General features: G+C 73.6%; 103 protein-coding genes, 4 tRNA genes and 1 riboswitch. Of the genes, 48 read left to right on the forward strand and 59 right to left on the reverse strand.

What is annotated here, in order from left to right:
* The 8 genes from ABT092_RS17205 to ABT092_RS17240 form a co-directional block, all read left to right on the forward strand.
* A partial coding sequence (locus ABT092_RS17205) for an NsdA family TPR-like regulatory protein (protein WP_502968450.1) occupies positions 1–1,085 on the forward strand: 1,085 nt, incomplete at its 5' end.
* Between the two features lie 213 nt (positions 1,086–1,298).
* Positions 1,299–2,291 carry a phosphatase PAP2 family protein gene (locus tag ABT092_RS17210; protein WP_351244580.1) on the forward strand — a complete coding sequence of 331 codons (993 nt, stop codon included), beginning with the start codon at positions 1,299–1,301 and terminating at the stop codon, positions 2,289–2,291.
* Complete coding sequence (locus ABT092_RS17215; protein WP_351244582.1) at positions 2,191–3,378, forward strand: hypothetical protein; 1,188 nt, start codon at positions 2,191–2,193, stop codon at positions 3,376–3,378. Before ABT092_RS17210 ends, ABT092_RS17215 begins: the two co-directional genes overlap by 101 nt.
* A 49-nt stretch (positions 3,379–3,427) precedes the next feature.
* On the forward strand, positions 3,428–5,053 hold the full coding sequence (locus ABT092_RS17220; RefSeq protein WP_351244584.1) for a hypothetical protein: 1,626 nt from the start codon (positions 3,428–3,430) through the stop codon (positions 5,051–5,053).
* Entirely contained in the window at positions 5,050–6,426 is a 1,377-nt protein-coding gene (locus tag ABT092_RS17225; RefSeq protein WP_351244586.1) for an AAA domain-containing protein, read from the forward strand. Before ABT092_RS17220 ends, ABT092_RS17225 begins: the two co-directional genes overlap by 4 nt.
* Positions 6,427–6,549: 123 nt before the next feature.
* Complete coding sequence (locus ABT092_RS17230; RefSeq protein ID WP_351244588.1) at positions 6,550–6,903, forward strand: DUF8844 domain-containing protein; 354 nt, start codon at positions 6,550–6,552, stop codon at positions 6,901–6,903.
* A gap of 143 nt (positions 6,904–7,046) precedes the next feature.
* On the forward strand, positions 7,047–7,778 hold the full coding sequence (locus tag ABT092_RS17235; RefSeq protein ID WP_351244590.1) for a bifunctional DNA primase/polymerase: 732 nt from the start codon (positions 7,047–7,049) through the stop codon (positions 7,776–7,778).
* A tRNA-Lys gene (locus ABT092_RS17240) sits at positions 7,769–7,842 on the forward strand. The genes ABT092_RS17235 and ABT092_RS17240 overlap by 10 nt, the downstream gene beginning before the upstream one ends.
* 62 nt (positions 7,843–7,904) lie before the next feature.
* On the opposite strand, the gene ABT092_RS17245 is transcribed toward ABT092_RS17240, so the two are convergent.
* Positions 7,905–9,266, reverse strand: a complete 1,362-nt coding sequence (locus tag ABT092_RS17245) for a M6 family metalloprotease domain-containing protein (RefSeq protein WP_502968451.1) — start codon at positions 9,264–9,266, stop codon at positions 7,905–7,907.
* A gap of 460 nt (positions 9,267–9,726) precedes the next feature.
* Here ABT092_RS17245 and ABT092_RS17250 point away from each other — a divergent pair, with 460 nt between their 5' ends.
* Positions 9,727–11,607, forward strand: a complete 1,881-nt coding sequence (locus tag ABT092_RS17250) for a putative bifunctional diguanylate cyclase/phosphodiesterase (protein ID WP_351244592.1) — start codon at positions 9,727–9,729, stop codon at positions 11,605–11,607.
* A 203-nt stretch (positions 11,608–11,810) separates the two neighbouring features.
* Positions 11,811–12,239: a PLL family lectin gene (locus ABT092_RS17255; protein ID WP_351244594.1), complete on the forward strand. Its 429-nt coding sequence runs from the start codon at positions 11,811–11,813 to the stop codon at positions 12,237–12,239.
* Positions 12,240–12,482: 243 nt separating this feature from the next.
* Here ABT092_RS17255 and ABT092_RS17260 read toward each other — a convergent pair whose 3' ends face one another.
* The 3 genes from ABT092_RS17260 to ABT092_RS17270 all read right to left on the reverse strand — a co-directional run bounded on the left by ABT092_RS17260 (position 12,483) and on the right by ABT092_RS17270 (position 15,884).
* Positions 12,483–13,619 (reverse strand): LLM class flavin-dependent oxidoreductase, encoded by a 1,137-nt coding sequence (locus ABT092_RS17260; protein ID WP_502968454.1) that lies wholly within the window; start codon positions 13,617–13,619, stop codon positions 12,483–12,485.
* 176 nt (positions 13,620–13,795) lie between these two features.
* Positions 13,796–15,013, reverse strand: a complete 1,218-nt coding sequence (locus tag ABT092_RS17265; protein WP_351244596.1) for a putative hexosyltransferase — start codon at positions 15,011–15,013, stop codon at positions 13,796–13,798.
* Positions 15,014–15,116: 103 nt separating this feature from the next.
* Complete coding sequence (locus ABT092_RS17270) at positions 15,117–15,884, reverse strand: aspartate racemase/maleate isomerase family protein (protein WP_351244598.1); 768 nt, start codon at positions 15,882–15,884, stop codon at positions 15,117–15,119.
* A gap of 171 nt (positions 15,885–16,055) precedes the next feature.
* Between ABT092_RS17270 and ABT092_RS17275 the strand changes: the two genes are divergently transcribed.
* The 10 genes from ABT092_RS17275 (at position 16,056) to ABT092_RS17320 (ending at position 24,395) form a co-directional block, all read left to right on the forward strand.
* A complete protein-coding gene (locus tag ABT092_RS17275) occupies positions 16,056–17,264 on the forward strand; it encodes a DUF418 domain-containing protein (protein WP_351244600.1) in 1,209 nt (402 codons plus the stop codon).
* A gap of 87 nt (positions 17,265–17,351) precedes the next feature.
* On the forward strand, positions 17,352–18,803 hold the full coding sequence (locus tag ABT092_RS17280; protein WP_351244602.1) for an amidase: 1,452 nt from the start codon (positions 17,352–17,354) through the stop codon (positions 18,801–18,803).
* Positions 18,804–18,857: 54 nt separating this feature from the next.
* The gene (gene ehuB, locus ABT092_RS17285) at positions 18,858–19,811 is read left to right on the forward strand and encodes an ectoine/hydroxyectoine ABC transporter substrate-binding protein EhuB (RefSeq protein ID WP_502968452.1); all 954 of its coding nucleotides are present in this window, start codon (positions 18,858–18,860) and stop codon (positions 19,809–19,811) included.
* Complete coding sequence (gene ehuC, locus ABT092_RS17290) at positions 19,808–20,494, forward strand: ectoine/hydroxyectoine ABC transporter permease subunit EhuC (protein WP_351244604.1); 687 nt, start codon at positions 19,808–19,810, stop codon at positions 20,492–20,494. The genes ehuB and ehuC overlap by 4 nt, the downstream gene beginning before the upstream one ends.
* Positions 20,491–21,168, forward strand: a complete 678-nt coding sequence (gene ehuD, locus ABT092_RS17295; RefSeq protein WP_351244606.1) for an ectoine/hydroxyectoine ABC transporter permease subunit EhuD — start codon at positions 20,491–20,493, stop codon at positions 21,166–21,168. The genes ehuC and ehuD overlap by 4 nt, the downstream gene beginning before the upstream one ends.
* Before the next feature lie 79 nt (positions 21,169–21,247).
* Positions 21,248–22,003, forward strand: a complete 756-nt coding sequence (gene ehuA, locus ABT092_RS17300; RefSeq protein WP_351244769.1) for an ectoine/hydroxyectoine ABC transporter ATP-binding protein EhuA — start codon at positions 21,248–21,250, stop codon at positions 22,001–22,003.
* Between the two features lie 226 nt (positions 22,004–22,229).
* The gene (locus ABT092_RS17305; RefSeq protein WP_351244608.1) at positions 22,230–22,979 is read left to right on the forward strand and encodes an IclR family transcriptional regulator domain-containing protein; all 750 of its coding nucleotides are present in this window, start codon (positions 22,230–22,232) and stop codon (positions 22,977–22,979) included.
* Positions 22,980–23,048: 69 nt separating this feature from the next.
* Positions 23,049–23,122: transfer RNA gene (locus ABT092_RS17310), tRNA-Lys, on the forward strand.
* A 130-nt stretch (positions 23,123–23,252) separates the two neighbouring features.
* Positions 23,253–23,522 carry a hypothetical protein gene (locus ABT092_RS17315; protein WP_351244610.1) on the forward strand — a complete coding sequence of 90 codons (270 nt, stop codon included), beginning with the start codon at positions 23,253–23,255 and terminating at the stop codon, positions 23,520–23,522.
* Between the two features lie 57 nt (positions 23,523–23,579).
* Complete coding sequence (locus ABT092_RS17320; protein WP_351244612.1) at positions 23,580–24,395, forward strand: class I SAM-dependent methyltransferase; 816 nt, start codon at positions 23,580–23,582, stop codon at positions 24,393–24,395.
* A 53-nt stretch (positions 24,396–24,448) separates the two neighbouring features.
* Here the strand turns inward: ABT092_RS17320 and ABT092_RS17325 are convergent, their stop codons facing one another.
* From ABT092_RS17325 to ABT092_RS17345, 5 genes are all read right to left on the reverse strand, one after another.
* A complete protein-coding gene (locus ABT092_RS17325; protein ID WP_351244614.1) occupies positions 24,449–24,751 on the reverse strand; it encodes a hypothetical protein in 303 nt (100 codons plus the stop codon).
* A 120-nt stretch (positions 24,752–24,871) separates the two neighbouring features.
* Complete coding sequence (locus ABT092_RS17330; RefSeq protein WP_351244616.1) at positions 24,872–25,219, reverse strand: DUF3592 domain-containing protein; 348 nt, start codon at positions 25,217–25,219, stop codon at positions 24,872–24,874.
* A 154-nt stretch (positions 25,220–25,373) separates the two neighbouring features.
* Complete coding sequence (locus tag ABT092_RS17335) at positions 25,374–25,976, reverse strand: lytic polysaccharide monooxygenase auxiliary activity family 9 protein (protein WP_351244618.1); 603 nt, start codon at positions 25,974–25,976, stop codon at positions 25,374–25,376.
* Positions 25,977–26,192: 216 nt separating this feature from the next.
* A complete protein-coding gene (locus ABT092_RS17340; RefSeq protein ID WP_351244620.1) occupies positions 26,193–27,452 on the reverse strand; it encodes an SPFH domain-containing protein in 1,260 nt (419 codons plus the stop codon).
* A 137-nt stretch (positions 27,453–27,589) separates the two neighbouring features.
* On the reverse strand, positions 27,590–29,098 hold the full coding sequence (locus ABT092_RS17345) for a peptidoglycan-binding protein (protein ID WP_351244622.1): 1,509 nt from the start codon (positions 29,096–29,098) through the stop codon (positions 27,590–27,592).
* 660 nt (positions 29,099–29,758) lie between these two features.
* Between ABT092_RS17345 and ABT092_RS17350 the strand changes: the two genes are divergently transcribed.
* The 4 genes from ABT092_RS17350 (at position 29,759) to glxA (ending at position 35,206) form a co-directional block, all read left to right on the forward strand.
* Positions 29,759–29,832 (forward strand) — tRNA-Lys (locus ABT092_RS17350).
* 82 nt (positions 29,833–29,914) lie between these two features.
* Entirely contained in the window at positions 29,915–30,598 is a 684-nt protein-coding gene (locus ABT092_RS17355) for a FadR/GntR family transcriptional regulator (RefSeq protein ID WP_351244624.1), read from the forward strand.
* A gap of 284 nt (positions 30,599–30,882) precedes the next feature.
* A complete protein-coding gene (locus ABT092_RS17360) occupies positions 30,883–33,171 on the forward strand; it encodes a glycosyltransferase family 2 protein (protein ID WP_351244626.1) in 2,289 nt (762 codons plus the stop codon).
* Between the two features lie 97 nt (positions 33,172–33,268).
* A complete protein-coding gene (gene glxA / locus ABT092_RS17365; protein ID WP_351244628.1) occupies positions 33,269–35,206 on the forward strand; it encodes a radical copper oxidase GlxA in 1,938 nt (645 codons plus the stop codon).
* 45 nt (positions 35,207–35,251) lie between these two features.
* Here glxA and ABT092_RS17370 read toward each other — a convergent pair whose 3' ends face one another.
* The 6 genes from ABT092_RS17370 to ABT092_RS17395 form a co-directional block, all read right to left on the reverse strand.
* A complete protein-coding gene (locus ABT092_RS17370; protein ID WP_351244630.1) occupies positions 35,252–36,256 on the reverse strand; it encodes a glycoside hydrolase family 6 protein in 1,005 nt (334 codons plus the stop codon).
* Between the two features lie 84 nt (positions 36,257–36,340).
* Positions 36,341–37,003 (reverse strand): class F sortase, encoded by a 663-nt coding sequence (locus ABT092_RS17375; RefSeq protein WP_351244632.1) that lies wholly within the window; start codon positions 37,001–37,003, stop codon positions 36,341–36,343.
* Positions 37,000–37,560 (reverse strand): hypothetical protein, encoded by a 561-nt coding sequence (locus ABT092_RS17380; protein ID WP_351244634.1) that lies wholly within the window; start codon positions 37,558–37,560, stop codon positions 37,000–37,002. Before ABT092_RS17380 ends, ABT092_RS17375 begins: the two co-directional genes overlap by 4 nt.
* Positions 37,561–37,648: 88 nt before the next feature.
* The gene (locus ABT092_RS17385) at positions 37,649–38,662 is read right to left on the reverse strand and encodes a COX15/CtaA family protein (protein WP_351244636.1); all 1,014 of its coding nucleotides are present in this window, start codon (positions 38,660–38,662) and stop codon (positions 37,649–37,651) included.
* 76 nt (positions 38,663–38,738) lie between these two features.
* Positions 38,739–39,518 (reverse strand): HAD-IIA family hydrolase, encoded by a 780-nt coding sequence (locus ABT092_RS17390; protein ID WP_351244638.1) that lies wholly within the window; start codon positions 39,516–39,518, stop codon positions 38,739–38,741.
* A 133-nt stretch (positions 39,519–39,651) separates the two neighbouring features.
* Entirely contained in the window at positions 39,652–39,798 is a 147-nt protein-coding gene (locus ABT092_RS17395; RefSeq protein ID WP_351244639.1) for a hypothetical protein, read from the reverse strand.
* A gap of 269 nt (positions 39,799–40,067) precedes the next feature.
* Here ABT092_RS17395 and ABT092_RS17400 point away from each other — a divergent pair, with 269 nt between their 5' ends.
* Positions 40,068–41,672, forward strand: a complete 1,605-nt coding sequence (locus tag ABT092_RS17400) for an MFS transporter (protein WP_351244640.1) — start codon at positions 40,068–40,070, stop codon at positions 41,670–41,672.
* A gap of 12 nt (positions 41,673–41,684) precedes the next feature.
* Here the strand turns inward: ABT092_RS17400 and ABT092_RS17405 are convergent, their stop codons facing one another.
* A complete protein-coding gene (locus ABT092_RS17405; protein WP_351244641.1) occupies positions 41,685–42,617 on the reverse strand; it encodes a hypothetical protein in 933 nt (310 codons plus the stop codon).
* Positions 42,618–42,874: 257 nt separating this feature from the next.
* On the opposite strand from ABT092_RS17405, the gene ABT092_RS17410 reads away from it, so the two are divergent.
* Both ABT092_RS17410 and ABT092_RS17415 read left to right on the forward strand, forming a co-directional pair.
* Positions 42,875–43,069, forward strand: a complete 195-nt coding sequence (locus ABT092_RS17410; RefSeq protein ID WP_351244642.1) for a hypothetical protein — start codon at positions 42,875–42,877, stop codon at positions 43,067–43,069.
* Between the two features lie 142 nt (positions 43,070–43,211).
* Positions 43,212–44,303 (forward strand): Gfo/Idh/MocA family protein, encoded by a 1,092-nt coding sequence (locus ABT092_RS17415; protein ID WP_351244644.1) that lies wholly within the window; start codon positions 43,212–43,214, stop codon positions 44,301–44,303.
* Between the two features lie 22 nt (positions 44,304–44,325).
* Here ABT092_RS17415 and yidC read toward each other — a convergent pair whose 3' ends face one another.
* Positions 44,326–45,081, reverse strand: a complete 756-nt coding sequence (yidC, locus tag ABT092_RS17420) for a membrane protein insertase YidC (protein ID WP_351244646.1) — start codon at positions 45,079–45,081, stop codon at positions 44,326–44,328.
* 272 nt (positions 45,082–45,353) lie between these two features.
* Positions 45,354–45,644 (reverse strand): DUF6412 domain-containing protein, encoded by a 291-nt coding sequence (locus tag ABT092_RS17425; protein WP_351244771.1) that lies wholly within the window; start codon positions 45,642–45,644, stop codon positions 45,354–45,356.
* Positions 45,645–45,908: 264 nt separating this feature from the next.
* Between ABT092_RS17425 and ABT092_RS17430 the strand changes: the two genes are divergently transcribed.
* On the forward strand, positions 45,909–46,937 hold the full coding sequence (locus ABT092_RS17430) for an SEC-C domain-containing protein (protein ID WP_351244648.1): 1,029 nt from the start codon (positions 45,909–45,911) through the stop codon (positions 46,935–46,937).
* A 9-nt stretch (positions 46,938–46,946) separates the two neighbouring features.
* Here the strand turns inward: ABT092_RS17430 and ABT092_RS17435 are convergent, their stop codons facing one another.
* Positions 46,947–48,335: a GDSL-type esterase/lipase family protein gene (locus tag ABT092_RS17435; protein ID WP_351244650.1), complete on the reverse strand. Its 1,389-nt coding sequence runs from the start codon at positions 48,333–48,335 to the stop codon at positions 46,947–46,949.
* Positions 48,336–48,624: 289 nt separating this feature from the next.
* Between ABT092_RS17435 and ABT092_RS17440 the strand changes: the two genes are divergently transcribed.
* A complete protein-coding gene (locus ABT092_RS17440; protein WP_502968453.1) occupies positions 48,625–49,986 on the forward strand; it encodes a DUF445 domain-containing protein in 1,362 nt (453 codons plus the stop codon).
* A gap of 27 nt (positions 49,987–50,013) precedes the next feature.
* Here ABT092_RS17440 and ABT092_RS17445 read toward each other — a convergent pair whose 3' ends face one another.
* From ABT092_RS17445 to ABT092_RS17480, 8 genes are all read right to left on the reverse strand, one after another.
* On the reverse strand, positions 50,014–50,802 hold the full coding sequence (locus tag ABT092_RS17445; RefSeq protein ID WP_351244654.1) for a DUF1707 SHOCT-like domain-containing protein: 789 nt from the start codon (positions 50,800–50,802) through the stop codon (positions 50,014–50,016).
* A gap of 139 nt (positions 50,803–50,941) precedes the next feature.
* Positions 50,942–52,780: an ABC transporter ATP-binding protein gene (locus ABT092_RS17450; protein WP_351244656.1), complete on the reverse strand. Its 1,839-nt coding sequence runs from the start codon at positions 52,778–52,780 to the stop codon at positions 50,942–50,944.
* Positions 52,773–54,482 carry an ABC transporter transmembrane domain-containing protein gene (locus tag ABT092_RS17455; protein WP_351244658.1) on the reverse strand — a complete coding sequence of 570 codons (1,710 nt, stop codon included), beginning with the start codon at positions 54,480–54,482 and terminating at the stop codon, positions 52,773–52,775. Before ABT092_RS17455 ends, ABT092_RS17450 begins: the two co-directional genes overlap by 8 nt.
* Positions 54,483–54,528: 46 nt before the next feature.
* Complete coding sequence (locus ABT092_RS17460; protein ID WP_351244659.1) at positions 54,529–56,388, reverse strand: SIP domain-containing protein; 1,860 nt, start codon at positions 56,386–56,388, stop codon at positions 54,529–54,531.
* 7 nt (positions 56,389–56,395) lie between these two features.
* Positions 56,396–57,289, reverse strand: a complete 894-nt coding sequence (locus ABT092_RS17465) for an ABC transporter ATP-binding protein (RefSeq protein ID WP_351244661.1) — start codon at positions 57,287–57,289, stop codon at positions 56,396–56,398.
* Between the two features lie 59 nt (positions 57,290–57,348).
* Complete coding sequence (locus ABT092_RS17470; RefSeq protein ID WP_351244663.1) at positions 57,349–58,476, reverse strand: FecCD family ABC transporter permease; 1,128 nt, start codon at positions 58,474–58,476, stop codon at positions 57,349–57,351.
* Complete coding sequence (locus ABT092_RS17475; RefSeq protein WP_351244665.1) at positions 58,473–59,513, reverse strand: FecCD family ABC transporter permease; 1,041 nt, start codon at positions 59,511–59,513, stop codon at positions 58,473–58,475. Before ABT092_RS17475 ends, ABT092_RS17470 begins: the two co-directional genes overlap by 4 nt.
* An 85-nt stretch (positions 59,514–59,598) precedes the next feature.
* Complete coding sequence (locus tag ABT092_RS17480) at positions 59,599–60,642, reverse strand: ABC transporter substrate-binding protein (RefSeq protein WP_351244667.1); 1,044 nt, start codon at positions 60,640–60,642, stop codon at positions 59,599–59,601.
* A gap of 163 nt (positions 60,643–60,805) precedes the next feature.
* On the opposite strand from ABT092_RS17480, the gene ABT092_RS17485 reads away from it, so the two are divergent.
* A complete protein-coding gene (locus ABT092_RS17485) occupies positions 60,806–61,579 on the forward strand; it encodes a helix-turn-helix transcriptional regulator (RefSeq protein ID WP_351244669.1) in 774 nt (257 codons plus the stop codon).
* 19 nt (positions 61,580–61,598) lie between these two features.
* On the opposite strand, the gene ABT092_RS17490 is transcribed toward ABT092_RS17485, so the two are convergent.
* The 6 genes from ABT092_RS17490 to ABT092_RS17515 form a co-directional block, all read right to left on the reverse strand.
* Positions 61,599–61,907 (reverse strand): hypothetical protein, encoded by a 309-nt coding sequence (locus ABT092_RS17490; protein WP_351244671.1) that lies wholly within the window; start codon positions 61,905–61,907, stop codon positions 61,599–61,601.
* Entirely contained in the window at positions 61,900–62,124 is a 225-nt protein-coding gene (locus ABT092_RS17495) for a hypothetical protein (RefSeq protein WP_351244673.1), read from the reverse strand. The genes ABT092_RS17490 and ABT092_RS17495 overlap by 8 nt, the downstream gene beginning before the upstream one ends.
* Before the next feature lie 135 nt (positions 62,125–62,259).
* Positions 62,260–63,255 carry an ABC transporter ATP-binding protein gene (locus ABT092_RS17500; RefSeq protein ID WP_351244675.1) on the reverse strand — a complete coding sequence of 332 codons (996 nt, stop codon included), beginning with the start codon at positions 63,253–63,255 and terminating at the stop codon, positions 62,260–62,262.
* A 274-nt stretch (positions 63,256–63,529) separates the two neighbouring features.
* Positions 63,530–64,111 (reverse strand): ATP-binding protein, encoded by a 582-nt coding sequence (locus ABT092_RS17505; protein WP_351244677.1) that lies wholly within the window; start codon positions 64,109–64,111, stop codon positions 63,530–63,532.
* Positions 64,108–64,383, reverse strand: a complete 276-nt coding sequence (locus ABT092_RS17510; RefSeq protein ID WP_351244679.1) for a recombinase family protein — start codon at positions 64,381–64,383, stop codon at positions 64,108–64,110. The genes ABT092_RS17505 and ABT092_RS17510 overlap by 4 nt, the downstream gene beginning before the upstream one ends.
* Before the next feature lie 54 nt (positions 64,384–64,437).
* Positions 64,438–64,749 carry a hypothetical protein gene (locus tag ABT092_RS17515; protein ID WP_351244681.1) on the reverse strand — a complete coding sequence of 104 codons (312 nt, stop codon included), beginning with the start codon at positions 64,747–64,749 and terminating at the stop codon, positions 64,438–64,440.
* 230 nt (positions 64,750–64,979) lie between these two features.
* Here ABT092_RS17515 and ABT092_RS17520 point away from each other — a divergent pair, with 230 nt between their 5' ends.
* Entirely contained in the window at positions 64,980–66,146 is a 1,167-nt protein-coding gene (locus tag ABT092_RS17520; protein ID WP_351244683.1) for a helix-turn-helix domain-containing protein, read from the forward strand.
* A gap of 16 nt (positions 66,147–66,162) precedes the next feature.
* Positions 66,163–66,882, forward strand: a complete 720-nt coding sequence (locus tag ABT092_RS17525) for a 5-formyltetrahydrofolate cyclo-ligase (RefSeq protein WP_351244685.1) — start codon at positions 66,163–66,165, stop codon at positions 66,880–66,882.
* Positions 66,883–66,904: 22 nt separating this feature from the next.
* Here ABT092_RS17525 and ABT092_RS17530 read toward each other — a convergent pair whose 3' ends face one another.
* Together ABT092_RS17530 and ABT092_RS17535 are read right to left on the reverse strand one after the other, a co-directional pair.
* A complete protein-coding gene (locus tag ABT092_RS17530; protein ID WP_351244773.1) occupies positions 66,905–67,708 on the reverse strand; it encodes an ABC transporter permease in 804 nt (267 codons plus the stop codon).
* A 115-nt stretch (positions 67,709–67,823) separates the two neighbouring features.
* Complete coding sequence (locus tag ABT092_RS17535) at positions 67,824–68,633, reverse strand: ABC transporter permease (RefSeq protein WP_351244687.1); 810 nt, start codon at positions 68,631–68,633, stop codon at positions 67,824–67,826.
* 1,407 nt (positions 68,634–70,040) lie between these two features.
* On the opposite strand from ABT092_RS17535, the gene ABT092_RS17540 reads away from it, so the two are divergent.
* Positions 70,041–72,644 carry a transglycosylase domain-containing protein gene (locus tag ABT092_RS17540; RefSeq protein ID WP_502968455.1) on the forward strand — a complete coding sequence of 868 codons (2,604 nt, stop codon included), beginning with the start codon at positions 70,041–70,043 and terminating at the stop codon, positions 72,642–72,644.
* Positions 72,645–72,716: 72 nt separating this feature from the next.
* Here the strand turns inward: ABT092_RS17540 and sugE are convergent, their stop codons facing one another.
* The 3 genes from sugE to ABT092_RS17555 form a co-directional block, all read right to left on the reverse strand.
* Positions 72,717–73,037 carry a quaternary ammonium compound efflux SMR transporter SugE gene (sugE, locus tag ABT092_RS17545; RefSeq protein WP_351244689.1) on the reverse strand — a complete coding sequence of 107 codons (321 nt, stop codon included), beginning with the start codon at positions 73,035–73,037 and terminating at the stop codon, positions 72,717–72,719.
* A gap of 36 nt (positions 73,038–73,073) precedes the next feature.
* Positions 73,074–73,138: riboswitch (guanidine-III (ykkC-III) riboswitch) on the reverse strand.
* A 66-nt stretch (positions 73,139–73,204) separates the two neighbouring features.
* A complete protein-coding gene (locus ABT092_RS17550; protein ID WP_351244777.1) occupies positions 73,205–73,507 on the reverse strand; it encodes a GroES family chaperonin in 303 nt (100 codons plus the stop codon).
* A gap of 191 nt (positions 73,508–73,698) precedes the next feature.
* On the reverse strand, positions 73,699–74,031 hold the full coding sequence (locus ABT092_RS17555) for a DUF3618 domain-containing protein (protein WP_351244691.1): 333 nt from the start codon (positions 74,029–74,031) through the stop codon (positions 73,699–73,701).
* Between the two features lie 212 nt (positions 74,032–74,243).
* On the opposite strand from ABT092_RS17555, the gene bcp reads away from it, so the two are divergent.
* Both bcp and ABT092_RS17565 read left to right on the forward strand, forming a co-directional pair.
* Positions 74,244–74,711 (forward strand): thioredoxin-dependent thiol peroxidase, encoded by a 468-nt coding sequence (gene bcp, locus ABT092_RS17560; RefSeq protein ID WP_351244693.1) that lies wholly within the window; start codon positions 74,244–74,246, stop codon positions 74,709–74,711.
* A gap of 92 nt (positions 74,712–74,803) precedes the next feature.
* A tRNA-Leu gene (locus tag ABT092_RS17565) sits at positions 74,804–74,887 on the forward strand.
* A 58-nt stretch (positions 74,888–74,945) separates the two neighbouring features.
* On the opposite strand, the gene rdgB is transcribed toward ABT092_RS17565, so the two are convergent.
* The 4 genes from rdgB to ABT092_RS17585 form a co-directional block, all read right to left on the reverse strand.
* Positions 74,946–75,548 (reverse strand): RdgB/HAM1 family non-canonical purine NTP pyrophosphatase, encoded by a 603-nt coding sequence (gene rdgB, locus ABT092_RS17570; protein WP_351244695.1) that lies wholly within the window; start codon positions 75,546–75,548, stop codon positions 74,946–74,948.
* A gap of 97 nt (positions 75,549–75,645) precedes the next feature.
* The gene (locus ABT092_RS17575) at positions 75,646–76,035 is read right to left on the reverse strand and encodes a hypothetical protein (RefSeq protein ID WP_351244697.1); all 390 of its coding nucleotides are present in this window, start codon (positions 76,033–76,035) and stop codon (positions 75,646–75,648) included.
* Between the two features lie 114 nt (positions 76,036–76,149).
* Positions 76,150–76,878: a ribonuclease PH gene (gene rph / locus ABT092_RS17580; protein ID WP_351244699.1), complete on the reverse strand. Its 729-nt coding sequence runs from the start codon at positions 76,876–76,878 to the stop codon at positions 76,150–76,152.
* Positions 76,879–76,996: 118 nt separating this feature from the next.
* Positions 76,997–77,230, reverse strand: a complete 234-nt coding sequence (locus tag ABT092_RS17585; RefSeq protein WP_351244701.1) for a PTS sugar transporter subunit IIB — start codon at positions 77,228–77,230, stop codon at positions 76,997–76,999.
* Between the two features lie 149 nt (positions 77,231–77,379).
* On the opposite strand from ABT092_RS17585, the gene ABT092_RS17590 reads away from it, so the two are divergent.
* Entirely contained in the window at positions 77,380–78,690 is a 1,311-nt protein-coding gene (locus ABT092_RS17590) for a PTS transporter subunit EIIC (RefSeq protein ID WP_351244703.1), read from the forward strand.
* 9 nt (positions 78,691–78,699) lie between these two features.
* Here ABT092_RS17590 and ABT092_RS17595 read toward each other — a convergent pair whose 3' ends face one another.
* From ABT092_RS17595 to ABT092_RS17620, 6 genes are all read right to left on the reverse strand, one after another.
* On the reverse strand, positions 78,700–79,452 hold the full coding sequence (locus ABT092_RS17595) for an MBL fold metallo-hydrolase (RefSeq protein ID WP_351244705.1): 753 nt from the start codon (positions 79,450–79,452) through the stop codon (positions 78,700–78,702).
* Positions 79,453–79,744: 292 nt separating this feature from the next.
* Positions 79,745–80,695, reverse strand: coding sequence for a PLP-dependent cysteine synthase family protein (locus ABT092_RS17600; RefSeq protein ID WP_351244707.1), 951 nt, complete (start codon positions 80,693–80,695; stop codon positions 79,745–79,747).
* A 5-nt stretch (positions 80,696–80,700) separates the two neighbouring features.
* Positions 80,701–80,979 (reverse strand): MoaD/ThiS family protein, encoded by a 279-nt coding sequence (locus tag ABT092_RS17605; RefSeq protein ID WP_351244709.1) that lies wholly within the window; start codon positions 80,977–80,979, stop codon positions 80,701–80,703.
* A gap of 186 nt (positions 80,980–81,165) precedes the next feature.
* Positions 81,166–81,270: a putative leader peptide gene (locus tag ABT092_RS17610; RefSeq protein ID WP_351244711.1), complete on the reverse strand. Its 105-nt coding sequence runs from the start codon at positions 81,268–81,270 to the stop codon at positions 81,166–81,168.
* Between the two features lie 101 nt (positions 81,271–81,371).
* On the reverse strand, positions 81,372–81,794 hold the full coding sequence (locus ABT092_RS17615) for a M67 family metallopeptidase (protein ID WP_351244713.1): 423 nt from the start codon (positions 81,792–81,794) through the stop codon (positions 81,372–81,374).
* Between the two features lie 97 nt (positions 81,795–81,891).
* A complete protein-coding gene (locus ABT092_RS17620; protein ID WP_351244715.1) occupies positions 81,892–83,385 on the reverse strand; it encodes an amino acid permease in 1,494 nt (497 codons plus the stop codon).
* 335 nt (positions 83,386–83,720) lie between these two features.
* Here ABT092_RS17620 and ABT092_RS17625 point away from each other — a divergent pair, with 335 nt between their 5' ends.
* Together ABT092_RS17625 and ABT092_RS17630 are read left to right on the forward strand one after the other, a co-directional pair.
* Positions 83,721–84,731, forward strand: coding sequence for a DUF1648 domain-containing protein (locus ABT092_RS17625; RefSeq protein WP_351244717.1), 1,011 nt, complete (start codon positions 83,721–83,723; stop codon positions 84,729–84,731).
* Positions 84,732–84,734: 3 nt separating this feature from the next.
* On the forward strand, positions 84,735–85,094 hold the full coding sequence (locus ABT092_RS17630) for a GntR family transcriptional regulator (RefSeq protein ID WP_351244719.1): 360 nt from the start codon (positions 84,735–84,737) through the stop codon (positions 85,092–85,094).
* A gap of 9 nt (positions 85,095–85,103) precedes the next feature.
* Here ABT092_RS17630 and ABT092_RS17635 read toward each other — a convergent pair whose 3' ends face one another.
* Both ABT092_RS17635 and clpS read right to left on the reverse strand, forming a co-directional pair.
* Positions 85,104–85,709 carry a DUF2017 domain-containing protein gene (locus tag ABT092_RS17635; RefSeq protein WP_351244721.1) on the reverse strand — a complete coding sequence of 202 codons (606 nt, stop codon included), beginning with the start codon at positions 85,707–85,709 and terminating at the stop codon, positions 85,104–85,106.
* Between the two features lie 11 nt (positions 85,710–85,720).
* Positions 85,721–86,038 (reverse strand): ATP-dependent Clp protease adapter ClpS, encoded by a 318-nt coding sequence (gene clpS, locus ABT092_RS17640; protein WP_351244723.1) that lies wholly within the window; start codon positions 86,036–86,038, stop codon positions 85,721–85,723.
* Between the two features lie 119 nt (positions 86,039–86,157).
* Between clpS and ABT092_RS17645 the strand changes: the two genes are divergently transcribed.
* The 3 genes from ABT092_RS17645 (at position 86,158) to ABT092_RS17655 (ending at position 89,879) form a co-directional block, all read left to right on the forward strand.
* Positions 86,158–87,486 carry a nicotinate phosphoribosyltransferase gene (locus ABT092_RS17645; RefSeq protein ID WP_351244725.1) on the forward strand — a complete coding sequence of 443 codons (1,329 nt, stop codon included), beginning with the start codon at positions 86,158–86,160 and terminating at the stop codon, positions 87,484–87,486.
* Between the two features lie 226 nt (positions 87,487–87,712).
* A complete protein-coding gene (locus ABT092_RS17650) occupies positions 87,713–88,303 on the forward strand; it encodes a nicotinamidase (protein WP_351244727.1) in 591 nt (196 codons plus the stop codon).
* A 106-nt stretch (positions 88,304–88,409) separates the two neighbouring features.
* Complete coding sequence (locus tag ABT092_RS17655) at positions 88,410–89,879, forward strand: alpha/beta hydrolase (RefSeq protein WP_351244729.1); 1,470 nt, start codon at positions 88,410–88,412, stop codon at positions 89,877–89,879.
* 110 nt (positions 89,880–89,989) lie between these two features.
* On the opposite strand, the gene ABT092_RS17660 is transcribed toward ABT092_RS17655, so the two are convergent.
* Positions 89,990–90,577: an HD domain-containing protein gene (locus ABT092_RS17660; protein WP_351244731.1), complete on the reverse strand. Its 588-nt coding sequence runs from the start codon at positions 90,575–90,577 to the stop codon at positions 89,990–89,992.
* Between the two features lie 252 nt (positions 90,578–90,829).
* Here ABT092_RS17660 and ABT092_RS17665 point away from each other — a divergent pair, with 252 nt between their 5' ends.
* A complete protein-coding gene (locus ABT092_RS17665; protein WP_351244733.1) occupies positions 90,830–92,056 on the forward strand; it encodes a helix-turn-helix domain-containing protein in 1,227 nt (408 codons plus the stop codon).
* Between the two features lie 199 nt (positions 92,057–92,255).
* Here ABT092_RS17665 and ABT092_RS17670 read toward each other — a convergent pair whose 3' ends face one another.
* The gene (locus ABT092_RS17670; RefSeq protein ID WP_351244735.1) at positions 92,256–92,378 is read right to left on the reverse strand and encodes a hypothetical protein; all 123 of its coding nucleotides are present in this window, start codon (positions 92,376–92,378) and stop codon (positions 92,256–92,258) included.
* A 62-nt stretch (positions 92,379–92,440) separates the two neighbouring features.
* Here ABT092_RS17670 and ABT092_RS17675 point away from each other — a divergent pair, with 62 nt between their 5' ends.
* The 3 genes from ABT092_RS17675 to ABT092_RS17685 are packed head-to-tail and all read left to right on the forward strand — an operon-like array spanning position 92,441 to position 93,530.
* Positions 92,441–92,830 carry a hypothetical protein gene (locus ABT092_RS17675; RefSeq protein ID WP_351244737.1) on the forward strand — a complete coding sequence of 130 codons (390 nt, stop codon included), beginning with the start codon at positions 92,441–92,443 and terminating at the stop codon, positions 92,828–92,830.
* On the forward strand, positions 92,824–93,099 hold the full coding sequence (locus ABT092_RS17680; RefSeq protein WP_351244739.1) for a hypothetical protein: 276 nt from the start codon (positions 92,824–92,826) through the stop codon (positions 93,097–93,099). The genes ABT092_RS17675 and ABT092_RS17680 overlap by 7 nt, the downstream gene beginning before the upstream one ends.
* The gene (locus ABT092_RS17685) at positions 93,096–93,530 is read left to right on the forward strand and encodes a hypothetical protein (RefSeq protein ID WP_351244741.1); all 435 of its coding nucleotides are present in this window, start codon (positions 93,096–93,098) and stop codon (positions 93,528–93,530) included. Before ABT092_RS17680 ends, ABT092_RS17685 begins: the two co-directional genes overlap by 4 nt.
* Before the next feature lie 427 nt (positions 93,531–93,957).
* Here the strand turns inward: ABT092_RS17685 and ABT092_RS17690 are convergent, their stop codons facing one another.
* Both ABT092_RS17690 and ABT092_RS17695 read right to left on the reverse strand, forming a co-directional pair.
* Positions 93,958–94,446 (reverse strand): hypothetical protein, encoded by a 489-nt coding sequence (locus tag ABT092_RS17690; RefSeq protein WP_351244743.1) that lies wholly within the window; start codon positions 94,444–94,446, stop codon positions 93,958–93,960.
* Between the two features lie 617 nt (positions 94,447–95,063).
* Positions 95,064–95,798, reverse strand: coding sequence for a dienelactone hydrolase family protein (locus tag ABT092_RS17695; protein WP_351244745.1), 735 nt, complete (start codon positions 95,796–95,798; stop codon positions 95,064–95,066).
* A gap of 449 nt (positions 95,799–96,247) precedes the next feature.
* Between ABT092_RS17695 and ABT092_RS17700 the strand changes: the two genes are divergently transcribed.
* Positions 96,248–97,372, forward strand: coding sequence for an alpha/beta hydrolase fold domain-containing protein (locus ABT092_RS17700; protein WP_351244747.1), 1,125 nt, complete (start codon positions 96,248–96,250; stop codon positions 97,370–97,372).
* Between the two features lie 21 nt (positions 97,373–97,393).
* On the opposite strand, the gene ABT092_RS17705 is transcribed toward ABT092_RS17700, so the two are convergent.
* The 3 genes from ABT092_RS17705 to ABT092_RS17715 form a co-directional block, all read right to left on the reverse strand.
* Positions 97,394–98,083 carry an alpha/beta hydrolase gene (locus ABT092_RS17705; RefSeq protein WP_351244749.1) on the reverse strand — a complete coding sequence of 230 codons (690 nt, stop codon included), beginning with the start codon at positions 98,081–98,083 and terminating at the stop codon, positions 97,394–97,396.
* 121 nt (positions 98,084–98,204) lie between these two features.
* Entirely contained in the window at positions 98,205–98,570 is a 366-nt protein-coding gene (locus ABT092_RS17710) for a hypothetical protein (RefSeq protein WP_351244751.1), read from the reverse strand.
* A gap of 170 nt (positions 98,571–98,740) precedes the next feature.
* On the reverse strand, positions 98,741–101,155 hold the full coding sequence (locus ABT092_RS17715) for an immune inhibitor A domain-containing protein (protein WP_351244753.1): 2,415 nt from the start codon (positions 101,153–101,155) through the stop codon (positions 98,741–98,743).
* A gap of 437 nt (positions 101,156–101,592) precedes the next feature.
* Here ABT092_RS17715 and ABT092_RS17720 point away from each other — a divergent pair, with 437 nt between their 5' ends.
* Positions 101,593–101,952 (forward strand): hypothetical protein, encoded by a 360-nt coding sequence (locus ABT092_RS17720; protein ID WP_351244755.1) that lies wholly within the window; start codon positions 101,593–101,595, stop codon positions 101,950–101,952.
* A gap of 21 nt (positions 101,953–101,973) precedes the next feature.
* Here ABT092_RS17720 and ABT092_RS17725 read toward each other — a convergent pair whose 3' ends face one another.
* Together ABT092_RS17725 and ABT092_RS17730 are read right to left on the reverse strand one after the other, a co-directional pair.
* Positions 101,974–102,798: an RDD family protein gene (locus ABT092_RS17725; RefSeq protein ID WP_351244757.1), complete on the reverse strand. Its 825-nt coding sequence runs from the start codon at positions 102,796–102,798 to the stop codon at positions 101,974–101,976.
* A 73-nt stretch (positions 102,799–102,871) separates the two neighbouring features.
* The gene (locus ABT092_RS17730; RefSeq protein ID WP_351244759.1) at positions 102,872–104,155 is read right to left on the reverse strand and encodes an RDD family protein; all 1,284 of its coding nucleotides are present in this window, start codon (positions 104,153–104,155) and stop codon (positions 102,872–102,874) included.
* 302 nt (positions 104,156–104,457) lie between these two features.
* Here ABT092_RS17730 and ABT092_RS17735 point away from each other — a divergent pair, with 302 nt between their 5' ends.
* Entirely contained in the window at positions 104,458–104,925 is a 468-nt protein-coding gene (locus ABT092_RS17735) for an SsgA family sporulation/cell division regulator (protein WP_351244761.1), read from the forward strand.
* The last annotated feature ends 376 nt before the right edge of the window (positions 104,926–105,301 follow it).

The following is a 105,301-nucleotide window of genomic DNA, read 5'->3' on the forward strand; positions in this document are numbered from 1 at the left end:
CCCGCGTACCCGGCCCCTCCCCCGCGCCCGACGCCCGCGCGCCGGGCCCCCGCCCCGAGGCGCACCGGGCGCGGCGACACGTGTGCACGGCCGCGGCGGCCCCGCCCCCACCGGTGGGCCTCGGTCCGCTGGACGCCCCCGACGGACCGAAGCCCGGCGGGCGGGCCGGGGCCGCCGAGGCCGCGGCCGTGGAGGAGGCCGTGCGGCGCATCCGGGTGCTGGACGACCGGCACGGCGCGGACGGCCTGTACCGGCGGGCCGCCGCCCCGCTGCGGACCGCGTTCGAACTCCTCGACGCGGCCACCGCCCGCCAGTCGACCGCCGACCGGCTGCACGCGGGCGCCGGCGAACTCGCCATCTCGGTGGGCTGGCTCGCCCACGACTCCGGCCGCTTCGCGGACGCCCGCTCGCACTACGCCGAGGCGCTGGCGACCGCCCGGATGTGCGGGGACGCGGGCGTGGAGGCGCACGCCTTCTGCAACACGTCCTTCCTGGCCCGGGACGCCGGCCACCCCAGGGAGGCGGTGCGGACCGCCCAGGCCGGGCAGCGGGCCGCCCGGGGCCTCGGCTCGGCGCTGCTGCTGTCCCTGCTGGCGCTGCGGGAGGCGGGCGGCTGGGCCGGCCTCGGCGACCGGGCCCGCTGCTCCCGGGCGCTGGCCCGGGCCCGGGTGCTGTTCGAGCGCGGCCGGACGCACGGGGACGCCGAGCACGGGGCGTCGCCCGAGTGGATGTCCTTCTACGGCGCCGCCGAGTTCGCCGGGCTGGAGGCGCAGTGCTGGTCGGCGCTGGGCGAGTGGTCGCGGGCGGCCGGCCACGCGGAGCGCGCGGTCCGCCTCCAGGACCCCCACTTCGTGCGCAACACCGCGCTGTACACCGCGGAACTGGCCGACGACCTGGCCCGGGCGGGCCGCCCCGACGAGGCGGCGGCGGCCGGGGAGCGGGTGCTCGGCCTGCTGGACGAGGTGCAGTCCTCGCGCGTCCAGTCGATGGTGGCGGCCACCGCCCGGGTCCTGCTGCCCCACCGCCGTTCGGCGGGGGTGGGCGCGTTCCTGGACCGGTACGCCGCGCTGCCCCGGCCCGCCTGAACCACCCCCGGTCGGCCCGCGTTCCGCCGCCCGGGAGAACGCCGTGCGGGCTCCGCCGGACGGCGGGCGGGACGGCGGGAGGCCGTCCGGCGGGCAACCGGTCGAACGGTTCGGGCGTCCTCGCCGTCCGGGGGCGTCAACCCGCGTCCCGCGCCCGCACACCGTAGGGTGGACGGGCCGTCAAGGCAGCACGCAGGAGTGAGGAGACCTTGGATGCCGAAGCGCGGACCGTCCGACATCCGGACGGCGACCGGACCGGCACCCGGGGCCGCGCCCCCGCGCCGCTGGTGGACCGAGCTGGTGCTCGTCCTGCTCGTCTACCTCGCCTACACGGCGGGTCGGCTGCTCGCCCGCGGTGACGTGACCACCGCCGTCGACCACGGACTGGCGATACTCCGGGCCGAGAAGGCGCTCTCCCTCAACGCCGAGCACCCGCTGAACCGGCTCTTCACGGAGCACGCCTGGATCGGGGTGCCGGCCGACTTCTGGTACGCGTCGCTGCACTACGCGGTGACGCCGGTGCTCCTGGTGTGGCTGTTCCGCTCCCGCCGGGTGGAGTACCGGGCGGCCCGCAGCTGGCTGCTGATCTCCACCTTCCTCGGCCTGATCGCCTTCACCCTGGTGCCCACCTGCCCGCCGCGGCTGCTCTCCGTGGGCCACGGCTTCGTCGACACCATGGCGCAGTACAGCTCCTACGGCTGGTGGGGCGCGGAGGCCAGCGCCCCGCGCGGCATGGGCGGCATGACCAACCAGTACGCCGCGATGCCGTCCCTGCACGTGGGGTGGGCGCTGTGGTGCGGGGTGATCCTGTGGAAGTACGGGCGGGGCCCGCTGATGCGGACCGCCGCGGTGGCGTACCCGCTGGTGACGACGGTCGTGGTGATGGGCACCGCCAACCACTACTTCCTCGACGCGGTCGCCGGCGCCGCGGTGATGGGCCTCGGACTGCTGCTCACCCGGCCCGCGCTGCGGCTCGTCGACCGGACGACGGCCCGTTTCACGACCCGGACCGCCGCGCTGGCGCCCTCCGTGGCGATGGCGTCCGCGGGCGGTCGTTCGGCCGGAAGTTCCCCGATTGTCGGTGGCGAGTGCCAGACTGCGGCGGGTGAGCGATTTCCCCGACAGCGCCAGCAGTCCGCCGAGCCGGCCGGACCGGGTTCCCGCCCCTCCGACAGCCGGGACGGCGCTCCGGCACCGGCTCGCTGAGCTGCGCGGCCCGGCACCGGCCCGGGCCATGGACGCCCGCTCCCTGGCCGCCCTCGCGGTGAACCCGGGGTGCGGCCGGCGGGCCCTGCTGGACGGGGCGGGCGTCGACAAGGCGAAGGTCGCCGCCCGGCTCGGGGCGCCCGCGGTGGCCGGCCAGTCGCAGTTCGCCATCGTGCGGGGACACGCCTTCGAGGCCCGGGTGAAGGGCGACGGCGGGGGAGCCCTGCTGCGCCTCGCGCACGCGGAACTGGACCCGACCGCCCCCGCTCCCGTCGCCGAGGCGGTGCGGGTGCCGGTGCTCGCCCCGGACGGCGGGCCCGGGGCCCGGGTGGCGCGCACCGCCCTGGCGCTGCGCGAGGCGGCCCGGGCCCGCGGGTCCTGGACGCTGCTCGACCATCCGATGCTGGTGCTGGACGTGGCGGGCACCCCCGCGTTCCTGGAGCCCGACGCGGTCGTCGTCCACCCCGACGGGCGCTGGTCCGTCGTCGAGATCAAGTCCTTCCCCATGGTCGACGGGGCGGCGGAGCCGGCGAAGGTGGGGGCCGCGGCCCGACAGGCCGCCGTCTACGTGCTGGCCCTGGAAGAGGTCGCCGAGCAGCTCGCGCCGGCGCCCGAGGTGGGCCACCACGTCCTGCTGGTGTGTCCGAAGGACTTCTCCAACCTGCCGACGGCGGCCGCCGTCGACGTGCGCAAGCAGCGCTCGGTGACCCGGCGCCAGCTGGCCCGGCTCACCCGGGTCGAGGACCTCGCCCGGCACCTGCCCGCCGGGGCCACCTTCGACGTGGAGCAGCCGGGCGGGGCGCTCGACGCGGCCGTGGCGGCGGTGCCCGCGGCCTACGCGCCCGAGTGCCTCTCCGCGTGCGAGCTGGCCTTCCACTGCCGCTCCCGGGCCCGGGCGGCGGACGCAGTGACCGCGCTGGGCCGCTCGCTCCGCGGCGAGTTGGGCGGGCTGAGGACCGTCGCGGAGGTGCTCGCCGCCGCCGAGGGCCGGCGCGGGGACCCGGCCGATCCGACCGTCGCCGCGCTGCGGCGGGCGGCGGCGCTGCGCACCGAGGCCCTGGCCGGGGCGGGGGCCGCCGCGTGCTGAGCGCCCCGCGTCCGGTCCCCGGTCCGGGTGCGGCCCGAGGGGGTCCCGGATGTCGCTGATCGGCCAGCTCGCCCGCCTGGAGGCGGTCCGCAGCGGGCGCGCCCAGCCGCTGACCACGGTCCGCCACCGTCATCTGTCGCACCGGCCGCTGGTGCTCGTCCCGTTGACCACCGCCGGTGAGGCGGGGGCGCCGCTCGCCGCGCTGGTGGGGACGGAGCGCACCGCGCCGCGGGTGCTGTTCGTGCCGCAGCCCCGGGACCGGGAGCTGCGTTCCGCGTTCCTGGCCGCCCTCGCCGACGCGGTGCTGCCGTACGTCGAGGACTTCGCCGGCTCGGTGGAGGTCGCCGAGCGCGCCGAGACCGACCCGGAGACCGGCAAGCGGGTCAAGGTCGAGGTCGAGTTGTGCGCGGACGCCCCGCAGATCATCGTGCCCGGCCGCGGCGGCGTGGACTTCGTGCGGCTGCTCGGCCGGTCGATGCGGTTCCGCCGCACCCTGGAGCAGGACCCGGACGCCCCGTACCCGGCGCCGCCGCGGGTGCCGCTGCTGGGGCGCTGGCTGACGCACTTCGGGGAGCGGGCGCGGGTGCCGGGCTCCTCGCTGCTGTTGGCCATGACGGACCTGCTCGCCCGGCACTGGGCGACCGGCCAGTCCGCGGTGGAGGACCAGCACCTGGGGGCGTTGCTGGCGTGGCTGGAGGCGCCCGAGGGCACCTCCGGCGCGGCGGCGGCGCTCCGCGCCGAGCTGGCCCGGGACGCGGAGGGCCAGTTGCTGCACCCGCCGGCCGGTCCGGCGACCGACCCCGCGTTCGACAACAAGCTGCTGGCCCCCGCGATCGAACGCTACGACCGGGCCCGCACCGCGCTGGCGGCGGCCGAGGACGGCGCCGAGGCGGACGCCCGGCTCGGCGCGCTCACCGAGGCGGAGCACGCCTTGCGGGCCCTGGTGGTCAGCCGCACCCGGCCCACCTGGGACGCGGTGTGGCGGGGCCTGGACCTGCTGTGCACCTTGCCGGCGGGCGCCCGGGTGCAGGAGCGCTGGACCCGGGACCGCTGGTCGTTCACCGGCCACCGGGACCGGGTGCTGGCCGGCGAGCCCCCGCAGCCGCGCCGCGACGACGCGGTGACCGCCGCGAACAAGCTGGCCGCCCGGGAGCGGGAGCAGGCCCGGCTGGACGCCCAGGAGGCGCTGGACGACCCGCTGGTGATGGCGGCCCGCCGGCTCGCCGGGGAGGCGTTCGCGGGCGAGGTGGTCGACGTGGAGATGGCCTACGGCGAGGGCAAGCGCCCGACGCCCCGCCCGCTGGTCACGGTGCGCACCGCGGACCGGCCGCACCTCGCCGAGGGCACCAAGGCGTACCGTTCGCTGGCCGGCAAGCCGCAGACGGCCCGGTTCGTGGGGTACGTCGAGGAGGACGGCGAGCCCGCGGCGGAGACGGCGGACGGCACCGTCACCCTGGTGCTGCGGATCGTCGACCGGATGGGCCGGGGCAGGGAGCCGGAGCCCGGTTCCGTCCCGGAGAAGGGCGACCGGCCCTGCTGGACGCTCTTCGAGCACGACCAGCGCGGCGGGCCCAAGCTGCCCGAGCCGGAGGACACCCCCTGGACCCACGGCGGCCCGCCCGGGGAGGCCGGCCCCGAACGGCCCGACCCGGTGACCGGAGAGGACATCCTGTGAGCCTGACCAGCGGCATCCGCCATCCGGCCGCCCCGGAGGCGGTGGACGACCCGGGCGCCGCCGCGCACCGCGCCACCGAGGCGATCCTGGCCGACACCCTGCGCGGCGCGCACCGGGGCGTGGTGGTGGACTCCCCGCCCGGCGCCGGGAAGTCGACGCTGGTGGTGCGCGCCGCGCTGGAACTCGCCGCCGCCGGTCGTCCGCTGATGGTGGTCGCGCAGACCAACGCCCAGGTGGACGACCTGGTGCTGCGGCTCGCCGAGAAGGCGCCGGACCTGCCGGTGGGGCGGCTGCACAGCAGCGACCCGGACGCCTACGACAAGGCGTTGGACGCGTTGCCGCAGGTGCGGACCGCCACCCGGGCGGCCGACCTCGCCGGTTTCGACGTGGTGATCTCCACGGCCGCCAAGTGGGCCCATGTGAAGGGCGTGGAGCCGTGGGGGCACGCGATCGTCGACGAGGCGTACCAGATGCGTTCGGACGGCTTGCTCGCGGTGGCGAACCTCTTCGAGCGGGCGCTGTTCGTGGGCGACCCGGGGCAGCTCGACCCGTTCTCGATCGTCGGGGCGGAGCAGTGGGCGGGGCTCTCCTACGACCCGTCGGCGAGTGCGGTCTCCACCCTGCTGGCGCACAATCCGGAGCTGCCGCAGCACCGGCTCCCGGTCTCCTGGCGGCTGCCCGCCTCGGCGGCGCCGCTGGTGTCGTCGGCGTTCTACCCGTACACCCCGTTCCGCAGCGGGACCCGGGCCGGGGACCGGGCGCTGGCCTTCGCGTCGGCCTCGGACGGTTCGGGCCCGGACCGGGTGATCGACGAGGCCGCCGCCTCCGGCTGGGGCCTGCTGGAACTGCCGCCCCGGCACACCCCGCGCACCGACCCGGAGGCGGTGCGCGCGGTGGCCCTGGTGGTGCGCCGGCTGCTGGACCGGGGCGGGGCGACGGTCTCGGAGCGGGGGCCCGACCCGGTGCCGCTCACCGCCGGCCGGATCGCGGTGGGCACCGCGCACCGCGACCAGGCGGCGGCGGTGCGCGCGGCCCTCGTCGACCTGGGGGTGGCCGGGGTGACCGTGGACACCGCCAACCGCTTGCAGGGCCGTGAGTACGACGTCACCGTGGTGCTGCACCCGCTGTCGGGGCGGCCCGACGCGACCGCGTTCCACCTGGAGACGGGCCGGCTGTGCGTGCTGGCGTCCCGGCACCGGCACGCCTGCATCGTGGTCTGCCGGGGCGGGGTGACCGAGTTGTTGGACGACCATCCGTCCACGGAGCCGGTCGCGCTGGGCGTCACGCTGAAGTTCCCGGACGGGTGGGACGCCATGATGGCCACCTGGGACCACCTCTCGCACCACCGGGTGACCTGGACGCCGCCGGCCTGACCCGGGGAACCGTTCTCCCCCGCCCGGCCTGCCCCGTCGCGGTCTTGCGGGGCGGGGGACAATGGGAGGCGGCCCGGAAGCACCCCGCCCCGGGACACGTCGGTACACGCCGGGAGGCAGCAGATGTCGGAGTCCGAACCCGTCCGCGCCGAGCGACGGATGCGGCCCGCCCCGCTGCTGTTCGAGCCCACCGCCGCCACCGGCGACCCGGAGCACTTCTTCGACCTGGAGTCCATCGAGGACCCCCGGCAGCTGCTGACCCGGGCGACCGAGCTGACCCACGCCTTCCGGACCGCCACCGACCGGGCCGTCGAGTTCCAGGCCATCGCCGCGGCCCGGCTCGCGGACCCGCGGCGCTTCGACCGGCTCACCCCGGCGGCGATCGCCGAGCGCGCGGAGTGGAGCGAGGAGTACGCGGTGAAGATGGTGGAGTACGGGCGCGACCTGCTGCGCGCCGCCCCGCCCGACGAGCGCTGACCCCTCGGCGGGCGTGGACCACCCGCCGGGCAAGGGCTTTCGTCATATGCAGGGTGCGCAAGGTACCCCACACGGCCCCTTGGCGTCTCACTTTCCAGCAACTCACGGAAATCGACCCCTCACGGCGGGTAAACATGCCTGCCATGAGCACCCACCCTCACGCCGCCGTCCCCGGGGACCGCTCCTGCTCCGCCGACCCCGCCGCCCCGGGTTCCCGCGTGCGGCCGCCCGCCGGCCCCGCCCCCTCGGGCGAGGGCTCGGCGCCCCTGCCGGACACCGGGGAGGCGGCCGCGGCCGGCGCCGCCTGGCTGGCCTCCGCAGGAACGTATCCGCAGGAGCTGCTCGACCGCTGGGCCGACCGGCCCGCCGTCCCGCTGGTCCTGCCCTGCGGCACCGTCTTCGACGTGGTGAACACCACGGCGCTGTTCGGCCGGGCCCTGCTGGACCGGCTCTGGGGCGAGGGCCCCGGCTCCGGGCCCGTCGCCACCCACCGGGGTCGCACCCTGCTGTTCGCGGCGCCCGGCACCGCCCACCGACTGCCCACCCTGCTGCGCTGGGAGGAGTGGGGCGCGGGCCTCGGCGCGGTGCCGCCGCTGCTCTGCCACGGCACCGGCGACGCGGTGACCGTCCCCCCGCTCGCCACCGGCCCGACCCCGGTCCGCGGCCCCAGCGCCGCCGATGCGAGCACCCCGGCCGTCCCCGAGCCGGCCGGGTCCCGGTGGGTGGTGCCCCCGGCCGCCCGACGCCCCTGGCTACCGGGGCCCGAGGTACTGGTCTGGGCCTGCGTCCGGGCGGCCCGGGCAGCCCGACGAACATCGATTTCACCCGCCCCCGACCAGGGTGCTAAGGTCTACGACGTCAGCAGGCGCCGCTAGCTCAGTTGGTTAGAGCAGCTGACTCTTAATCAGCGGGTCCGGGGTTCGAGTCCCTGGCGGCGCACAGACGACAGAGGCCCTCCGCAGCAGCGGGGGGCCTCTTGCATGCCCCACCACGGGCCGCCGTCACCCGGTCGAGATCCGCACCACCCACTCCCCCGTCGGGGTGCGCTCCGTCACCTCCACCCGCACCGGCACCCGCCCGTCGGTGACCGTGAGGCCCTCCCCCGCGCCGAGCGGGGCGTCCGCCAGCGGCGGGTACACGGACCGTTCCCAGCAGGCGTCCGTCTCCGGATGCCCGTCCACCACCCGCACCGGACCCTCGCCCGAGGCCGCGACGCTGCGCACCCGGTACACCAGGACGCCCTCGGTGCAGGTGGTCCGGTCGTTGCCAACCGCGGCCCGGGCCTCCACCGCCACCGCGGTGGTGCGGCCGGTGCGGACCACCGCGAGCTTGGTGCCGCGCCCCGGCCCGGGCGGACCGGCGGTCGCGTCCGGAGCCACCGCCCGGGCCACCGGCCCCACCAGCACCGCGGCGCCCGCCACGGCCGGGCCCGCGGCGGACCCGGGCTCCGGGGGGCGGACGGAGACGGGCTCCAGGGTCAGCGGGGACTCGTCGCGGCCCTCCACGCACACCACCTGGTCGTCGGCGAGCCAGCCGAGCTTCCACTTGTGCCAGGCGAACAGGTCCGGGGCCATCCCGAACTGGCTGCCCATGACGTCCCAGTCGCCGACGTGGGTGTCCCAGTCGCCCGTCTCGTCCTCGGGGCGGTGGTAGAGGTCGGGCAGGTCGAAGACGTGGCCGGTCTCGTGGGCGAGGACGTTGCGGTCGGGCGGATGGCGCTCGAAGACGGTGACGATCCGCCGCAGGGCCGTGCCGTCCGCGCGCAGCGGCCGGTCGAAGTTGACGACCTTGGTGGCGTCCGAGTCCACGCCGGGGGCGTCCGGATCGGCGACGAAGTACACGATGTCGTAGGCGCCGAAGTCCACGTGCGGGTCGACCGCCGCGACCGCGTCGCGCAGGTAGGCGGTGCGGTGCTTGGCCTTCCAGTCCCGTTCTATCGCATAGGCGGTGGACGGCTTCGGCATGCTGATCCAGTCCTCGCGCGGATGCGGTCGCAGGGTGAACGCCCCGTAGGACGCCTGCTCGTAGAAGCGGTCGGTGGCCGGGAAGTGGTCGGCGGCGAGTTCCTGCGGCGAGACCAGCGGAACAGAGTCCGGGAAGGCGAGGAAGACCATGAGCGCGTCCAGCGCACGCTCGGGCCGCGGGTAGCCGGAGTGCCAGGTGTCCAGCCCCTCCGAGTGGTGGGCATCGGTGCGCTCCAGGGCGCACGAGCCGGCGCGTGCCTCGGCCACGGCCGGGCCCGCGACCAGGGAGGTGGCCGCGAGGGCGGCCAGCGAGGTGGCCGCGGCGGTGGAGCGGGCCCAGGAGCGTTCGCGCCGGATGCCCGGCACCGCGGCGCGGGCGGCACGGAACGGACGGGGCACGACGACCTCCGGGGGACGACGGGGGACGGCAGCGGGACCGCACCGCCCCCACCTTGTTCCGGTTCGCCCGGGATCGCCCTGCTGAAGGGGCCCGGGCGGGTGAGACGCGGGCCGGCGGCGCGGGATCGACGGCCGCGCGGGGTGCCGCCGCCCCGGGGCCGCCCGCCGGAACCGGTCGCGGCCCGTACCGGCCATCCGGGCGATCACCGAGCGTCACCCTGGAGCGGGGGCTCGACGCGGGCCGCACGCTCCCTACGAAGGAACGATTCAGCAACCGGCGCACACCGGAGCGCACCGGAGCGCGAGTGGCTCGCACTCCGGAGCAGCCTCTATGATCAGCCTGTTTTCCGCGTGATTCCGGCCTCTGCGGCCCCGTCCGCGCGTTCGACCCCTCACCGGCTGGGAGATGACCCGGAGCACGACCACGCACGACGGCAACGACGCACTGCGGGAGTGAGCGGTGAGCGGAACGTCCGAAGGTCCCACGCCCACGACAGGCCCTGTCCCCCCGACCGTCACGCACAGTCGCCCCGATCGCCCCCCGCCCCCCGTCGAACCTCCGCGGCGCCCCGCCCCCGGCGTTCCGGCGGGCGGCTCGGGCGAGCCCTACCGCGCCGCGTTCGGCTCCGCCCCGCTGGCGATGGCCGCCATCGGCGCGGACGGCACGGTCATCACCGCGAACGACGCCTTCCACGCCCTCTTCGCCCGCGCCACCGCCCCGGACGGCTCCCGGGGCCCCGTCGGCCGGCCGGCCGCCGAGCTGGTGGACCTCGCCGCCGACGCCCGCACCCGACGCTCCTACCAGGAGGTCCTGCGCGGCCGGCGGGCCCGGCTGAGGTGCGACCGGCGACTCAAACACGCGGACGGACACGCCCTCTGGGCCCGCGTCACCCTCGCCCCCCTGCCCGCCCCGGCCGGCCCGGCCGTCGCCCTGCTGTCGGTCTCCGACATCAGCGCCCGCCGCGAACTCCAGTCCCGACTGCGCCACCTGCGGATGCACGACCCGGTGACCCGGCTCCCCAACCGCACCCTGTTCTTCGAACGGCTCGCCTCAGCGCTGGAGAACGGGGCGTACGAGGACGAGGGCACCGGCCGGATCGGCCTGTGCTACCTGGACCTCGACGGGTTCAAGGCCGTCAACGACACCCTCGGGCACCGGGTCGGCGACCACCTGCTCGCCGCCGTCGCCGACCGGCTCACCCGCTGCGCCGACCGGGCGGGACTCGCACGTGCCAACACCCCGCTCGTCGCCCGCCTCGGCGGGGACGAGTTCGCCCTGCTGGTGGAGGACTCCACCGGCACCGAGCAACTCGCCGACCTCGCCCGGGCCGTGCTGCACGCCCTCCAGGAGCCCTTCGACATCGCCGGCCAACGCCTGTCGGTCTCGGCCTCCATCGGTGTGGTGGAACGCCGCGCCGAAGGCACCACCGCCACCGGTTTGATGCAGGCCGCCGACACCACGCTGTACTGGGCCAAGGCCGACGGCAAGGCCCGCTGGACCCTCTTCGACCCGGAGCGCAACGCCCACCGGATGACCCGTCAGGCCCTCGTCTCCGCCCTGCGCCCGGCGGTGGAGCGCGAGGAGTTCACCCTCGCCTACCAGCCGCTGGTGGGGCTCGGGGACGGCACGCTGCACGGGGTCGAGGCCCTGGTGCGCTGGGAGCACCCCCAGTTCGGCACCCTGGCGCCGAATCGGTTCATCTCCCTGGCCGAGGAGGACGGGTCCATCGTGCCGCTGGGCCGCTGGGTGCTGCGCACCGCGTGTCGCCAGGCCCGGCGCTGGCAACTCGACCACCCCGAGGCCCCGCCCGTCTTCGTCAGCGTGAACGTGGCGGTCCGGCAGGTGTGGGACTCCGACCTGGTGGCCGACGTGCGGGAGACCCTCACCGAAACCGGACTCGCCCCGGGACTCCTCCAGTTGGAACTGACCGAGTCCGCGGTGATGGGCTCGGCCGGCCGCCCGCTCCAGGCCCTCCAGGCCCTCAGCGACATGGGCGTGCGGATCGCCATCGACGACTTCGGCACCGGCTACTCCAACCTCGCCTACCTCAGCCGCCTCCCCGTCTCCGCCCTCAAGCTGGACGGCTCCTTCGTCCGCGGCTTCCGCTACGAGGACGGCACCCACCCCAACCCCGCCGACGAGGTCATCGTCGAGGCCCTGGTCCACCTCGCCCACCGCCTCGGCCTCACCGTCACCGCGGAGTGCGTGGAGACCGCGGGCCAGGCGTCCCGCCTCCAACGCATCGGCTGCGACACCGGCCAGGGCTGGCTCTACTCCCGCCCGGTGGCCCCCGACCTCATCCCCGCGCTGCTGGGCACCCGGGTGGGGCCGCCTCGGTAGGGGCGGGGGCCGGCGCGCCGCTCCGCGGCCCGGCCCGGTGGCCCGCCCGCCCCTGGACACGGGCGTTGAGTCCCGTTCCCGCAAAAGTGGTGCAGAGCCCATTCTTGCGGACGGTTTTGCCTGGTCGGGGATTCCCCCCGGTGATGGACTCCTCTCCAAGGCACCGCCTTGAACGCGTCTTCACCCACAGGAAGAGGACCCTGATGGCCATATCGTTGTTACGTCGCTCCGCCCTCTCACTGGGCGCCGTCGCCCTCTCGGGACTGGCCGTGACCGGCGTCACCGTCTCGCCCGCCAACGCCGCCCCCGCCGCTCCGGCCGCGAGCGGGTGCTCGTACGACGGTGGTGCGCGGTACATCTGCGCCTACGGGATCTCCAAGGTCTACTTCCCTGACGGCCGGATAGAGGAGTTCCACGTCGGCACGGACTGGTGGGTGTACAGCCGGATCACCAGCAGCCGCGGCGGCAACTGGTCCAACTGGAAGCCGACCCACGGCATGGCCCGGAGCCCCATCACTGTCCACAACCAGCAGACGTGGTACCCGCGTCTCACCATCGTGGGCAACGACGGCAACGTCTGGTACCGCCAACATGACGCCGTCAACGGGTGGGGCACCTGGCACCGCCAGTAGGGGATCACCCGGTCTCCCTCACCGCCCGTCGCCGAGGAGTGATCAGCGCGCCCGATCACCGTGCCACACGGGCATCGCGTGTGCCCCCGTGGGCACGCCCCCGTCACCCGCGAACCGGCGGGCACCCGCCCCGGAGACGTACAGCGTTCGGCCCCGGTCGCCAGGTCAACGGCGACCGGGGCCGACCCGCGCCGATCCGCTCGACGTTCTGGCGGACGAGACCCCGGACGGCGCCGCCGCCCCTCACCCCCGCGGGAACCCGTAGGCGTCCGCGATCAGTTCGTAGGAGCGGAGCCGGGCCGGGCCGCTGTGGGCGTTGGCGACGAGCATCAACTCGTCGGCGCCGGTGCGCTTCTGGAGCGCGTCGAGGCCGGCGCGGACCTCGTCGGGGGTGCCGTGGACCACGTCGGCGTTCCAGGTGTCGACGAACTCGCGCTCCATCGGGGTGTACGGGTGGTGCGCCGCCTCCTCGGGGCTGGGCACCAGCCCGGGGCGGCCGGAGCGGAGCCGGAGCATGCTGAGGGCGGCGGTCATCACCTGGCGGCGGGCCTCGGCGGGGTCCTCGGCGGCCAGGGCGGAGACGCCGATCAGGGCGTAGGGCTCGGCCAGCGCCGCCGAGGGGCGGAACGCCTGCCGGTACAGGTCGAGGGCGGGAACGGTGTTGCGGGCCGAGAAGTGGTGGGCGAAGGCGAACGGCAGCCCCAGGGAGCCGGCCAGGCGGGCGCTGAAGCCGGAGGAGCCGAGCAGCCACACGGGCGGCCGGTGCGGGGACTGCACCCCGCCGGGGGCGGTGGCCTGGACGGGGCCGGGCACGGCGTGGATGCGGGCGTAGGGGTGGCCGGGCGGGAAGTCGTCGTCGAGGAAGCGGACCAGTTCGGCGACCTGCTCGGGGAAGTCCTCGGCGCCCTCGCCGGGGCGGTCGGTGCGGCGCAGGGCGGCGGCGGTGGCGCCGTCGGTGCCGGGGGCGCGACCGAGGCCCAGGTCGACGCGGCCGGGGGCGAGCGCCTCCAGGGTGCCGAACTGTTCGGCGATCACCAGGGGGGCGTGGTTGGGGAGCATGATGCCGCCGGAGCCGAGGCGGATGCGCTCGGTGTGCGCGGCGAGGTGGGCGAGGATCACCGCGGGGGACGAGGAGGCCACGCCGGGCATCGAGTGGTGTTCGGCGACCCAGTAGCGGTGGTAGCCGCGGGCTTCGGTGCGACGGGCGAGTTCGACACTGGTGCGCAGGGCGTCGGAGGCGGTGTGTCCGGCCCCGACCGTGGCCAGGTCGAGGACGGACAGGGGGACGGGGGCGGTGCCCTGGCCCAGGCCGCTGATGCCGTCGCGGGCGCCGGCGGTGGCCGGTCGTGCGCCGGGGGCGCCCTCGGACGCCGCGGTCAACCCGTTGCCCTCGCCGTGCACCGTGCTCGTCGTCACTGCCACCGTGTGCCCTCCCCTGCCGCGGACCCGTGCCGGGGCAGCCTTCGTCCTCGCCTTGACGACCTACTGAACAGGAGGGGTGCTCCGGTTGTTCCCGGCAGCACCGGTCGTTCCGGGGATCGTGGGACGGACCGGGGTCAGACCGCGTACGTCCACACCACCAGCATGTGCGCCCCGTACCAGGCGCCGAAGAGCCCGGCAGCCGTCAGCGCGGGGACGAGACGGCGTCGGGGCAGTCGGGCCAGGGCGTGCGCGAGCGGGATCAGGAGCAGCAGCGCCGGCACCAGCAGCCGCAGCTTGGAGTGGTAGAAGTTCGACTGGCCCAGGGTCAGCACCAGCATCGCCGTGCCGTAGCCGAGCAGTGGCGGCCAGGTGGGGCGGCGCCAGGCGAGCGCGGTGAGCGCGCAGGCGGCCAGGAGCAGGCCCGCGGTGCTGAGCGGCACCCAGCCCTCGCCGCGCAGGACGGTGTCGAGGAGGAAGTCGACGGTGGCGGCGCCGTTGTCCCAGTGGGTGCCCCAGCCGGCTTCCTGGACGACGAAGTAGCCGTCGAGCCGGCCGGTGCGGTGGGCCACCCACAGCAGGTAGCCGGGGGTGCCGGCGCAGGCCAGGGCCAGTCCCGCCAGGGGGCGCCAGGCGAGCCGGCGGGTGCGGCGCAGTTCCGCGAGGACGGCGACGGCCAGGGCCAGGGCCAGGGCGGCGGCGGCCGGGCGGGTGAGGCCGGCGAGCAGCCCGAGGGTGCCGGCGGTGAGCCAGCGGTGGCGGTGGGCGGCGAGCAGCGCGCCGGCCGCGAGGGCCAGGAACAGGGCTTCGCTGTAGGCCATGACGAGGGAGACCGCCATCGGCTGGGCGACGGCGACGAGGACCAGGGCGACATCGGCGGTGCGCCGCCCGTACAGCGCGTCGACCAGCCCGTGCACGGCGAACAGGGCGCCGATGAGCGCCAGGTGGGTCACGACCAGGGCGGCCGTGGGGACGTCGAGCCCGGTGACGGTGTGCAGTGCGCGGGCCAGCAGGGGGTAGAGCGGGAAGAAGGCGAGGTTGTTGCCGAGCGGCTCGCCGTCGGCGTAGGTGATCTCCTCGGGGTACCCGCTGCCCGCTATCTCCGCGTACAGCTGGCCGTCCCAGGAGAGCAGCCGTCGGTGCGCCCCGCCGAGGCCGCGGGCGGAGGCGAGGACGAACAGGGCGGTGAGGTGGGCGGCGGCGGCCACCGCGTACACGGTGAGGACCGTCCACACGGTGCGGTACCGCTCCGCCGCCGGGACCCCCGGGCCCCCGGTGGGCGTGGCGGGGGCGGTGCGGCGCAGCGGGGACGGCAGGAGGACCCTCGGGGTGCGGGGGCGGGTCTGGGCGGCCATCTGGGTCTCTCCTCGCGCGGGGCGGCGGCTGCCATCCTCGCGCACCCCGGCGCCGGGCCGGTGGCCGGGCCGGGTGGAGCAGTGCAGGTCAACGGGGTGGGGGTCAGTCCGCGGGCATCTGGACCAGGGGTTCGCGGGTGAAGAGGGCGCCGAGGCGGGGGGCGTTGACCCGGCGGTCGGTGAGACGCAGCGCCTCCCAGACGGTGACCTGGTTGGCGGTGAGCACCGGTTTGCCGAGGTGCTGCTCCAACGCGGTGAGGTGGGCGGCGGTGCGCAGCGGGGTGCCCGGCAGCAGCACGGCGGTCGCCTCGGGGACGTCGGCGGCGCGGGCCAGTTCGGTGAGCGCGGTCAGCCCGTCCGCGGGGGCGGGGTTGCCGGTGGCGCTGGGGGCGGACACCACCCGGGCGCCGGACTCGGCGGTCAGGAACCGGGTGAAGCGTTCGGTCAGCTCGGGCCCGTACACGGGGGCCACCGCGAGGCGTTCGACGCCCAGCTCGCGCACCGCGTGGGCGAAGGCGAAGGAGGTGCTGGAGGCGGGCAGCCCGGCGGCCCGGGCGAGGGCGCGCACCTGGGCGAGGGCGCCTTCCCGGCCGAGGGCGAATCCGGGGCCGGCCCAGACCAGGGCCTCGGCGCCGGCCAGCCGCAGTTCCTCGACGGCGGGGGCGAGGCGTTCGCCGTCCGGGGGCACCGGGACGGCGGTCAGGGCGGGCCCGGGGCCGTCCGGGGCCGTGGCGGCGGGGTCGGAGGCGTCGACGGAGGCGGGCGCGGCGCGGACCGCGTGCAGTCTGATCCCGCCGCCCAGCAGTTGCTCGACGCGCACGTAGTCGTCCGCCGCGGTGCCTTCCGGGTACAGGAATCCCAGCGAGGTCACGTACGCCTCCTTCGCGGCGGGCCGGGGTGCCCTCCCCCCAGGATGCCCCGGCGGGGCGTCCGCGGCCCGCCGGGAGGAGGCCCCCCGGCGGGTCGGATACATCCTTCGGTGTAGCGGTGGTTCATCAACGATCACGACGTACCGGCCGGGCGACGGCGGAACGATGGGGGCATGACCGAGACGCTGCCGCCCCGCCGGACCGAGGCCCCGCCCGCTCCGGTGCAACGGAAGCCCCGCAACCCTCTCCTCGACGTGGTGCGGGGGGTGGCGATCCTGGGCACCCTGGCGACCAACGTGTGGATCTTCGCCTCCCCCGGCGGGGAGGGCGCGCTGTTCACCACCGCCGGGGAGACCTCGTTCGCCTCCTTCCCCGACGCGGTCGAGGGCACGGTGAGGCTGTTGGCGAACGGCAAGTTCCTGTCCCTGTTGACGGTGCTGTTCGGGGTGGGCCTCGCCATCCAGTACGCCTCCGCCGCGCGCCGCGGCCAGCCCTGGCCGGGACGGTACCGGTGGCGGGCGCTGTTCCTGTTCGCCGAGGGCACCGTGCACTTCCTGCTGGTGTTCGCCTGGGACGTGCTCATGGGGTACGCGGTGACCGCGCTGCTGGTGGCCTGGCTGCTGACCCGCTCGCAGCGGGCCCGGGACCGGGTCATGTGGACGGCGGCCGGGGTGCACCTGGCGTTGATGGCGGTGCTGACGGCGGGGCTGGCGGCGATGGGCCCCGAGGCGGAGGAGGTGGACCGCTCGGCGGAGCGCGAGGTGATCGACCTGTACGCGCACGGCGGCTACCCGGAGCAGATCGGCTTCCGCCTGGACAACGTGCTGTTCCTGCGGATGGAGCCGGTGCTCTCCTTCGCACTGCTGGTGTTCCTCTTCCTGCTGGGCGTGCGGCTCTTCCGGGCGGGCGCGTTCGGCGCCGACGACACCGGGCGCCGCATCCGCAACCGGCTGCTGGGCTGGGGCCTGGGCCTCGGGCTGCCGCTGTCGGTGGCGCTGCCGCTGGCCGGCTCCGAGTTCTTCCTGCTCGACCGGTACGTGGTCGGGCCGCTCACCGCGCTCGGCTACCTGGGCCTGGTCGGGCTGCTGGTCGACCGGGCCACCCGCGCCGGCCGCGCCCCCGGTCCGCTGCTGCGCGGCCTGACCAACGTGGGACGCACCGCCCTGTCCGGCTACGTCCTCCAGAACCTGCTGTGCATGCTCGCCGCGTACGGCATCGGCCTGGGCCTGGCGCACCGGCTCGGCGGGGAGTGGTGGCCCTGGTGGCCGCTGGCCCTGTGGACGGTGGTGTGCGCGGTGCTGATGGTCGGCTCCACGCTGTGGCTGCGCCGCTTCACCGCCGGGCCGTTCGAGTCGGTGCAGCGGTGGGCGCTGCGCCGTTGACGCCCCGCGCCCCGCACGGGTCGGGGCGGGCGGCCCTGGGTATGCCTGACCCGGAATCAAGGGGGGCGTGCCCACGGGAGGGGTGTCATGCGTCAGCTCGCGCGGCTGTCGGCGGTACGGATGTTGGACGGGTACCGGAGGGGGGAGTTCAGTCCGGTCGAGGTGACGGAGGCGGTGCTGCGCCGCTGCGAGGAGGTGCAGCCCGCGCTGAACGCGTTCGTGCGGCTGGACGCGGACCGGGCGCTCGACGCCGCCCGGGCCTCCGCCGAACGGTGGCGGCGCGGCCGACCGGCGGGCCTGCTGGACGGGGTCCCGGTCAGCGTCAAGGACCTCCTGCCGCAGCACGGGGTGCCCACCCTGCGGGGTTCGCGCACCGTCGATCCGGCGGCCCGGCTCGCCGACGAGGACGCTCCCGCGGTGGCCCGGCTGCGCGAGCACGGCGCCGTGTTCACCGGCCGCACCACCACCCCCGAGTTCGGTTGGAAGGGCGTGACGGACTCCCCGCTGACCGGGATCACCCGCAACCCGTACGACGTGGGCCGCACCGCCGGCGGCTCCAGCGGGGGCAGCGCCGCGGCCCTCGCGGCCGGAGCCGGCCCGCTGTCGGTGGGCACCGACGGCGGCGGCAGCGTCCGCATCCCGGCCGCCTGCTGCGGGGTGTTCGGGCTGAAGCCCACGTACGGGGTGGTTCCGGTGTACCCGGCCAGTGCCTTCGGCACCCTCTCCCACGTGGGGCCGATGGCCCGGGACGCCGCGGACGGCGCCCTGCTGCTGGACGTGCTCGGCGGCGCCGACCCCCGCGACTGGGACCGGGCCGCGCCCCCCTCGGGCACCTTCCGCGACCCGGCCGAGGGGGTGCGCGGACTCCGGGTGGCGTTCTCCCCCTCCCTCGGCGGGCAGGTCGCCGTCCAACCGCAGGTGGCCGCCGCGGTGCGGCGCGCGGTGGAGGCCCTGGCCGGGCTCGGCGCCCATGTGACGGAGACCGACCCGGACCTCACCGACCGGGTGGACGCCTTCCACACCCTGTGGTTCAGCGGGGTCGCCCATGTGACCCGGGCCCTGGGCCCCGCCCAGCTCGCCCTGGTCGAGCCGGAGCTGCGGGCGGTGCGCGCGGCCGGGGAACGCGTCTCGGCGCGGGAGTACCTGACCGCGCGGGACGCCCGGGCCGACCTCGGCCGCCGGATGGGCCTCTTCCACCGCCGCCACGACCTGCTGGTCACCCCCACCCTGCCGCTGACCGCGTTCGCGGCCGGCGTCGAGGTCCCGCCCGGCAGCGGGCTGCGCCGCTGGACCGGCTGGACCCCGTTCACGTACCCGTTCAACATGACCACCCAGCCCGCGGCGAGCGTCCCGGTCGGGCTGGACGCCGAGGGGCTGCCGATCGGCTTGCAGATCGTGGGCGCCCGGTTCGCCGACGCCACCGTGCTACGGCTCGCGCACGCCCTGTACGCGGCCGGGATCGCCGGGGTCCCCGCGCCCGAGCCGCCGGCCACCGCGACGGACTCCTCCCGCTGGCGCCCGGAGCCCGTCGCCGACTGATCGGGGCGCGAACCCATCGGCATGAGTCGGTGGGGCCGGGGTAGCCGCGCGCCCATGGCCCCACCACTGAGAGACCACTCATCCGCCGGGCGTCCGCCCGGCCCCGCGGCCGGCAGCGCACGGCCCGGGCCGTCGGCGATAGCCGGCCCCCGGCCGCGCCGGAGGACCCTGCTCAGCGGGGTCGTCGTGCTCGGCGCGGCGGGGGCGCTGGGCGCCGCGGGCTGCTCCCGGGTGCCCACCGGTGACACCCTCGCCCGGCTGCGCTCCCAGGGCACCGCCCGCCTCGGCATCGCCGGGGAGGTGCCCTACGGCTACGTCGACGAGGACGGCGAGTTCACCGGGGAAGCGGTGGAACTGGCCAAAGTGATCTTCCAGCGGTTGGGCGTGCCGAAGGTGCAGCCCGTGGCCACCGACTTCAGCTCGCTGATCCCCGGCCTGAAGACCCAGCAGTTCGACGTGGTCTCCGCCGGCATGTACATCAACAAGGAGCGCTGCCAGCAGGTCATCTTCTCCGACCCCGAGTACCAGATGCTGGACTCGTTCATCGTGCGCAGGGGCAACCCGCTGGGCCTGCGCGACTACGCCGACGTCGTCGGCCGGAAGGCCCGCTTCGGCACCGGCACCGGCTACGCCCAGCACGGGTACGCGGTCGCCGCCGGCTACCCGGAACGGGACGTCGTGGTCCTCCAGGACCAGGTGGCGGGGCTCAACGCGGTGGAGTCCGGCCGGATCGACGTGTTCGGCGGCACCGCCCTCACCACCCGGCAGGTCGCCCGCCGCAGCCGGCGCGCCGAGGCCACCGAACCCTTCGCCCCGGTGGTGGACGGGAAGGAACGCGTCGACGGCGGCGGCTTCACCTTCCGGCCCGCCGACACCACCTTGCGGGACGCCTTCAACGGCGAGATCCACCGGATGAAGGACAACGGCGAGCTCTTCCGCATCCTGCGCCCCTTCGGCTTCACCGAGGCGGAGATGACGGACCTGACCGCCGAGGAGTTGTGCGCATGACCTCCGGACTCTGGCAGAACTGGATGCTGCCCGGCATCTGGACCACCCTCCAGCTCACCCTGTACAGCGCCGCCCTGGCGACCGTCGTCGCGTTCGCGATCGGCACCGCCCGCACCCACCGGTCGAAGCCGGTGCGCTTCCTGGCCGGCTTCTACACCGAGGTGTTCCGCGGCACCTCGGCGCTGGTGCTGATGTTCTGGCTGTTCTTCGTGCTGCCGCAACTCGTCGGCTGGGCCCTGGTGCCGATGTGGGCGGCCGTCCTCGCCCTCGGCCTCTCCTACGGCGCCTACGGCGCGGAGGTCGTCCGGGGCGCCCTGAACGCGGTCGCCCCGGCCCAGCGCGAGGCGGGCGTGGCGCTCAGCTTCACCCCCTGGCAGCGGCTGCGGCTGATCCTGCTGCCGCAGGCGGTGCCGGAGATGATCCCGCCGCTGTGCAACCTGCTGATCGAGCTGCTGAAGGGCACCGCGCTGGTGTCGCTGCTGGGCATCGGCGACGTGTCGTTCGCCGCCTACCTGGTGCGCCTGGCGACCCAGGACAGCGCCCAGGTGTACGGGATCACCCTGGTGGTCTACTTCGTGATCGCGTTCGTCCTCACCCGGGGCATGAAGGCCCTGGAACGCCGGACCCGGGCGGGCCTCGGCAAGGCGCCGGTCCCGGCCGGCGCGGGCGGGGGTGCCGCATGACCCGCTACCTGGCCGCCGCGGGCGGCTCCTGGGACTGGTCCGCCGTCGTCGACTTCCTGCCGCACTTCTGGGACGGGGTCCTGGTCACCCTCCGGGTGTTGGTGCTCGGCTCGCTGATCTCGTTCGCCCTGGGGCTGGTGTGGGCGCTGGCCCTGCGCGCCCCGAGCCGCTGGCTGCGCTGGCCGGTGGGCGCGTTCACCGAGTTCGTCCGCAACACCCCGCTGCTGGTGCAGCTGTTCTTCCTCTACTTCGTCCTCCCCGAGTGGGGCGTCCAGTTCTCGGCGCTCACCACCGGCATCGTGGCCATCGGCCTGCACTACTCGACGTACACCGCGCAGGTGTACCGGGCGGGCATCGACGCCGTACCGGTCGGGCAGTGGGAGGCGGCCCGGGCGCTGAGCCTGCCGCGGCGCAGGACGTGGACGGCGGTGATCCTGCCGCAAGCCGTGCGGCGGGTGGTCCCGGCACTCGGCAACTACGTCATCGCCATGTTGAAGGACACCCCGCTGCTCGCCGGGATCGGGGTGCTGGAACTGCTCCAGCGGGCCCGCCTGGAGGCCGCCGACACCTTCCAGTACACCGAGGCGCTGACCGTCGTCGGGATCGCCTTCGTCCTCATCGCCTATCCGTCCTCGCTGCTGATCCGATCCCTGGAGCGCCGCCTTGTCCACTGAACCCACCACCCCGGCCGGTCCCGCCCCCGATCCCTCCCCCGCGCCCGGGTCCGCTCCGGCCGGCGCCGCGGCCGAGGAACTGGTCCGCTTCGAGGACGTGACCAAGAGGTTCGGGCGGACCACCGTCCTGGACCACCTCGACTTCACGGTCGGGCGGGGCGAGCACGTCACCCTGATCGGCCCCTCCGGCTCCGGCAAGACGACGATCCTGCGGCTGCTGATGACCCTGCTCACGCCCGACGAGGGCCGGATCGCGGTCGGCGGGCGCTACCTGACCCACGAGGAACGGGGCGGCAGGCTCGTCCCCGCCCGGGAGAAGCACGTCCGCGAGGTCCGCAAGAACATCGGCATGGTGTTCCAGCACTTCAACCTGTTCCCCAACATGAAGGTGCTGCGCAACGTCACCGAGGCCCCGGTGACCGTCCTCGGGCTCTCCCGCGACGAGGCCGAGCAGCGGGGCCGGGAGCTGCTGGACATGGTGGGTCTCGCCGACCGCTGCGACGCCTACCCCTCGCAGCTGTCCGGCGGGCAGCAGCAGCGGGTGGCGATCGCCCGCGCGCTGGCCATGCGCCCCGAAGTGCTGCTGCTGGACGAGGTGACCTCGGCGCTCGACCCCGAGCTGGTCGCGGGGGTGCTGGACGTGCTGCGGGACGTGGCTCGCTCCACCGACATCACCCTGATGTGCGTGACCCACGAGATGTCCTTCGCCCGGGACATCTCCGACCAGGTGTTGATGTTCGACGAGGGACGGGTGATCGAGTCGGGGCCCCCGGAGAAGATCTTCAGCGAGCCGGAGCTGGAGCGGACCCGGGAGTTCCTGAGCGCAGTGCTGTGAGGTGCCCCCGGCCGATGCCGGCGTCACGGTCGGGGGCACCACCCTGACGGGCGATACGGGGCACGCCGAAGGCATATGCCTCGGCACTATCACCCCTGTTCGGAGCCGCAACCATCCCGTCAACCACAGTCGCCCATCTCCGCAACAGCCCCCTTCGGGCAGGGCTCCGACGGCTATCGTGGACGGTGCCCAGCAGCATGGACCGGGACCCGTCCAGGGGGACGCAGTGGCGCTTCAGCACGAGTCGACCGCCCCGTACCACTCGGTGCAGCGCGCCCTGCGGATACTCGACCTGCTCTCCACCCGCCCCGACGGGGTCACCGAGGCCGAACTGTCCCGCGCCACCCGCTCCAGCGGGCCGCCGCTCACCGGACTGCTGCGGATGCTCCGCCGCGAGGGCTACCTCGTCCAGGCCCCCGACGGCGCCTACCTGCGCGGCGAGGCCCTCGGCCGGCTCGGCGACGGCTCCGGGGCCGGTCGGGAATCCCTCCAGGACGTCCTCGACCGACTGCGCACCGACCTCGGCGCCGCCGTGTACGTGGGCCGGTACCTCGGCGGGGAGGTCCGGGTGCCCCACCTCGCGGACGCCCCCGACACCCCCGCCGTCAACGAGTGGGTCGCCTTCGGCGCCACCGGGCACGCCAGCGCCATCGGCAAGTGCCTGCTGTCCCAGCTCGACGCCGAGGCCCGCCGCGAGCACCTGTCCCGCCACCGCCCCGCCCGGCTCACCTCCCGGACGATCACCAACGAACGGGTCCTGGCCACCCGGCTCTCCGGCCAGCCCCCGACCGTGCCCGTGCTCGACCTCCAGGAGTACGCGGTCGGCACCGTCTGCGCGGCCGTCCCCCTGACGGCGGGCGCCGCGGTCGGCTGCCTCGCCCTGTCCCTGCCCGTCGAACAGACCCACCGCCTGCGCCCCGCCGCGGACGCCCTCAACCGCGCCGCCGCCTCCGTCCTGCTGGCCCTCGCCCTCTGAGCCCGCCCGCCCCGGAACGGGCGGGTCGGGAGCACCCCCAGGCAGGGGGTATGATTTTCCCGTCAGCAGGCGCCGCTAGCTCAGTTGGTTAGAGCAGCTGACTCTTAATCAGCGGGTCCGGGGTTCGAGTCCCTGGCGGCGCACTTCAGGTGTTCCTGGCTCAGGCGCTCCTCCTTCGGGAGGGGCGCCTGAGGCTATTGGGAGGCCAAGCAGTGGGCGTACGCGGGGACCGCGCTACTCGACCTGGACAGCGCCCGGCACCTTCCACATGCCGTGGACGCCTCCCTGCGGGCGATCGCCCAGTACCGGACCGCACCGGCGGAAGACCGGTCCGTCGGGGACCTGCTCGCCTCCCACTTGGACCTGGCCAGAGCCCATCTGGTCAACGGTGACGTCGACGGAGCCGCAGAGAAGTTGACCGTGGTCCTCGACGCTGCGCCCCAGCAGCGCACCGCGAGCATCGCACGACGGTTGCGGGCCCTCGCGGTGCGTCTCGGTGCGCCCCCCCTACACGGGATCGCCCGTTGCTCGCGGCCTCCATGAGAGCGTGCGGGAAGCATGTCGCCACCCGGCCCTCGAAGATCCGACGGAGCCCCTCCGATGACCGATGCCCCGCGGCCCGACACCGCCGTCACCGACCCCGGGCTGCTGACCCGGGCCGCATACGGTGATCAGCGGCACCTGGCGGCCCGGCAGTCGCTCTACGGTTGGCAGCGACCTCGATACGACCTGCCGGGGATGGTGGTCCGAGAACTGGCGGATGTCGACGGTGCGGTGATCGACGTCGGTTGCGGCAACGGGAGGTTCGTCGAGCGCCTGCGCCGGGAGCGCCCCGAGCGGCCAGTGGTCGGTGTCGACCTCTCCGCGGGCATCCTGGCCGGCGTGCCCGGAACGGTATTGGTGGCGGACGCGGCGGCGCTCCCGTTCGCCGGTGGCACCTTCGATGCCGTCCTGGCCATGCACATGCTCTACCACCTACCGGACATCAGGGCCGCGATCGCCGAAGCGGCCCGGGTGCTGCGGCCCGGGGGCGTGCTGGTGGCCTCGACCAACGGCGAACGCGACAAACACGAACTCGACGCGCTGTGGCGGCGGGCCGCGGGCGATGTGCTCGGCGTCCGCGAAGGGCCCGCCCGCGTCTCGCTCAGCGCCCGCTTCTCGCTGGAGCAGGCCCCGGGGCTCCTGGGCACGGTCTTCGAGGACGTACGGGTGCGGGAGCTGCCCGGTGTCATCGAGGTGACCGCCCCGGCCCCGGTCGTCGCCCACCTGGCGTCGTACGAAGCCTGGGCGGAGGAGTGCGGTGTGCCGTTCTCCTCGACCGTCGAGCGGGCCGCCGAACTGGTCACCGCCGCCATCCGGGAGCGGGGTTCCTTCCGGATCACCTGCATGGGCGGCGTCCTCGTGTGTCGACGGTAGAGCCCCTCGAATTCGCCTTCGCGAGGGGCCCATCGTCGTGCTCTACCGCCCGATCAGACCGTGGAGGCGATCCAGCCCACCGTCTCGGTGGTGTGGGTGCCGTCCGAGGTGACCTTGCCGTTGGCGTGGAGCTCGTTGATGCGGATCTTGAAGCCCACGGTGGTGACGTCGGCGATCCGCAGGCCGGGGGTGTCCGGGCCGTTGAAGGTCTGGACGAACGGGATGACGATCACCGATGACCCATCGGGGAAGGCGCTGGGGAAGACGACCTGGGTGAAGGTGGAGGTGTCCCCGCCGGTGGTCGCCACGGGGTTGGAGGAGCTCAGCTGCACCTTGCCGGTCTGGAACACGCTCACGGTTCGTCCGCCTCTCAGTGACCGGCCCGCGGTGTCGCGCCCTCGGGGCGTCCGCGGGGCCGGTGGTCCGACCGCCCCTCGTGGGGCGACCACCGGGACCGTGCCCGGGTGGGCGGGGGTTTAGCGGAGGAGTCGCCCGATGGGGTCGTCTTCCCCCGGAAGTCGTGAACGGGGCCGGAAGTGGACGGACACCACATCGCCCGCCAGGATCGTGCCGGGCAGGTCCTCCTCCTCGAACCGCACGGTGCGGCCCTCGTCCGTGGTGAACTCGAAGACGAAGTGCCGCACGGTGCGCGAACGGTCGTCGCTGCGGTGCCTCGTGGTGTGGACGTCGAGGCAGCGGGCCTCGGCGACCAGCCCGCTGTTCCAGGCCCGGCTGCGTTCCCGGGCGCGGAAGACGATCGCCACCGCCGCGGCGATCGCGATGCCGGCGATGACGAGCGGTACGGAGGAGAGGAAGGCGTTCATGAGGTCCCCCCGCGTCGATTCCCCCGTACGTCGCGCGGCCACGGGCGACGTACGGGGAGATCCTGGGAGTGGGGGGTCGCGGGGGGACCCCGGGTCGGTACGGGAACCCGTACCGACCCGCTGCCGACGTGCGTTGCTACGTCAGCTCAGTGCGTCAGAAGCTGACGTCCGAGCAGGCGTAGAAGGCGTTCGGGGTGTCGTGGACCGTCCACACCGCCAGGACCACGTGGCTGCCGGACTTGCCGGTGGGCACCTGACCCGAGTGGGAGAAGCTGAACGGCGGGCGCTGACCGTTGTACGGCACCGTCAGGAACGGGGCGGGCTCCAGGGCGTCGCGGGTGAGCGCGGCGTTCTGGTTCCAACCGTCCTTGGTGATGTAGTACTTGAAGTCGGTCGTGGCGTGAGCCGCGGTGAACTTCCACTTGAAGTTGTAGTTCTGACCACCCGTCAACTTCGTGGTGGGCCACGGGTTGCCGTTGGGCTGCTTGTGGTGGTCGAGAGCGCTGAAGCCACCGTTGCCGGCGGAACAGATCTTGCCGTCGGCGGGGCCCTTGGCCGGGAAGCCCTTCGGGCCCTCGACGCTCTGCGGCTCCCACTGGATCGAGCCGCAACCCTTGACGGTACCGCTGTTGGAGCACGCCTTCTGACGGCTCGTGGGCTCCTCGGTGTACCCGTGGCTGCTGGCACTGCCCGTGGCGAACGACATCGCACCGACGGTGGCGAGGCCGAGCATGGCCGCGTACATCTTCTTTCGCATGCTGCCGCTCCTGAAGAACGTGGGGGTTCTGTGAGGCGTACGCACTGATTTCCGGTCTAGACCAAGGCACAGGTTACGAGCGTTAGTTGAACATGTCCATACCGGTGGTGGAGCGATTCCGGTCACGGGGAACCAGGCGCCGTACGCCGTTCGCCCCGGTACGCGTCGGCGCGGCGCCCGGGAAACCGGGCGCCGCGCCGGTACGGATCCGTGCGGCTACTGGGGGTCGGGCGCCCCCCGTCCCGTGTAGAAGGCCACCGTCAAGTCCTTCACCAGGGCCTTGCGTTCGTAGTCGTCGAGCTCCACCAGTCCACGGGTGGTCAGCCGGGTCACCGTGTCCTCGACGGAGTCCACCACCGAGGTGAGCACCGAATCCCGGTGCTGGGCGTCGATCGCCGCGACCCGACGCCGCTGCATCGCCGCGGCCACCTCGGGCGCGTACTCGATCCGGGTGGGCTGCGCCGAGAACACCTCGACGCCCACCGGCAGGGCGTCCGCCGCGATCCTCCGGGTCAACGCGTCCCCCACCGCCTCGGCGTCGCGCAGGGTCGGGGCGTCCTCGTGGAAGGCGTCGGCGGGCAGTTGGGACAGCACCCGCGCCATCGCCGCCTCCACGCACTCGCGCAGGTACTCCTGGTGGTCCTCGACGGCCAGGGCGGCCCGGGCGGTGTCCCGGATGCGCCACACCACCAACACCACCACCCGCAGGGCCACCCCGTGCGCGTCCACCGCCGGCATGGGCTCGCTGCGCCAGTGCCGCAGGCGCACGTCCACCCGGCGGCGCAGCAGCAGCGGGTTCACCCACATCAGCCCGGTGCGCCGGACCGAACCCCGGTAGCGGCCGAAGAGGGTGAGCACCCACGCCTCGCCGACCCGGCCGCGGGCGATGCCCCCGAAGCCGAACAGCAGCAGCACGGCCCCCACCGCGATCAGCGCCCAGTGCCCGGGGTCCAGCGGCGAGGTCGCCCCCGCCGCTCCGGCGCCCGAGCGGGCGGTGATCGCGTCCAGCGCCCGGCCCACCGGACCGGCGTCGACGCCGTAGGCGGGGAGGCCGAGCAACCGGACCGCTTCGGCCGGCAGGGCGCCGGCCCACCACAGGCCGACGACGAGTCCCGCCAACCCCAGGAACCCGGCGAGCAGCCCGAGCGGGCCGGGCAGCGCCCGCCCGGCCCGTTCCGCCAGCGCCGGGTCCGGGGCCGGCACCGGACGCTCGTCGCGGGCCCAGGCGGCTTCGGCCCGGGCGGGGGCCCGGTGCCCGGCGGGGCCGTCCCGGTCGGTGCGGCCGGGGCGGGCGACGGGCGGGCCCTTCGGCTCGGTGCGGGGCTGTTCGCCGGTCCCGCGCCGGCGGCCCACCACCACGGGGCCGGCCGGGACCGGGGTGCCGGTGGCGTCCTCGCGGAACAGCAGGTGCACCGGGATCTCGGTGGTGGCCTCGTTGTGGATCAGCCGCCGGGTGCCGGGCTCGTCCGGCCGCACCGGCCGACCCGGGACACCGGAGGTGCGGGGCGACGCCGGCGGGTCCGTGTTCCCGGCGGGGCCGGTGGAGCCGGACGGGGTGGGTGGGGTGGGGGATGTGGGTGACTGGGGGGCCGCTGAACCCATCCGTGCCTCCGTCATGAGAAGAGTCGCCGCCAGGTCTCCGGGCCGGGGTAGCCGTCGGCGTCCTGGCCGCGCCAGCCCTGGGCGCGCTGGAAGGACTCGACGTTGCGCCGGTCGCTCTCGCTCCAGCGCGGGCCGGGGCCCTGCGTGTAGTGCTTGTCGAAGCCCTTCTGCTTGAGCTGCTGCCCGAGCCGGGTGACGTGCGCGTTGTTCTGGCCGGGGCGGAAGTACCCGCGCCCGGGGAAGGCCGTGCTGCCGGACGGGGCCGGGGGCTGGACGCTGCTGCCGGGGCGGGAGCCGCCGCTGCCGGGACTGGGAGCGCTCCCACCCGTGGCCGGGATGTCCCGGCCGGTGCCGCGGACCAGGTGGTTCCAGGTGGCGGGGCCGGGGATGCCGTCGGCGTCGTCCCCCGTCCACCCCTGGGCCTGCTGGAAGGCACGGGTCGCCTTCCGGTCGGCCTCGCCCCAGCGCGGGCCGGGGCCGCTGTCGTAGAAGCGGGCGCCGCCGCGTTCCCGCAGCAGCCGGCCGAGTTCGGTGACGTGGCGGTTGTTGGCGCCGGGGCCGAACTTGTCGGCGCCGGGGAAGGCCGTGCTGCTCGGCGGGGTGGTGGGGGCGGGGCCGGAGGTGCCGCCCCCACTGCCGCCCTGCACCCCGCGGTAGCGGTAGGGGACGTAGCCGCCGACGTTCTTCCAGTAGGGGTAGGGCGTGACCTGCTGGCGGGCCCTCGGCGGGGTCTGTTCGTAGGCGACGTAGTTCTGGCGGGTGGAGTCGGTCCAGCCGCCGAAGATGGTGACGTGCGAGCCCTTGTTCGGGTTGGACGGGTCGTGGAACAGCAGCATGTCGCCGGGCTGGAGTTCGTTCTTGGTGATCCGGACGGCGAACCTGTCGAGGCTGCCGGTCCACTCGTTGCTCTTGAGGCCCCAGGCCATCGAGACGAAGCCGGAGCAGTCCTGCCGGTACCCGTCCGGCCAGTACTTGGTCATGCTGTACGGGACCCTGACGTTGGTCCAGGTCTTGGCCCGGTTGATGATCTCGGCCCGGGTGGTGGTGGGGAAGTTCAGCGCGGCGGGCGTGGCGGCCGGGATGACGTCGGCCGCAGCCCCGTACAGCGGGCCGGTGGCGCCCTGCCCGGCCTCGGCGCCGCCGGGCGCCTGCGGGGTGCTGCGGACGTAGGGGGTGCCGGTGACCTGCGGCGCGCCGGAGGGAGTGGGCGCCGCGGAGTCGCCCGCGGGGGCGGGGGCGGGCAGGATCGCTCCGGCGGCGCCGAGCAGGGCGGCGGCTCCTCCGGCGGGGTGTCCCTGGTCGAGCGGGCGGAACTCGGCCGCCGCCGTCAGTTGCGATCCGCTGAGCACCGTGCCGGCCGCCGCCGCGAGGACCACCACCTGGCGCCGCGCGCCGTGGGCCGCCGGGCTGCCGCCGAGCCGGACCGGCAGGCCGCGGGCGCCGGCCCGGCGTCGGTCGGCACAGCCCGGGCAGTGGCAGTCGCTCGCGGGCGCCACCTCTTCGAACACGGGAGCGTCCATTCGATTCCCCTCACCTACCGGATTGACCTCCGCGCACCATCCGCACAGGCATCAGTTTCTCAACTGTCCGGACATATCGCACGTTGACTGCCAAATGATGCACAGTCAGACATACAATATTTCAACCCCCTGAGCGTACGTCAGATTCCGTAGCGCTTCTGCGACCGGGCAAGCACCCACACAAGGGTCAAAGGTCACCAGCGGGCAGGGTTGCTCCAGAAGGTGCAAGTGTGATCAAGTGATTACGGAAACGGCGGTACGCCGGATCGCTCCTGAACTTCCCCTGTCTATTTTTTTGCCAGGAGCGCCCCGGAAAGCCTCGGTATCCACCCGGCCCCATCCGGACGTTCCTCCGATATGCCTACGTCTGATGCGGGACCGGGTACAGGACCGATGACGTACCCCGCCTCCATGCAGACGCCGGACACCCCCGTCCGGAGCTGAGCCCGCATCCCATCCCCCGGGACTGGACACCCCCCGTCCGGTATGCGCGGGCCCGGCAGTGCAGGTCCCGGGGCTCCCCCGCCCCGGGACCGCGCCACCCGAGCGTGATCCCCGTCACGCAGCGGGGTCGGGAGCGGCAACGGCCTCCGCCGCCCCGACCCCCATCGGTGGCCGGGAGCACTCCTGGACATCGGGTAGAGTTCTCCAGGTCAGCAGGCGCCGCTAGCTCAGTTGGTTAGAGCAGCTGACTCTTAATCAGCGGGTCCGGGGTTCGAGTCCCTGGCGGCGCACCGACAGACGAAGCCCTCCGGCCTTGGCCGGAGGGCTTCGTTCCTGTTCGGGGCGGGGTGCCCGGCCACTACGGTGACCTCCATGGCGCGCGACATCCAGGAGCGGATCAAGAGGTTCATCATCGATCGACGGCTGCGCTCCGGCGCGGTCCTGCCCCCCGAGCCCGAACTGATGGAGATGCTCGGCGTCAGCCGGAACTCCCTGCGGGAGGCCCTCAAGGGGCTCCAGGCCATGGGGATCGTGGAGGTCCGGCACGGCTTCGGGACCTACGTCGGCCCGATGTCGGTGGCCCCGATGATGGAGGGGCTGGTCTTCCGCACCGTCGCCGGGCACTACCGGGGCGAGGCGAGCCTGCTCCAGCTCCTCGAACTCCGCGCCGCCCTGGAGACCGGGCTGGTCTCCCGTCTCGCCGGCCGGCTGCCCGCCGCCGACCTGGCCGAACTGGAGGTGCTGGCCGATCGCATGGAGGTGCGCGCGGCCGGCGGCGAGTCCCTGTTCGAGATCGACCGCGCCTTCCACGCCACGCTCTACCGCGGACTGGGCAACCCGTTGCTCGGCGAGGTCCTCGAAGCCTTCTGGGACGCCTTCCACCGGGTCCGCACCGACCTCGTCGACGTGCCGCACGACCCCCGGGTGACCTGCCGCCAGCACCGGGAGATCCTGGACGCCGTACGGTCCGGAGACGTGTTGCGCGCGGAACGTGCCATCCAGGACCACTTCGGTCGCATACGCGAGCGGTTGACCGCTACCCTCACCGTCAGCTGACCCCCCGGGCCCCCACGCACCACCGGTGGCCCCCGCACCTCCCGCCCCCCGTGCGCAACCACTCCTGGTGAGCGCGCGACCACCCGACCCGGTCGACGGGGCGGCCCAAGGGGCCCCCGGTGCACGGGCGGACACCGAGGGGGGCATCATGCAACCGGAGGGCCCCCTTCGCTGTCTAAGCTGAAAGGGGCTTGCCATGACGCGTCCGACGCCGGAAGGGGAACCGGTCCGGACGGAGGAGAACGAGGAAACACACGCATGCGACGTGTGTGGGGGGATGGCTCATGACGTCGCCTTCAGGCGCGGGGCAAGACTTCGATCCGACGGAAACGACTCAGCTGCGCGTGCACCGCACCGGCGGGCTGCGCCGCATCAAGAAGTCGCTGCCGCGCTACGACTACGAGCACTACAGCCGGCTCGCCGGCCCCCTCACCCAGCCCGACCCCCACCAGCCCTACACGGTGCGCTACCGCTCCCTGCTCTCCCAGGAGCCGCACCGGGTGCGCGCCGCGCTGATGCTGGGCGCCGCCCCCGTGGTCTCGCTCATCCTGCTGTTCTGGCTGCTCCAGCCGGAGCACTGGACCAAGCGCGACTACCCCGCCTACGACTTCCTGCCCACGCTGGACGTCGTGATGCTGGTCTCGATCGGCCTGATCGAATTCTTCCGCTGCATGAACGTGCTCTCCAACGCGCACGCCACCATCGTCGCCCGCGACCCCGTCCCCGTGGTCCCCGAGACCGGCACCCGGGTCGCCTTCCTCACCTCCTTCGTGCCCGGCAAGGAGCCGCTGGAGATGGTGACCAAGACGCTGGAGGCGGCGGTCAAGATCCGCCACCGCGGCACCATGCACGTGTGGCTGCTCGACGAGGGCAACGACGACGAGGTCAAGGCCGTCTGCGAACGGCTCGGCGTGCGCCACTTCTCCCGCAAGGGCGTCGCCAAGTGGAACACCGTCAAGGGTCCGCACCGCGCCAAGACCAAGCACGGCAACTACAACGCCTGGCTGGACGCGCACGGCGACGACTACGACTACTTCGCCTCCGTGGACACCGACCACGTGCCGCTGCCCAACTACCTGGAGCGGATGCTCGGCTTCTTCCGCGACCCGGACGTCGGCTTCGTCATCGGCCCGCAGGTGTACGGCAACTACGACACCTTCGTCACCAAGGCCGCCGAGTCGCAGCAGTTCCTCTTCCACGCGCTGATCCAGCGCGCCGGCAACGCCTACGGCGCGCCCATGTTCGTGGGCACCTCCAACGCGGTGCGGATCAAGGCCCTCAAGCAGATCGGCGGCCTGTACGACTCCATCACCGAGGACATGGCCACCGGCTTCGAGATCCACCGGCACAAGAACCCGGCCACCGGCAACAAGTGGCGTTCGGTGTACACCCCGGACGTGCTCGCGGTCGGCGAGGGCCCCAACGCCTGGACGGACTTCTTCACCCAGCAGCTCCGCTGGTCCCGCGGCACCTACGAGACGATCCTCACGCAGTACTGGAAGGGCTTCTACTCCCTGCCCCCGGGCAAGCTCTTCAACTACACGATGATGATCATCTTCTATCCGATGTCGGCCCTGAACTGGATCCTCGCGGCCCTGAGCTGCGCCCTGTTCCTCGGCCTCGGCGCCTCCGGCGTGAACATCGACCCGACGATCTGGCTGATGCTCTACGGCAACGCCTCCGCCCTCCAGATCGGCCTGTACGTCTGGAACCGCCGGCACAACGTCTCCCCGCACGAGCCCGAGGGCTCCGGCGGCGTCGCTGGCATGGTGATGTCGGCGCTCTCCGCCCCGATCTACGCCCGCTCGCTGATGGACGCGGTGCTCCGCCGCAAGAGCAAGTTCGTGGTGACGCCCAAGGGCGACTCGGCCAGCCCCGACACCCTGTTCGGGACCTTCCGCATCCACCTGTTCTTCATCGCGGTCTTCGGCGCCTCCATGGTCGCCTCGTTCTTCCTGGGCCACGCCCATCCCGCCATGATCATCTGGGCCTCTTTCGCGCTGCTGATCACCGCCGCGCCGATCTTCGCCTGGCAGTGGATGATGCGCCAGGAGAAGAAGAAGGGCCCGGCCGGCCCGGCCGCACCCACCCCGCCGGAGCCGGAAGCCGTACCGGACGGATCCCCCGCCGGTGGGGGCACGGAGCCCGAGGCCACCGTCGAGCAGCCGGCCGCCCGCCGGGGCCGCCACGCCGCGCCCACCGCCGGTGCGCACATCCCGCAGCAGCGCCCCACCTGGGCCGCCGGCGACGACCGCACGCTCCAGATCCCGCTGGCGCGCCCCCGTCCCTCGGACCGGGCCGTCCCCTCCGGGCCGCTGCCCGACACCCAGGCACTGCCCGGCGGGCGGGCCGAGGCGCAGGGCGCGGCGCCCCGGCAGCGGCGCGGGCGGCACGGTGCGCCCGAGGCGTACGAGGTCCCCGGCGCGCACTCCGCCGGCCGCGGCGCGACGCCGCCCCCCTTCGACGCGCACGACGTGCACGGCACCCGCGGGCCGGGGCAGCCGTACGGCACGCCGGGGGCCACGGGGGCGCCGCAACCGCCGTACGGCGGGCCCCTGCCGCCGAGCAGCTGACCGGGCCCCTCCTCCGCAGTCGTTCCCCCCGCCCCGCGCGCATCCGCGCGCGCCGTTCCTGAACCCAAGCCACTACCAGCCGCATCGGGGTGTAGCCGTGAAAGACCGTTCCAGCCGACGCCGTGCCCGCCGCATCGCGATAGGCGCGGCGGTCGTGGTCGCCCTGACCGCGATGAACGGTCCGGCGCTCTACCGGTTCGGGACCGAGACCTACCACGACTACAAGATCAACAAGCCGGAGTACAAGGCCGCCAACGGGCAGTGGAAGATCGTCGACTTCCCCGACGAGTTCCGCCAGAACACCATCCACGCGGCGCTGTTGCACACCGGCAAGGTGCTGATGGTCGCCGGGTCGGGCAACAACCAGGAGAACTTCGACGCCCAGCGGTTCGACACCCGGCTCTGGGACCCGGAGACCAACGAGGTCAAGCGGGTGGAGACGCCGACCGACCTGTTCTGCGCCGGCCACACCCAACTCGGCAACGGCAACCTGCTGATCGCGGGCGGCACCAAGCGGTACGAGAAGCTGGAGGGGGACGTCACCAAGGCCGGCGGGCTGATGGTCGTCCACAACGAGAACCCGGACAAGCCGATCACGATCCCGGCGGGCACCCGGTTCGTCGGGAAGACCAACGGCAAGGCCTTCGTCTCCAAGGACCCGGTCGTCGTGGAGCGGGCGAAGAAGGTCTTCGACAAGGAGACCGGTCGGTTCCTGCGCAACGACCCCGGGCTGGGTCGGATCTACGTCGAGGCCGCGAAGAGCGGTGCGAAGTACGAGACGGGCACCCAGGACAACTACCGGATCGAGGGCCTGAAGGGCGACGACGCCCGCAACACCTACGGCATGGCCGAGAAGCTCGCCCTCGACAAGAAGGACTTCCAGGGCATCAAGGACGCCTTCGAGTTCGACCCGGTGGCCGAGAAGTACATCCCCGTCGATCCGATGAACGAGGCGCGCTGGTACCCGACGCTGACCACCCTCAGCGACGGCAAGGTGCTCAGCCTCTCCGGGCTCGACGAGATCGGACAGCTGGTGCCCGGCAAGAACGAGGTGTACGACCCGAAGGACCAGGACTGGACGTACACCGAGGGCGTCCGTCAGTTCCCCACCTACCCGGCCGTCTCGCTGATGCAGAACGGCAAGCTGTTCTACTCCGGGTCGAACGCCGGCTACGGCCCCGCCGACAAGGGCCGCGACCCCGGGATCTGGGACCTGGAGTCCAACGAGTTCACCAAGGTCCCCGGGTTGAGCGACCCGAAGCTGATGGAGACCTCGCAGACCGTGCAGCTGCCGCCCGCCCAGGACGAGCGGTTCATGGTCGTCGGCGGCGGCGGGGTCGGCGAATCCCGCCAGGCCAGCAAGAAGACCCGGATCGTGGACCTGCTCGCGAAGACGCCGCGCTTCGAGGACGGCCCCGAGCTCTCCGAGGGCACCCGCTACCCGCAGGCGTCGATCCTGCCCGACGACACGGTCCTGATCTCCGGCGGCTCGGCGGACTACCGGGGCCGCGGCTCCTCGGACATCCTCCAGGCCCGGTTGTTCGACGCGAAGGACGACACCATGGAGCGGGTCGCCGACCCGCTGGTGGGCCGCAACTACCACTCCGGTTCCGTGCTGCTGCCCGACGGACGGGTGATGTTCTTCGGCTCCGACCCGCTCTACGCCGACAAGGCCAACACCAAGCCCGGCACCTTCGAACAGCGCGTCGAGATCTACACCCCGCCCTACCTGTTCCGCGACGAGCGCCCCTCCCTCAGCGGCGGCCCGCAGACCGTCCGCCGCGGTGGCTCCGCCACCTTCACCACCCGGGACAGCGCCCCGCTGAAGACGGCCCGGCTGATCCGGCCCAGCGCCTCCACCCACGTCACCGACATCGACCAGAAGTCCGTCGCACTGGAGATGGAGAAGGGCGAGGGCAGCGTCACGGTCACCGTGCCGAAGAGCCGCAACCTGGTCCCGTCCGGCTGGTACATGCTGTTCGTCACCGACGACCGCGGCACCCCCAGCAAGGCCCAGTGGGTGCGGGTGCCGTAGGGCCCGCCGCGGGGCCGGCGCGGTGCCGCGCCGGCCCGAGAGGCCCTACCCCTTGGCGGCCCGCGCCAGTCCCAGCGCGTACTCGGGCCACCAGTCGCCCGCCTTGGGGCCGCCCTTGCACTCGCCGTCCGACTCGCCGGGGCGCTTGATCCACAGGAAGGCGTGGACCTGCGGGTCACCGGTGACGGTGGTGGGGACCTCGCCGAGCGCGCGGCCCGGCGGGTTGCACCAGCGTTCGGACGGGTCGCCCTCGGCGTGCGGGCCGTTGCCGTTGCGGCTGGTGTCGACGACGAACGGCTTGCCGCCGACCTTCGCCGACAGCTCCTTGCCGTAACGGACGCTGTCCTCAGTGGAGTAGAAGTTGGAGACGTTGACGGAGAAGCCGTCGGCGATCTGCACCCCGGCCCGCTTCAGCGGCTCGAAGATCTGCTCGGGCTTGCCCCAGCCCGCGTTGCCCGCGTCGACGTACACCTTGGTGCCCTCGGCGGACTTGAGCTTCTCGACCGCGCCCCACAGCAGTTGGTAGCGCTCCTCGTGGAACTGCTGCGGGGTGCAACCGTCCACCAGGTGCAGGACCGCGTCCGGTTCCAGGACGACCGTGGTGGGCCGGTCACCGATGCCCTTGACCACGGCGTCGATCCAGCTGCGGTAGGCGTCCGCGTCGGCCGCGCCGCCGCCGGAGTACTGGCCGCAGTCGCGGTGCGGGATGTTGTAGAGGACCAACAGCGCGTCCCGGTCGGCCTCCTGCGCGGCCCGGGTGATGTCGCGGACCTCGGCCTCCGGGTCCTCGGGGCCGACCCAGTTGGCCGTGGGCTGTTCGGCGATGCGGCGGATCAACTCCGCCTCCTCGTCCTTGCCCTCGCGCTCGTAGGCGGCGACCTGGTCGGCGGCCTTGCCCTCGGGGTTGACCCAGTACGGGTCCTTGTCCTTGGGCTGTTGGCTCACCGGCTTCGAGGACGTCCCGTCGGAATCCTCCCCGGACGAGGAGCACCCCACCATCACCAGCACCGCTCCCACGGCAGCCACCGACGCCCTGAACCTGCCGTACATCCGCTCCCCCTTGGTGCGCGGTCCGAGGTCCAATCCTGACATACGCGACCCGAAGGCCCGTGGGGCACACCCCCCGCCCCGCGGTCAGCGGCGGGCGCCCGTCGGGCCGGTCACCCCCGTCAGGTACGCGGAGACCACCACGTTGGCGCTGTACGTGCCGCTCCCCCGGTCGAAGGTGCCGGCGCAGGTGAGCAGGCGCAGTTCGGCGCGGCCCGGCCGGTGCGGCCCGTACGCCCGGGCCGGGTCGAAGGCCCCGCGGTCCACGGTGCGCACGTCCTCCACGGTGAAGGCGGCGACCGTACCGTCCGCCCGGAACACCCGGACCAGGTCGCCGGGGACCAGGGTGCGCAGCCGGTGGAAGACGGCGGGGCCGGTGCGTCCGTCCGCGTGCCCCACCAGCAGCGCCGCCCCGGCCGCCCCGGGCGCGGTCCCGGACCCGTACCAGGCGACGGTGCCCGGCTGCGCCAGCGGCGGGGCGGCCACCGCGCCCGCCCGGTCCAGCCCGCGGGCCACCACCGGGGCCCGCACGCCGGCCAGCGGCACGTCCACCCGTTCGGGGCGGGCCGGCGCCAACGGGCGGTGCGGCGCGGGCGGTTCCCGGTCGACCGGGCGGCCCACCGCGGCCACGTCGCCCCGCACCGGGGCGCCGGGGCCGGGCACCGTGGTGATCTCCCGCCCCCACAGCCAGGCCCCGGAGAGCAGCACCGCCCAGGCGGTGCCGGTGGCGAGCCGGGCCGGGGCGCTCACGAGGGGCTCCGGTCACCGTCCGGGCGGCGGGCCCGCAGCACCACGACCAGTCCGGCGGCACAGGTGAGGAGGAGTCCGACGACGACCTGCCGCAGCCCGGGGCCGGTCGCCTCCGGACCTGCCGCCCCGGGGCCCTGGGCCCCGCCGCCGCCCGCGCTGACCGGGGCGGTCGGCGTGGCCGCCGGACGGTCGCCGGGCTCCCCGACCCGGACGGCGTCGGGCAGCGCGTGCGCGCGGCCGGCGCAGCTCACGGTCACCGCGTACGGGCCCGGGGCGGCGCCGGAGCGCAGCCGGGTCTCGGCGAACAGTCCGGTGCCCCGGGGTGCGGGGGCGAGGTCGGCGGGGGCGACGAACGCGTCCGACAGGGCGCGGGCGGTGCCGGCCGGGCAGCCGGTGACGGTCAGGTCCACCTCGGTGCCGGGCGGCGCCGTCGCGGGGTGGACCTCCAGGGCCGGGGCGGGGGTGGCGCCGGCGGCGGCACCGGCGGCGGTCAGGGACAGGGTCGCGAGGGCGACGGCCACTGTCGCGGTGCGCTGTGCGAGCGGGCGAGTACGCATCGTGAACCTCCTGGTGCCTCCAGGTTCACGGGTCGATCGGCCGCCCGCCTCGTGACCTCGCCCCTGCTCCTCCGTTCAGGCGACACAATCACCGCGGTCCGGTGGGCGCGGTGCGGCCGGGCGGCCCTGCCCGCTCGGACACCGGCTGCGGCGCGGGCTCCCCGGCAGGTGCCGGGGCGGACGGGCCGGGCGGGCGGACGGCGAGTTGCACCCGGAGGACACCCACCCAGACCAGGGCGGCGCCGAACAGGTGCAGGATCACGACCGGCTCGGGCAGCCCGGCCAGCGACTGCACCAGGCCGACCAGTCCCTGGGCCAGCAGCACCGCCAGGAGGATCGCCGTGCGGCGGCGGGCGACGCCCCCGGTGCCCTGGCCGGACAGCTCCGCGAAGAGCGCCGCCGCCAGGGCCAGCACCAGGGCCGCGAGCACCCCGTGGACCACGGTGACCCCCGTCCAGTCCAGGGGGATGCGGGGCACGTCGGAGGAGTCGCCGGCGTGCGGGCCGGTGCCGGTGGTGACCGTGCCGGCCACCACCATCACCGCGGTGAGGGAGGTCAGGGCGGCGGCCAGGCTCCGGGCGCGCCCGGACGGCGCGGGCCGGGCGGGGGCTCCGTCCGTCGTCCCCTCCAGGGTCGCCTCCCGGGTGATCACGGCCGCGGTGAGCAGCAGCATCGCGGCCAGGAAGTGCGCCGCGACGATGTACGGGCTGAGCTCCAGCCAGACGGTGACCCCGCCGACCAGGGCGTTCAGCACCACGACCCAGAACTGTGCCCAGCCGCCCCGGAGCACCCGGGGCACCGGGGTGCGCTGGAGCCGGGCCGCGACGATCACCCAGCCGACCACCGCGCAGAGCACGCCGGTCAGCAGCCGGTTGGTGAACTCGATCACGCCGTGCACGCCCATCTCGGCGGTCGGCGCGAGGGTGTCCTCGGTGCACATCGGCCAGTCGGAGCAGCCGAGGCCGGAGCCGGTGACCCGGACGACGCCCCCGGTCACGATGATCCCGACGGCCGCCAGCACCGAGGCGGTGGCGGCCGTCCGGACGCTCCGCGGCCCGAGTGCGTGGCGTTCCGCTAACCAGGACAGGGGAGTTCGTGCCATCGGGGCCTTCCTCGGTCGGGTCGTCGGACGACCCGACCCACCCTACTGACGGCCCGGGGGCGGTGTTCGGTCGGTGTCAGACGAGGTCGACCAGGTCCGCGATGGAGTCGACGACCCGGGACGGGCGGAAGGGGAACTTCTCGATCTGTTCCCGGGTGGTGAGTCCGGTGAGCACCAGGAAGGTCTCCATGCCGGCCTCCAGTCCGGCGAGGACGTCGGTGTCCATCCGGTCGCCGATCATGGCGCTGGTCTCGGAGTGGGCGCCGATCGCGTTCAGCCCGGTCCGCATCATCAGCGGGTTCGGCTTGCCCGCGAAGTACGGGTCCTTGCCGGTGGCCTTGGTGATGAGCGCCGCCACCGATCCGGTGGCGGGCAGCGGGCCCTCGGTGGAGGGGCCGGTCTCGTCGGGGTTGGTGCAGATGAACCGGGCGCCGCCGTTGATCAGCCGGACGGCCTTGGTCATCGCCTCGAAGGAGTAGGTGCGGGTCTCGCCGAGCACCACGTAGTCGGGGTCGTGGTCGGTGAGCACGTAGCCGATGTCGTGCAGCGCGGTGGTGAGTCCGGCCTCGCCGATGACGTACGCGGTGCCGCCGGGCCGCTGGTCCTTCAGGAACTGGGCGGTGGCGAGGGCCGAGGTCCAGATGTTCTCGACGGGCACGTCGAGGCCCATGCGGGCGAGCCGCGCGTGCAGGTCGCGGGCGGTGTAGATGGAGTTGTTCGTCAGGACGAGGAAGGGCCGGTCGGACTCCCTCAGCTTCTTGACGAACGCGTCCGCGCCGGGGATCGGCACGCCCTCATGGATCAGGACCCCGTCCATGTCGGTGAGCCACGATTCGATGGGCTTGCGCTCTGCCATGTGCCGGTCTCCTGGGATGTACGTGACTGCGGTGCTGGTGGGCGCCGGGACGACGCTGTGCCGACGCCGACCAGCGTAGTCACCGTGGCCGGATACCGACCCCCCGCCGGAGGCCCGGAACGGGGCCGGGAGGTCAGCGGCGGCCCCGCAGCTTGCCGAGGACCTGCTGGGCCTGGGCCCGGCGCCGCGGGTCGGCGGCGGCCCGACGCACCTCGGCGACGGCACGCTGCCCCTGCGGGCTCCGCACGAACAGCATGATCTTGGTCAGCAGCTTGGCCATCCTGTGTCCCTCCCGGGTCGTCCGCGACGGCGACGACCACCGGGGACCCGGTGGCCATCGCCTCGTCGCTCCTGCTCCTACCCACTCCAACGCCTCAGGTGCCCGAAGGATTCCGGCCGCCCGGCGCCGGTGACGGGGCGTCCGTCGGTCAACCTCGCCGAGGGCGGGGCGCAGGTGCCCGTCGTCCGGTGCCGAGCGGGTACAAGTGTCTGGCCGCGGCCCGTGCCCGGCACCGTACCGACCGCCCCATCAGCAACGGAGGCACCACCGTGACGACCAGCCAGACGCCCGCGCGAGCCGGGCGGCGGGAGTGGGTCGGGCTCGCCGTCCTGGCCCTGCCCACGCTCCTGATCTCGATGGACGTCACGGTCCTGTACCTGGCGGTTCCGCAGCTGAGCGCCGACCTCGACCCCTCCTCCACCGAGCTGTTGTGGATCATGGACGTGTACGGCTTCCTGATCGCCGGCGCCCTGGTCCCGATGGGTGCGGCGGGCGACCGGTACGGGCGGCGGAGGCTGTTGCTGGCCGGTGCCGTGCTGTTCGCGGGGGCTTCGGTGCTCGCCGCGTACGCGGACTCCGCGCAGATGCTGATCGGCGCGCGGGCCCTGCTGGGGCTCGCGGGGGCGACCCTGATGCCCTCGACGCTCTCCCTCGTCCGGGTGATGTTCCCGGACCCGGCGCAGCGCGGGGTCGCGGTCGCGGTGGTGATGATGAGCTTCTCGGTGGGCACCACGGTGGGGCCGCTGCTCGGCGGACTGCTGTTGGAGCACTTCTGGTGGGGTTCGGTGTTCCTGCTGGGCGTTCCGGTGATGGTGCTGCTGCTGGTGCTCGGCCCGCTGCTGCTGCCGGAGTACCGCGATCCCGAGGGCGGGCGGGTCGATCCGCTCTCGGCGGTGCTGTCGGTCGCCGGCATGCTGGGCATCGTCTACGCGGTCAAGGAGACCGCCGCGCACGGCCCCGCCTGGACGGCCGCGGCGGCGGGACTGGCGGGGCTGGCGCTCGGCGTCTGGTTCGTGCGCCGGCAGCTCTCCCTGCCGGAACCCCTGCTCGACCTGGGGCTGTTGCGGGACCGGATCATCAACACCTCGCTGGGCACGTACCTGCTGGGGCTGTTCGCGATGGGCGGCACCCAGGTGTTCATCGCGCTGTACCTCCAGGAGGTGCTGGGGCTCTCGCCGTTGCTCGCGGGGGCGTGGATGGTGCCGGCCTCGCTGGGGACGGTGGTGGGTTCGCTGCTGGCGCCGGTGCTGGTGCGGCGGTGGCGGCCGGCGACGGTCGTCGCGGTCGGGCTGGCCCTGGCGGGCCTCGGCTTCGGGGTGCTGGCGGTGACCGGGCCGGACGACCTGGCCCTGCTGGTGGTCGGCTACCTCTGGGTGGCGCTGGGCCTCAGCCCGATGATCACCGTCTGCACCGACCTGGTGATCGGCACCGCGCCGCCGCGCCGGGCGGGCGCCGCCTCGGCCCTGTCGGAGAGCAGCGGGGAGTTGGGAGTGGCGCTCGGGGTGGCGCTGCTGGGCAGCGTGGGGACGGCGGTGTACGGGGCCGCGGTGGCGGACCGGTTGCCGGCGGAGTTGCCGGCGCCGGCGGCGGAGGCGGTGCGGGAGACGGTGGCGGGGGCCCGGGAGGTGGCCGCGGAGCAGGCGCCGGAACTGGCCGGGCCGCTGTTGACGGCCTCGCACCAGGCGCTGACCTCCGGGTTGAACGTGACCGCGGCGGCGGCCGGGGCGGTGGTGGTGGGCACCGCGGTGTGGGCGGGTCGGCGGCTGCGGCGGGTGCCGGTCACCGGGGCTGCGCCGGCCGAGGGCGCGCCGGGTGCGTCCGGGGCCGATGGCGCGGACGCCTCCGACGGTGAACCCGCGGGGCGGTCGGCGTGAGGGCGGCGGGCGTCACGACCGGGGCGGACGGCGGTGCCGGACCGTCAGGTAGAGGGCGACCCCGGTGAGCAGCAGCGCCGCCGCGGCGGCGACCAGGGCGGAGGCCCGTTGCCCGGTCGTCGCCAGTTCGTGCGGGGCCGGTCGGGTGCCGTCGACGGGGGCGGATGCGGTGGCGGAGCCGGCCCGGTCCGGCCCCGCGGGGTCGCGTCCGGCGGACGGGCCGGTGTCCTGCGGCGGGGACGGGGACGGGGCGGGGGTGGTGCGGTCGGTGGGTGCGGGGGTCCCGGGCGGGGCGTCCGGGGCGCCCACCCGGAAGGCGTACGGGGGTGCTTCGCCGACCCAGGAGCCGTCGTCGCCGTCCCGGCGGACCAGGACCACGCCGGCGGTGACGGTGTCGCGGGGGGCGTCGGCGGTGAAGGCGAGCCGGGCGCGGACGGTGAGCGCGGCGTGGGCGTCGACGGTGAGGCCGGGGTAGTCGTCGTCGGGCACGACCACGTTCTCGTCGTGTGCGGTGGCTTCGGTGCGGGTCGGCCACCAGCGGTCGCCGTCGTGGAGTTCCAGCCGCAGGTGGGCGGGGCGCAGGGCGCGCCGGGTGTCGGTGAGGACGACGACGGGGTGCACGGAGCGCAGGGCGGTGCCGGTGCGGTTGGTGACGAGGAGGGTCCAGTCGGTGGCCGGCCCGCCGGCGCGGTGGCCGGTGGGCGCCTGGAGGCGGGCCGTCAGCGGGAACGCCTCGGGCCGGGCGGTGGCGGTGGGGAACCCGTCCGGCAGCGGGGTGCCCGCCTCGGTCCGGGCGGCGCGTGGGGGCCCGGGGGCGTGCGCTGCCACCGGGGCGGGGGCCCCGGGCGCGGTGAGGACCACGAGGGCGGTCAGGGCGAGGAGCGGCCCCCCGGGCCGTGGGCGGCGGCCGGGGCGGGACGGGTGCGGCGGCTGGGGCGGGGTCATGGGCGCGGCCTCCCGGATCGTGGCCTCGGAAGGCTTCCAGCGGGGTGACCGGAGCGAACGGCCGGCCCCGGTCCCCCACCCGTTCAGCGTCCCGCTGTCGCCTGAACACCGGGCCGGGTCCGTACCGTTCGGGTGGTTCCGGCGGCTTCCGGGCGGCCGGAAAACCGGTGGGACGCCGGAGGCAACCGGCCCGACGCGTCGACCGTCCTCCGGGGCACAGGCCCCAAGGGGCAACCTGACCCCGAAGGGGGACCACCGTGATCCGTGTCCCGCGCGCCGGAGCCGCCGTGGTGACGGCCCTGGCGCTGGTGACCGCGGTACCGGGGCCCCGCGCACGCCCCCGCCGGGTCGGCGCGGGGACGGCCCTGCGGCTCCGGGTGTTCCCGCACCGCCACCCGGACGAGCCGCCGGTGACCGGCACGGTGCGCAGGCGTTCCGTGCGGGACGCGTAGCGCCCGCCCCCGAGCAGGCGTCGGGCGCCGACCCCCGTACGGGGCCCGACGCCGCCGGGGCCCGGGGACCACGTCATTCCCCGTGGTCTCCGGGCCCGTGATCCTTGTTGCACCCCGGTACGGGCGTTGGTTGAGTGGCGCCATGACCTCAGACGCCACCGGCCGCTCCCCCCTGCGGGTCGGCCTCATCGGCTACGGAGTCGCGGGCTCCGTCTTCCACGCCCCGCTGATCGCCGCCGACCCGGGCCTCGTCCTGGACACGGTGGTCACGGCGAACCCCGAGCGCCGGGCACGGGCCCTGGCCGCGCACCCCGGCGTGCACGCGGTGGACTCCGTCGACGCGCTGTGGGCGCGGGCCGACGACCTGGACCTGGTGGTGGTGGCCTCGCCGAACCGGACGCACACCGCGCTGGCCACCACCGCCCTGACCGCGGGCCTGCCGGTCGTCGTGGACAAGCCGATCGCGCCCACCGCCCGGGAGGCACGGGAGTTGGCCGCCCTCGCCGAAGCCCGCGGGCTGGTGCTGTCGGTGTTCCAGAACCGCCGCTGGGACAGCGACTTCCTCACCCTGCGGCGGCTGCTCGCCGGCGGGGAACTGGGCGAGGTGTGGCGGTTCGAGTCCCGTTTCGAGCGCTGGCGCCCGCAACTGAAGGGCGGCTGGCGCGAGTCGGGGAACCCGGCGGAGGTAGGGGGCCTGCTGTACGACCTGGGCAGCCATCTGGTGGACCAGGCGCTGGTGCTGTTCGGTCCGGTGGCCTCGGTGTACGCGGAACGCGAGGTGCGCCGGCCCGGGGCGACCGCCGACGACGACGCCTTCCTCGCCCTCACCCACACCGGCGGGGTCCGCTCGCACCTGTACGTCTCCGCCACCGCCGCCCAGCTCGGTCCCCGGTTCCGGGTGCTCGGCTCCAGCGCCGGCTACGTCACCTACGGCCTCGACCCGCAGGAGGCGGCGCTGCGGGACGGGGCCCGGCCCGAGCCCGGGACGCCCTGGGGCGTGGAGCCCGAGTCGGCCTGGGGACGGGTGGGGTCCGGCGAGTCGCCGCTGACCGGCGGGGGGCGCCCCGAGCCGAGCGTGCCCGGGGACTACCCCGCGTTCTACACGGCGGTCGGCGCGGCGATCCGCGACGGCGCCCCCGTCCCGGTGCCGGCCGGGGAGGCCGCCGCCGCGCTCGACGTGCTGGAGGCGGCCGTCCGGTCCGCCGAGCACGGCGCGCCGGTGGCGGTGCGCTGATCCCGCCGCCGGAGCCGCCGGCTCAGCGGCCCGTGGTCGGGGCGCCGGCCGGCGGCCGGTACAGCAGGGCCCGTTCGGCCACCGTCCAGGCGGCGCTGGTCACCACGTACAGGGCGGCGGCCAGGGGCACGGCGGCGGCCGTCGCCAGGGTCAGGAAGGACACCATCGGCATCATCCGGGTGATCGCCGCCGCGCCCGGCAGCGGCCCGCCGTCGGGGGCCGTGGCCGGCAGGGGGTTGGCGGCGAGTTGGGCCTTGGTCAGCCGGTAGCCGAGGGTCGCCACGACGGCCACCACCAGGAACAGCACCAGGTAGACGGTGCCCGCGGCGCCGAACGGGCCGCCGTGCGCCAGTGCGTCGGTCCAGCGTCCGCCGAGCGGTGCGGCACCGAGCTGCTGCCCGAGCAGGGCGTTGGGTTCGCCGTCGATCCGGGAGCTGGAGAACACGTGGTAGAGCAGGAAGAACGCCGGCGCCTGGAGCAGGCTCGGCAGACAACCGGCCAGCGGGGACACCTTCGTCTCGGCGTGCAGTTCGGTCAGGGCGCGGCGCAGCCGGTCGGGGTCGCGGCGGTGGCGGGTGCGCAGGGCGGCGATCCGGGGGGCGAGGGCGGCGCGGGCGCGCTGGCCGCGGGCCGCCGCCCGGGACAGCGGGTGGACCAGCAGCCGCACCAGGGCGGTGAACAGCACGATCGCGGCGGCGGTGGCCCAGCCTCCGGCGAGCGGTTCGAGTCGGTCGGCGAGGTGGTGGACGAGGTCGGCGAAGAGTTCGGGTACGGACACGGTGGTTTCCCCAGGGCTGTCGGCCGGTCCGGGCGGGGCGCGGCTCCGCAGCAACGCACGCGGGCGCGCACCGGGGCGCGGCGAGTGCGGGGCGGGGGGCGCGCGCCGGCCCGTGGCCGGGCGGTCGTCGGCGTGCGGCGTACTCCGGCGCCGCCCCTGCACGGCCGGGGCCGGTGGGGTGGTCGCGCCGGAGGCGGGGTGACGGTTCGCCGGGTGCGCGGAGCGCACGGGGCACCCGGGGTCGGACCGCCGCAGCGGGCGGTCGGACCGGGTCAGACAGCCGTCACCGGGGCACGGCCGGGGGCCCGGGGGCGGGGGCGGCCCGCCGCGTCGGGGTCGCGTTGGGGCAGGAAGGCGGTGCGTCGCTCCCGGTCGCGCAGCGCGGTGCGGATCCGGGTGCGCGGCACCGCGGGCACCCGCCGGGCGGCCAGCAGCAGCCCGACCGCGCAGGCGGTGAGGGTGGCGGCGGTCGCGGCGAGCGTCACCGCGGCGAACAGGCCGCCGGTGTCCGCGAGGGACGGGACCAGGAGTGGGACCAGGGCGAGCACGAAGGCCAGGCGCAGTGCGCCGCCGGGGGTCAGCAGCCGGGACCGGCGCGCCGGTGGTGCCGTCTCGCCCTGCCCGTGCACGTCCGTTCCCCTCCCCCGTCGAGCCGGTTCCCGTGCGCGGCGCCGACGGCGCCCGCCACGGGGCCGACGCCGTACCGGTGTTCGGTCGGACGTCGTCCTCCAGGTATAGCAGAGGCGGAGCCCGGGCCGAAGACCGGAGCGGTCGCCCCGAGCGTGCGCGCCGGCGCGCTGTCGGCGGGCCGCAGTACGGTGTGGGCCATGCGCCCCGTCACCCCTGCCGAAGCCGCTGCCGACCACCTCGCCGAAGCCGACCGCCTGGAGCAGACCGCCGAGCGGTATCCGCAGGACGCCGAGCACCTGCTGTCCCGGGCTGCCGCGCACCTCGAACTCGCCGGCGAACGCGCCCGGGCCAGTGCCCTGTACGACCGGCTGTTGGCGGACGGGGCGGCGCCCTTGGAGGACCCCGCCCTGGTGCGCGCCCTGAAGGCCGCGAACCTCTGGGAGTACGGCCACGAGGCGGAGGCCCGGGCGGTCATCGACGGGGTGCGGGCGGCGGCGCCGCGCACCCCGGAGCCCTGGGTGGTCGTGGCGGAGGCCCTGGAGGCGCACGACGAACTGTCGGCGGCGCTGGAGACGTTCACCGAGGCGCTCGGGGCGCTGGGGGTCTCGGCCGACCCGGACCGCGAGCCGCCCCGGGCGGTGGGTCCGGTGCTGTTCGGCCGGCACCGGGTGCGGCGGATGCTCGGCGCGGCGCACGACGGGTGGGACGCGCTCGCGGACCGGCTACACGAGGGGTCGGTGCCGCTGGACGAGCTGCACGACCCGAAGCGGGTGTGGTCGCTGGGGTCGGACGACCCGGCGGAGTTGGCGGCGGAGATCTCCCGACTGCGGGCCGAACTCGGCGGCTACCGGCAGCTGCTGTCCCGTCCGTTCCCGGTGGCGGTGCTGCACTGGCCGGCCGGTGAACTCGCCGAACTCCTCGCCGACCACCCGGCGCTGGCCGCCGAGTACCCCTCCCACCCGGAGCACCTGGCCGCGGTGGAGGGGGCGCTGCGCGAGCTGGCCGCCTCGGGCACCGCGAACCTGGGGGTGGTCACGGGGACGGTGCCCGCGTACGAGGCGTTCGCCGCCGCCGAGGGGGCGAACCCCGCGGACGCCGCCCTGCTCCCCCAGTTCACGACGGTGCTGGCTTCCCGGGGCCGGGCCCGGGCCTGGCCGCCGGCGGTGACGGAGCCCTGTTGGTGCGGGTCGGAGCGGACGTACGGGGAGTGCCACGGGGTGCGGTGACGGGGCCGCTCACAGCCGGGCGGGCGCCGCGGCGCGCAGGGCGCCGAGGTCGACGGCCTCGGCCATCCGGTGGTAGCCGGCGTCGTTGGGGTGCAGGTGGTCCCCCGAGTCGTAGTGCGGGTGCAGGGCCTCGGGGTGGTAGGGGTCGCGCACGGCCCGGTCGAAGTCGGCGACCGCGTCGAAGACGCCCCCGGCCCGGATCCCGGCGTTCACCGCCCGGCGGACCTCCTCCAGTTCGGGCCGGTGGCCGCGGTGGCCGTGGAAGGGCATCAGGGTGGCGCCGACCACCCGCAGCCCGTGGGCGTGGGCGTGCCGGGTGAGGGTGCGCAGCCCCTCGGTGATCCGGGTGGGGTCGGTGGTGTGCGGGGTGCGCAGGATGTCGTTGATGCCGAGGGCGATGACGACCACCCGCACCCCGCTGCGGTCCAGGACGTCGGCGGGGAAGCGGCGCAGCCCGCTCGGGTTGGCCGCGGGCCGGCCGGGTCCGCCGGTGAGCAGGCGGTTGCCGCTGATGCCGAGGTTGGCGACGCCGTAGCGGGGGGCTCCCCCCTGGGTGCGGAGCCGGTCGGCGAGCACGTCCGGCCAGCGGCGGTTGGCGCCGGGCGTGGCGCTCACCCCGTCGGTGAGGGAGTCGCCGAAGGCGACCAGGGTGCCCCGGGCGCCGCCGCCGCGGACGTCGAGGGCGACCACCTGGCGCCAGCCGGGGGTGCGCTCGGTGTACGCGGCTCCGCCGACCGCCGCCGCGTGGTCGCCACGGGCCAGGTAGGAGGTCTGGCGGGCCCTGGGGTGGTAGGTCGCCGGGCCGCCCGAGGCCGGCGCGTAGGTGGTGATCAGCAGGTCGGTGTCGGCGGGCACCGGCAGCGCCACCGGGTCCGACACCACCTGTCCGCCGGGCGGCACGCGCACCCCGGTGCGGCCGGCGAAGGTCAGCCGGCGGACGGTGCCCGGGACCGCCGAGGGCGAGCCGGGGCCGGCCGCCAGGGCGAGCGTGGCGTGGGCGAGGTGCAGCGGAGCGGTGCCGTAGCGGTGCGAGAGGGTGACCCGGGCGCCGGTGCCGCCGACGCTGGTGTGCACCACGTTGCGCACCGTGCGGTCGGTGACCTCGCCGTCCGGGGCGGTGGCCCGGGGTTCCGGGCCGACGGGTGCGGCGGCCCAGGTGGTGACCCAGCGGCCGAGGGCCGCGGAGTCCGCGTCGGTGCCCCGCTCGGCGGGCACGGTGGTGGTGCGGGGCCCCGCCAGGGCGCGCGGCGGGCCGGCGGGCGCCTCGTCCGCCCCGGGCGAGGCACCGACCCAGACGCCGGTGCCGACCAGCAGCACCAGGCCCAGGGCGGCGGCCGGCAGGGCGCCGCGGCGCGGGCGGGGCGCCCGCGCGGTCGCGGACGGGGGGCGCTCGGTCATGCGGCGCAGGCTCCTCGGGCGGGGCTCCGGTCTGATCACCTCATCATGCGTCACCCGGCGAGCACGGGGGCGGGAGTCCGGAGAAACCCCCGCTTTCCGGTGGTCGCGGGAACTCGTACGGCGTTTCGGGAGTACCTGAGGGGGAGGGACGACGGGCCCGGGCGAGCGGCCGGACCGCGCGGATGCGGTGACAATGGCCGGCGGGCCACCCGTCGACCCCCGGGCCGACCGGCCCGCGTACCGAAGCGGACGAGAACGGACAGGATCGGAACGGGAACGGATGGAGCGGATGGAACGGGCCGAAGGGCCGCAGGGGCCCGAGCCCCCGGAACGGGCCGGCCCCCCACCCCGGGGGACCGGGCCGGGGCACGGCGCGACGGGACGGGGCGGGTTCGCGTTCAGCGCCGCCGACGCCGAGCGCCAGCGCGGGGTGCGTCGGATGAAGCTCACCGCGACGGGGCTGCTGGTCTTCGTCGCGGTGGTCTACGTGCTGGCCAAGTGGGCCCAGCACAGCGGCGCGGGCGCCTGGACGGGGTACGTGGCCGCGGCGGCGGAGGCCGGCATGGTGGGCGCGCTCGCGGACTGGTTCGCGGTGACCGCGCTGTTCCGGCACCCGCTCGGCCTGCCGATCCCCCACACGGCGATCATCCCGACGAAGAAGGACCAGTTCGGGGCCTCGCTCGGGGAGTTCGTGGGCGAGAACTTCCTCTCCCGGGAGGTGGTCCGCTCCCGGCTGCGGTCGGTCGGCATCGCCGGCCGGCTCGGCACCTGGCTGGCCCGACCGGAGCACGCCGACCGGGTGACCGCGGAGCTGGCCACCGCCCTGCGCGGGGCGCTGACCGTGCTGCGGGACTCCGACGTGCAGGCGGTCGTCGGCGAGGCGATCACCCGGCGCGCCGACGCCCAGGAGATCGCGCCCGGCATCGGCAAGACCCTGGACCGGGTCGTCGCGGACGGCGGCCACCGGCGTCTGGTGGACCTGGTGTGCGCCCGCGCCCACGACTGGCTGGTGGAGCACGGCGACTCCGTGATGAACGCCGTGCAGGGCGGGGCCCCGGGGTGGACGCCCCGGTTCGTGGACCGCAAGGTCGGCGAGCGGGTCTACAAGGAACTGCTGCGGTTCGTCACCGAGATGCGGGACATGCCCGACCACCCGGCACGGCACGCGGTGGACCGTTTCCTCGCCGACTTCGCCTCCGACCTCCAGTCGGACACCGACACCCGGGAGCGGGTGGAGCGGCTGAAGCGCGAGGTCCTGGCCCGGGACGAGGTGCAGGACCTCATCGCCTCCGCCTGGTCCGCGGTCCGGGCGATGATCGTCGCCGCGGCCGAGGACGAGCGGAGCGAACTGCGGCTGCGGGTGCGCACGGCGCTGCTGTCGCTGGGCGCCCGGCTCTCCGCCGACACCGCCCTCCAGGGCAAGGTGGACGGCTGGATCGAGGGCGCCGCGGAGTACGTGGTCACCACCTACCGGGGCGAGATCACCTCGCTGATCACGGAGACCGTGGCCGGCTGGGACGCCGAACACACCTCGAAGAAGATCGAGGCGCACATCGGGCGCGACCTCCAGTTCATCCGGATCAACGGCACCGTGGTCGGTTCGCTGGCCGGGCTGCTGATCTACACGGTCTCGCACGGCCTCTGGCCCTGACCCCGTGGGGTCGGGGGCGGGGCCGGATCAGTCCCCGGCCCCGCCCCCGGGCAGCTCCCCGCGGTTCGACCGGCCCCGGCGCCGCTCCAGCTTCTCCCGGCGCCGCTCGGCCTTCAGCCGTTCCTTCTCGGCCCGGGTCACCTTGCGGCGGACCCCGACCCCGCCCCAGAAGGCGAAGCCGGTGACGATCACCCGGGGCGCGCCGGGCACCGGGTGTTCCTCCGGCTCGGGGTGGTCGAAGCCGCCCATGATCCCGACGCCCCGGGAGATCACCTCGACCCCGGGCGGCACGATCACGTCGACCCCGCCCATCACGGCGATGACGTTGATGACGACCTCGCGGTCCTCGAAGTCGGCGTCCCGGAGGTCGATCACCCCGCCGCCCATGACGGTCAGCGCGTTGAAGCGGCGCGGGGCCGTCCAGCGCCCCTTGCGGTCGAAGCCGCTCATGATCGCGACGCCGAAGGTGGAGGTGGGCTCGCCGCCGATCCGCGCCGGCCAGTTCGGCCCCGCGCCGGGCGCCGACGACTTCACCATCGACACCGGCGCCGCCGCGACGGCCGGCAGGTCCCGGGTGAGCAGTTCCAGTTCGCCGTAGGTACGGGCCTCGTAGGCGGCCTCCAGCCGCTCCCCGAACTCCTCCAGGTCCAGCCGCCCCTCGGCCACCGCCTCCCGCAGCCGTTCGGCCACCTGGTCGCGGTCCGCGTCCGAGGCCCGCAACCGCGCCGGGCTCACCCCCTCGGCACGGGGCACGGGGGTGTTCGGGGAGCCGGGCTCCCGTGCGGGGTCGGCGGGTGCGGGATCGGGGTCCGTCATGCGTTCAGCCTACGAGTTCGTCCCCGCCCGGACCACGACGGGCGCCCCTGACAGGGCCCTGATGTCGGGCGGGCGGTGGCGGGGCGGGAGGGGGACCGGTCCGCGTGCGAGGCACGGGTGTCCGCCCCGCACGCGGCGCTCAGGGACTCCCCACCGGCCGGGCCGCCCGGACGGCCCCCGCCCCGTCATGGGTCGGGGTGGACGGACCCCCGGAGGTCCACGCCCGCCACGACCGGGCGTACGCGCCGTTCGCGGCGAGGAGTTCCGCGTGGGTGCCGTGCTCGACGACCCGTCCGGCGTCGAGCACCAGGATCCGATCGGCGGCGGCGGCCTGGGAGAGCCGATGGGCGATCACCAACGCGGTCCGTCCCCGGACGACGACGGCCGCGGCCCGGTCCAGCACGGCGGCGCCCGCGGTGTCGGCGTCCGCGGTGGCCTCGTCCAGGATCACCAGCTCCGGGTCGGCGAGCACCAGCCGGGCGAGGGCGACGAGTTGGGCCTGCGCCGCGGTCAGCGGGTGCCCGCCGTGTCCGACCGGGGTGTCCAAGCCGTCGGGCAGCGCGGCGAGCAGGGGCGCGGCACCGACCGTGGCGAGGGCCCCGAGCACCTGTCCGTCGTCGGCGGCGCGCGGGACCAGGGTGAGGTTCTCGCGCAGCGTGCCCGCGAAGACGTGGGTCTCCTGGGCCACCGTCATCACGCCCGTGGCCGGCACGCCCCGGGCGATCCGGCCCGTGAGGGGATGGTGGACGCCGGCGACGAGTGCGGCGAGGGTGGACTTGCCGGACCCGGTCGCTCCGACCAGGGCGACGGTCTCACCGCGGCCGATGCGGAAGCCGACGTCGACCAGGACCGGCCGGTGCGGGTGGTGGGCGAAGTGCACCCCCGTCAGGTCCACCACCACCTCGTCGCCGGCCCGAGTCGCGCACCCGGTCGGCGGGACCGGTCCGGCGCCGGCCGGAGGGCCCGGCGGGCGGATGACACCGATGATCCGCCCGAGTCCGGCCAGGGCGGACTGGGCGTCGTCCAGGACGAACAGCAGCGCGGCGATCGGATCGACCGTGCGGAGGAACAACAGCGCGGCGGAGGCCACCTGACCTGCGGTCGCGTCGCCGGCGAGGGCGAGTCGCACACCGATGGCGAGGACGGCCAGCAGCCCGATCGCCTCGGCGAGGTTGAGGCGTCCGAACAAGCGGTTCTGGACGATCCTGGTGCGCATCGCCCACCGGACGGACTGCCAGGTGGCGGCCCGGACGTCGGCCAGTCGGCGGTGCCCGAGGCGGTGGGCGGTGACCGTCGGCAGTTCGGTGAGCGTTCCCAGGACCTGCTGCCCCTGGTGGGAGCGGGCCGCGCGCTCGGCCGCGTACACCTCGGGTGCGGTGCGCAGGTACCAGCGCACCGCGAGGACGTACAGCGGGACGGTCAGGGCGAAGCCCAGCAGGTAGCGGGGGTCGAGTGCGCCCAGGCCGGCGGCGGCGAGCACCAGTGTGAACCCCGATCGGCACAGTCGGGGCACCGCTTCCGGCAGTGCGGCGGAGACCTGGGCCACGTCGTCGCCGGCCCGGGTCACCACGTCCCCGACGCCCGCGGCCTCCACGGTGTGCCGGGGCAGGCCCAGGGCCGCGTCGACGTACGCCTCCCGCAGTTCCGCGATCACCGTCTCCGCGAGCCGCGCGAGCGTCCCCGCGGCGATCCAGGCCAGGCCCCCCGAGGCGAGGGCCGCGCCGGTCAGCAGGGCCGCCTGCCACCAGAAGGCCCCCGGCACCCCGGACCCGTCCGAGGCGATCACCGTGTCCAGCAGCCGGCCGACGACCAGGGGGAAGACCAGGGACAGGGCCGCTTCGACGAGGAACAGGGCGAGGACGCCCGCCAGTCGGCGGCGACGCCCGCGGAGCAGGGCCCAGAGGTGGGCGGCGACCTGCCGGCCCGGGGCGACCGGCAGCAACCGGTCGTCCGGCCGGGGGCTCCTCGGCTCAGACATCGGCCCTCGACTCCCGGTGGGCCGTCAGGACCTCGTCGGCCACGGCTCGGAAGGCCGCGGCGGCGGTGAGCACGAGGGTGGTCCGCCCGGCCCGGTGGGCCCGTAGTCGGGAGGCGGTGCGCTGTTCGGTGACGGCGTCCACCGCGGTGGTCGGCTCGACCAGCACCAGTACCTCGGGGTCCGCCGCCAGGGCCCGGGCCAGCGCGATCCGTTGGCGTTGCCCGCCCGAGAGCTCCCGGCCCCCGTCACCGACCACGGTGTCGTACCCGTCGGGGAGTTCCGCGTCCGCCAGCCCCGCGACCTCCAGGGCCTTCCGCGCCGTGTGGGGCGGGAGCGGTGCGCGACCGGTGGCACGGGCGTTGTCCAGCACCGTGCCGGCGAGCACGCCGGGGGTGCGCGGGACGACGAGCACCCGCTCGCGGAAGGCCGCGGGCCGGTGTTCGTGCACCGCGCGGCCGAAGTGCGCGACCCGACCGGAGGACGGCACCGCGCCGAGGGCGAGGAGGTCCGCCAGGGCGGCCTGGGCGGCTTGCGGAAGGTCGAGGACGACGAACCCGCCGGTGCGGACGGTGGCGTCGAGCACGACCCCGTCCGCCAGGTGGAGCCGGTCGAACGTCAACGGCGCCCCCGCGCCGCCCGCGACGGGCTCCGCCGTGCCCGAGGCGGCGGGGTGCGCAGGGCGGGAGAGCAGGTCGAGCACGCGCCGGGCGGAGGCTTGGGAGACCGCCCAGAAGGACCCCAACGTGCCCACCAGGCCGTCGAGCGGCCCGACCAGGGTGACCGCGACCCCGGCGACGGTGACCAACTCGCCCGGGGTGATCCGCCCCGCGAAGGCCGGTACCGCGGCGGAGACCACCACCACGGCGGCGAAGCCGTGCGCGACGGCCGTGCTGACACCGTCGAAGCCGGCCAGCGCCCCGCGCGCGGACAGGGTCGCCCGCAGCGCCTCGCGGCTCACGCCGCGGTAGCGGTCCGCGGCCTGCCGCTGGGCGTGCAGGCCCCGGATCACCCGGTACCCCGCCACCAGGTCGGCGGCGGTCGCGGCCGCGTCGGCCAGGCCCTCCTGCTCGGCCCCGCTCCTGCGCCGCAGGGACCGGGCGGCCAGGTGCATCAGCGCCAGCACCACGGGCAGCGCGAGGACCACCCCGATCCCGAGGGCCGGATGCACCCAGAACAGGACGCCGGCCGCGAGGAGGAGGCCGACGGCCTCGCCCGGCGGGTAGACGGTGACGTAGAGGGCGAGGCAGGCGCGGTGCACATCGGCCGTGGCCAGGGAGAGCAGCCCACCGGGGGCGCCCGCGGGCCCCGCCGTGCCGCGCTCGTCGAGGATGCGTCCCAGCACGCGCTGCGACAGCTCGAACTGTGCCCGCTGCACACCGAACCAGCCCAGCCGGCCCCCGAACCGGTAGCCGAGGTTGATCACCGCGTACAGCCCGGCCAGGGCGGCGAGCCAGCCGGTCAGCGCCGGCGCGATCGCGGCGGGGTCCGCCCCCGCGGCGGCGGGCGAGACCACGGTGTCGACGAACCGGCCGACGACGACCGGCACCAGCACGGTGGCCACGTTGTACGACACCAACAGCAGCGCGCCCGAGAGAACCCACCCCCACACGGAACGGACGATCGCCCGGCTCAACCGGGCGGGCGACCACGCGGGGTCGATGCGCAACCGGGTCTCCCCGGGCGCGGTGCCCGCCTCGAACAACCCCCGGGACCGTTCGCCCCGGACGGGCCCTGCCCCCCGCACCGGATCAGTCCCGCGGGGCGAGCGCGTGGAGGGTGTAGCCCCAACCGACCGTGGTGCGGGCCACGGGCCGCAGGCCGGCCGCCGCGAACAGGGCGCGGTGCTCCTCGTCCTCCCGTGCGCCGCCGCCGTGCAGGGCGAAGCCGACGAGGTCCTCCTCGTAGTCGTGCTCGTCGGCCACCTCCGGATCGAGGACGTCGCCGAAGACCAGCACCCGGCCGCCGGGACGCAGGCTGGCGGCGGCCTGCCGGAGCACGTGCACCGCGTCGACGTCGTCGAGGGTGGGCAGGACGTCGGCCAGGAGGACCGCGTCGACGGGCTCGGGGCGGACGCCGAAGGGGCTGCCCGCCTCGTGGTCGACGCGCTCGTGCGCGGGGAACAGCCGCCGCAGGGCCGCGATCTCCGAGGGGAGGGCGACGACCGTGGCGTGCAGAGCGGGGTGCGCCCGCACCAGGGCGTCGGCGAAGTTGCCGGGGGCCGGACCGGCGACCGCGATCGTGGACAGCTCGGCGAACGCGGGGGCCGCGGCGACGGCGTCGGCCACGTACACGGCCTCCCGGGCCTCGTGCTCGGTGCGGGCGAGGAGCAGGACCGGGTCGTCCGCGAGGTGCCGGGCGTAGTCGGTGCCGAACCACCTGGCGTGGTCGCCCCGCCCGGTGCGCACCGCGGACAGCAGCGACAGGGCGCCGCCGAGTTCGCGCCGGGCGTGCAGCCCGTCGAGGTCGAACGCCTCGGCGACGTGGTCCTCCGCCAGCTCCCGGCCCGGCCCGGTGAGCCGGTGGCGACCGTCGTCGAGGGTCTCGGCGACGTCGAGGGCGGTGAGGAAGCTCAGCAGCTTGGCCAGCCCCCGGGGGTGGGCGCCGGTCGCCGCGGCGAGTTCGTCGAGGGTGCGCGGTCGGTCGTCGAACGCGGCCGCGAGACCGATCGTCGCCGCGACCCTGAGGGCGAAGCCGGGCAGGATCTCCGCGAGTTCGTGCAACCGCGTCCCCTCGTCCTCGTCCGCCCCGCCCTCGACGTGCCCGGCCGGGGCGGCCTTGGCCCCGTTCCCGACCGGGGCCGGGCGGCGCCAGTACCCGGTGACGTCGATCTGCTCCCTGCTCAGGCCCCGTTCCTCCCTGAGCCACCGTCTGATCGGGGCCAGGGTGCCGGACTCACCGGCCGCCCAGGCGTACACCGTCCCCTCCCACCACGGCGCCGCCCGCACCGCGTCGAACAGCAGGGTCGTGGTGCCGGGTTCCGCGCCGTCCCGGCTGAGCCAGGTCAGCACCACCCCGTCCGGCACCGGCAGCTCCTGCCGGTGCTCGGGCCGGCCGACCTCGACGAACACCTGGCCGCGGGCGCCGGCGGGCCACTCCTCCAGCCAGCGTCCCACCGCCGGCAGGGCCGTCTCGTCGCCGGCCACCAAGGTCCAGTCCGCCTCCTCGGGGTGGCGCGAGGACGACTTCGGGCCGGCGATCTGCACCCGCTCTCCGGGCCGCACCCGGTACGCCCAGGTGGCGGCCGGGCCGGCGCCGTGCCTGACGAGGTCCACGTCCAGTTCGCCGGCGACGGGGTCCCAGCGGCGGACCGTGTACGTGCGGGAGAGCAGGTGCGGGTCCCTGCGGGGCCAGTTCAGCAGCCCGTCCGCCTGCGTCGGTCCGACCACCGCTTCGGCGTCGGGGTGCTTGAGGAGGATCTTGAACTCGTCGTCGAAGCCCTCCGAGCGGAACGCGGCCACCGGGTAGCCGTTCGCCGCGGTGTGAGCGGCCAGTTCGGGGCCGCCGAGGGTGACCCGACGCATCGCGGACGTCACGTCCGCCACCCGCAGGACCTCCAGGGTGCGGGTGGTGATGGGGAAGACCTCCAGGGGTCTCAGGCTCCGTGCCATGACTTCCTCACTTCTGTGCTCGGGCACCGGGCGCGCCGCCCGTGCGGGACGTGCCGGTCGGGGTGGGCGGGGTGGACCTCGGGTCCAACGGCACCACCGCGGGGGTGCCGGTCACGGGATCGGGAACGACGAGGCAGCGCAGCCCGAAGACCTCCTCGACCAACTCCGCGGTGACGACCTCCCGCGGACTGCCGGTGGTGACGACGGCCCCCTCGCGCATGACCACGAGGTGGTCGGCGTACCGGGCGGCCTGGTTGAGGTCGTGCAGCACCGCGACGACGGTGTTGCCCTCGTCGTGGAAGGTGCGGAACAGCTCCATCAGTTCGTACTGGTGGGCGATGTCCAGGAAGGTGGTGGGCTCGTCCAGGAGCAGGATCGGCGTCCGCTGCGCCAGCAGCATCGCCACCCACACCCGCTGCCGCTGCCCGCCCGACAACTCGTCCACCAGCCGGCCCGAGAGGTCGCTCACTCCGGTGGCGCGCATCGCGGCGGCGACGGCCTCCTCGTCCTCGTGGCGCCACTGGTGGAACAGGCCCTGGTGGGGAGCGCGCCCGCGGGACACCAGGTCCGCGACCCGGATCCCGTCGGGTGCGGAGGAGGTCTGCGGGAGCAGGCCCAGACGGCGGGCGATCTCCTTGGAGCGGTAGGCGTCGATCGCCCGTCCGTCCAGCAGCACCCGGCCGGACGCCGGTGTCAGCACCCGGGCGAGGGCCCGCAGCAGGGTCGACTTGCCGCACCCGTTCGGGCCGATGACCGCCGTGAACGACCCCGTCGGTATCCGGACCGAGAGGCCCTCGCAGACCACCGCCCGGTCGTACCGGATCGTCGCGCCCTCGACGACGAGCCGGGCGGGGGCGGGCGGTGCGGCACCGGGATCGCCGGTCCGCCTCTCATCGGTCATGGGGGTCACGTCGTCGTTCTGTTCGGGGGGCGTCGGGGACGCCCCGGACGGGGGAGGCTTCACGGGCGGACCCCGTACTGCCGTCGGGACTCGCGCACCAGGAGCCGGATCAGGTAGAGACCGCCCAGGCACACGGTGAGCAGACCGACCGGGACCGGCCGGTAGGACCGGGCGATGAGCAGGGACAGGACGTGCGCGGACGTCAGCAGCGCCGCGCCGGTGGCCGCCGCGGAGAGCATCCCCGCACCGGGCGAGCGGGTCAGCCGCCGGGACAACTGCGGGGCGACCAGGGCGACGAAGCCGATGGGTCCTGCGGCGGCGGTCACCAGGGCGGCCGTCGCCACCCCGAGCACCAGCAACGCCAGCCGGGCCGGCTGGACCGCGGTGCCCAGCGTGACGGCGGCGTCGTCGCCGAGTTCCAGCCGGCGCAGCGCCGGGGCGAGGAGCGCCGCGGCCAGCGCGATCACCGCGGCGATCAGCAGGGAGGGGAACGCACTGCTCCAGGTCACCCGGGCGATGGACCCCGCGCCCCAGAACCCGACGGTCATCGCGTCGCCGAGGTCGGCGCGGGTGATCAGGTACGCGTTGACCGAACCGAGCAGGGCCGACACCCCGATGCCCACGATGATCAGACGGAACCCCTGCACGCCCCGCCGGTAGGCCAGCACGTACACCAGGAACGCCGTGCCCAACCCGCCCACCAGGGACGCGCCGGCCACCGACCAGTAGCCGGCGTTGCCCAGGACCAGGACGGACACCACCACCGCGGTGTAGGAGCCGGCGTCGAAGCCGATGACGTCCGGCGAGCCGAGGGGGTTGCGGGTCAACGACTGGAAGACCGCCCCGCCGAGGCCCAGCAGCGCGCCGAACACGACCGCGGCCAGGGCCACCGGCAGGCGCCACTCCACCACGATCGTGCGGTGGAACTCCGTGCCGGAACCGGTGAGGGCCGCCAGGACGTCACCGGTCGTCAGCGCGTACTCCCCGAAGCGGAGCGACACCAGGGCCAGCGTCAGCGCCGTGCCGGCCAGGATCGCGGTCACCGCGGCCCGGCGGACGCCGAACCGTGCCGAGAACCGACGACCGCGTACGCTCCGGACCGCGTAGCCGAACTCGACCCGGCCCGTGGCGGGGGCACCCGTCGACCGGGAGCCGCCCGACGGGGTTCCGGAGTTGTCCGTGCTCACAGGCCGCTCGCCTTCCGACGTCGTACCAGTGCGATCAGCACCGGTGCGCCGATCACGGCGGTCAGGATGCCGACCTCGATCTCCCCGGGGCGGCCGACCACCCTCCCCAGCACGTCCGCGGCGAGGACCAGCACCGGGCCGGCCAGGGCGGAGTGGACGACGATCCACCGTTGGTCGGGGCCGACGAACCAGCGCACCACGTGCGGAACCATCAGCCCCACGAACGCGATCCCGCCGGCGAGCGCCGTGGCACCGCCCGCCAGCAGGGTGACGGCGGCGACGCCCAGCACGCGCGCCCGCACCACCCTGGTCCCCAACGAGACCGCGAGGTCGTCGCCGAGGGCGATGGAGTTCAGCGCGCCCGAGACCGCGAAGGCGATCACGAGCCCGACCGCGAGGAGCGGAGCGACGGCCAAGGTGTCGTCGAGGTCGGTACGGGCCACGGACCCCACCCCCCAGTCGCGGATCGCGCGGAACGTCTCCGGGTCGATCAGGGTCAGGAAGGTGCCGAGGCCGCCCAGCACCGCGCCCAGGGCGACCCCGGCCAGGACGAGCGTCACCGGCGACGCCGTTCCCCGGGCGGCCGAGCCGATGAGGTGGACCAGCACCGTGGCGACCGCCGCGCCCGCGAACGCGCACCAGACGTAGCCGGTGATCCCGGAGAGGCCGAAGAACCCGACGCCGAGCGTGACGGCGAAGCCGGCGCCCGCGTTGACGCCCAGGATGCCCGGGTCGGCGAGCGGATTGCGGGTCAGCGCCTGGATCACGGCGCCCGCGACCCCCAGCGCCGCGCCCACGGCGACGCCGAGGACCGTGCGCGGCACCCGGAGGCTCCAGACGATGACCGACGCCTCCGAGCCGTCGGGCGCCCAGAACCCGCGCCACACCCGTGCGAGGGACACCTCGTTGGCGCCGACGGACAGGCTCGCGAGCACGGTCACCGCGAGGAGGAGCAGGAGCACCACCAGACCGAGCGTCCGCCGCGCGGCGCCGGCGTCCGGTTCGGGGCGGGCCGCCGGGTGGGGAGTGGGGGTCATGCTCGGGCGACCGCCCCGCGGGAGGCGCCGCCGGGGCGACCGGGCGCGCGGGACGCGCCCGGTCGGCGCCCTTCGGCGTGGTGGCTCAACGGATCGCCTTCGCGCCGAACTCGGCGAGCTGCTCGATCAGCCACGGCACGCTCAGCACGCTCTGCACGTTGAGCCCCCAGGCGAAGTGGTTGGTCGACGTCTTCGGGTCCTCCGGGTTGATGACCGCCCGTCCGTCGGCGACCGCCGGAACGGCCTTGACCAGCGGTGCGTCCACGAAGTACGCGGGACTGCCGGAGGTGCTCAGCAGCAGGAAGTCCGCGTCGACGAGGCCCACCAGCTCATCGCTGATGGCGTCGTCCTTGGCGAACTTCGCCGCCTCGGCGGGCAGGACGAAGCCCAGTTGTTCGAAGAGGAGGGCGGTGTCCGAACCCGGAGCGCTCGCGTAGGACGGACCGTACTTCTCGTCGTAGACGATGACGTGGGTGGCGCTCTTGCCCTTGAACTCGGGGTGGGCCTCGCGCGTGCGCGCCACCTTCTCCTCCGCCGCGGCGACGGCCTTGTCGGCGGCGGCCGAGAGGTCCAGGGTGCTGCCCAGCTTCCGGGTGAGCTCCTGCCAGCTCAGGTCCCCCTGTGCCGCGTGGAGGACCGGGGCGATGGCGCTGAGCTTGTCGAAGCGGGCCTGGTCGAACGTCTCGTAGGCGGCGAGGGCGACGATCAGGTCGGGCGAGGCGGCGGCCACCGACTCGGCGGAGACCTCCGTTCCCGCTTCCGCGTCCCAGAGCGTCTTGATGTCCGCGATGTCGCCCTTGTCGAGCCACGGGTTGCGGTCGACCGTCGACGGCGCGAACACCGGCGTGCCGCCGAGGGCGATCAACGCGTCCGTGTCGAGGGTGTTCGCGGTGACGATCGCGATGCGCTCCGGGCGCTCGTCGAGCGTGGTGTCACCGAAGGGCGTCTTGAGGGTGAGGGGATAGCTCGTCGAACCCTCGGCGGCGGGAAGGGCCGTCGCCGAGGTCGAGGCCGTGGCCTTGGTCTCGGTCGCGGCGGGATCGCCGGGGGTCCCGCAGGCGGTGATCAGCGCCAGGCCGGCGAGGAGGGCGCCGGCCAGGCGGGCCGGGCGGGAGCGGGGAGTGCGCATGACGTGCGTGGGGCCTTCCGAGTAGTGGTGCCCCGTGCCGGTCCTCTGGTGGCGACCGGACGGGACGGCACGGGCTCCCAACTATGGTTAGCCTTACCTATGCGATGTCTCCAGTGCGAAAAACGACAGATTCGATGCAGATCATGACAAGCGGAGCCAAGGGATGACCCCGCGGAGAAGCGACGCACGATCATCCGCGCACCTCTCCTCGCTGGACTTCCCGCTCCGCATCCCGGGCGTCGACATCCCCGAGCGGGTGCACCACGACGAACACATGGCGCTCTGGCAGATCAGGGGCAGCACCCTGGTGCGGTGCGGGGAGACCTCCGTCGAGATCTCCGAAGGGGAGGTCATCTGGCTGCCCGCGGGCACCCGGCACTCGCTGGAGGTCCGGGCGAACTCCGTGCTGTTCCCGCTCTCGATCTCGGTGGACGAGATCGCGACGGTGCTCACCGCCATCACGGTCGTGCCGATCCGCAACGACGAGAAGATCTACTTCCTCGCCCTCCACCAGAGCCAGAGCACGGTCATCCAACCGTCCGCGAACATCCAGCGGCAGGTCCTGTCGATCCTCGAAAGACGCGTACTGGCCCCCGACGACCTCCCCCTGCCGACGAGCCCCGGCGCCGCGGCGGTGGCGAGCGCCCTGCTGTTCAATCCGGGCGACGACCGGCGCATCCTCGACTGGGCGCGCGAAGTGCGCACCAGCGGTCGGAGTCTGGAGCGGGCCTTCGTCGCGGAGACCGGACTGACGTTCGGGCAGTGGCGCACCAGGAGCCGCATGCACGCCGCGGCCAGACTGCTGCGCGCGGGCTCCTCGGTGGCCTCCGTGACGCAACGCGTGGGGTACGAGGACCCCAGCGGCTTCGCCCGCGCCTTCCGCGACTTCTACGGCATGAGCCCCACGGCGTACGCGACACCGCCCGACCGGGACTGACGGACCCGCCGACCCGCGCCTACCGCTGGTCGAACGGGAGCGGGGCGGGCACCACCGCCGGAGTGGCCATGTCGTTGTCGTACAGCTGGATCTCGTCCAACTCGACGCTGCGGACCAGGACCCCGGGCAGGTCCACGAACCGCCCCAGGGCCTCGGCCACTGCCTCGGTCAGCGTCTCCGCCTTGAAGGAGCACATGAACCGGGAGTACCCGGGTGCCTCCGCGAGAGCGATGTGCCCGTCGTGGAAGCTCGCCAGCTCCACCAGGACGTCGTCCTGCTCCTCGGTGAGGGCGTTCTGAAGGACCAGACTGAAGTACCAGTTACGCACAGTTCTCGTGCTTCCGTGTGAATTGGTCGATGTACTTGGCTTCTTCGGTGGGACTCTGCGGAGTGCACGACACCCTGTACATGTCGTTGCAGGGGCAACAGACGAGGTACCCCCAACGATGGCCCCTCCCCGTGCGGGTCACCTTCAGCCCCGCCGCCTCCGCGCGCTTCAACGCCGCCTCGACGTCCTTCTTCTGATGGCGGTCTCCGATTCCCATGGGGCCGTCCTACCGCCCCGGCGGCCACCGGCGAGGGCCGTCGGGCGACGAGCCACCCGGACGGGTGACCCGCCGCAAGCCCCTCCCTGAGCACCCGCACGCCCCGCCACGCAGGAAGCCGGGCCGCGGCGCCCGCTACCGCCCAGCCGCGTACATCCGGGCGATGACCGCCTCGATGTCGGGTTCCCGCACCGACAGGTCGGCCAGCGGGTACTCGGCGGCGATGCGGGCGACCAGCGGGGCCGCGGAGCCGTCCGCGGGGAAGGCGAGCCACTGGCGGGGGCCCTCGACCCTGACCACGCGGGCGGCGGTCCCCACGTCGATCGGCGGCAGTGCGCGTTCCAGGTCGACGACGAGGGTCCGTTCGCTCTCGCCGGCCTCGTGCAGGCCGGCGAGCGGGCCGTCGTACATCAGGCGCCCGTGGTCGATGACCATCACCCGGCGGCAGAGTTGCTCGATGTCGGTGAGGTCGTGCGTGGTGAGCAGGATCGTGGTGCCGCGCTCGGCGTTGAGGTCGCGCAGGAACTCGCGGACCCTGACCTTGGAGACGATGTCCAGTCCGATCGTCGGCTCGTCCAGGTACAGCACCTCCGGGTCGTGCAGCAGGGCCGCCGCGATGTCGCCACGCATCCGCTGCCCCAACGAGAGCTGCCGCACCGGCACGTCCAACAGGTCGCCGAGTTGGAGGAGTTCCACGCAGCGGTCGAGGTTCTCGCGGTAGCGGCGGTCGGGCACCCGGTACATGCGGTGGGCCAGGCGGTAGGAGTCGATCAGCGGGAGGTCCCACCACAGGGTGGTGCGCTGCCCGAAGACGACCCCGATGCGTCGGGCCAGCCGGGTGCGTTCCCGGGCCGGGTCGATGCCCGCGACCCGGATGCGGCCGGCGCTGGGGGTGAGGATGCCGGTCAGCATCTTGATGGTGGTGGACTTCCCGGCGCCGTTGGGTCCGATGTAGCCGACGACCTCGCCGCGGGCCACGTCGAACGACAGGGTGTCCACCGCGCGCACCTCGCTGCGCTCGCGGCGCAGGAAGCCCGTCCGGCGGCGCACGTCGAAGACCTTCTCGACCCCGTCGAGGGTGATCAGCGGCCCGCTGCTGGTGCCGTCGGCGCCGTCGGTGGTCTGCGGCATCGTTCCCTCCGTGGTTCCCGTGCTTCCTGCGGTCCCCGTGCTTCTGGTGGTGTCCCCCATGTGCCCGTCGCGCCACCGCACGTCATGGCAACCCCCTGCGCAAAACACCCCGACGACCGTAGATCGTCGGGGTGTCCCGCACCACCCTATTTCACGGGGCGGCGGCCGGTTCTGCGTCTGAGCGGTAGCTCCCTGGGGCTACTGTCAGTCGCCCGGAGCACGTCCGCTACCGGAGGACGAGGGTCGACTACGCCGTCGCTGTGCCGTGAGGTGGTCAGATGGCCTGGAGCCCGACGAGCAGGCTCCGAAGGAGCCAGGGATCTGCCCGTGCCGCAGGCCTGACGATGGAGCGCTCCGACCTACGACGGCGCGGCAACGCGGAAGAACTGGCCTCGGGCACGGGGATCTGAGCCCAGACCAGCTTCCCCCGCGGTGTGCGGTAGGAACCCCAGTCCTTCGCTGTCTCCTGGACGAGTACGAGGCCGCGTCCGCCTTCGGTGTCGTCGTCCGGCCTCCGGAGGAAGGGCATCTGCTGCGACACGTCCCACACTTCGATCACGACACTGGTGTCGAGACCGACCAGGCGCACGGTGACGAGACTCATGGTCTCCAGCTCCACCCAGGTCGGCTGACGGTCGATGACGCCGGTCACCTTCACCGCGTTCGTCACCAGCTCGGAGACCACGAGGACGGCGTCCCCCTCGATCGAGCGTGCGTGCCACTTGGACAGCGTCAGCCGAATGAAGTGGCGGGACACACTCACCGCCGAGCCGACCGCCGCCAAGTTCAGCTCATCCGTGAAGCGTGCGCGCTGAGAGAAGTAGTGGGGTTCTTCGTCTTTCGGGTGTGGGTTCACAAGCGCCCGTCCAGGCTGACGATCTGGGCACCGGCTGTCTGCTCCAGGTGCAGGGTCATGACGTCTTGGAGCGGTCGGGTGAGGGCCAGGTCGTGGTAGGACGGCACGATCACGTGACGAGCCTCGACCCGCTGGACTGCCTCGGCCATCTCTGCGAAGGCGTTGACCTCGCCGTTCATGAACTCGTGGAACACGGTCGCCAGGGTGAAGCCCTCGACCTCCGCGTACCGGGTCATGTCGTCCTGCTTCTGCTGCACCTCCTCGTCGCTCATGCCGTCCGCATACGCGCATGTACCCGAAGATGAGCGGCTTGCTCCCGAAGTCGCTCATCCTCGCGCCCCCTGGACGATCCACAGTCGGGCGCCGATCTCCCGTTCGATGTGCTGCCGCATGGCCTCTTGGAGGCCAGGAAGGCGCGCGAAGTGCCAGAGGGAGGGCGCGATCACGTTCTTCACGTCGGAGCCCTTGATCCCTTCGACCATCGCGAAGAAGGCCCCCTCAGAACCGGGAGCGCCTTCCGTGAACACACGCTCCAGTACGAATCCCTCGCGTTGTGCGTAGCTCTCCAACTCGCTTTGCATCGAGTGGTCTTCGTCAGCCTCTTCGCCGCTGGGCGAGCGGCGCAGGTAACCGAACATGACGGGTCGCATCCATCCTCCTGGCGGGCCTGGATGGACGGGGCAACGGAAGGCGTCGACTCACTGCCGAAGCCCCGTCCGGCCAACCAGAAAAGCCACTTGACCTGGCAAACACCACCGCACGCGTGACGCACCCATGGCGCAGTGTTGTTGCATCGCTTGTTCGGCCTGCACCGATATGACCCAACTGGCTAAGGTGAAACGTCGACATACACCCGGAGAGGTGACAGATGGCAGCCAAGCGGGTCCGGCTGGCCCAGCGTCGGAAGGCTTCCGGCTTCACGCAAGAAGAACTCGCCACCTTGCTCGGGGTCGAGCGCACGACCGTCGTCCGGTGGGAGAACGCAGAGACCGAGCCGCAGCCGTGGCACCGCCCAAAGCTCGCACAAGCGCTCGGAATCTCAGGCGACCAGTTGCAAGAGCTCTTGGCCGATGTCACCGTCGTTCAGCGACAACCGAACGAACGTATGAAATACGTTCTCCAGCACCCCGGCTCCGCCGACTTGGTTGCCGTCGCCCACCTGCACGAGCAGCTTCGGCAACTCGACGAGTCCTACGACCAAGCGGCGTCGGCTGGTCTGCTGGGGCCTGCGGGCCACCTCCACGGACAGGTGAAGTTCCTTCGCGAGAACGCGACGAACGCACGTGTGCGCCGCGCTCTCTTCGAGGTCGAGGCCGATTCGGCAACCTTCATGGGACAACTGGTCTGGGACGTCAGCCAGAGACGCGACCACCAGGCCCCGATGAGCTACTTCGAGGAAGCGGTGTCGGCAGCCCGCCACGTCCGTGACGCATCGGTCGAGTCCTACGCGACCCTGCGTATGAGCTTCGTGGCACTGTACGGGGAGAAGAACCCACGGCGGGGAACGACGCTCGCCGAGCAAGCGGCAGTGGTAGCGAAGAAGACCAGTCCCTCCCTTACCGGCCTCTCCTTGCTTCACGTAGCCGAGGGGCACGCCATGGCCGGCGCGCACGCCGACTGCGAGAAAGCGCTGAGGAAGGCAGAGGCCCAGTTCGATCGGGTGGACACCGATGACGTGGCAGCCCAGTACTACACGGTCAACGAGTTCAACCGGCTGTCAGGCTCGTGCTACCTGTTCCTCGGTCTGCCGGAGCTGGCGGAACCCATCCTCCGCACGACCACCCGAGCCCTGGCGGGGAAAAAGAAGTCTCAAGCCATCGTGCTGGGCAACTTGACCCTCGCCCTGATCCGCCAAGGAAAGCTCGACGAGGCCGTACATGCCATGCACCGCACCATTGATGCCGTAGAGCTGACCCGTGGTGGTGGGGGGCTTAACCTGGCGTTCTCTGCTGGGCGGGAACTCAAGCAGTGGCGACAGGAACCGTGGGCGCAGGAATTCAACGACCGGCTGTTCGCCCTGATGGCAGCGATCTGAGAACGGGTGGCGACGTATGGCAGACATGGACCAGGCCAAGCAGGCGCTGCGAGAGAAGGCGTGGCGTCGCCTCATCGACGGCGGCGGCGCCCCCGCGGATTCGTACGGGAAGATCCCCGGCTTCTACGGCACGGAGGCCACCGCCGAGCGGCTGGCCGAACTGGACGAGTGGCAGCAGGCGACCACCGTCAAGGCCAATCCTGACTGGGCGCAACTACCGATACGGACTCGTGCGTTGGAAGACGGAAAGCTTCTGTACATGGCGGTGCCGAGGATGGCCAGCCTTGAACCGTTCTTCCTGCTGGAGCCTGAAGAACTCACCGTCCCTGCCGGTGAAGCCGCCGAGAAGAAGGGGGCGGCCAAGGTTGCCCGGCGGGTCGGCGTGGCAGCGATGCGCCCGATCGACATCGTCGTCTGCGGCAGCGTCGCGGTGAACCGCTCCGGAGCGCGCATCGGTAAGGGGGCCGGGTACTCCGACCTTGAAGTGGCGCTCCTTGTCGAGGCCGGCCTGGTCACTGGGTCAACCGTGATCGTCGCACCCGTCCACGCGCTCCAGGTGGTCGAGGACGAGATCCCGGAGACGGAGCACGACTTTTCGGTGGACTACATCGTCACGCCCGATGAGGTGATCCGCTGCACCAACCGCAGGCGTCCGCCCGGCTTGGTCTGGGGCGACCTCACCGCCGAGAAGATCGCGGCGATTCCGGTGCTGGCAGCCCGTCACCGGCTCGGATAGCGGCACCGCGGCCCTGGGATCCTCAACTGCCCGTGCTGCGGTAGGCGCGCAGCCCGGCGCGCCAGGCCAGTCCGGCCAGGGCGCAGCACGCCAGCGCGACCAACGGCGGCGTGAAGGCCAGCCAGCGGGGCAGGTCCAGCGGATAGGGGCGCCCGAGCACGTACAGCGCGGGCAGCCAGTTGACGAAGGCGAGCGGCAGGACGAAGGTCGCCGCGCGCACGATCTCCTGGGCGAACACGGTCGGCGGGTAGATCAACAGGGTGACCCCGCCGTAGGTGAAGGCGTTCTGCACCTCGGCCGCGTCCCGGGCGACGAACTGGAACGCGGCCCCGCACACGAACAGGGCACCGAAGATCAGCGCGCCGCTCAGCACCATCAGCGGCACCATCGCCGCGGTGAGCGGCGTCCAGTCGACGTCCACGGACACCACCCCGTAGCCGAGGACCAGCAGGCCCTGGCTGATCCGGCCGATGCGGCGCAGGGCGAAGCGGTCGGCGGCGACCTGAGCCAGCACCGGCGCCGGCCGGACCAGCAGGGTGTCCAGGGTGCCGTCCCGGACCCGGCGGCCCAGTCGGTCGACGGTGCCCAGGGCGAGGTCGACGAGGCCGAAGGAGGTGCTGGCGGTGCCGTACAGGAACGCGATCTCGGCGAGGTCGTAGCCGCCGAGCGCGTCGACCTGCGAGAACATCAGCAGGATGGCGACGAAGTCGAGGCCGGTGGCCACGAAGTTGCCGAGCAGGGTCAGGGCGAAGGACACCCGGTAGGCCATCGTGGAGCGCACCCACATGCGGACGATCAGGCCGTAGGCGCGGAGCCCGTCCCGCAGCCGGTGCCAGGGGCCCTCGCGGTCCCCGAAGGTGCCGTCCGGTGCCGCCCGCTCGGGTAGGCCGCGGGGGGCGGGGACCCTGCGCGGGGGTTCCTCCCGGAGGACCTCGGTCGGTTCAGCCACCCTGCACCACCACCCGGCGCGTCGCCGCGGCCTGGAGCAGCCGGCCCAGCAGCAGCAGGGCCAGCGCCCATCCGGCCTGGAAGGCGAAGGCGCCCAGCAGCCGGGGTCCGGGGTACGTGCCCAGCAGCACGTCGGCGGGGACCTGGATCAGCGCCGACCAGGGCAGGGCGCGGGCCACCTCGCCGAGGGCCCCCGGGAAGACGTTGAGCGGCAGCAGCATCCCGGAGAAGAAGATGGCCGAGAGGAATGCGATTTGCGCCACACCCGCACCGTCCAGCAACCAGAACGCGGCCAGGGCGACGAGGTAGCGCAGGGCGAAGCTGACGACCGCCCCGAGGAGGACGGAGAAGAGGAACGCGAGCCAGGGCAGGGGGTGGGCGGGGAGCGTCAGATCGAAGACCACGGCACCCGCCACCATGGGCAGTACACCCCGTCCGACCAGGTGGAACGCTGCCCTGCCCAGGTCGGCGGCGAGCCACCAGAGCTGGAGGTCGACGGGTCGGTACAGGTCGACGGCGATGTCCCCGGTGCGGATGCGCTCGATGAGTTCGTCCTCGAATCCGCCGCCCATGGTCGCCATCACCGCGAGGAGTCCCTGGCTGATCCAGACGAAGGTCAGAGCATCGGAGAGGTCGTAACCGCCGAGGCCCGGACGCTCGTCCCACAGGGCGTGGAACGTGTAGGCGAGAATGAACCCGAAGACGGTGTTGGTGAACACGCCCGCGGCGGTGGCCGTGCGGTAGGTCGCGTACCGCCGGAATCCGCCGGCGGCGACTTTTCCGTACAACCGCCCGGTGCGCACGTACAACCCCTCCCGCCTCTGCGTCGTCTCCTGTTACAGGCCGAAGTCCGAAACCCTAGTGGCCCACGTCACGCACCACCACCGATTTCCGGCTCCGGGGCGTGCATGTCGCCGACACCCGAGCAAGGGTGCGAAAGTTAAGGACCTGGGGCGAAGAGGTGTACGGGGCAGGTACCCCCGCGCGAACCTCCATGGGGCATATGCGACATCTGTGGTATGTGACCCGGATGTCCGCGCACACGGCACCACCGGTCGGTCCGCCGGCCCGGTGCGACCCGTCCCGCAGCAGTACCCGCAGTACCGGAAGTATTCGGCGCACGACGTGAATCGGGAGTTTCGCGAACCATGAGCGACGAGCCGCAGCAGCACGATGAGGGCACTTCGGGCCCGGAGCCCGAACGCCCCGCGGCAACGCCGTCCGGGGAGGGTGAACGGACCTCCGGCGGCCCGTCCGGCGCCGGCGCGAAGCCCACCGGCCCCACCGGGCCCGCGCGCGGCGCGAAGCCCGCGGGCCCTGCCGAGCCCGCCGGCGGCGCGAAGCGCCCCGGCTCCCCCGCCGCCGCGGGGAAGCCGGCCGTGGGGAAGCCGTCCACGGGGAAGCCGGCCGCGGGCGGCGCCGCGGGCACCGGCGGGACGTCCGCCGGGGACGGGAAGCCCGCCGCCGCGGACGGGGCCGGCGCGGCCCCCAAGCTGCCCACCCGCAAGCCCACCGGCAAGGCCGACGCCCCGGGCGGCGGCGGCTCCTTCGACGCCTTCGCCCGCCGGCCCCGTTCCGGCGCGCCCCGGCCCCCCGCCCCGTCCGGCGCGGGCCCGGCGCCGGCCGAGGACGGCGGACGGCCCGCCCCCGGCAAGGCCGCGGACACCGGCGACGCCGCCCGACGCCCCGGCAAGGACGCCGGCCCGGCCCGGCCTCCGGCCGGCGGACCGGCGAAGGGCAGCGCGGACGGGTCCGAGAAGAGTGGGGTCGTCCCGCTGGCGAAGCGCGGGCCCGACCCGACCGACCGGTCCCGCGGCAAGGCCGCCGGCACCGCCGCCGCGGCTGCCGGCGCCGCCGCCGACCGGACCGCGAAGCCCGCGCCGAGCACCCCGAAGCCCGCCGGCTCCGCACCGTCCACGGGCACCCCGAAGTCCACGGGCACCCCGAAGCCCGCCGGGACCACCGGCGCCGCCGCGCCCGCCGGCACCACCGGGTCGAAGGGCCCGGGCAAGCCCGCGGGCCCCGCCGGCCCCGCGGGCGCCGGCAAGGCGGCGGGGGCGGCGGCCGGTGCCCCCGCCGCGACCCCGAAGCGCCCCGGCGGTCCGGACGGACCGGGCAAGACGCCGGGCAAGGCGCCCGGCAAGGCGACCCCGCCCCGGGCGGCGTCCGCCGAGGAGGCCCCGGCCGAGCGCACCACCCAACTCGGCACCGTGCGGCCGAAGAGCCGGCCCGAGCACCCCGCCGAGCGCACCACCCAGCTCCGCCGGCAGCCCGCGGCCCCCGGCGGCCCGAAGGGCGGCCCCGCGGGCGCCGCTGCGGTACCCGGGCCGGAGCGGACCGCCGCCCTGGCCGCCGCCGGGTCCGCCGCCGCCGGCGGACCCGAGGGCCCGACCGGTCCGGGGACGGACGGGAAGAAGAAGCGCAAGCGGCCCAAGCGCAAGGGCTGGCGCCGCGCGATCCCGACCTGGCGGTTCACCCTGGCCGCGGTCTTCACCGTGCTGCTGCTGGGGATGGGCGCGTTCGTCGCCGGCTACATGATCGTGAAGATCCCGGAGGCGAACGCCGCGGCGGTCAAGCAGAGCAACGTGTACCTGTACGCGGACGGCTCCCAACTCGCCCGCGACGGCGAGGTCAACCGGGAGAACGTGAAGCTCGCGCAGATCCCGCTGGAGGTGCAGCGCACCGTCCTCGCCGCCGAGGACCGCGACTTCTTCAGCGCCCCGGCCGTCGACCCCAAGGCGATGGTCCGGGCCGGTTGGAACACCATGACCGGCAAGGGCAAGCAGTCCGGTTCGACGATCACCCAGCAGTACGTGAAGAACTACTACCTGGCGCAGGAGCAGACGCTCTCCCGCAAGGCGCAGGAGTTCTTCATCGCCATCAAGCTGGACCGGGAGCAGTCGAAGGACGAGATCCTGGAGGGCTACCTCAACACCAGCTTCTTCGGCCGCAACGCCTACGGCATCCAGTCCGCGGCGCAGGCGTACTACGGGGTGGACGTCGAGAAGCTGACCGTGGAACAGGGCGCCTACCTGGCCGCGCTGTTGAACGCGCCGAGCGCCTACGACGTGGTGGCCAACCCGCAGAACCGGCCGCAGGTCGAGGCCCGTTGGCGGTACGTGCTGGGCGGCATGGTCAAGGAGGGGTGGCTCACCGACGAGGAGCGGGACGCGATGGAGTTCCCGGTCCCCCGCGAGGCGAAGGGCTCGGCCGGCATGTCCGGCCAGCGCGGCTACCTCGTCCAGGCGGTCAAGGACTACCTCTTCGAGAACGAGATCGTCAGCGAGGACGTGCTGGCCGCCGGCGGTCACCGGATCACCACCACCATCCAGAAGGGCAAGCAGGACTCCCTGGTCAAGGCGGTGGACGACCAGTTGATGTCCCGCGTCGACAAGAAGGCCCGCAAGATCGACCGCAATGTGCGGGCGGGCGGGGTCTCCATCGACCCGAAGACCGGGCAGGTCGTCGCGATGTACGGCGGCATCGACTACACCCAGCAGTTCGTGAACAACGCGACCCGCCGGGACTTCCAGGTCGGTTCGACGTTCAAGCCGTTCGTGTTCACGGCGGCCGTGGAGAACGACTCGAACACCCAGGACGGTCGGCCGATCACCCCGAACACCGTGTACGACGGCACCAGCAACCGGCCGGTCGAGGGCTGGAACGGCCCCCGGTACGCACCGCAGAACCAGGACCAGGTCAGCTACGGCCCGATCACCGTCCGCGAGGCCACCGACAAGTCGGTGAACTCGGTGTACGTGCAGATGGCCGTGGACGTGGAGTCGGAGAAGGTGCAGCGCACCGCGGTCGCGCTGGGCGTGCCGAAGACGACCCCGAACATGCACCCGTCCCCGTCGATCGCGCTGGGCGCGGCGACCGCGAGCATCCTGGACATGACGGGCGCCTACGCCACCCTCGCCAACCACGGCAAGCACGTCCCGTACACCCTGGTCGCCAAGGTGACCAAGAACGGCAGCGAGGTCGCGCTCCCGGAGCGGGCCGCCAAGCAGGCCGTCAGCCGGCAGGCCGCGGACACCACCACCTCGCTGCTGCGCTCCGTCGTCACCAGCGGTTCGGGGACCGCGGCCCTCGCGGCCGAGCGGCCCGCCGCCGGCAAGACCGGCACCGCGGAGAAGGACAAGGCCGCCTGGTTCGCGGGGTACACCCCGGACCTGGCGACGGTGGTCTCCGTGATGGGGCAGGACCCGGTGACCGGGGTGCAGACCCCGCTGTACGGGGCGCTGGGCGAGACGCGGATCAGCGGTGGCGGTCCGCCGGCGCAGATCTGGGCGCAGTACACCAAGAACGCGCTCCAGGGCACTTCCCCGCAGGAGTTCACGCTGCGGATGCAGGACGGCTCGGACAGGCGGCTGGAGCTGCCCGGCGCCGCCGGCACGGGTTCCCCGGACGGCGAGGGGACCACGGAGCCGGGCGACACCGAGAGCGAGTCGCCCGAGGAGAAGGAGGAGAAGGAGGAGGAGACCACCCCCTCCCAGGAGGCCACCACCGGCCCGGAGGAGTCCGCGGACCCGGGCGACGGGACGGGCGGCACCGACGGCGGCGGCACCTCGACCACGGGCGGCGGCCAGGACGGCGGCACCGCGAGCACCGGCACCACCGGGGCGACGGACGGCCAGACCACCGAAGGGAACACCAACACCGGCACCACCGAAGGCCAGGTCATCGGCGGTCAGCCGAACACCGGCGGCACCGGCACCTCCGCCGGCGAGAGCACCGGTTCCACCACGGACGGGAACACCAACACGGGTACCACCACCGGCGGCACCACCCCGGGGTTCCCGCCCGCTCCGTGACGGACGGCCCCGCGTGACGCGACCGACCCCCGGGTACTCGGTACCCGGGGGTCGGTCCGTGCGCGGTGCGGATCAGTGGCCGGAGGTGGCCTTCAGGCCGACGACGGCCACCAGCAGCAGCGCGATGAAGAAGATCCGTGCGGCGGTGGCGGGCTCCCCGAGCACCAGCATCCCGAGGATCGCGGCGCCGCCCGCGCCGATGCCGACCCAGACGCCGTAGGCGGTGCCGATGGGGAGGGTCTTGGCCGCGTAGGACAGCAGCACCATGCTGGCGACGATCCCGGCGCCGGTGAACACGCTCGGCCAGAGCCGGGTGAACCCCTCGGTGTACTTCATGCCGATCGCCCAGCCGACTTCCAATATGCCGGCGATCACCAACAGGACCCATGCCATGACGGCACCTCCGCGTTTCCGATGTGGATCAACAGGGGTGCGTCGTCTTTGCGTGTCCCGGTACGGCGCGTCTCGTCGGGTGGTCCCCACCGTAGCAAAGAACGACGAAAGCGCTGGTGACGGCGGTCACCAGCGCTACGGGAGCCGGTACGGGAGGGGGCGGGGGACTACAGGTACAGCCCGGTGGAGTCGTCGGAGCCCTCGAAGCGGTCCGCGGCGACGGCGTGCAGGTCCCGCTCGCGCATCAGCACGTAGGCCACCCCGCGCACCTCGACCTCGGCCCGGTCCTCCGGGTCGTACAGCACCCGGTCCCCGACCTCCACGGTCCGCACGTTCTGCCCGACCGCGACGACCTCGGCCCAGGCGAGCCGGCGGCCGACCGCGGCCGTCGCGGGGATCAGGATGCCGCCGCCGGAGCGCCGCTCGCCCTCCGCGGTGTCCTGTCGCACGAGCACCCGGTCGTGCAGCATCCGGATGGGCAGCTTGTCGTGCGTGGTGTTCAAGTCCTTGTTGGTGCTCACGCCCCCGAACCTACCTGCCACGGGGAGGTGTGCGCCGCCCGGGTGGTCGTGGGCTCCCGCGGGGCGGCGCTCCCCGCGCCACCCCGCGGTGGCGCCGGAGGCGCCGCCCGGGCGTCGCGCTCTCGGCGGTGGTGGGGCGGTCAGCCCCGGCCCTTGCGGGAGCCGCCGAGGGTCATCAGTCCGACGAGGCCGACGACGACGATCGCCACCGGCACGATCCGCTCCAGGCGGGGGCTGCCGTCCTCGGTGACGAAGCCGCCGGTGACCCGGGAGACCGCCCGGTTGGCGCGGACGTAGACGCGGCCCACGGTGCGGTCGACGGTGGCGGCGGCCCTGGCCTTGGCGTCGCCGACGATGGTCTTGGGGTGCACCCGGACGCCGATCTCGTCCAGTGTCTCGGCGAGGCGCTGACGGCGGCGTTCGATGTCCGCCTCGATCTGCGCCGGGGTCCTGGTATCCGATGTCTCCGACACCGTGCTCCTCCGTGCTCGTGTCCGGCGTGGGGTCGGGGCCCGCAGCGGGGCGGCCACCCGTGGACGGTGGTTCCGCTCGTGAGCGGAACCACCGTCCACAGTCTGTCAGCTTCCCGGGCACACCACCCCACGGCACCCCCATTACGCTCGTTTCCGTGACGACGTCCCGGGCTCGACCGGCCCGGGCACCCTTCCTTCGAGGAGACCCCGAGATGAGCGAGCGACTCCAGCCCGGCGACACCGCCCCCGCCTTCACGCTGCCCGACGCCGACGGCAAGGAGGTCTCGCTGGCCGACCGCAAGGGCCGCAAGGTCATCGTGTACTTCTACCCGGCGGCCCTCACCCCCGGGTGCACCAAGCAGGCCTGCGACTTCACCGACAACCTGGAGTTCCTCGCCGGACACGGGTACGACGTCATCGGCATCTCGCCGGACAAGCCGGAGAAGCTGGCGAAGTTCCGCGAGAAGGAGGAGCTGCGGGTCACCCTGCTGGCCGACCCCGAGAAGGCGGTGCTGGAGGCGTACGGCGCGTTCGGCGAGAAGAAGCTGTACGGCAAGACGGTCACGGGCGTCATCCGCTCCACGGTGATCGTCGACGAGGAGGGCAAGGTGGAGCGCGCCCTCTACAACGTGAAGGCGACCGGCCACGTGGCCAAGGTCATCAAGGACCTCGGTCTCTGACGCCCGCTACCCGGGGGGAACCGGGGCGGTGCGGAACTCCCGACCTGGCGTGCCGTAAACGAGCAAAAGACCACTAGGATGGGCGCGCGGACGCGGCCGTGGTGGAACTGGCAGTCACGCTGGGTTTAGGTCCCAGTGGGGTAACACCCGTGAGGGTTCGAGTCCCTCCGGCCGCACCGGACCGGGCCCGCCCCCGACACCTCGGGGGCGGGCCCGTGCGCGTGTCCGGCCCGGCTACGGCAGCAGCTCGCGCAGCACGGGGACGAGGGCGCGGAACGCCTTGCCGCGGTGGCTGATGGCGTTCTTCTCCGCCGCGGTCAGTTCGGCGGTGGTCCGGGTGTCGCCCTCGGGCTGGAAGACCGGGTCGTAGCCGAAGCCGCCGGTGCCGGCGGGCAGGTGGCGCAGGGTGCCCTCCAGCCGGCCCTCGACGACGCGTTCGGTGCCGTCCGGCAGGGCCAGCGCGGCGGCGCAGGTGAAGTGGGCGGCGCGGTGCGGTGCGTCGATGTCGGAGAGCTGGGCGAGCAGCAGCTCCAGGTTGGCCCGGTCGTCGCCGTGGCGGCCGGCCCAGCGGGCGGAGAAGATGCCGGGGGCGCCGCCGAGGACGTCGACGGAGAGGCCGGAGTCGTCGGCGACGGCGGGCAGTCCGGTGGCCCGGGCCAGGGCGTGGGCCTTGAGCAGGGCGTTCTCGGCGAAGGTGACCCCGGTCTCCTTGACGTCGGGGACCTCCGGGTAGGCATCGGCGCCGACCAGTTCGTGGGCGAGGTCGGCGGCGGCGAGGATCTCACGCAGTTCGGTGAGCTTGCCGGGGTTGCGGGTGGCCAGGATCAGACGGGTCATGACGGGATTATGCCTGGTCACCGGGGTGTGCCGGTGGGGCGGGCCGGGGCCGTGGGGCCCGCCCCGGCCGGTCCGGTTCCTCAGCGGGCCGCGGGCCTCACGGCGAGCAGACCTTGGTGAGTTCGCCGGCGGCGTCCGCGACGGGGGTCACGTCCGGGGTCTGGTCGCCGCCCTCGATGGCGGTGCCGACGTTGTCGACGGCCTTGGCCAGGTCGTCCACCGCCTTGGACAGGTCGGCGTTGTCGGTGGTGTCCCCGATCTCGTCGAGGTTCTTGTCGATGGCGCGGAGCGACTCCTCGGCCTGGAGGGGGTCGTTGGCGGCGTTCTCGACGGCTTGCTGGAGGTCGTTCACGCTCTGGGCTATCGCCTCGGCGGTCCGGACGCAGTCGAGTGCCTTGTCGATGGCGCCGCATCCGACGGCGAGCGGGGCGACGAGCGTCGCCCCGGCGACGGCGAGAGCGGTGATGGTGCGGCGGCGCGCGGCCATGTGACGGTCCCTCCCGGAGGTCGGTACGGGCGACGGGAAGCCTCCCGTCACCCGTACTAGTGAAACGCGCGCCGAGGCGTTTTGGTTGCCGCCGGGGTGCGCCGGCGGCCGGGACTACTGGTTCTCCAGGGCCTTGCGCTGGAAGGCGGCGAGTTCGTCGCAGCCGGCGACGGCCAGGTCGAGGAGGGAGTTCAACTCCTCGCGGGCGAAGGGCTCGGCCTCGGCGGTGCCCTGCACCTCGACGAAGCGGCCGTCGCCGGTGCAGACCACGTTCATGTCGGTGTCGGCCTTCACGTCCTCCTCGTAGCGCAGGTCGAGGAGGGGGACGCCGTCCACGATGCCGACGGAGACCGCGGCGACGGTGCCGACGAGGGGTTCGCGGCCGGCGCGGATCAGCTTGCGGCCCTTGGCCCAGCCGATGGCGTCGGCCAGCGCCACGTACGCGCCGGTGATGGCGGCGGTGCGGGTGCCGCCGTCCGCCTGGAGCACGTCGCAGTCGAGCACGATGGTGTTCTCGCCGAGGGCCTTGAAGTCCACGACGGCGCGCAGCGAACGGCCGATCAGCCGGGAGATCTCGTGGGTGCGTCCGCCGATCCGGCCGCGGACGGCCTCGCGGTCGCCGCGGGTGTTGGTGGCGCGGGGCAGCATCGCGTACTCGGCGGTCACCCAGCCCTCGCCGCTGCCCTTGCGCCAGCGGGGGACGCCCTCGGTGACGGAGGCGGTGCAGAAGACCTTGGTGTCGCCGAAGGAGACGAGGACGGAGCCCTCGGCGTGCTTGCTCCAGCCCCGGTCCAGGGTGACGGGGCGGAGCTGATCGGGGGTGCGGCCGTCGATGCGTGACATGCGCCCGAGCCTATCGCCCGCACGGCGGGGCGGAACCTGCCCGGGTGACCGTCACCGGCACCCTGCGCGCGGGCGCGCACGCCGGTGGCGGGCGGCCGGGAGGGCACGGGGCCGGGTGCTACATCATGTCCTCGATCTCGCCGGCGATGGGGTCGGCGTCGGTGCCGACGACGACCTGCACGGCGGTGCCCATCTTGACGACGCCGTGGGCGCCGGCGGCCTTCAGCGCGGCCTCGTCGACCTTGCCGGGGTCGATCACCTCGGTCCGCAGGCGGGTGATGCAGCCCTCGACCTCTTCGATGTTCTCGATCCCGCCGAGGCCGGCGACGATCTTCTCAGCCTTGCTGGCCATCACTGCCTCCCTGACCCGTTTTCATCTGCTTCGTCACGTTAACCCACCGTTGGCCCAACTTCGCGAGCGGTGACCGTTCCCGTACCGAAGGATGACGAGCACGACGCGCCACCCGACCGGGTGGCGTGCGTCATCCCGGGAGGTCGCCCATGAGCGCCGAGAGCGCGGCTGCGTCCGGCCGCACGCGGTGGAACACCCTGTTCCAGGGGTTGCAGAAGATGGGGCGCAGCCTCCAGCTGCCGATCGCCGTCCTGCCCGCCGCGGGCATCCTCAACCGACTGGGCCAGCCGGACGTCTTCGGCGACGAGGGGCTGGGCTGGACGGACGTCGCGAAGGTCTTCGCGGCGGCGGGCGGCGCGCTGTTGGACTCCGCGTTGGGCCTGCCGCTGCTGTTCTGCATCGGCGTCGCGATCGGCATGGCGAAGAAGGCGGACGGGTCCACCGCCCTCGCCGCGGTCGCCGGCTTCCTCGTCTACTACGCGGTGCTGCGGGCCTTCCCCGACACCTGTCCGTCGGGGGCCGACTTCTTCGGTGCGGGCATGTGGAGCGGGCTGTGCGTGGCGGAGGACGGCACCTCGGCGCAGGCGGCGTACCAGAACCCGGGGGTGTTCGGCGGCATCGTGATGGGGCTGATCACGGCGTACGTGTGGCAGCGGTACCACCGCACCAAGCTGGTGGACTGGCTGGGCTTCTTCAACGGGCGCCGGCTGGTGCCGATCATCATGGCGTTCATCGGGCTGGTCTTCGCCGGGCTGTGCGTGTGGGTGTGGCCGCCGATCGGTGACGCGCTCACCAGCTTCTCGGAGTGGCTGTCGGACCTCGGTGCCTGGGGTTCGGGCATCTTCGGGGTCGCGAACCGGGCGCTGCTGACCGTGGGCCTGCACCAGTTCCTCAACACCTTCGTCTGGTTCCAGTTCGGCGACTACACCAAGCCGGACGGCACCGTCGTGCACGGCGACATCAACCGGTTCCTGGCCGGGGACCCGACCGCCGGGCAGTTCACCACCGGCTTCTTCCCGATCATGATGTTCGCGCTGCCGGCCGCGGCCCTGGCGATCACGCACACGGCCCGCCCGGAGCGCCGCAAGATCGTCGGCGGTCTGATGCTGTCGGTGGCGCTGACCTCGTTCGTCACCGGCATCACCGAGCCCATCGAGTACTCGTTCCTGTTCATCGCCCCGGTGCTGTACGCGATCCACGCCGTGCTGACCGGGGTGTCGATGGCGGTGACCTGGGCGTTCGGGGTGAAGGACGGGTTCAGCTTCTCGGCCGGCCTGATCGACTACGTGATCAACTGGAGCCTGGCGACCAAACCCTGGCTGATCATCCCGATCGGGCTCTGCTTCGCGGTGGTGTACTACGCGGTCTTCCGGTTCGCGATCGTCCGGTTCGACCTCCAGACGCCCGGCCGGGAGCCGCCGGAGGAGTCGGCGGCGGAGGACCGCGAGAACGTGAAGTGACCCGGACCGTCAGACGGTGTAGCTGGCCCCGGGGGCGGCGAGTTCGGCGGGGCCGGCGTACGCCTGGCGGGCGTCCCAGAGGTTGACCTGCGGGTCGGTCCACGGCGGGATGTGGGTGAGCAGCAGCCGGCCCACCCCGGCCCGGCGGGCGGTCTCGCCGGCCTCGCGGCCGTTGAGGTGCAGGTCGGGGACATCCTCCTTGCCCGCGGTGAAGGCGGCCTCGCACAGGAACAGGTCCGTGCCGGCCGCGAGTTCGTCGAGCGCGGTGCAGGCGCCGGTGTCCCCGGAGTAGGTGAGGGAGCGCCCGCCGTGCTCGACCCGGATGCCGTACGCCTCCACGGGGTGGGCGACGCGTTCGGTGCGGACGGTGAAGGGGCCGATCTCGAAGGTGCCGGGCCTGACCGTGTGGAAGTCGAAGACCTCGCTCATCGAGGACGTGGCGGGGGTGTCCGCGTAGGCGGTGGTGAGCCGGTGCTCGGTGCCCTCGGGTCCGTACACCGGGACCGTGCCGCAGCGCCCGCCGTCGTGGCGGTAGTAGCGGGCCACGAAGTACACGCACATGTCGATGCAGTGGTCGGCGTGGAGGTGGCTGAGGAAGATCGCGTCGAGGTCGTAGAGGCCGCAGTGGCGCTGGAGGGCGCCGAGGGCTCCGTTGCCCATGTCGAGGAGCAGCCGGAAGCCCTCGGCCTCGACGAGGTAGCTCGAACAGGCCGAGTCCACGGACGGGAACGACCCCGAGCAGCCGACGACGGTGAGCTTCATGGGAGCTGGAACCTCCGCGCTGACAGGACTGGAGGGACGGGTGCGGCCCCTCCGGAGGGACGGAGGGGTGTGGTCCCCGGTGGGGACGGGGTTGGTGCGGTGTGCTGAGCGTAAGGCGCGAAAGGGTCGGACGCTCCCCCGTCACAGACCGTTGTGGGCGAACTCACCCGCCGTGTCACCGATTCGGGTCCCCGTCCCGTCCGTACGGGCGGGTTCCCGGGCGGTCCCGGGGACGGCAGCGGCCCGGCGGGGCCCGGAGCGGGCGCCCTGCCGGGCCGTGGTGGTGCTGGGGTCAGGCCCAGAGCTGTCCCTGGACCCGTTCGATGGCCTCCTCGGTGGTGGCCGCGGTGTAGACGCCGGTGGAGAGGTACTTCCAGCCGCCGTCTGCGACGACGAAGACGATGTCGGCGCCCTCCCCCGCCGCGACGGCCTTGCGGCCGACGCCGATGGCGGCGTGCAGGGCGGCTCCGGTGGAGACGCCGGCGAAGATGCCCTCCTGCTGGAGCAGTTCCCGGGTCCGGGTCACGGCGTCGGCCGAGCCCACCGAGAACCGGGTGGTGAGGACGGCGGCGTCGTAGAGCTCGGGGACGAACCCCTCGTCGAGGTTGCGCAGCCCGTAGACCAGGTCGTCGTAGCGCGGCTCGGCGGCCACGATCTTGACGTCCGGCTTGTGTTCGCGCAGGTAGCGGCCGACGCCCATCAGGGTGCCGGTGGTGCCGAGCCCGGCGACGAAGTGGGTCACGGACGGCAGGTCCGCGAGGATCTCCGGGCCGGTGGTGGCGTAGTGGGCGCCGGGGTTGGCGGCGTTGCCGTACTGGTAGAGCATGACCCAGTCCGGGTGCTGCGCGGCCAGTTCCTTGGCGACCCGCACGGCCGTGTTGGAGCCGCCCGCGGCGGGCGAGGAGATGATCTCCGCGCCCCACATGGCGAGCAGGTCCCGGCGCTCCCGGGAGGTGTTCTCGGGCATCACGCAGACGATCCGGTAGCCCTTGAGGCGGGCGGCCATGGCGAGCGAGATGCCGGTGTTGCCGGAGGTGGGTTCGAGGATGGTGCAGCCCGGGGTGAGCTTCCCCTCCTTCTCGGCCTGCTCGATCATGTGGAGCGCGGGGCGGTCCTTGATCGAGCCGGTCGGGTTGCGGTCCTCCAGCTTCGCCCAGATCCGTACCTCCTCGGAGGGCGACAGCCGCGGCAGGCGGACCAGCGGGGTGTTGCCGACCGCGGCGAGGGGGGAGTCGTAGCGCATGCCGCTCAGGCCATCCCGCCGGCGACGGCGGGCAGGATCGTGACGTTGTCGCCGTCGGTGAGCTTGGTGTTGATGCCGTCGAGGAAGCGCACGTCCTCGTCGTTGAGGTAGACGTTGACGAACCGGCGGAGCTGGTCGCCGTCGACCACCCGGGTCTGGATGCCGGTGTGCCGGGTCTCCAGGTCGGCGAAGAGGGCGGCGAGGGTGTCCCCGGCGCCCTGGACCGTCTTCTCCCCGTCGGTGTACGTGCGGAGGATGGTCGGGATGCGGACCTCGATGGCCATGGCGTGGGCTCCTGTCGGATGCGGGCGTTCTGGTTCTGGCGGGCTGATCGGGCGGAGTGGACTGCGGGCCGGACGGCTCGACGGTGGTGTGGGCGCCCGGGAGTGCGGGCGGGCCCGCTTCCCGGCCGCCGGTGGGGCGGGCCGCACGGGCGTCCGCCGCGGCTCAGGGCCGTACGGCGGCGGGGGTCAGCACGGACAGATGGCGCTGTCGGACCGGCACAGGTCGACGTGCAGCCTCGCCACGAGCAGCGGTGCGCCCGGAGTCTTCTCGCTCACGTCTGGGGGAACCATGCGGTCATCGTATCGATTCCCGGTACGGCTTCCCGAGAGTGATTTCACATCGCGGACGGATTTCGACCACGATGTGGGAAGCGGAGGCGGGGAGGCGCACCTCAGTACGCCTCCACCACCGTCACCTCCTCCTCGGTGACCTCCCCGTCCACGATCCGGTACGAGCGGAACTGGAAGGGGCCGGCGTCCTCGGTGTCGGCGGTGGAGACCAGGACGTAGTGCGCGCCGGGCTCGCTCGCCAGGTTGATGTCGGTCCGGGAGGGGTACGCCTCGGTCCCGGTGTGCGAGTGGTAGATGATCACGGGTTCCTCGTCCCGGTCGTCCATCTCGCGGTACAGCTTGAGCAGATCGCCCGAGTCGAACTCGTAGAAGGTGGGCGAGCGGGCGGCGTTCAGCATGGGGATGAACCGTTCCGGCCGCCCCGAGCCCACGGGCCCGGCGACGACCCCGCACGCCTCGTCGGGGTGGTCCTCGCGCGCGTGGGCCACGATGCGGTCCCACAACTCCTGGGTGATGGTCAGCATGGGCCCAGGATAAGCAGCGGTCCGGTGCGTACCGGAGTTCGGTACGCACCGGACCACATGCTGGACTTGGTTGACGTGAGCGGGGTGCGGGTGCAGGTCAGACGTCGTCCGGGCCCCGCGCGGGACTCCGATCGGCCCCGTCCCGCCCGTCCCGGCCGGACGCGGTGGCGGCGGCGGCGCGGCGCTTGAGCACCAGGTGGGAGACGCCGAGCAGGAGCGCCCAGACGGGGGCGCAGTACAGCGAGATCCGGGCGTCGGCGTCGATGGCCATCATCACGATCACCATGCCGATGAAGAGCAGCGCGAACCAGCTGGTGAACGGGGCGCCGGGGGCTTTGAAGGAGGAGTGCGGGACCACCCCGCGGTCGGCCAGCGCGCGGTAGCGGAGCTGGCTGACCAGGATCATGATCCAGGCCCACATCCCGGAGATGGTGGCGAAGGAGACCACGTAGTGGAAGGCATCGCCGGGCCAGCGGTAGTTGATCCAGACGCCCACCATCATCAGCGCGGCGGAGAAGGTGGTGCCCACCAGCGGGGTGCCGCCGACGGTGAGGCGGGTGAACGCCTTGGGGCCCTGGCCGTTGAGGGCGAGGTCGCGCAGCATCCGACCGGTGGAGTACATCCCGGAGTTGCAGGAGGAGAGCGCGGCGGTCAGCACGACGAAGTTGACGACGGCGGCGCCGAGCGCGAAGCCCATCTCCTCGAAGGCGGCGACGAACGGGCTGACGCCGGGCTGGAACTCGGTCCAGGGCACCACCGAGAGGATCATGATCAGGGCGCCGACGTAGAAGACGGCGATCCGCCACGGCACGGTGTTGACGGCCTTGGGGAGGTCCCTCTGGGGGTCCTTGGACTCACCGGCGGTGACGCCGACCAACTCCACGGCGGTGAAGGCGAACATCACGATCTGAAGCGTCATCAGGGTGCCGACGACGCCCTCGGGGAAGAAGCCGCCCTGGTTCCACAGGTGGGCGACGGTCGCGGTGTCGCCCGCGTCGGAGAAGCCGACGGTCAGGATGCCGGCACAGATGAGGATCATGCCCACGATCGCGGTGACCTTGATCATGGAGAACCAGAACTCCAGCTCCCCGAAGAGCTTCACGGAGATCAGGTTCGCCCCGTACAGGACGAGGGTGAAGACGAGCGCCGACAGCCACTGCGGGATGTCCCACCAGTAGGTCATGTAGGTGGCCGCCGCGGTCACCTCGGTGATGCCGGTGACCACCCAGAACAGCCAGTACGTCCAGCCGGTGGCGAAGCCGGCGAAGGGACCGACGAACTCGCGGGCGTACTCGGAGAAGGAGCCGGACACCGGCCGGTACAGGAGGAGTTCGCCGAGCGCGCGCATGATGAAGAAGATCACGAGGCCGGCCACCGCATAGGCGAGGACCAGGCTGGGGCCGGCCTTGGAGATCGCCTTGCCGGCACCGAGGAAGAGCCCGGTGCCGATCGCGCCGCCGATGGCGATCATCTGGATCTGACGGGCGCCGAGCCCGCGTTGGTAGCCCTGGCCGTGTCCGTCCGCCGCCTGGTCGTGGGGGGTCGGGCGCGGGGCGTCTTCGGCGTCTTTGCCGACCTGCGTCGAGGCCATGGTCGAGGAACCTTTCGCCGGGTGAGTGGGGGCCCGTCGGGTCCGGAAGGTCTACCACGCGACCTTCGAAGATCGAACGAGGCGCGTGTGGCGTACGCCACAGGGAGAACCGGAGGAAACCCTCCCCGTCCGGCAAACCCCGCGGGGGTGGTACCGCGATCGTTATGCGGATTTGAGGACCGCCTGAGCGAATGCGTGCCCCGCGCACACCACTTCACGCCCCCCGCGTGCGGAACGACCCTTGCGCGGGCGCCCCCTCGGAACGGTATTGTTCTAGTTGAACTAGAACTAGCGCACACAAGTGCGCTCGCCACCGGTTCCGAATGGGGGAAGCCATGGCCCGCACGATCCGACCCGACCGACTCCCCGGCTGGCGCAGGCCCGCCCCCGTGCTGGCGGCCGCGGTCCTGGCCGCCGGCGGGTTCCTGGCCGTCTTCGCCGCCGTGCACGACCGACTGCCGACCGAACTGGCCACCCACTTCACCGCCGACGGCACCGCCGACGGCGTCACCGGACGGGGCGCCTTCGCCGTCTTCGTCCCGCTGCTGGTCCTCGGACAGGCCGCCCTGTTCGCCGTGTTGGGCCACCGGGCCCGGGGGTCCACCACCACCGCCCGCCTCCTCACCGCCACGGGCGCCGGCACGGCCGCCTTCCTCGGCCACCTGATGGTGGCGCTCACCCTGGCCAACGCGGGCGGCGACGATCCGCACGCCGTCCACTTCCCCGGTTGGCACGCGGCCCTCGCCCTGGCCACGGGGGTCCTCGCCGGCGCGCTCGGGTACGCCCTCGCCGGGACCGACCCGGCCGCCTCCCGCACCGCCGACGGCCCACCGCCCACCAGCGCGGACCGGCTGCCCCTCGCCCCGCGGGAGCACCTGGTCTGGAGCCGCACGGTCGACTCCCCCGGCCTGTGGGGGATCGGCGCCGTCAGCGCCCTCGCGACCGTGCCGCTGTCCGCCCTGGTGAGCCCCTGGGCGCTGCTGCCGACGCTGGCCACCGGCGTCCTCGCGGCGGCGACGGCCCGGGTCCGGGTCACCGCCGACGCCCGGGGGCTGACCGTCACCCCCGCCCTGCTCCCCCGCCCCCGGCTCCACGTGCCGCTGGCGCAGATCGCCGCCGCCGACGCCGGGCAGGTCAGCGCACTGAAGGACTTCGGCGGCTGGGGGTACCGCGCCCGGGGCGACCGCAGCGGGATCGTGCTGCGCTCCGGCCCGGCCCTGAGCGTGCGCCGGGCGTCGGGGCGTACCTTGGTCGTCACCGTGGACGACGCGAGCACCGCCGCCGCCGCACTCAACGCCCTGGCCGACCGTGCTCGGTCCCGAACGGACGAGGACGACGAGAACTAGACCATGCTGTTCCGAATCGACCCCCAGTCCCCGCTGACCCTCAGCGACCAGGTCGCCGCCTCGGTGCGCCGTGCGGTCGCCGAGGGCACGGTGGGGCCCGACGAACGCCTGCCCGCCGCCCGCGAACTCGCCCGTTCGCTCGGCATCAACCTGCACACCGTGCTGCGGGGCTACCAGCAGCTGCGGGACGAGGGGCTGGTGGAGCTGCGGCGCGGTCGCGGCGCCGTGGTCACCGGCCGGGCCGACCCGGAGCGCGGCCGGCTCGCCGAACGGGTGCGCGAGGTGGTGGCCGAGGCCCGGGCCGCGGGCCTCTCCGATGCGGAGTTCCTCGACCTCGTGCAGCAGGCCCTGGGCCGCGCCTGACGGCCCAAGCTACGGGAGCAGGGTGGTGACCAGGGTCTCCTGGAGGCCGCCGAGCCAGAGGTAGGCCATGACCATCGGCTTGCGCGGGTCCTCGTCGGGCAGCCGGTACAGCAGGTCGGTGTCGTCCTCGTCGGTGATGTCGAGGCGGGTGCCGATCGCCAGCCGCAGGTCGTTGAGGGCGCCGAGCCAGCAGCGGCAGTCGTCGGGGGCCAGCCGCAGCACGGCGACGCCCTCGCCGTCGAGCGCGAGCCCGTCCAGGGCGCGGACCACGGCCAGCGCGTCCTCCCGCTTGCGGGCGCGCAGGTCGTTCTCGGTGAACCGGCGGAACTCCGAGGAACGGGCGGTCCGTTCGGCCGCCTCCTCCGGCGTCCCCGCCGGGTCGGCGGGGCTCCCGTAGGCGTCCGGGAAGAGCCGGTGCAGCACCGGGTCGGCGGGCGGCTCGGTGGGGCCGTCCGCGAAGAGTTCGGCGAGCGGGTCGGCGGGGGCGTCCCCGCCGGGTCCGGGCCCGACCAACTCCAGGAGTTGGACGGCGAGCGAGCGGATGATGGAGATCTCGACCTCGTCGAGCGAGACGGCCGCGCCGCCGCCGGGGGTCGGTTCGAAGTGTCCTGGCATGGAGTCAGTCGCTACTTCCGGTCCTGCTGGAGGGTGGCCCACAGGCCGTACCCGTGCATGGCCTGCACATCGCGCTCCATCTCCTCGCGGGTTCCGCTGGAGACGACGGCACGGCCCTTGTGGTGGACGTCCATCATCAGCTTGGTGGCCTTGTCCTTGGGGTACCCGAAGTACGTCTGGAAGACGTAGGTCACGTAGCTCATCAGATTGACCGGGTCGTTGTGGACGAGGGTGATCCAGGGGACGTCCGGCTCGGGTTCGGCGAACACCTCTTCCGCCGACTCGGGTTTCTCGATCTCTAGGGGAGCGGGAGCCGTCACACCGCCCATGCTGCCACTTCACACCGGCGTACGCACAAACGGCCCGCGCCGGGGTCCGGCACCCGGGTGGGCGAGCCGCCCGCCGACCGAAATCGTCAAACTGACGAAATGGGGGTAGCATTTCCGCCATGAACACTGCGGATCTGGGCCTGCCGGTGGACGTGCCGTCGACCGCGCTCTTCACCGACCACTACGAGCTGACCATGCTCCAGGCGGCACTGGCCGCGGGCACCGCCGAGCGGCGCTCGGTCTTCGAGGTCTTCACCCGGCGGTTGCCCGAGGGGCGCCGGTACGGGGTCGTCGCGGGCACCGGCCGGGTGCTGGACGCGGTGGAGAACTTCCGTTTCGACGAGCCGGTGCTGGCCTTCCTGCGCGAACGCCGGGTGGTCGACGAGCGCACCCTCGACTGGCTTGCGCAGTATCGTTTCTCCGGCGATGTCTGGGGCTATCCCGAGGGCGAGGTCTACTTCCCCGGCTCCCCCGTGCTGCGGATCGAGGGCTCCTTCGCCGAGTGCGTGCTGCTGGAGACCGTCGTCCTGTCGATCCTCAACCACGATTCGGCCATCGCCGCCGCGGCCTCCCGGATGGCCTCCGCCGCCGGTGACCGGCCCCTCATCGAGATGGGCGCCCGACGCACCCACGAACTCGCCGCCGTGGCCTCCTCCCGCGCCGCCTACGTCGGCGGTTTCGCCACCACCTCCGACCTCGCCGCGGGCTTCCGCTACGGCATCCCCACCGTGGGCACCTCCGCCCACGCCTTCACCCTGTTGCACGACAGCGAACGCGACGCCTTCCGCGCCCAGGTCGACTCGCTCGGCGCCGGAACCACCCTCCTGGTCGACACCTACGACGTGGCCGAGGCCGTACGGGCCGCCGTCGACATCGCCGGCCCCGACCTCGGCGCGGTCCGCATCGACTCCGGGGACCTGCTGCTCGTCGCCCACCGGGTGCGCCAGCAACTCGACGAGCTGGGCGCCACCCGGACGAAGATCGTCGTCACCTCCGACCTCGACGAGTACGCCATCGCCTCGCTCGCCGCGGCCCCCGTCGACGCCTACGGGGTGGGCACCCAACTGGTCACCGGCTCCGGACACCCCACCTGCTCCATGGTCTACAAGCTGGTCGCCCGGGCCGCCTCCGCCGACCCCAAGGCCCCGCTGGTGCCCGTCGCCAAGCGCTCCACCGGCGGCAAGACCTCCATCGGCGGACGCAAGTGGGCCGCCCGCCGCCGCGACGCCCGGGGCGTCGCCGAAGCCGAGGTGATCGGCACCGGACCGGTGCCCGCGGACCTCGCCGAGCAACAGCTCCTCGTCGAACTGATCAAGGGCGGCTCGGTGCTCGCCCGCGAGTCCCTGGACGTGGTGCGCGACCGGCACGCCGCCGCCCGGGACGCCCTGCCCCTGTCGGCCACCCAGCTCTCGCGGGGTGAAGCGGTCATTCCGACGGAGTACGTATGAGCGCCCCGACGGAGTGGGGACGCTCACCGGGACGGGATTCGGCCCGTGCCACCGGGGTAGGTGCGACTTCAGGAAGCCCGTGACACGGGGGGTGGCGCCCCTCCCGCCCGGGCCCCGACCCCTCCCCCACCCGTCCCGCTCCGACCCCGGCAACCCCGTCGCCCCGACAACCCCTCCAGCCCGACCGGTCCCACCACCCTCACTCCGATCGACAAGGACAACCGACATGCGCCGCGCCCTGATCGTCGTGGACGTGCAGAACGACTTCTGCGAGGGCGGCAGCCTCGCCGTCACCGGCGGCGCCGACGTGGCCGCCGCCATCACGGAGCTGATCGGGCAGGCGCCCGCCGGCTACCGTCACGTGGTCGCCACCCGCGACCACCACATCGCCCCCGGTGACCACTTCTCCGAGGAGCCCGACTACGAGAACTCCTGGCCGGTGCACTGCCTCGCCGGCACCGAAGGCGTCGGCTTCCACCCCAACTTCGCCCCCGCGGTCGCCTCCGGCGCCGTGGAGGCCGTCTTCGACAAGGGCGCCCACGCCGCCGCCTACAGCGGCTTCGAGGGCGCCGACGAGAACGGCGTCACCCTCGCCAGCTGGCTGCGCGACCGGCAGGTCACCGAGGTCGACGTGGTCGGCATCGCCACCGACCACTGCGTACGGGCCACCGCACTGGACGCCGTCCGCGAGGGGTTCCGCACCAACGTCCTGCTGGACCTCACCGCCGGCGTCGCCCCGCACACCACCGAGCGTGCCCTCGACGAACTGCGCACCGCCGGCGTCACCCTCTCCGGCAAGCCCGTCGTCGCCGCCTGACCGCGGGCGCCCGCCCCCTCCACCGGCCCGGGGGGCGGGCCCGCTGTTACCTGCTCACCACGTGTTCATGGCGCCACCACCACGTACGGCCACCACAGTGGCCCGCATGATCACGCGCACCGGCACCACCCCGTACCGGCACCGGCGGGCCCTCTCCGCGCTGCTGGCCCTGTCGACCGCGACCGGCGGACTGGCCGCGGCCGGCAGCACGGCCACCGCCCGCGCCACCCCCGCACCGCCCTCCTCCCTGGTCTGGGGCGACTGCCCCCGGGAGGACCCGCCCCACCCCAGCCCCCGGGCGCAGTGCACCACGGTGCAGGTGCCGGTGGACTGGGCGAAGCCGACGGGGCCGAAGCTCAGCCTCTTCGTCGCCCGCCACCGGGCCACCGATCCGGCCCGCCGCATCGGCGTCCTGATGTCCAACCCCGGCGGCCCCGGCAACCCCGGGGCCGACGACGCCCTGCGCGCCGACGACCCGTACGACGGCTACGCCCCGGCCATGCTCGAACGCTTCGACATGATCGGCTTCGACCCCCGGGGCGTCGGCCGCAGCGAGGGCGCCCGCTGCGACGAGGACCTCGCCGCCTCGGTGCCCAACCGCCCCCGGAACGCGGCCGAGTTCGAGCGGATGCGCACCCTCAACGGCGAGTTGGCCGCGAGCTGCCTCCGACAGACCGGCCCGCTCGCCGCGCACATGGACACCGAGAGCGTGGCCCGCGACATGGACGCCATCCGGGCCGCCCTCGGCGAACGGCGGATCAGCTTCCTCGGCCACTCCTACGGCACGCTGGTCGGCGAACGCTACTCCCGGCTCTTCCCCGACCGGCTCCGCGCGCTGGCCCTGGACAGCGCCATGGACCCGGACCGCCCGGACGCCGAGCGCTACCTCACCGACGGCAGCACCACCACCGACGACACGTTGAACCGACTCGCCGCCTGGTGCAAGACCGACGCCTCCTGCGCGCTGAAGAGCAAGGACGTGCGGACCGTCGTCGCGAAGCTGTACGCCCGCGCCGACGCCGGCACGCTCCGCGAGCCGGGCCCCACCGGCCCGACCCGGGCCCGGATCGACGCCGACCGCTTGACCGACCACCTCACCTTCGCCCTCGGCAGGTGGAGCCCGGAGACGACCGCAGCCGAACTCGACGCGCTGCGCACCGGCAAGGGCGAGATGAGGCAGTTCGGTTCGACCGTCGACCTCACCGGACGACTGGTGCTCTGCCGGGACTACGACTTCCGCCTCCGCGACTTCGCCCACTACCAGGCCGTCCGCAAGCGCCTCGCGAAGGCCGTCCGGCACGTCCGCTACAACTCCCAGGCCCTGGACACCGTCCTCGCCTGCCAGGGCTGGACCCTGCCGCCCGAGCCCCGCCCCGCCCAGGCGAAGGGCACCCTGCCGCCGGTGCTGGTGGTCAACGCCACCCACGACCTGGCGACCCCGCTGCCCGGCGCCCGACGCATGGCCAGGGCGTTCCCGAAGGCGTCCCTGCGCATCGTCGACACCGTGGCCCACTGGCTCTACGACAAGACCTCCCGCCAGGAGATCGACGCCTACCTCCTCCGCCCGAAGGGCTGACCCGCCGGGGACGACCCTCCTGCTCACGGCTGCGCCCCACCAGGTCGCCGGACGGCGGCGCAGCCGGCGGGCGTTCGGCGCATCCGGGTCGAACCAACGCGCGTGCGGGGTCAGTGGGGCCTGCGTTGCCCCATGGCGGTGTGGAGCCAGTCGAGGGTGTCCTGGGCGAGGAGGGCGTCGGCGAGGTGCTGGGCGGTGGGGGTGGTGAGGCGGGCGCGGCTGTTGTCGATCCAGCGTTGGGCGTCGGCGTGGCCGCGGGCGCGGTACTCGATGCCCTGGAGGAGGCATTCGAGTCTGTCGGCGTCCTTGGCGCAGCGCGCTTCGGGGGTGTCGCCGGTCTCGTACTCGTCGATCCAGGCGCGGACGGGGGTGGTGAGGGCGTCGGGCATGCCGGTGGTCTGGTCGGCGGTGACGGTCCGGGGGTCGCCAGGGGCGGCGTAGCGCTTGCCGAGGTGGTTGACGTCGCCGGTACGAGTCTCCTGGGTGTCGTGCCACACCGCGAGCAACGCCGCACGGGCCGGGTCAGCGCCCTCCAACGGTGCGATGACCGAAGCGATCAGCGAAGTCCGCCAGGAGTGTTCGGCCACGCTCTCCGGATCCCGCACCCCCGCCATCCACCACCCCGTACGCCGCGCGTTCTTCAACGTCCCCGCCTCGTACAGGAAGTGCGCCACCCTGGTCAGATCGCGGTCACTCACGTCGTACTCCCTTCATGCCCGCCCGATAGCGGTTTCGGGCAGCGGACCATGGTGCGGCGTCCCCCAGACGGGGACGCGTTGTCCACCACTTCGCGGCAGGGCGCCAAGGGTAGGGCTCTCCGGTCCGGTTGGATGCCAAGCCGCACTCTTCGAAGAGCACGGCAACGCACACTGTGCCTGCGGTCGCTTTCCGCATCCCGCCCATTCCGCCGTACATTGGGGCATGAGCGCTTGACCCTGAGAGGGGAACCCATGAACCCATCAGTGATGACCAGCGGGGAGCGGATCAGGTACTACCGCGTCAAGGCAGGCAAGACCCAGGCCGCTGTGGCCGGCTTGGTGGGCCGGTCGGAGGACTGGCTGTCCAAGGTCGAGCGAGGCGTCATCAGTATCGACAGCCTGTCCATGCTCATCCGCATCGCCCGCGAGCTGGGGCTCGACAACGTTGCGGATCTGGTCGGTGGTGCCGTCGACATCTCCACCACCGTCAGCAACCAGCACCCATCAGTACCCGAGATCAAACGAGCACTCACCACACCGCCGTCGCTTCTCGGCCTGAGTCGCTCCGGAGACGTTCTCGCTCCGGAGGACCTCGCCGCGCGCGTACGCGAGGCGTGGGAGGTCTACGAGACCGAGACGGATCGGTACGGACCGGTGGGTGAGGCCCTGCCCGGACTCCTGGCTGACGCCTACGCCACCTCCGCCGCCGTCTCCGGGGATGCCGAACGCGCCGCGGTCCGCAGCTTGATCTCACTCCTCCACCTTCATCAGGTGTTCCTGCGCCGTGTCGGCGAAAGGGCGTTGTCGCTACGCGCGGCCGAGCGGGCATTGGTGATCGCTGATGAGGTCGGCGAGCCGGCATTGATAGCTGCGGCCTCGTGGAACGTGTCCGGCATCCTGGTGTCGAGTGGCCAGGTTGACGAGGCTCTGGATCTGGCACGGTCGGTCATCGCGCACACCCGGCCCGGCCCCGAGGCGGAGCCGGAGCACATCAGCGCCTATGGAGCGCTGCACCTCGTCGCAGTGATCGCCGCGGTCCGGGCCTCACTGGCGCCCACCGCGTGGGCGATGCTGGCTGAGGCCAGGAAGATCGCCAAGCGCATCGGAGAAGACCGCAACGACTTCCACACCGCCTTCGGGCCGACCAACGTGTCCATGCACAGTGTTCACCTGGCCGCCGAGGAGGGAGACGCCTCGGAGGCGTTGCGCCTCGCGGACGAGGTGGAAGTACCCCACAACGGGGTTCTCCCACTGGAACGGGTGACCCGGTATCACCTTGAGGTGATGCACGCGCATCGGCGTGCGGGGGATGACTTCGGGACTCTGTTCATGCTGAGGAAGATCCGGGACGCGAGCCCCGAAGAGATCAGGTACTCGCCGTTGGCACGAGAGGCGGCGCAGACCCTGGTGAAGCGCGCCAGGCCACACATGCGCCGCGAAGTACACGAAATCGCCCAGCACGTAGGAGTCCTGACGTAGCGCCAGAAGTCGGAGTGGGGTGCTACCCGGAATTATCCTCCGGGTAGCACCCCACTCGCACGTCTACCGTCCGTGACATGACGATCACTCATATCGAATCCGAGTGGGGGGCATGCGAAGCATGACTGCGAATCCGACCAAAGGCGTTCGGGTGGCACGGGCGGGCGAAGTGCGGCACACGGAGGCGGGACGCATCGCGCTACCGCTGGTAGTCGAGCAGGACGGCAGCGTGGTGGGTTGTGGCGTCGCCCTCTTGGTCCTGACCGTCTCCGAAGCCGTGGAACTGCATGGGGACCTCGGGCGCGCACTCTCGGTACGCCATGGAAGGCAGGGCGGACCATGGGCGTAACCCGTCGGGGCGCCATCGCTGACGCTGCTAGCGGCGTGGAACAAGCCCCTCAACCTCGATCCCTCACCGGCCGTCTCGCCGCCTGGGCCGGGACTCGTGGCACCACCGAGCAGGTGGCGGTCGCCGCGTTGATCGAGGAGGGTGACGTCCTCGCGCGGGAGGACGTGCGGGACCTCCTCGTCGCCGACACCGGGACGGCGGCATCCTGTGATTGGCCTCGGTTCGAGGCCCGTTACCGGAATTCGTTGGTGTTGGACGCGAGTGAGCGGGCGTTCCTGGACTTCGTGGTGGCGGTCAGCTTCCCGAGGCTGGTCCCGCTCTGGCAGGTCGAGCACCTCGGAGAACGTCGACTGGTGGTGGTCTTGCGGGCGTTGGCCGCGCTGGCCGGGGCCGGCGCGGTGAAGGTGGAGGTCGGCTCGTGGTGAACGTCTGTGTGCAGTGTCGTGAGTCGATCGGGGCACGGGAGCCGTTCGACGGGAGCCCGGGCGGGGTGGTCCACCGGCGGTGCACCGAACCCGCCCGGGCCGCCGAGGCGGTGGAACGGGCCGCCTGGCGGGCGTACCTGAGCCATGTCGGGACGTGTGACGCGTGTCTGCCCGAGCCGATCGGCTGCCCCGAGGGCAAGCGACTGCGGCGGGAGTGGAAGACGGCGGATCGGGCCCACTTCGCCATCCTGGAGCAGCCTGCCCCATGAACGTCCACCCCTTGGCGGCGGTCCTGTCGGCGCGGGAGGTGCAGGAGCAGTGGGTGCGGCGGAGCATCGCCCTGGTGCCCTGCGGGCACGCCTTCGCCGCGATCCGGATGCCCACCGACCTCGTCCACACCGCCGCCCGCACCCGCGAACCCGAGCAAATTCGCATCTACCTCACCCACACCCTCCACGGCCCCGTCCTCACCGACCGCACCACCCACCACCACTACGCCCTCGTACCCCCCAACACCCCACCCATCGAGAGCCACCCGAACACCCGCTACCTCGGCACCAACACCTACCTCGGCCTCCCCCGCCCCGACCTCACCCACCCCACCACCCACCACCGCTGCCACTGGATCATCCCGCCCAACGGCCAACAACTCTGCCCACCCGAAGCCGTCTCAGCGCTGTTGCGCCGAGCAGTGCGGTGAGCCCTCGAACGGACCAGTTCCTCTGCGTCCTGAGCATCGTCGCACTCCTCGGCGCACTCGCCCTCGGCATCACCCGCCCCTTCTGAGCAGCCGCCCACCTGATTCATGACACTCCCGTCGAGCAGGACGGCAGTGTGGTGGCTTGTGGCGTCGTCCTCTTGACCCTGACCGTCTCCGGAGCCGTGGAACTGCATGGGGACCTCGGGCGGTGCGGACCCCGGCCACGACCAGTGCGGGGCGGTCACTACCACGCCGTCCGGTCCACGGAGAGCACCCGGCCCGGAAGTCGGCGCGGGCGCGCTCCGTGCGATCCCGCGGGGGACGGATGCGAGGAGATGTGCGAGATGCGGAGGGGCGGGCGAGCCGCACGGGGGAGGGGCGGCGACCGGCGACCGGTCCCCGCCCCTCCCGCCGGAGACGCCTTCCCCTAGCCGTCCCGTTTTCCCTTCCCGCCGACCCGGAAGTCCGCTTCGCAGTCCAGGGTCTGGACGTAGTGCAGGCCACCCTGCCGGTACGCGAACCGGCAGTAGCGGAGGTTCTTCTCCGGCGGCGCGGTGATCTTCACCTTGACCTGGTAGTAGACGTCACTGGACGTCCGGGCGGCGACCTTCAGGGGGGCCTTCGCGTAGTCCTTGAGGCTGTCGAAGTCGGGGGCCGTCGGGTCGCCCTCCTTCGACAGCAGCGGCAGCCCTTCCGTGTCGTCCATGTGGTAGGCGCTGTATCCCAGCACCTTCACGCCCCGGGGTACTCGTTCGACCGCGACGTCCGTGATCTCGATGGGCCGCGAGGACACGTTGTCCGGGACCGGCAGGGCGAAGTACCAGATCTCCCCCACCCGGGCGTGGTGGTTGCCGACGACCCCGCTGGACTGGGTGCCGTCCGTGGCCAGCGCCCGCCCCTTCAGCGGCCCGGTCACCGCTGCACCGGCGGAGCATCCGGCGAGCGCCAGGAGCGTGAGGAGCGTGAGTCCCCCAGTACGAGTAGAAGACGCCCGGCTTCCCGTCCACCCTGTCATTCTTCCCCCAGATGTCGTGGCGTGAGTAGGTGCGCCCTCCTGCCGTGATCCGCTGCTTGTGATCGCGGTCGTACTGGGTGGAGGCTCCCAGTTTGACGCCGTGCGCGCTGACCGCGCCGGACCACTTGACGCTGCGGTTCTTCGTCAGCTGGAAGTGCGAGTTCGGCGGAACGTACGCACGGCGGATGCGCGGTGAGCGGTTCCAGCCGCTGTGGCCGTCCAGATGGCGGACGTCCTTGCCGTACTTGCCAGTCGCCCCGCCCGCGGGGACCTTGTACCGGGTCGGCGTGATCTTGTACCGGTAGTAGGTGTTGCGGCCGTAGTCGTGGCCCTTGGGTAGAACGGCACGGGCCCCGTTCCCGCACGCGCTGATGGCCTGGAAACCGAGCGCGCCGGGGGGCCCGCGCCCCGTCCTGAGCGTCGCCGCACTCCTCGGCGCACTCGCCCTCGGGGTCGTCCGGGCCTGAGTGCCAGTGGTGGGGGCAGGCACGGGTCCGCCCCCACCACCCCCGGGAACCTCAGCCACCGGTCAGGGTGCGGTCGAGCAGGGGCAGCAGACGGTCCCAGTGGCGGTCCAGCCCGGCGGGGTCGAAGGCGTCGGTGTCGGACATGGTGAAGCCGTGCCGGGTGCCCGGGTAGATCTCGGAGGTGTGATCGACGCCTCCGGCGTCCAAGGCACGGTTGAGGTCGATCAGTTGATCTGAAGTCAGGTCGCTCTCGGCGTGGCCGAAGTGGACCCGGGCGGTGAGCCCGGTGAGGGCGTCGAGGCCGTCCGCGCCCACCGGCGCGTGGAATGCGGCGAGGGCGGCCACCCGGTCCGGGTGGGCGACGGCGGTGCGCGTCGCCAGGAGGCCGCCGAAGCAGTAGCCGGTCACCGCGACCGGGCCGGGGGCGACCTCGGGCCGGGCGGCGAGGAAGGTCAGGTAGGCGTCGGCGTCGCGCAGGGCGTGGTCGACGGTGTGCGCCTCGATCATCGGCATCAACTGCGCGAAGAGCGCGGGCCGGTCCTCCTCTCCGATGTGCGCCGGAAGCTCGATCACCGGGGTCGGGCCGTACCGGTGGAAGTAGTTGGGGACGAGCACGTAGTACCCGTGCCCGGCCAGTTCGCGGGCCATCTCCCGGAGCACGGGGCGGATGCCGAACCCGTCCGGGTACATCAGCACCGCCGGGTGCCGTGCACCGCGGTCGGGGAAGGCGGCGAAGGCGTCCGCCGTGCCGTCGGGGGTGGGAACGTACACGGTCTCGGTGTGCATGGGGTCTCTCCTGTCGCGGTCGACGCGTCGAACGGCGACCGACACGACGGGGGCGGGGCCCGCGCGGCGGGGGCGGGCCCCCGACCGCACGGCGGGCCGGCAGCGCTCCGGACGGCGCTCAGGGCACCACCGGGTCACCGATCCGTGAGTGGCGCGTGGCGGTCCCGGCAGTCATCGCCGTCCAACCTAGTCCACCGGTCAGGACGGGTACCAGGACCGCGGGTGCCGGGCCGGGCGGCGGCGGGTAGGGAATCGACGGAAGTATGCCGAAGTCTGTCAACTCGACCTGCGTCCACCGCAGTTGCTCCTATACAGTGCACGCACCGCACCGGAACGGGTCGCTCCCGCTCCCGCCCCCGCAGGCGCCGGTTCACGGCCGTGCGACGCACGACGGGGAACGGGTGACGCGTCCGGCGGCTCGCTCGACGGTCGTCGACTGGAGGAGATCCGTGACCGGCACCCTGAGAAGGACGCTCGCGACGGTGGCGCTCTGTGGGCTCGCCGTGGCGGTCGGCCCGCCCGGCGGAGCCGCGGCCGCGCCCGGCGGCGGCACGACCGCGTCGACGGGGACGGACTGTCCCGTTCCCCCGGTCCTGGGAGGGTTCCACTTCGCCTCCTCGGTCGCCGCCGGCGCCACCGACACGAGCGTGGTGCTCACCCCGGGGGCCGGTGACCCGAGGATCCAGTGCGGGGCGGTGGGGACCACCCTCCAGCAGGGGATCACCTACGCGACCGTCCCCGGGGCGGGCGGGCAGCCCCGCCCGCTGAAACTCGACCTCCAGACCCCGACGGCGGGCGGCGGGCCCCGGCCGCTGGTCGTGTTCGTTCCCGGCGGCGGATTCATCACCTCGAACAAGGCGAGTTCCCCCGGCCGGCGCACGCACCTGGCCGAACGGGGCTACGCGGTGGCGTCGATCGAGTACCGCACGATCCAGGACGGGGCCACCTACGTCGACGGCGTGGCGGACGTCAAGGCGGCGATCAGGTTCCTCCGGGCCCGTGCCGCCGAGTACGGCCTCGACCCGCACAGGGTCGCCGTCTACGGCGAGTCCGCGGGGGGATACCTGGCGTCGATGGTCGGCACCACCGGCGGTGTGAGCGGGTTCGAGGCGGGCCCGCACCCGGACCAGAGCAGCCGGGTCCAGGCGGTGGTGAACTGGTACGGCCCGTCCGACCTGTCCAAGACCCCCGCCGACTTCGATCCCGCGACGCGCGCGGCGCAGGAGAACTCCACCGACGACGCCCGGGTGAAGTACGTCCTGGGTCCGGACGACCCGACCCGGTTGCTGGACGCGCCGGCCGCCGTGGCCGCGGCCGACCCGGCCACCTACGCGAGCCCCGACGACGCCCCGTTCGTCCACTTCCACGGGTCCGTCGACCGGATCGTCTCCCCGAGCCAGAGCCTCCTCCTCCACCACGCGCTCCTGGCCAAGGGGGTCCCGACCACGAGGTTCCTGGTCGAGGGCGCGGGCCACGGCCCGGCCGTCCCCCCGGGGGACGCCTCCACCCCGATGTGGAACACCCTCCGGGTGATGGGCCCCCTCACGGCGTTCCTCGGGACGCGACTGTCCTGACCGGCCCGGCGGGAACGCCGGTCAGGACTCCCGGGCCGCCGTGTCGACGAGGTCGGCGACCTCGACCGGGCGGGAGGCGAGGGAGGCGTGGCTGGCGTCCAGCTCGATGGTCCGGCGGGGGTTCATGCGGCGGGACATCGCGTACTGGTTCTCGGGGTTGATCATGCGGTCCTCGGTGGAGACCTGGTACCAGCTGGGCTTCCTGCGCCAGGCGGGGTCGGTGATCGGGGTGCCGAAGGTCTCGCCGAGGGGGGCCTTCTGGGTGACGGCGAGGACGAAGCCCTCGTCCTCGGTGAGGTCGTGGCAGAAGCTCTCGCGGTACTTCTCGGGCTTGATCCAGAGGTAGCCGTCGGAGTCGGGGACGATGTTGGCGAACGCGGCCGGCGGGACGTCCTGGCTGAGCTGGCCGGGGCTCTCGCCGGTGTCGGGGGCGAAGGCGGCGACGTAGACCAGGCCCGTGACGTTGGGCAGGTCGCCCATCTCGGTGAGGACGGCGCCGCCGTAGGAGTGGCCGACCAGCAGGACCGGGCCGTCGATCTGCTGGACCATCTTGCGGGTGCGTTCGGCGTCGTCGGCGAGGGAGGTCAGGGGGTTCTCGACGGCGTGCAGGTCGGTGTGGCCGCGGCGCTTCAGTTCGAGGATGACCTTGGTCCAGTGGGCGGCGCCGCCCCAGAAGCCGTGGACGAGGACGATCGCGGGCAGGTCAGCCATGGGCACGGACCCTTCGTGTGGCACGGGCGCGGAGAGGGGCCGACGGCCCCCGTTCACCGTAGGGGCGCCGCACCGGGGCCGCCACCGTGTCCACGGGCCGGGGAGGGCCCGCGGGTGCCCCTCAGGCGCTCTTGACCCGGGGGGCGGGCCGTCGGGGGCCGGTGCCGTGCTTCAGGAGGCTGCGGATGGGGTGCCAGAGTTCGGCGTCGTCGTCGGGGGCGGTGCGCCAGACCAGGCCGTCCGGGTGGTGCAGGACTGCGGTGATCTCGTCGGGGGTCGGGGGTGCGAGGTTGCCGCGCAGGTAGACGGAGCGCAGCCCGAGGTTGCGCAGCCGGGTCAGGGCGCGGGCCCGGTTGCCGGCGACGACCAGGACCCGGACCCGGGCGCCGGGCTCGGTGCGGGTGGCCGGGGCGGCGCCGGGGTCCGGCAGGTTCAGGGCCACGACCACGTCGCCGTTCGGCAGTCGGCAGAATCCTCCGGCACCCATCCCTCGTCACACCTCCTGTCGGACGCCTCCGGAGATCCTCGGGGGCGGGCCGTCCGTTGAATCTTGTAAGACATCGCGTCAATAGGATCGTACTCCGGCACCTAAACACGAGCGGCCGCCACCCCGCTAGGGGGTGGCGGCCGATCATGGCTTGACCTGCGGAAACGTCCTTACTTGGTGGAGGGTCCCACCTGGACGGTGATCGTGGAGCCGTCCCACGGCTGGTTCACGATCTTGATCTTGGTGTTGGTGTCCGGGACCTTGACGCTGGCGCCCGGGTTGGCGGCGTCCCAGTAGGTGCCCTTGCGGTCGTCGAAGACCGACACCCCGCGGTGCGCCGGGACCTTCGTCGGGACGCCCGCACTGTGGAGCGTGAACGCCTCCGAGCGGCGCAGGCTGAAGGTGGAGTCGAAGGACTGGATGCGGTTGCGCATCAGCGTGCCGTCGGACCACTTCAGCGGGGCCGGGCTGGCGTCCACCGGCAGGACCAGGCCCTCGCCCGGGTGCTGCTTGGTGTTGTTGTTCTGCTGGGAGGTGTCCCAGAGCCAGACCAGCAGGCCGCGCTGGTACGCGTAGTGCTCCACCCAGTCCGAACGGGCCGGGGCGAAGCCGAAGTTGTACGGTCCCACGGCCAGGGTGCGGTCGTAGGAGACGTACTGGCGGTTCTCGGCCAGGTAGTACTGCTCGTACTCGTTGGTGAAGGACTCGCCGATGCGGGAGAAGCCCTTGGTGACCCAGCCGCCCGCGTCGGTCTCGGCGCCGTCCGCGAAGACGGTCGTCCCGTCCGCGGTGACCTTCAGCGCGTCGCCGGTGAAGCCCAGGCCGCCGGCGCCGCCGTCGGTGGCGTAGCGCAGCCGCAGGTCGACCTTCTTGCCCGCGTAGGCGTTCAGCGGGTAGACGAGGGCCTTGTGGCCGCCCGAGACGCCGCTCAGCGCGGGCCGGTCGGCGCCGTCGCGGACGAGCGGGCCGCCGCCGGCGGTGCCGTCCAGGGCCGTCCAGTTGGCGCCGCCGTCCGTGGAGACCTCGGCGTACAGGTAGTCGTAGTTCTCCTCGATGTCCCACCAGCCCTGGAGGGACAGCTCCGCGGTGGTGCGACCGGTCAGGTCCACCGAGCGGGTCAGGGCGTTCTGGAGGTTGTCGCCGCGACCGCTCCACCACTGCTGGGCGCCCTCGGCGGGCGTCGTGACCTTGGTGGTCTTCTTCTTGTTCGGCAGCTGGACGATCAACGCCTGCGGGTTCTTGGTGTTGTACGCCGACACGCCGAGGCGGTGGGTGGACGCGGTCGCCGCGCGGGCGAGGTCGTAGTCCAGCCAACCGAGCTGGAGCTTGTCCCAGGCCGTCATGTCGCCGGGCAGGTCACCGATGGTGTCCTTGCCGCGGCCGAGCCAGGAACCGCTGGACATCAGCGACCAGAAGCCGGTGGAGTTCTCGGCGCCGCCGCCGGAGGTGTCGTACAGGTCGGGCAGGCCCAGGTCGTGGCCGTACTCGTGGGCGAAGACGCCGAGGCCGCCGTTCTCGGGCTGCACGGTGTAGTCGCCGACCCACACGCCGGTCTCGCCGATCTGGGTGCCGCCGGCGCGGTTGTTGCCCGGTCCGGTGCGACCGGCGTCGCTGCCGTACGCGTACCAGCGGTGCGCCCAGAGCGCGTTGGGGCCCTCGGCGCCGCCGCCCGCGGACTCGTCCTCGCCCGCGTGGACCAGCTGGAAGTGGTCGATGTACCCGTCGGGCTCGTTGAAGTTGCCGTCCTGGTCGAAGTCGTACCGGTCCCAGGCGTCGTAGGCGGAGAGCTGCTGCTTGATCTGCGCGTCCGTCTGGCCGGCCGCCTTCTGGTCGCGGACCCAGGCGTTGACGCCGTCGCGGACCGCGTCCCAGGCGTTGACGCAGTTGGAGGAGCCGCAGAAGTTGGAGCCGTAACGGGCCTCGTTGTAGTCGACCTTGACCCAGTCGGAGACGGTGCCCTCGACGGAGTAGCGGCCGGAGGACGCCTTCTCGTAGTACGTCTTCAGGGACTCCTTCTTGTGGCCCTTGCCGTCGAAGCCGGTGCCGAAGTAGAGGTCCTGGAAGTGCTCGCGGTTGTAGTCCGCCTGCCATGCCGTCGAGTTGTCGTGGGCGCGGTCCGGCTTGGGGATCTTGTTGTGCGCCGGGCCGGGCGTGCCGCCGTACTTCAGCACGGGCGGCTTGGGGCCCTCCGGCCCGTCCGGGTCGTGCTGGGTGGTGTTGTCGACCTTGTCGCCGAACTCCAGCAGGATCGTGAAGATCTTGTCGGTCTTCTCCCGGCCGAGCTCCACGTACTTCCGGTCGTCGAGCTTGACGACCTTCGACGCGCCCCGCCGCTGGACGGTGGCGTCGCCCGCGAGGACCTGCTCCAGCGCGGATTCGCGCTGCTCCGCCCGGGCCTCGCTGAAGGGCCCTTCGAGGTCGTGCTCGACGTGCCCCTTCGCCGTGGCCGGGTCCTTGCGGTCGGCGGCCGGGACGGGGGCCCCGGTCTCCGGTGCGGCCAGGGCCGGGCCGGTGTACGCGGCGGTGGCCGCGGCGAACGCCACGGCCACCGCGGCGGCCCTGAACGTCCTGCTTCTTCTGGTCACGTGACGGTGTCCTCCCCTGCGCCCCGCGGATCGCGGCCGTTTGGGGGGTCCCGGAGCGGGGAAGGCCGCGCGCGGTGTGCGCGTCACAAGTGCGGTCATTCGATCGGAGTTACAGAAGAAAAGACAGACCTTGACTTGAACATCTCAACGCACTATGCAGGGCGGCGGATCCGCTATCCGGACGCCCGGTACGTCCTGTCGTACGTGCCTGCGCGACCCAACCGGCGCACCCCGCAGCCCACTTGGCGGAGCCGGTGAATCCGTGCGCCCCCTCGTGCACCCGGACCGTGGGGTGCGTCACGCTTACCGTCGGGTTCCCTGGGCATGGAGGCGGAGGAGTCGCCCGGGACGTGCCCCCGTACGATGTTCCCGCGCCCGGGAAGCACCGCAGCACGTCCTAAGCCCCGTACCCGAGAAGTCCCGAGGACTGATACGCGATGCCTCGTCCGACTGCCGCACAGATCGCCTACGGAACCGCCACCGTCGTCTGCTCGACGATCGTCATGCTGCTGCTCTCCCGGACGGGTTCGGGCATCGCCGTCGCGGTGGTCACGGTCGCCGCGCTCGGCCTCGGCCTCCTGGTGGCCGCCACCGTCCCGCTGGCCGCGCGGGTCCCCCGGACCGCCCGCGTCTCGCCGCGCGCCGAAGGCGTCTCGGTGCCGCGCATCCCCGGGCAGCGCACCGGCGGTTCGCCCCGGCCCGGCGCCGGCCCCTTCGACGTGCGGGGCGGGGCGGCGCGGCGACCGGACGGCGTGCGCCGCGGCGCGGTGCCGCCGGCGAGGGCCCCGCGGCCCTGACGGCACGGACCCCGCACCGGCTCAGGCCGTGCTGACCTCGACGGTCTTGGCGGGCTTGTCGTGCAGGCCCTGCTTGTACGGCTTGTCGAAGAAGCTCCAGCCACCCGCGATCGCGGTCCACACGCAGGCGCAGCAGAAGGCGAACGGCAGCCAGAGCACGGCCGCCCGGAGCAGCGAGGTCTGCACGGACGGGGTGGCGCCGTCCGAGAGGTTGGCCACCCGCATCTTGAACAGCCGTTTGCCGACGGTCTGTCCGGTCCGGGAGATCAGCACCGTGTCGTAGCCGATGTAGAGGACCGCGGCGAGCACCGACTGTCCGAAGGACTTTCCGTACTCGACGTCGTCCGGGTCCACGGAGTAGCCGGAGAGGCCGAAGCCCCAGGAGAGCAGCCAGACCACCACCCCGACGATGACCATGTCGACGATCCGGGCGAGGACGCGTTTGCCGCTGTCGGCGAGCGGGGGCATGCCGGCCAGCGGGTCGGGGGCGCCGCCGTACCCGCCGTGTCCGCCGCCGCCGTACGGGCCGCCGCCGTAGGGGGAGCCGCCGCCCGCGGGGGGCGGCGGCGCTCCGTACGGGGAACCGCCCCCCGGCGGGGGCGGGCCGCCGGGCGGCGGGGCGCCCCAGGTCGGGCCGCCGCTGGAGGGGGGTGGCGGCCCGCCGGGTCCTCCGGGCGGCGGCCCGCCCGGAGGACCGGACGGCGGAGGACCGGACGGCGGGGGGCCGTTGCCCGCCGGCGGGCCCTCCGGGGGCGGGTCGTAGGGGGAACCGCCGGGGGACGGCGGCGGCTTGCTGAACGGGTCGTCGTCTTCCGGCTGTCCGGGCCGCGGCGGTTCGCTGCTCATGGCCCGAGTGGACCGCGAACCCCCTGGTCCCGCATCCGGCGCGCATCCGTCCGGGCGACCGTGCGCCGGGCCGTCAGCGGGCGACGAAGGTCCCGGCCGCCTTGTCGTGCCAGCCCTGGCGCCACGGCCGGTCGAAGACCGCCCACACCACCCCGACCAGGCCGACCAGCAGCAGGCCCGGCACGGTCAGCACCAGGAACCGGCGCAGCGCCGACCCGAACGACGGGCGGTCGTGCGCCTCGATGTCCTGCACCCGCAGCCCCAGCAGTCCCTTGCCGGCGGTGCGGCCCCAGCGGGCGGTGGGCAGCACCTCGAACAACAGGCCCGCCAACAGCAGTGCCGCCAGGACCGCCCCCAGGTAGGTGGCGGTGGTGCCGTCCAGCAGCCACACGGTGACCGTCCGGCCGGAGAGCTTCGCCGCCTCGATCTTGTGGTCGAGGTGGTCGGCGGCCCGCAGGCCGAGCGGTGCCGCCACCGCCCCGGTCGCCGAGGCGATGAGGGCCGAGTCGAGCAGCCGGGCCAGCAGCCGTCGCCCCCACCCGGCGGGCCGGGCCGCGGCCTGGGCCTGGGCCACGGCCAGGAAGGGGTCGCTGGTCGGCGGCTTCCACGGGATCACCGCCGCCTCCGCCCGGCCCTCGCCCGTGCCGGTGGCCGGCGGCACCGGCACGGTCGCGGCGAGGGCGGCGGGGGGCTGCGCCCAGGGGGCGGCACCGCCGGGGCCCGCCGTCTCGGCGGGCGCGGGCAGCGGCGGCGCCGGGGTCGGCGCCGCGTCGGGGGCGGTACGGGGTGCCGGCGCCGTCGGGCTCGCGGCGGGCGGCCGTCGGTCGCCGCCGGGGCCCTGCTGGTGCGGCAGGGGCGGGGCGGAGTCGGTGGCGGCGCGGGGCGGGCGGTGGAAGGTCAGGGTGCCGTCGTTCGGGCGGGCGCCCCGGTCGCCGCCGGGACCCGGCAGGGCCGGCGGGGCCACCGCTTCGGGGGCGGGCGAGGGGGTCGGGACGCCGGGGGCGGCCACCCGGGGGTCGGGGACCGGGGAGCCCCAGGAGACCTTGCGGTCCGGGTCGCCGGGGACGGCCGGCCGGGCCGGGCTCGCGCCCCAGGAGGCGGCCGGCCCGGGGCGGTTGCCGTGCGGGGACGGCTGCGGCTCCTCGTCGAAGAAGACCGGGCCGGTCTCCTCGGCGGGCGGGGCGGGCGTCGGTGCCTGGGGGGTGTGCGGGTGGGCACCGTCGACGGGTGCGGGACGGCTGGTGCCGGGGACCCAGGCGGCGCCGTTCCAGTACCGGACGTAGCCGGGGATGGAGGGGTCCGGATAGTAGCCCTCGCGGGGCGTCTCTTCGCCGGGTGCCGGGGTTGGGGCACTCATGTCCGTCGTCCCGTATCTGCTCGGTGGTGGGTGATGAGGGTTCCACATCTACCAGACGCGCGCCCCCGACTGCCCGGCTCCGGCGGGACGCCCCCCTTTCCGGGCAACGCGCTTCCCCCACCGGGACGGTGGTCCTCCCGGAAGCCGCCGGGGAGCGAATCGATCGCGCCACGGACCGATGCGGAACGGTCCGCTTCGGTCTGGAAAAAAACTTCTGGGAACTCGCGTAATGCTCCCGGGCCGGCGCGCTCTCCACTCGTAAGGGCCCGCTCCGGGTCCGTGACGAGGAGAGGACGTACGACATGCACACCGTGGTGGAACGCGAGCTGGAACTCCGACTGGTCCTGTCGCCCGAGCGCAGCATCCCGGTGCCGGCCCTGCTGGCGTACCGGACCGAGGACCCGTTCGCCGTGCACGTCACCTTCCACATCGGCACCGCGCATCCGGTCAACTGGACGTTCTCCCGGGAACTGCTGATCGAAGGCGTGTTCCGGCCCTGCGGGCAGGGCGACGTGCGGGTGTGGCCGACCAAGGCGGACGGGCGCAGCGTGGTCCTGGTGGCGCTGACCTCGCCGGACGGTGACGCCCTGTTGGAGGCCCCGGCCGCGCCCGTGTCGGCGTGGTTGGAGCGCACCCTGCGGATCGTCCCCCCGGGGACGGAGGCCGACCGGTTGCGGATCGACGACGGGCTCGCCGCACTGCTGGCGCCCACCCCGGACCGGGGGCAGGAGGAGCCCCGGTCCTCCGACGGGGCGCAGGACGCGGAGTGAACGGGCCCGTCACCGACCGGCGCCGGTCGGGGCGGCCCGTCCGGGTCGGGGACGCCCGGCGGGCCGGAACCCGCCGGCCCCGTGCCACGGCGCGGGGCCGCACCGCCGATGGGGCCGGTCGCGCGTCCGGGGCCATCGGTGTGAACCCGCACGCGCTCCCCCTCGCCCGTCGGGGCGACGGCGCCGGGCCGGGCCACAGTGAGCCCCATGAAGGCCAGCACAGCCAGCACCACCGACGCGATCCGGGCCCTGGAGCACCTCGACGAGGACCCGCCGCCACCGGTGCCGCAGACCGGACCGGGTGCCCGCGGACAGTCCGGCTCGGCGACCGGCGACCGAGACGTCTTTGGCAGGGGAAACCCGCCGTCAGGACGCA

It is taken from the genome of Streptomyces sp. NPDC002490 (genome assembly GCF_040296045.1).
Classification (GTDB): Bacteria; Actinomycetota; Actinomycetes; order Streptomycetales; family Streptomycetaceae; genus Streptomyces.

Coding starts and splice junctions, on each gene's coding strand:
- ABT092_RS17210 (WP_351244580.1), top strand. CDS start 1,299: ATGCCGAAGCGCGGACCGTCCGACATCCGGACGGCGACCGGACCGGCA.
- ABT092_RS17220 (WP_351244584.1), top strand. CDS start 3,428: ATGTCGCTGATCGGCCAGCTCGCCCGCCTGGAGGCGGTCCGCAGCGGG.
- ABT092_RS17230 (WP_351244588.1), top strand. CDS start 6,550: ATGTCGGAGTCCGAACCCGTCCGCGCCGAGCGACGGATGCGGCCCGCC.
- ABT092_RS17235 (WP_351244590.1), top strand. CDS start 7,047: ATGAGCACCCACCCTCACGCCGCCGTCCCCGGGGACCGCTCCTGCTCC.
- ABT092_RS17255 (WP_351244594.1), top strand. CDS start 11,811: ATGGCCATATCGTTGTTACGTCGCTCCGCCCTCTCACTGGGCGCCGTC.
- ABT092_RS17265 (WP_351244596.1), bottom strand. CDS start 15,013: ATGGCCGCCCAGACCCGCCCCCGCACCCCGAGGGTCCTCCTGCCGTCC.
- ABT092_RS17275 (WP_351244600.1), top strand. CDS start 16,056: ATGACCGAGACGCTGCCGCCCCGCCGGACCGAGGCCCCGCCCGCTCCG.
- ABT092_RS17280 (WP_351244602.1), top strand. CDS start 17,352: ATGCGTCAGCTCGCGCGGCTGTCGGCGGTACGGATGTTGGACGGGTAC.
- ehuB (WP_502968452.1), top strand. CDS start 18,858: ATGGCCCCACCACTGAGAGACCACTCATCCGCCGGGCGTCCGCCCGGC.
- ehuC (WP_351244604.1), top strand. CDS start 19,808: ATGACCTCCGGACTCTGGCAGAACTGGATGCTGCCCGGCATCTGGACC.
- ehuD (WP_351244606.1), top strand. CDS start 20,491: ATGACCCGCTACCTGGCCGCCGCGGGCGGCTCCTGGGACTGGTCCGCC.
- ABT092_RS17320 (WP_351244612.1), top strand. CDS start 23,580: ATGACCGATGCCCCGCGGCCCGACACCGCCGTCACCGACCCCGGGCTG.
- ABT092_RS17330 (WP_351244616.1), bottom strand. CDS start 25,219: ATGAACGCCTTCCTCTCCTCCGTACCGCTCGTCATCGCCGGCATCGCG.
- ABT092_RS17335 (WP_351244618.1), bottom strand. CDS start 25,976: ATGCGAAAGAAGATGTACGCGGCCATGCTCGGCCTCGCCACCGTCGGT.
- ABT092_RS17345 (WP_351244622.1), bottom strand. CDS start 29,098: ATGGACGCTCCCGTGTTCGAAGAGGTGGCGCCCGCGAGCGACTGCCAC.
- ABT092_RS17355 (WP_351244624.1), top strand. CDS start 29,915: ATGGCGCGCGACATCCAGGAGCGGATCAAGAGGTTCATCATCGATCGA.
- ABT092_RS17360 (WP_351244626.1), top strand. CDS start 30,883: ATGACGTCGCCTTCAGGCGCGGGGCAAGACTTCGATCCGACGGAAACG.
- ABT092_RS17370 (WP_351244630.1), bottom strand. CDS start 36,256: ATGTACGGCAGGTTCAGGGCGTCGGTGGCTGCCGTGGGAGCGGTGCTG.
- ABT092_RS17380 (WP_351244634.1), bottom strand. CDS start 37,560: ATGCGTACTCGCCCGCTCGCACAGCGCACCGCGACAGTGGCCGTCGCC.
- ABT092_RS17385 (WP_351244636.1), bottom strand. CDS start 38,662: ATGGCACGAACTCCCCTGTCCTGGTTAGCGGAACGCCACGCACTCGGG.
- ABT092_RS17390 (WP_351244638.1), bottom strand. CDS start 39,518: ATGGCAGAGCGCAAGCCCATCGAATCGTGGCTCACCGACATGGACGGG.
- ABT092_RS17395 (WP_351244639.1), bottom strand. CDS start 39,798: ATGGCCAAGCTGCTGACCAAGATCATGCTGTTCGTGCGGAGCCCGCAG.
- ABT092_RS17405 (WP_351244641.1), bottom strand. CDS start 42,617: ATGACCCCGCCCCAGCCGCCGCACCCGTCCCGCCCCGGCCGCCGCCCA.
- ABT092_RS17415 (WP_351244644.1), top strand. CDS start 43,212: ATGACCTCAGACGCCACCGGCCGCTCCCCCCTGCGGGTCGGCCTCATC.
- ABT092_RS17430 (WP_351244648.1), top strand. CDS start 45,909: ATGCGCCCCGTCACCCCTGCCGAAGCCGCTGCCGACCACCTCGCCGAA.
- ABT092_RS17435 (WP_351244650.1), bottom strand. CDS start 48,335: ATGACCGAGCGCCCCCCGTCCGCGACCGCGCGGGCGCCCCGCCCGCGC.
- ABT092_RS17440 (WP_502968453.1), top strand. CDS start 48,625: ATGGAACGGGCCGAAGGGCCGCAGGGGCCCGAGCCCCCGGAACGGGCC.
- ABT092_RS17445 (WP_351244654.1), bottom strand. CDS start 50,802: ATGACGGACCCCGATCCCGCACCCGCCGACCCCGCACGGGAGCCCGGC.
- ABT092_RS17450 (WP_351244656.1), bottom strand. CDS start 52,780: ATGTCTGAGCCGAGGAGCCCCCGGCCGGACGACCGGTTGCTGCCGGTC.
- ABT092_RS17460 (WP_351244659.1), bottom strand. CDS start 56,388: ATGGCACGGAGCCTGAGACCCCTGGAGGTCTTCCCCATCACCACCCGC.
- ABT092_RS17465 (WP_351244661.1), bottom strand. CDS start 57,289: ATGACCGATGAGAGGCGGACCGGCGATCCCGGTGCCGCACCGCCCGCC.
- ABT092_RS17475 (WP_351244665.1), bottom strand. CDS start 59,513: ATGACCCCCACTCCCCACCCGGCGGCCCGCCCCGAACCGGACGCCGGC.
- ABT092_RS17480 (WP_351244667.1), bottom strand. CDS start 60,642: ATGCGCACTCCCCGCTCCCGCCCGGCCCGCCTGGCCGGCGCCCTCCTC.
- ABT092_RS17485 (WP_351244669.1), top strand. CDS start 60,806: ATGACCCCGCGGAGAAGCGACGCACGATCATCCGCGCACCTCTCCTCG.
- ABT092_RS17495 (WP_351244673.1), bottom strand. CDS start 62,124: ATGGGAATCGGAGACCGCCATCAGAAGAAGGACGTCGAGGCGGCGTTG.
- ABT092_RS17500 (WP_351244675.1), bottom strand. CDS start 63,255: ATGCCGCAGACCACCGACGGCGCCGACGGCACCAGCAGCGGGCCGCTG.
- ABT092_RS17510 (WP_351244679.1), bottom strand. CDS start 64,383: ATGAGCGACGAGGAGGTGCAGCAGAAGCAGGACGACATGACCCGGTAC.
- ABT092_RS17515 (WP_351244681.1), bottom strand. CDS start 64,749: ATGTTCGGTTACCTGCGCCGCTCGCCCAGCGGCGAAGAGGCTGACGAA.
- ABT092_RS17520 (WP_351244683.1), top strand. CDS start 64,980: ATGGCAGCCAAGCGGGTCCGGCTGGCCCAGCGTCGGAAGGCTTCCGGC.
- ABT092_RS17525 (WP_351244685.1), top strand. CDS start 66,163: ATGGCAGACATGGACCAGGCCAAGCAGGCGCTGCGAGAGAAGGCGTGG.
- sugE (WP_351244689.1), bottom strand. CDS start 73,037: ATGGCATGGGTCCTGTTGGTGATCGCCGGCATATTGGAAGTCGGCTGG.
- ABT092_RS17550 (WP_351244777.1), bottom strand. CDS start 73,507: ATGCTGCACGACCGGGTGCTCGTGCGACAGGACACCGCGGAGGGCGAG.
- bcp (WP_351244693.1), top strand. CDS start 74,244: ATGAGCGAGCGACTCCAGCCCGGCGACACCGCCCCCGCCTTCACGCTG.
- rdgB (WP_351244695.1), bottom strand. CDS start 75,548: ATGACCCGTCTGATCCTGGCCACCCGCAACCCCGGCAAGCTCACCGAA.
- ABT092_RS17575 (WP_351244697.1), bottom strand. CDS start 76,035: ATGGCCGCGCGCCGCCGCACCATCACCGCTCTCGCCGTCGCCGGGGCG.
- rph (WP_351244699.1), bottom strand. CDS start 76,878: ATGTCACGCATCGACGGCCGCACCCCCGATCAGCTCCGCCCCGTCACC.
- ABT092_RS17585 (WP_351244701.1), bottom strand. CDS start 77,230: ATGGCCAGCAAGGCTGAGAAGATCGTCGCCGGCCTCGGCGGGATCGAG.
- ABT092_RS17590 (WP_351244703.1), top strand. CDS start 77,380: ATGAGCGCCGAGAGCGCGGCTGCGTCCGGCCGCACGCGGTGGAACACC.
- ABT092_RS17595 (WP_351244705.1), bottom strand. CDS start 79,452: ATGAAGCTCACCGTCGTCGGCTGCTCGGGGTCGTTCCCGTCCGTGGAC.
- ABT092_RS17600 (WP_351244707.1), bottom strand. CDS start 80,695: ATGCGCTACGACTCCCCCCTCGCCGCGGTCGGCAACACCCCGCTGGTC.
- ABT092_RS17605 (WP_351244709.1), bottom strand. CDS start 80,979: ATGGCCATCGAGGTCCGCATCCCGACCATCCTCCGCACGTACACCGAC.
- ABT092_RS17610 (WP_351244711.1), bottom strand. CDS start 81,270: ATGGTTCCCCCAGACGTGAGCGAGAAGACTCCGGGCGCACCGCTGCTC.
- ABT092_RS17615 (WP_351244713.1), bottom strand. CDS start 81,794: ATGCTGACCATCACCCAGGAGTTGTGGGACCGCATCGTGGCCCACGCG.
- ABT092_RS17620 (WP_351244715.1), bottom strand. CDS start 83,385: ATGGCCTCGACGCAGGTCGGCAAAGACGCCGAAGACGCCCCGCGCCCG.
- ABT092_RS17625 (WP_351244717.1), top strand. CDS start 83,721: ATGGCCCGCACGATCCGACCCGACCGACTCCCCGGCTGGCGCAGGCCC.
- ABT092_RS17630 (WP_351244719.1), top strand. CDS start 84,735: ATGCTGTTCCGAATCGACCCCCAGTCCCCGCTGACCCTCAGCGACCAG.
- ABT092_RS17635 (WP_351244721.1), bottom strand. CDS start 85,709: ATGCCAGGACACTTCGAACCGACCCCCGGCGGCGGCGCGGCCGTCTCG.
- clpS (WP_351244723.1), bottom strand. CDS start 86,038: ATGGGCGGTGTGACGGCTCCCGCTCCCCTAGAGATCGAGAAACCCGAG.
- ABT092_RS17645 (WP_351244725.1), top strand. CDS start 86,158: ATGAACACTGCGGATCTGGGCCTGCCGGTGGACGTGCCGTCGACCGCG.
- ABT092_RS17650 (WP_351244727.1), top strand. CDS start 87,713: ATGCGCCGCGCCCTGATCGTCGTGGACGTGCAGAACGACTTCTGCGAG.
- ABT092_RS17655 (WP_351244729.1), top strand. CDS start 88,410: ATGATCACGCGCACCGGCACCACCCCGTACCGGCACCGGCGGGCCCTC.
- ABT092_RS17665 (WP_351244733.1), top strand. CDS start 90,830: ATGAACCCATCAGTGATGACCAGCGGGGAGCGGATCAGGTACTACCGC.
- ABT092_RS17670 (WP_351244735.1), bottom strand. CDS start 92,378: ATGGCGTACCGAGAGTGCGCGCCCGAGGTCCCCATGCAGTTCCACGGC.
- ABT092_RS17685 (WP_351244741.1), top strand. CDS start 93,096: ATGAACGTCCACCCCTTGGCGGCGGTCCTGTCGGCGCGGGAGGTGCAG.
- ABT092_RS17695 (WP_351244745.1), bottom strand. CDS start 95,798: ATGCACACCGAGACCGTGTACGTTCCCACCCCCGACGGCACGGCGGAC.
- ABT092_RS17705 (WP_351244749.1), bottom strand. CDS start 98,083: ATGGCTGACCTGCCCGCGATCGTCCTCGTCCACGGCTTCTGGGGCGGC.
- ABT092_RS17710 (WP_351244751.1), bottom strand. CDS start 98,570: ATGGGTGCCGGAGGATTCTGCCGACTGCCGAACGGCGACGTGGTCGTG.
- ABT092_RS17720 (WP_351244755.1), top strand. CDS start 101,593: ATGCCTCGTCCGACTGCCGCACAGATCGCCTACGGAACCGCCACCGTC.
- ABT092_RS17725 (WP_351244757.1), bottom strand. CDS start 102,798: ATGAGCAGCGAACCGCCGCGGCCCGGACAGCCGGAAGACGACGACCCG.
- ABT092_RS17730 (WP_351244759.1), bottom strand. CDS start 104,155: ATGAGTGCCCCAACCCCGGCACCCGGCGAAGAGACGCCCCGCGAGGGC.
- ABT092_RS17735 (WP_351244761.1), top strand. CDS start 104,458: ATGCACACCGTGGTGGAACGCGAGCTGGAACTCCGACTGGTCCTGTCG.